This window comes from Calidithermus timidus DSM 17022 (assembly GCF_000373205.1).
GTDB lineage: Bacteria > Deinococcota > Deinococci > Deinococcales > Thermaceae > Calidithermus > Calidithermus timidus.
The window spans coordinates 1-113,156 of record NZ_KB890701.1 but is presented as its reverse complement, the minus strand read 5'-3'; the positions used below and the strand labels follow the sequence as shown (position 1 = coordinate 113,156).

Below are 113,156 nucleotides of genomic sequence, written 5' to 3'. Positions count from 1 at the left end.
CTCGCCGCGCAGCGGCAGTTCATCGCCGGCATCACCAACACCGGCCTCAAGGAGTAGTGCCGTGCAGATCCCCGACTGGGTTCAAGACGCCGTCTTCTACCAGATCTTTCCTGAGCGCTTCCGGAACGGCGACCCCGCCAACGACCCACCCGGCACCGAGCCCTGGGGCGCGGCCCCCACCCGCGATAACTTCTTCGGTGGGGATCTCGAGGGCATCATTCAGGGCCTCGACTACATCGCCGACCTGGGCTGCAACGCCCTCTACCTGACCCCCATCTTTAAAGCCGCTACCAACCACAAGTACGACACCTACGACTACTTTCAGATTGATCCCCACTTTGGCGACGACACTACCTTCGATCGGCTGGTGACTGAGATCAAACGGCGGGGGATGCGGCTGGTGCTCGACGGGGTGTTCAACCACTGCGGCGTGGGCTTCGCGCCCTTCAGAGACCTGCTCGAACAGGGCGAGCGCTCGCCCTACCGCGACTGGTTCATGCCCTACGGCTTCCCCCTGCGGCCGGAGCTGCCCAACTACGCCACCTGCGGCGGGGTGGGCTGGCTGCCCCGACTCAATACCAAGAACCCCGAGGTCGAGGCCTTCGTGCAGGAAGTGGTGCTCTACTGGCTAGGGCGCGGCATCGACGGCTGGCGTATGGACGTGGCTTACGAGCTCGAGCCCCCTTTCTGGCGCCGCCTGCGGCAGGCGGTGAAGGCGCGCTACCCCGAGGCCTACCTGGTGGCCGAGGAGTGGCGCGACCCCTGGCCCTTCCTGCAGGGCGACACCTTCGATGGGGCCATGCACTACCGGCTGCGCGAGCTGCTCTTCGACTTTTTCCTCAAGAACGCCCTGGCCGCCGACAGCTTTGCCCGCGCCCTCACCCTGCTGCGCGAGCGGCTGCCCGAGGGTTCGGAATGGGGGATGCTGACCCTCCTGGGCAGCCACGACACCTCGCGTGTCCTTACTGAATGCAGCGGGAACCCTAAGCTCGTGCAGCTTCTTTTTACCTTTCTGCTAACCTACCCTGGCGCCCCGATGCTCTACTACGGCGACGAGAACGGGATGGAGGGCGGCAACGACCCCGACTGCCGCCGCCCGATGCTCTGGGAGCCGGAGCGCTGGAAGCCAGAGATCCGCGCCACCGTGCGCCAAATGCTGGCCCTGCGCAGAGCGCACCCCGTGCTGAGGCGGGGCGCCTTCGAGGTGGCTTACGCCGAGGATCGGGTGTTTGCTTTCTACCGGGTGCTGGGCGGGGAACGGGTGCTGGTGGTACTCAACAACACCCCGGTGCCCCGTGAGCTTGCCCTGCCGGTGGCATTCCCCGAGGGAACTCACCTCATTGAGGTCTTGAGTCACAAGGAGTTCACTGTACGGAACGGGTCTGTTCACTTTGCCCGGTTGGAGCCCCTGAGGGGCTGGGTTTTGCTGAGTAGTGGCTAATTGCCCACTCTCTCGAGCCAAAGTGAATAGCTTAACCACCTACCTTTTGCCGTGAGATGCAAAAATAAAGGCCGCTATGCTTGATAAGACCATAGCGGCCTTCTGCACCATAGACGACCTCCTTCCCCTTCTGGGCCACAACGACGACCCCCAAACCAAGACCCCCTCCAGCATCCTCCTCACCCTCGCCATCCTGGCCGCCCTCCACTTCGGCGGCCACCACCAAAAGACCCTGGCCTTCGCCCGAGACTTCGCCCTCTTCTCCTACCTCCTATTTCCTATTCCCGCTATTTCCTATCTCCTATTTCCTACCTCCTGGCCCTCCTCCCCCTTTCTCACGCGCTTGAGGCAGGAGGGGTTTGTCTTGAAGGTGCTCACCTTTGTCCTGGCGCACAACATCCGGCTTTTGACAGAGAAGATGGGGTGGGTAGCAACTTGGGTTGCAACTTGGGTTTAAGTAATACCGGATTCAAAAAGATAATCCCCCAAAGCAAAGACCTTCAGAGGCTATCTTTTTGAATCCTAGAGCACTCCCTTCGGTCGGGTTAGTTCGTCACCATTCGGTGACGAACTAACCGAATCTGGTATAATTCCGAATCAGTCTGGGCTATACTCCCCCCATGAATGCCCTGGCCCTCTGCCGGCAGGGCCGATACGCCGAGGCCCTCTCCCTAGCGCGGCAGCAAAGGGAGCTTCGAACCGCTGCAACCCATGCGAAAGCGCTACACGGTGGAGGAAGTTTCTCCGGTTTCGGCGGAAGAATGGGATTATATTGTCTCTAACTTCATGAGCCCCAAGCGCTGGCAAAAGTATCCTGAAGGGCAGGAGGTGGTCACGGCTGGATAGAAAAAGCCCCCTCTGGTCCCTATTGTTCCCAGCGCTGCGGCACATCTTCCGCGCAGCCCCCGGGGAGAGCGCCATCCTGTTGGGGCTATTGGCCCTGGGAGGCCTCGTACCGGTAGCGGTGCTGGGCCTCCTCCAGTTCGTCTTCTTGGGTCTTTTCCTGGTGCGCTTTGAAGCCCTTGCCTGGCCCTGGAACAGCCTGGGCTACCTCCTGCCCCTGACCCCCTCGGTCATGGCCCTGCGTCTCCTTTTAGGGCGGGGTGAGGCCCCCGGATGGGATCGCCTGGTTCTTGCCGGGGTCAACGCGCTGGTCTACCTGACCCTGGGGGTGGGGTTCTTCCGGCGGGCCCTTCGCCGGGTGCGGCGGCAAGGTACGCTGGGCGCCTACTGAGGGGAGCCCAGCCACGACTCAGGGGCGGTGGTGAGGCTCGGGATGGTGGCCGGTACCCGCATCACCGCGGAGGAAATCCTATCGCCGTCTGGCCGCGGGCGAGCGCGCAGAGGACATCCTAAAGGCCCACCCCCAGCTCACCCAGTTGCGGTAGTGCCCGTAGACCATCTTCCCCGGTGGGTAGCCCGGCAGGGGGGCTTCCCAGGGCCGCCCCAGCTCCTACGGGTTTCTCGCAAGTTTTGTCGTGTACCTAGGCTGGTGGTACTCAACAACACCCCGGTGCCCCGTGAGCTTGCCCTGCCGGTGACATTCCCCGAGGGAAAGCTCATTGAGGTCTTGAGTCACAAGGAGTTCAACTCGCCTTGTGGCCTGCGCTAGCCGGGGTTTCTTTGGGAGCGATCCAGCTCCTTGCGAATCCGCCTTTGCCAATTGCGCTGGAGTTCCAGGGCCCGGGCCTGCTCTCCCCTCAACCGGTGAAGCTCCAGCAGCCGGGCGAGGGCCTCTTCGTCCAGCGGGTCAAGCTCCAGTAGGCGCTGCAGGTAGTGGGGCTCGCTTTGCCGAAGAAGCAGCCCCCGCACCCTCGCCCTAAACTCGTGGCGGCGCTCCTCCAGGGCGTTTAGGTACACCCCTGGCATCAGCGGCTCGTGGTAGAGCTCGAGCACCCTAGGGGCTTCCCCCGCTTCCAGGGCCGCCTCGAGCTGCCCCAGGTCGCTTTCCACCCGCACCAGCCCCTCGTTTTGCAAGTAGGTGGGCACCCCCCAGGGCTCCAGGCTCTTGCGCAGACGGTTCATCCAGACCGATAGGTTGTTGCGGGCGCTCTCCTCGTCTAAGTCGGGCCAAAGCTCGAAGGCCACCTCGCTGCGGCTGAGGCCCAGCAGCAAAAGGGCCAGCACCTCCCGCCGCCGTCCCTCCAGCGCCACCTCCCCCAGCGGCCCTTGCACGCTGAAGCGCCCCAGCACCCGCACCCACAGGGGGGGTATCTCCCGAGCGTGCAGCCGAATGGCGGCCTGCCAGCCTGAGACCAGCACCTCCTGTAAGGGGTAGGCCTGGGCCAGCTCGGGGCGCTCCGGAGGAAGTTCGTCCAGCCGCAGCAGGCTGGGCAGGATGCGCCCCGCCTGGGGGGTCAGGTGGAGCAGGGCCTCCAGGTCTTGAGCCTCCCGGCCTACCCGGTAGCGCACCGCGTGCCAGTGCAGGCGCTCCTCGCGGTTGGTGGGGTAAGGGGGCAGGGCGTTCAGGTCTTTTTTCAGCTCGGCCCCCGCCAATCCGGCAAAAAAGCCCTCCAGGCCCTCCACCCAGCTTGGGTCTTTTTGGAGCAGGGCTAGGAAGGCCCGCCCTCGCTCTACCAGGTAGGGGCTTTCCCATAGCCCGGCCCGGCCAACTAGCCGCTCTAGAGCCTCGGGGCTTGCCCGTAGGTAGGCCAGGTACATCTGCGCCTCGAGGCTGGCCAGGGGGTTGCCCGGCGTGTGGGCGGCCTCCTCAAAGTGGGCTTCCGCCTGCTTGCGTTCCCCTAAGAGCAGGTACAGCCGGCCCAGGTCGCGCAGGCTGCCCGGCCGGTTGCTCTGCAGCACCCCGGTTAGGCTGGGGATGATTTCCTCCAGGGTACGTATCCGCTGCAGGAGGTCGCCGTACAGCTCAAAGCGCAGCAGACTCAGGTTGTTGAGGGGGGCCAGCCGGAAGGGGCTGCCTGGGGGAAGCAGCTCTAGGGCCCTTTCCAGCAGCCTCTCAGCCTCTTTGGGCTCGCCTCCTTCGAAGAATATGCGGGCCGCATCATTCAGAAAGCGCCCGGCGAGTTCAGGGGGGACCTGGTTTAACAGCTCGAGGCCCCGACTTAGATAGCCCTGGGCCCGCTCTAGGTCTTTCCCCAGCATGGGCTCGGCGCAGTAGTAGGCCAGGTGGCCCAAGGCGGTGAGGGCCACGCCAGGATCCTCGGCATTGGCCAGGGGTTCCAGTAGGAGAAAGCCGCTTCGGTCACCACTTTGCAGCAAGGCCTCCCCCAGACGCAGCCGGGCGCGCTCTCCCCCTTTTTCCAAAAGGCTGCGCCAGGCCACCAGCCGCTCCACGGGTATCTCCAGGGTGCGGGGCTCTTCTAGAAAGGCCAGCAGTTCCTGGTGGAGCCCCGCCCGCCAAAGGGCCTCGGCCCGCAGGCCCGGGGATAGGCGGGTTTGCTCGGTCCGCACCACGGCCCGCACCTCCTGGGCTAGGCTTTGCTGGGCCATGTGCTTGAGCAGCTCGTGTAGCTGAAAGCCCTCCGGGGTCTTGCGCAATAGGCCCTTTTGGAAAAGCTCAAAGGTGGCCTCGGTGGCCATCTCCTCGGGCAGGTAAGGCAAGACGCTCATCAACAGCCCTTCGCGAAAGGCCGGCGGGGATAGGCTGTCCCGCAGCCCGCGCAGCAGGGCAGGGGCGTCGGGGGGTTCTTGGGTGAAGGCCGAGAGGTAGAGGGGCAGCGGCCAGCCCCCGGTCATCTGGTACGCCCTTTCCCAGTCGTTCCGTCCGGCGAAGAGGGCCTTGGCCTCCTCGGGGGTGAAGGCCAGCTCAGAGGCCCCGAGCCGCACCAGGCGCCCTTCGGTCCGGAGCTTGGGCAGCTCGGGGTAGCTCAGGGCCTCCCGGCTGGCCAGGAGCAGCAGCGCGGGTAGGGTGCGCAGCAGAGGGGATAGGGCCTCGTCGCCCCGCAGGTCTTCCAGCACCAGGAGGGTGGGTTCCTGCGCCAAGGCCTCGATGAGGAGGGCCCAGGGGGCTTCAGAGGGCAGGCCCAAAGCCCGTGCGATCTGGTCTTTGGGGTCGCCCAGGAGGCTCGAGGCCCACAGGGTGCGCCAGCCCAGCCGGGCCGCGAGCTGCCCGGCCAGGACGCTCTTGCCGAAGCCCGCCGGGGCCTGTAGCCAGACTGCGTATCCAGTGGCCGCGGGCAGGGCGTTGAGCAGCCTCTCGCGCACCAGGTACGTGGGGGAGCTCCAGCTCAGGGCCATGCCGTGCTCATTTTATCCCTTTGGAGGAGGATTCCTGGGGTATTTTGCACGCCCCCAGTTAAGGTTTTTGTAAGCCCCCCTTTTCTAAGCTGGCCCTGGCGCAACGCCGCTTGGGAGGTAACGATGCGAAAACTGGTTTGGATCGGCTTTCTGTTGGCGCTTTCGGCCTTCGCCCAGGGAAGGGCTTTCTTGGAGGGAACGGTCTCGGACATAACCCTTGCCTTCACCAATCCCACCCAGTTTGAAATGGGGCTAAATTTGCAGGGGGGTGTGAAGGAGTTGGCGGGGCCCTTTGGCCTCAGGGGTGGGGTAGGGATAAATGTAGAGCAAGGTACCGCTACCTTTGACCTGTCGGCGGGCGCGCTCTTTAGCTTTGGCCGCTCGGGCATCATACCCCAGGCGGGGCTGGGCTTTGAAGCCAACTTCGGTGGACAGACCACCACCTTCGCCGTGCAGGCCCTGGTGGGGCTGGAGTACCCCGTTAACCGAAGCGTCTCGCTGGTGGTGGATACCTTGCCGACCGTGGAGTTTGGCGGCCAGACCGTGTTCAGAATTAGGATGCGCGCGGGGCTCCGGGTCTACCCCTAGACGCTGAATGCGCTGGTCGGTTCTGCTGGGCTTGGCGGTTTTGGCCGGCTGTGGCGGGCAACGGGGGCTCGAGGCCTTCCTCGAGCCCCCACGGCTGGTGGTGGACACGGGAGGGAGCGCCGCACTCCGATTGCGGCTAAATCCTCCTCCAGGGGCCTCGTTTTCTGTGCGCCTGGCCCTGGAGGGGCCGCCCGAGGGCCTTAGCTTGGGGCTCGAGACCCTGGAGGTGGCCTACCCCACCTCGCTCAGCCTGCCCTTGCGGGTCCCCCTCGAGGCCCCGCCGGGGGACTACACCCCCACCCTTCTGGTCCGCTGGCAACGGGGGGAGCTGCGCCTAGGCTTTGCCCTGCGGGTGGTGCGGGCCTGCGCCGCGGCCAGCGGCCCCACCTACCTTCTGCCGCAGGGGGAGCCGGTGCCCCCGCAGCTCACATGGGTGCGCCCCTCGGCCCTGCCCGGTTTTGCCCTCTACCGCCTGCGGGAGGGCGCTGCCCCGGCGGGTTTGCCCTATCGGCGGTTGCGCCTCTTTCGCCAGCCCAACGACCCCCTCTACCCCCGGCAGTGGTACCTCCGGGCCATCGGTATGGAACAGGCCTGGGCGCTGGAAACCGGAGCGGAAAAGCCCATCTGGATAGGGGCGGTGGACTCCGGGGTGCTGCCCCACCCCGACCTGGGGGGGGTGGAGGGCTACGACTTTGTGAGCGACCCGCTGGCGGCGGGCGACTGCGACGGGCGCGACCCCGACCCCAGCGAGCCCTTGCGCAAAGGGGAGGAGACCGGCTTTCACGGCAGCCAGGTGATGGGCCTGACGCTGGCCCGAAGCGACAACCAAAGGGGCATCGCCGGGGTGCACTGGGGCGCCAGGGGGGTGATGGCCCGGGCCTTTGGTGGGCTCGAGGGGGACGACGCCGATGCCCTAGAGGCCCTCCTGTGGCTGGCTGGGCTGCCGGTGCCGGGGGTGCCGCTCAACCCCTACCCGGTGCGGGTGATCAACCTTTCCTTTGGCGCTGAGGGAAGCTGCCCCCCCGGCTCGCCCTGGTACGAGGCCACCCAGCGGGTGTTGGGCCTGGGGGTGGTGTTGGTGGCCGCTGCGGGAAACCAGAACCGCCCCGCCGAGGGTTTTGAGCCCGCCTCCTGCCCGGGGGTGATCGCAGTGGGGGCCACCGACGCCCTGAACCGACGGACAAGTTACTCTAACTACGGCCCCCGCGTGGACCTCTACGCGCCCGGCGGGGTGCTCTCCCGCGACGACGACAACGACGGCCTGCCCGATGGCCTGCTCAGCCTGGGCTTCTCCCAGGGGGCCCCGGGTTACGTCTATGCCCAAGGCACCTCCTTTGCCGCGCCTTTGGTGAGCGGGGCAACCGCCCTGCTCCTATCCCGCGAGCCCAGCCTGCCCTCCGCTGGCCTGGCCGAAAGGCTGCGCAGCCGGGCCAAGCCTTTGCCGCCGGAGAACTGCGCCCCCCAGGCCTGCGAGATGCGCCTGCTGGATGTGGGCCGCTCCCTGGAGCCCTAGGCAGTTAAGGGTTTTGTAAGGGGGGGATGGCTAGGGTGGAAGCCGGAGGTGAAAGCCCATGAATCTGAGGAGGAGTAGTCTGGGAATTCTTCTGATGTTGGGGGGCGCCCTAATCCTGGCGGCCTGTGGGGGCGGCGGGGGGAACAGCGCCCACATCCAGGGCTCACTGAACGGCGGCTCGAAGTACGGCCTGCAGCAGGCCCCCCAGGGCCTCCAGCTCCTGCAGAGCCTGGGGGTGCAAGGGGTGAACCAGCTTTTGCGCCAGCGGCTGGGGCTACAGCAGGACGCCATCCGCGGGCTCAACGCCCTGGTGCTCTCGGAGGCCCTGGCTGCCCAAGCTGGGAAAAAGGCCCTCTTCAACACCGACGAGAAGAAGGTAGTGGCGGTAGACAAGGACGGCAAAACCCTGGCCCAGATGGACGTAGACGCCCAGGGTAACTTTGAAGGGGATGTGCCCACCGGCCAGGACACCCTCTTGGTGGTGACCCATCAGGAGGGGGACTCCACCATTTGCGAAAGCCCCCTGGAGGTAGACCCCACCCCGGCCACCGCCACAGACGGCCAAAAGGGCCAGAAGACCAGCCAGAACAGCAACGACAACAAGCTGGCCTTGTTCAACTTCTCCGCTCAGGCCAGCGGCGCTAGCCTGGCCGCGCCCCAGAAGGTGGGGCTCTTTGGCGCCAGCGAGGATACCGGCCACAACGCCTCGGCGCAAAGCCAGGTTACGACCACCGGCCTCAAGACCGACAACACCACCCAGAACACCTTCAAAGCGGACAGCGACGGGGACGGGGTCATCAACCCGGTGGACAACTGCGGCGACGCGGCCAACACCGCCCGGCCCAAGGTGCAGGCCACCTTCCAGTGGGATATTCCCGGGCTGAACGCAAACGGAGGAGTAGGGGGCTATAGCCCCGATGGAGCCCAGCAGTTCATGTACCAGTACGCCCTGGGCCTGACGCTGGAGGTGAGCAACCCCAACGACCTGGAAAACGCCACCGCCGACCTCCTGGGCCTGGGCACCCTGGAATACGGCACCGAGAGTGGCGAGGGCGTGGGGCGCTACCTGGTGCAGACCGCTAAGAAAAAGGGCCAGACGGCGCAGAACGTCTTCTCCCTCATGACCGATGTGGGCCTCTTTGACCTCACCAAGCTGGGCTTCCCCCTCTTCCCCACCTTCCACCTGGAGGCGGCCATCAACCCAAGCAGCCCCTTCAGCGCCCTGGGCGACAGCGACCTGAGCTACGGGGACGGCGCTACCCTGGCCGACGATATGTACCACCTCTACGGCCAGACCGAGCCCGGCGCCTTGGTGCTGGCGGTGCTCAACCGGGACGACCTCTTGGCCTTCAACATCGCTATCGCCGGCAGCGACGGGGACTACCGCATCCTGGTACCGGCGGTGGCGCCGGCGGTGGGGCAGTACTACTTCCTGGCTATAGACCCGTCGGGACAGGTGTACTGCCCCAGCAGTGGAGCAATACTCTTCAATTTCCCTCCCCAAGGGAATGGCACCAACTACGGGGATGCGGCCAGCCTGTATGGGCAGGTTGACCTGTTGAACACAACCTGCGCAGTCCCCTAGGGGTTTCTTCCGCGGGAGGCTTTTCGGGAACGGATGACCCGTCAGGCCTCCCGTGGGGGTTTGCGGCACCGCTTTGGGGCCTAGGGAAAGTGGTGAGGTAGAACATGCGACGCATGACGCTTTCGGTGCTGATGGCGGGGCTTGCTGCCTGCAGCGCCCCTCAGGTAAGCCCCAACGAGCTTGTGGTGCAGGTGGGCGCCGGGGGCCGGGTGGAGCTCCGCTACGACGGCAAAAGCGAGGTCTGCCTTGCCGGGCAGGCCTGTACCTACCGGCTGAGTCCCGACCAGAGCGTAGAGCTTCTGGCCCGGCCTGAAGGGGACTTCTTCTTCGCTGGCTGGGCGGGGGATTGCACCGGCTACTCGGCCTGTGCCCTCCAGATGACCCAGAACCGGCGGGTAGAGGCCCGCTTTGAGGCCCGGGTGGGCGAGTTTGCCTTGCAAGCGGTGCCCGACCCGGTGGTGGTGCCTGCCGGCGCGACGGTGGAGCTTGCCGTGGGCATCCAGGGGAGCGGTGGGTTCAACGCACCCCCAGAGGCGTTCACGCCGGTTCTTAGTGGAAGCTTGGTGGGGGATGGGGTGGATCAGGTGGCCTACCGCTACCGGCCGGAGCGCTCAGGCCCGGAGCGGCTGGTGCTGGAGCTAAAGGGGCCCGAGGCGAACCAGGTGTGGACTTATCTGGCGGCCCCGGCTCGGCTAAGCGTGCGGGTGGGAACGCTGGAGAAAACCTTGGACTTCACCCTGACCACGACCCCCTGCGTGGCAGGGTGCGGGAGGTGAGGCGTGCGAAAGCTCTGGCTTTTGCTGCTGTTGGCGGCGGGTTGCGCCCAGCCAACCCTTGAGAAGCAGGAGGAGGTTCGCTGGGAGCCGGTCTGGGTGGCCTTGCCGGATGGGCGCGAGGCCCAGTTGATGGGCCAGGTGATCCCCAACGACCCAGACCACCTGCTGGTGGAGGGGGATATCCTGGTGCCACGGACAACCGGCGGGCGGCCCGGGGAAATTGGAGCGCAGGGCTATGTTGTGGAACCTTTTTCCTACGGGAGTCTGTGGCCCGGGGGCCGGGTGCCCTACACGATAGACCCGGCGGTGAACGAGGCCCAGCGGGACCGCATCCGCGAGGCCATTGCGCACATCGAGGAAAAGACCCCCATCCGCTTCGTGGAGCGCACCAGTGAGGCCGATTACGTGCGGTTCACAGTGGACGGTAACCCGGAGGCTTGCTGGTCGCGCATAGGGCGTGTGGGCGGGCCGCAGGACCTGGACGTCTACTGCGGCCAGGGCGGGGTGCCGCTCATGGGCACGGTGGTGCACGAGATCCTTCACGCCCTGGGCTTCTGGCACGAGCAGAGCCGGGCCGACCGGGACGAGCACGTGGAGATTCTCTGGGAAAACATCAAGGAGGACTACAAATCCCAGTTCAACAAACTTGGCCTCAATGGGCGACTCCAGGGGCCTTACGACTACGACTCCATCATGCACTACTCAGCCTGGGCCTTTTCCAAGAACGGCCAGCCCACCATCCGGCCCAAAAACGGGATGCCTCCCGAGCGGCTAGGGCAGCGGCAGGGGCTGAGCCCCGGGGACATCGCGGCCATCCAGGCCTACTACAACGCGCCCCTCTTACGCCTACTGGATTGGTTCCATCAGACCACCTTAACGGGAGAATACCCCCTTAGCCAGGAGCTGCGGAACGTAGGGGCGGTGCCGCTCCGGGTCTTGCGGGTGGAGGTGGGCGGGAGCTGGCTGGCAAGCGCCACGCCTCCCGCGGGCGACCTCCCCCCTGGGGCGAACATCCAGATGAGCCTCCAGGCCAAGGCCTGCCCGGGGCCCGGGCTGCAGACCGATACCCTGCGCATGGAACTGGAAGGGGGGGTGGTCTACACCCTGGCCCGCACCCGGGCCTGCTACCGCAACCAAGCGCCCCGCCAGATGACCCTGCTGCGGCTTGACCCCGCCGGGCCTGAGACCCTGCAGCTCACCCTTGCGGAGTGGAGCTGGGCCAAGCGGTACCGCTTAGAGGCCCAGGTCGGGGGGCAAGCCATCGGCCTGCCCTACACGGAGATTCAGACCGACCGGGCCCAGCCCATGTACACGGCCCTTTTGCGCCTGGAAGGGCGAGGGGGCCAGGAGGTCTGCCTCACCCTCACCCCGCTGGACTCCACGGTTTCCGAGCCCACGCCGGCCCAGGCCTGCGCCACCGTGCCCTGAGGGGCCGCTCATCCCAAAAGGGCCCGGGTGGGGTGGGATGGGCCTGTGCGGCGCTTGCTAATCGCTCTCAACTTTGCTTTTCTGGTGGCCTGCGCCCAGGTGGGCGGGCCACCGCGTTTTTTCCCTGCCCACCGCTTTGGCCTGGAGGTGGTACAGGAGGGGGAGGGCCTCCCTTTGGAGGTGGTGCGGGCGGCTGGGTTGCTCGCCCTGACCGCGCCTCCGGGCCTTTGTGCGGTGTGAGCCCAGCCGCTATGTGCTGGATGTGTACTACCTCGAGCCTGCGGAAAACGCGCTCGTCAGGATTGAGCCCCTTTATACCGGATTCAAAAAGATACTCTGCAAAACCAAAACCCAGAGGCTATCTTTTTGAATCCCAGAGCACACCCCGCCTTGGCGGGGCGGCGTCACCATTCGGTGACGAACTAAGCAAATCTGGTATTAGTACTCCCTCACCACGATGTTGAGCAGCTTACCCGGAACATAGATCTCCTTCACTACCTGCTTTCCGTTGATGTGCACCTGCACGTTGGGGATCTCGCGGGCGATGCGCTTGATCTCGTCCTCGCTGGCCTGCACGGGAACGGTAGCCTTGCCGCGCACCTTGCCCGAGACCTGTACCACCAGCTCAAAGGCATCGGCAACCAAAGCATCCTTGTCCACGACGGGCCAGCGAGCCTCGAAGACCGAGGAGTCGTGGAACTGGTGCCATAATTCCTCGGCGATGTGGGGAGCGAAGGGAGCCAGGAGCTGTATATAGTTGAGCGTGGCCAGGCGGAACACCGGGGAGACCGGGTTTTCCTTACGGTAGTCGTACATCGCGTTCAGGAGTTCCATCAAGGCGGCTACGGCGGTGTTGAAGCGCAGCGCCTCGATGTCCTCGCTTACCTTTTTGATGGTCTGGTGCAGCTTTTGGTAGAGGGCCTTGTCGGCAGGGCTGAGGGCCTTAGGGTCATAGATGTCGCCCTGGGCCTCGAGTTCAGCCAGGTTCTCGGCTACCAGACGCCAGACGCGGTTGAGGTAGCGCCAAGCGCCCTGCACACCCTCCTCGGTCCAGATCATCTCGTTCTCGGGCGGGGCGGCGAAGAGGATGGTGATGCGGGCGATGTCGGCACCCTGCTCTTTCACGAAAGGCCCCACCATCACGCCATTGCCCAGGCTCTTGGACATGGTGGCGGGCTTCCAGAAGTGGACGCTACCGTCGTCGTGGGTGCGCAGCTCGGCCCCACTCTTCTTGGCTTCCTCTAGGCTGAGGGTCTCGGGGAGGTCCAGCTTGACCCGGCGCTCGTGGGTCAGGAAGCGGATTTCCTCGCCCTTCACCTCTACCGGGCCCACGTCGGTCCAGCCCTGCACCATGCCCTGGGTGAACAGGCCATCGAAGGGTTCTTCGACTTCCACCATGCCGATGTCGTGCAGGAACTTGGTGAAGAAGCGGGCGTAAAGCAGGTGCAAAATGGCGTGCTCGATGCCGCCGATGTACTGGTCTACCGGCATCCAGAAGTTGGCCTTCTGAGGGTCGAAGGGCAGGTTCTCGTTGTGGGCGTCGGCGTAGCGCAGGAAGTACCACGACGAGTCGATGAAGGTATCCATGGTGTCGGTGTCGCGCCGGGCCTTGCCGCCACACCTGGGACAGTCCACCTCGTAGAACTCGGGGTGGGCGGCCAGCGGGCTCTTGCCTTTAGGCCGGATGTCTTCCACGTCCTTGAGGGTGGGCAGTTCGACGGGCAGCTGCTCGTAGGGTACCGGAACGATGCCGCAGCGATCGCAGTGGATCATGGGGATGGGGGTGCCCCAGTAGCGCTGGCGGCTGATGAGCCAGTCGCGCAGGCGGTAATTGACCTTGCCCTCGCCGATGCCCTTTGCCTCCATCCACTCGATGATCTTCTTCTTGGCCTCCTCGACGTAGAGCCCGTTGAGGAAGCCGGAGTTGATGGCCGGGCCGTCTTCGGTGTAGGCCTTGCCCTGCCAGCCCGCGGGAGGCTCTACGGTGCGGACGATCTCGAGCCCGAACTTCTCCGCAAACTCCCAGTCGCGCTCGTCCTGCCCCGGCACCGCCATGATCGCGCCGGTGCCGTAGCCCGAGAGCACGTAGTCGGCGACCCAGACGGGGATCTCCTTGCCGTTAGCCGGGTTGATGGCGTAGGCCCCGGTCCACACCCCACTCTTCTCGCGGTCCTCACGTTGGCGCTCGAGCTCGCTCTTCATCTTGGCCGCGGCAACGTAGGCTTCCACCGCCTCCTTTTGCTCGGGGGTGGTGATCCTGGCGACGAGCTCGTGCTCGGGGGCCAGCACCATGAAGGTGGCGCCGAAGATGGTGTCGGGGCGGGTGGAGAAGACCCGGATCTTCGCGTCGTGGCCCTTGACCTGGAAGTCGAACTCGGCCCCGGTGCTCTTGCCGATCCAGGCCCGCTGCATGGCCTTGACCTTCTCGGGCCAGCGCGGGAGCTTATCGAGGTCGGCGAGCAGGCGCTCGGCGTAGTCGGTGATCTTGAGGTACCACTGCTCGAGTTCGCGCTTCTCGACCAAGGCCCCCGAGCGCCAGCCACGCCCGTCGATGACCTGCTCGTTGGCCAGCACGCTCTGCTCAACCGGGTCCCAGTTGACCAGGCTCTTCTTGCGATAGACCAAGCCCCGCTCGTACATCTTGAGGAAGATCCACTGGTTCCACTTGTAGTACTCGGGCGTACAGGTGGTGACCTCGCGGCTCCAGTCGTACTGGATACCCATTAAGGCGAGCGACTCCTTCGACTGCTTGATGTTGCCATAGGTCCAGTCGGCGGGGCTGACGCCATACTTCAAGGCCGCGTTCTCGGCGGGCAGGCCAAAGGCGTCCCAGCCAAAGGGGTGCAGCACCGAGTAGCCCTGCTGGGTGCGGAAGCGGGCCAATACGTCGCCCATGGTGTAGTTCTTGAGGTGGCCCATGTGCAAGTCGCCCGAGGGATAGGGGAACATCACCAGGATGTAGCTCTTGTTGGCGCCGCCCTCTTGCGCCTTGAGCAGGCCGGTCTGCTGCCAGTACTTCTGCCACTTGGGCTCGAGTTCGTGCGGGTTGTACTTGTCCATGCTCATCTCTGCCTGTTCCTCAATTCTGTTTGGTAGGGGTTCCCGGATCGGACGGCGGCCGCGCATCGCTGCTGGGAGGCTCGTTGGTCCCCAGCCCGATTGGGGTACTAAAAATCCCCCTTCGATGTGAAGGGGGAGGCCGGACCCTGGCTTTTTAGCAGGGGCCTCCCACTTGCCCTAGTAGCCGTCCGGCAAACCTCATGGACTCATGATAACACGCTTTGCCGCCGGGAGGCCCCGCAAGCGCAAGCCTTTGCCAAAAGCGCGACATGAGCGTTACATTAAACATTCGACCAGAAATTCAGCCAGCGGAGATGGCCTTTGTTCGGTAAGGTATGGTTTGGGTAACACAGCATAAGGTCGTAGGGGCCAGCAGCATGGGGTTACCCGAATATGACAAAAGTCTGGCCCAGCATTTGGAAGGAGGCATATGAAAGTACAAACCAAGCTCATCGGTTTGGCCGCCCTCGGTGTCCTGGTGGCGTGCTCGAGCGCTCCCAACCTGAGCAACGACGTGCCGGGTGTGCCCTCAGATTCGCCCACCAGCTTCAGCCAGGACCAGGCCAGCACCAACAAAACTATCCTGGCCAGGTTCGTCAATCAGATTGCGCAGGGCCTGGCCGGTGACATCGGCCTCAGCTCCGCCAGCTCCATGGAGGCGGCAGCGGCCCTGGTGGAAAAGGATTACCCCACCGTGGCCCAGCATCTGCGCCAGCTACGGCTCGAGGCAGGTTCAATCCGCGGGCAGCGCACAGAAAACTGTGAACAAGGTGGCACCATCACCTTAACCGACAACCGCGTGGATGGCGACGGCGACCAAATTCCCGTCTACGCAGAGGTCCGCTACAACAACTGTAGCTTCCAGAGTGGCTTAACCATTAACGGCTTCATTGGGGTTCAGGACAAAAACGACGCCGACCCCAAGAGCGGCTTTACCATCGCCGCCAACCTGACCCTCACGTACGGCACCAACACTGCTCGATTGGCCATGGGCATCGACTATACCCCCGGGGCGGGTGGCGCTTACAACGTCCGGTACGGCTACTTGCTCCAGGCGAACGATGACAAGATCGCTTACGGCGTGAACATGTCCTACACGCCCAAAGCGGACGGCAACACCAACCCCTATGACGCAGGCTGGGTCAACTTCACGGGCCGCTTGGCGTACAAGAAGAGCGGTGAATACTACGTTCTCGACATGAAGGGCGAGAAACTGGAGCACAGCTCGAGCTGCACCAGCAGCTTCGTCAGCGGCAAGGCCACCTTCCAGGACAACGCAAACAGCAAGCTGGTGATCGAGTACACCGGCTGCAACAGCTACACCGTCACCTACAACGGCAACCCCATCTGAGCGGGGAAAAGCAGCAGGGCGGCGGGCACCGGCTCGCCGCCCGCGCGTTTTGGGCGCATTGACGCTCCCACACCCGCGGCGAAGCGTTTGCAGTCCGATTTACACTGGCCTTCCCGCCATCATGAAGCTGGCGGTCATGCCCCCGTCGACGGGCAAGATGGCTCCGGTGATGAAGCTCGCGGCCTCGGAAGCCAAGAACAACACGGCCTGAGCCACCTCCTCGGGCTTGCCCAGCCGCCGCAGGGCGTGCAGGTCCTCCCAGTCGCGGCGGGTCTGCTCGGGGTTCTCGGAGAGGTCGATGGCCTCGAGCACCCCCTCGGTGGCGATCGCGCCGGGGGCTACCGCATTGACCCGGATGCCCAAGGGGGCCAGGTCCAGCGCCAACGAGCGGGTTAGGTTGACCAGCCCCCCCTTCGAGGCATTGTAGGCAACGTTGTTCTGCTCGGCGAAGAGACCCTGCACGCTGGCGATGTTGACAATTGAGCCCCCGCCGTTCTTGCTCATCTCGCGGGCGGCCAGGGCCGAGAGGTGCATGGGCGCGGTGAGGTTGATCTCCAGCACCTGCTGCCAGTCCTCCAGCGACACCCGCAAGGCCGACCCCGGCGCCGAGATGGCCGCGTTGTTGACCAGCACGTTGACCCCTCCCCACTGTCGCACGGCCTCGTGAATCAGGCGCTCGCGGTCGTGGGGCTGGGCGATGTCGGCGTGAACGAAAAAAGCCCCCAGCTTCCGGGCCACCTCGGCCCCCTCGGGGCGCACATCGCCCAGCACCAGCATGGCTTCTTGAGCGGCGAAGGCTTCCGCGATCGCCCGCCCGATCCCCCTAGCGGCCCCGGTGACCAGCACCACCTTGCCCTGGAACATGGGCAGAGTCTAACTCGAGGCCGCTGAAGCATGAGGCGTACGACCCCCTTTAGGCGTAAGCTGAGGCCTATGCGCGTGATCGACCTCCGCTCCGACACCGTCACCAAGCCCACGCCCGCCATGCGCAAGGCCATGGCCGAGGCCGAGGTGGGCGACGACGTCTACTCCGAAGACCCCACCGTAAACCGCCTCGAGGCCCTGGCCGCCGAAATTCTGGGCCTGGAAGCCGGGCTCTTCGTACCCAGCGGGGTGATGAGCAATCAGATCGCCCTGATGCTACATCTGCGGCGCGGCTATGAGGTGATCGCCCCCGAGGGCGCTCATATCTACGAGTACGAGCCGGGCTCGCTGGCGGTGCTCTCGGGCGGAACCATCCGGCTGGTGAGGGCTCCCTACGGCATCCCCGATCCCGCCGAGGTCAAAGCCGCTATCCACACCTCGATCCACCAAGCCCCTACCGGCCTGATCGAACTCGAGAACACCCACAACGCCGCCGGAGGCACCGTGGTGCCGCTCGAGGCCCAGCGCGCCGTGCAGCAGGTTGCCCGCGAAGCCAGCCTGCCCATCCACCTCGACGGCGCACGCCTGTTCAATGCCGCCGTGGCCCTCGGCAGCTCCGCCGCCGAGTTGGCCAGGGGTTTCGATACCGTCTCAATCTGCCTTTCCAAAGGTCTGGGTGCTCCGGTGGGCTCGGTGCTGCTGATGCCCAAGGCCCTGCGGGCCGAGGCCTGGCGCTACCGCAAGCTGCTGGGCGGCGGGATGCGCCAAGCCGGGGTGCTGGCGGCAGCCGGGATCCTGGCGCTGACCGAAGGACCCAAGCTGCTGGCTCGAGACCACCAGATGGCCCGCACCCTGGCCGAGGGGCTGGCGCGACTGGGCCTGGAGGTGGATCTGAAGACCGTCCAGACCAACATGGTCTACTTCAGGCCCAAGGACGCGAGCGGCCTGGCCGCCCGGCTGGCCCAGGTAGGCGTCTTGTGCAACGCGCTGGGCGGCAGGATTCGCCTGGTCACCCACCGCGACCTCTCCGACGAGGACATCCCCGAAGCCCTGCGTCGCATCGAGTCGGTGCTGGTCGAGACCTAGCCCAGCAAATCGGCGATTCCCAGGCCCTCGGCCAGTTGCCGGGCCTGCTCGAGCGCGCCTGCGTCGCCTGTAACGAGGTGCCACACCCGGTAAGCCCTGGCCTGGCTGTAGGCATCGGCGCAGCGTTGCAGGGCCTTCTCGGCGGTCTGGCGGGCCTTGGGCCCCTTGCCCCACAGCCAGTGGGCCTCAGCCAGCAGTGCCAGCGAGAGCCCAGAGAACTCCCCTCCCCCAAACTCCTGCACCCCCAGGGACTGCCCCAGTACCAGCACCGCGTCCTTACCCCGCCCCTGGCGCAGAAGGGCCTGACCCTGCATCAGCAGGGCCATCAGCGCCCGTTCTTTGTCGGCAGGGGCCTGCAACTCCTCTTCGCTCAGGCGCAGCACCTCCTCCACCGGCAGGGCCAGGCTGAGGACGTGCATGGCCGAGCGCAGCCAGGCTCGCTGGGCCTCGAGCCAGGTCTGGAAGGCCTCGAGCCCGCTTTTGAATCCCGGCAGCAGCGCCCCGTACAACGCCCAGGCCTCCAGCCAGCGCTGCCCCCCCAAAGCCTGGCGCAGGGGGCCCAGGTCGCTCTCCCCCGTCCAGGTCAAGCTCTCGCCTCGAGCCACCACATCCTCGCTCCAAGGCGTCTTGTGCAACGCCCGCAGCGCCGCCCCCAGCGGCACCACCGAGCGCACCTCCTCCCGCAGGGCCTCCCCCCGGGCGCAGAGGTAGGCGAGGAGCTCGAGGCCGGGCGAAGGAATAGAAGGGGTCTGACCCAGCAGCTTCAAGCGCATCCTTTGGATTATCGCAAAAACAAAAGAGCCCGTATGGGCTCTTGCTTGGCGGAGAGGGAGGGATTCGAACCCTCGATAGAGGTTACCCCCTATGCAGGTTTAGCAAACCTGTGGTTTCAGCCACTCACCCACCTCTCCAGGTGAAGGTTCTTGGCGGAGGGAGAGGGATTCGAACCCCCGATGGGCTTGCGCCCATAACGGTTTTCAAGACCGCCGCCTTCAACCGCTCGGCCATCCCTCCAATCGGCAACCCAACCGGGCCGCTGGCCGCTCTACCTACTATGCGAAAGGGCATTCTTTCTGTCAAGCCGATTGGGTGCCGATGCCAGATTCGCTTAAGTGCCCGCCCACCTTTCTAGGCTATTCCTCACCGAAGTCCATCCCCATGATGCTGTAGCCGGCGTCTACGTAGACCGTCTGGCCGGTAGTGCCGCTGGAGAGTGGCGAGAGCAGGTAGAGGCCCAGGTTGCCTACTTCCTCGTGGGTGATCATGCGCTTGAGCGGGGCGATGGCGCTGTACTTGGCGGTCATCTTGCGAAATCCGGGAATGCTCATGCTGGCCACGGTGCGGATGGCTCCCGCCGACACCGCGTTGACGCGCACGTTCTTAGGCCCGAGGTCGTAGGCCAGGTAGCGCACGGTGGCCTCGAGGGCGCTCTTGGCAATGCCCATGACGTTGTACTTAGGCACCACCTTCTCGGCGGCATAGTAGCTAAGCGTCACCACCGAGGCCCCCTCGTTAAGCAGGGCTTCGGCCTCGCGCACCACCGCCAGCAGGGAGTAGGCCGAAACCTGTAGGGCCAGCGTCCAGTCTTCACGGGTGGTCTCGATGTAGCGGCCCTCCATCGCGGACCGGGGCGCGAAGGCGATGGAGTGCACCAGGCAGTCCAGGCCACCCCAGGCCTCCTTGAGGTCGGCCATCATGGCCTTGATGGCTTCCTCGTTGGTTACATCCACTTCGTACAAGCGCACCCCGCTCATGCCAGCGGTGAGCTTTTCGATCTTCTCCTTCAAGCGTTCACCCTGGTAGCTGAAAGCCAGGGTAGCCCCGGCCTGGTGCAGCTTCTGGGCGATGGCCCAGCCCAGGCTACTCTCGTTGGTCACGCCCATCACCAATGCTTTTTTGCCCGACAAGTCGATCGGAACCATAGCGATGTGTATCTTATCCCACCCCCCCACCGGCCAAGCTGGCGGCCCGAGCTGTCTTTAGAGCAGTTCCCATAAATACCGCATTTTGTTCGACTCAAGAAATACCTAAGTTGAAATATTCCGCCGGGGACATTCATCTTATTTGTGTTCGTGTAAGCTCTGTGATACAAATTGATGCATCCCTCAACCCCAACGTCGCAAGTCAAGTCGAGCCAAAGGAGGACCACATGTCACCGAAGCACCCCAAAATTAAGATGGGCGAGAAGGTCGAATGCCGTTGGGTTCCGGGGACGCTTGACCGGGTGCGCTTGCGCCTGGAGGACGGGGAACTCGAGGTCGGCATCGACCAGTTCGAGCGGGTGCTGGGTGGGCACGCCCTGCACGACCTCTACCTCAAGGGCGTGGTGCGGCTGAGCCTCGACGCGCAGGCCCGCCGCAGCCTCATCAGCTAAAACCCCGACCATCCGCGGGCGGCCCCTCGGGGCCGCCCGCCTCGCACCGCCTGGGCGCCGTAGCATGCCCCCATGCTCACCGACCCAACCTTCCTCCAGCGCTTCGGGGATAAAGCCCACTGCCTGCGCCACCTCGAGCGCTCCAGGCGCGAGCTTTTGCACCACCTCAAGACCATCCCCGACGAGGCCTTCTTCCGCCAGCCCGACCCCGAGACCTGGAGCGTCGCGCTGCTGATGGAGCACGTCGCCCTGGCCGAAAACTCCTTCGCCCGCGTGATCCGCCGCCTGCGCCGCGTCGCGCAGGGGGAGGCGCTCGAGGCCGTGAGCGTGCCGGCGGGGGAGTGGCGCGAGGGCAGGGCCCAGGCCCCGGCCGTCATCCGGCCCAAGGGCGGCCTGGACAAGGCCCAGATCGCGCTGCTCCTGGCCGAGCAGCGGGCCTTCCTGCTGGGAGAGGCGGAGAAGAGCGGGGAGCTGCTCGAGCACCCCGCCACCTTCACCCACGCCTTCTTCGGCGACCTCAACGGCCTGGGGTGGCTACAGACCGCCGTTTTCCACGAGCGCCACCACCTCGCCCAGATCCCCGGCCGCCTCGAGGGGGCGTAATTTCCCCGTCCAGGCCGGGCTTCTTGCATACCACTTTACATTTTTGCATATCCGGTTATACTGAGAATATCAGCGGCCGAGAGCCGCGATTTTTTTGTTAAACGCCGGTAGCCGGCGCGGGTCGTACCGTCGTACGCCGGACGCCTTGGCCCTAGACCCTTGACAAGCCACGAGCCACAGACCATTAGCCTTTAGCCCCCAACCTCGCCTGCGGCCAATAGCTCGCCTCGCTAGTTCAACCACCGGCTCCGCTGGTAAGGGCACTCGGCCATGTGAGAGCATTTGCGCCGTCCCTGGCGCAGGGCCTCCAGCTCGGCGTTGTTGAGCCGCTCGCCGCACAGCGGGCAGCGCAGGCGGCTGGAAATACCCGGAAGGCCCCTGCTCCCCGAACGCCTGGGCCAGAAGGCCCTGGCGATGCGAAAAAGGAAGTACACGGCAAGGCCAAGAACGGTGGTTGCGAGCAGCACGTCCACCACACCATCTTACGCAGCGCGCCATAGACATCTGGCGTGGGGTGCACAAGGTGAAAAAAACACGTTTTGCAGATAGCGCGAACGAGATGGGCTTCTTGCAATAGCCGCAGGCTTAAGGGGTATAGTAATTGGCGAATAGTTATCAAGATCCGAGATGGGCCGACGTGTGGGATTCGTCGCGCTATGGGTCTCCCTCCAGCAAACCCCGACTCCAGGAGGTGCGAATTGACGCCCAGCAGCCGCAATGGGAGCAAGGCCATCCGAGGGTACGTCGGTGCCGGGTTGCCTCACGGGCAGCCAGGGCCCCCCTGGGCTGGCCTCGAGGCTCGGATCTGAAGAAGGTTTCTGAACATCAGGAGGCACTATGGCACATAAGGTCAGGATCAGCGTCACGGTCAACGGGGTTCAGCACAGCAGCGAAGTAGAGCCCCGGCAATTGTTGGTGCATTACCTGCGCGAAAACCTGGGGCTCACCGGCACCCACGTCGGCTGCGACACCAGTCAGTGCGGGGCCTGCGTAGTGCACGTCGACGGCCAGGCAGTTAAGTCCTGCACGGTATTTGCCGTGCAGGTCGATGGCTCGAGCGTCACCACCATCGAGGGGCTGGCCAAGGATGGGAATTACCACCCCGTTCAGGAAGGTTTCTGGGAGAAGCACGGCTTGCAGTGCGGCTTCTGCACTCCCGGCATGATCATGGCGGCGGTGGATTTGCTCAACAAAAACCCCAACCCCAGCGAGGGAGAAATTCGCCACGCCTTGGAGGGCAACCTCTGCCGCTGCACCGGCTACCACAACATCGTGCTGGCCATACAGCATGCCGCTGCCAAGCTGCGCGGCGAAGCGGTGACAGGAGCGGCGGACGATTAGCGAAAAGCTATCAGCGCGACCGAAGGGAGCACGAACATGGCCGAGAAGTTCTTTGGCAAGGCGATGAAACGCGTAGAGGACCCCCGCTTCATTACCGGCAGCGGCAATTACACCGACGACATGCAACTGCCGGGCATGGTCCATGCGGCAATGGTGCGCTCGCCTTACGCCCACGCCCGTATCAAGGGCATCGACGGCTCCAAAGCCCTGGCCATGCCAGGAGTGCTGTCGGTGATCACCGGCAAGGAGCTGCTCGAGGCAGGCATCAAGAGCATCCCCACCGGCTGGCTCCACCCCGGCATCAAGCTGCCGCCCCACTACGCCATCACCCCGGACAAAGCGCGTCATGCCGGGGAGATCGTAGCTGCCGTCATCGCCGAGACCCGCCAGATTGCTGAAGACGCCGCGGGGCTGGTAGAGGTGGACTATGAGCCCCTCGAGGCAGTGGTACTGGGCAGCAAAGCGCTCGAGCCCGGTGCACCGCAAGTTCATGACGAAGCCCCGGGTAACCTCTGCTTCGAGTGGAGTATTGGCGATAAGGAAGGGGTTGAGGCCCTCTTCGCCCAGGCCCACAAAACGGTCAAGCTGCACTTGCGCAACAACCGCCTGGTACCCAGCGCCATGGAACCTCGGGCCTCGCTGGCTCAGTACCACCGGGCCCAGGATGAGTACACGCTGTGGACCACCAGCCAGAACCCCCACATCCATCGCCTGCTGATCGCGGCCTTCATCCTGGGCATCCCCGAGCACAAGCTCAGGGTCATTGCCCCTGATGTAGGCGGCGGCTTTGGCTCGAAAATCTACCAGTATCCCGAGGAAGTCATCGTGCTCTATGCGGCGAAAAAGCTGGGCAGGCCGGTGAAGTGGAGCGCCCGACGCTCGGAGAGCTTCCTGACCGATTCCCATGGTCGCGACCACGAGACCGTGGCCGAGATGGCAGTAGACAGCGAAGGCCGCGTAACCGCTTTGCGGGTAGACACCATCGCCAACATGGGAGCCTACCTCACCACCTTCGCTCCCGCCGTGCCTACCTATCTCTACGGCTGTCTGCTGGCCGGCAATTACAAGACGCAGAAGATCTACTGCCACGTTAAGGCGCCTTTTACCAACACGGTGCCCGTAGACGCCTACCGCGGTGCGGGCCGTCCGGAAGCGACCTTTGTGGTCGAGCGGCTGATGGACGTGATGGCCCACGAGCTGGGCATGGACCCCGTGGAGTTCCGCCGCAAGAACTTTATCCAGCCCAGCGAGTTCCCCTACCAGACCCCCGTAGCGCTGGTCTACGACTCGGGCAACTACGAAGCGGCCATGAACAAGGCCCTGGAGATGGTGGACTACCAAAGCCTGCGCCGCCAGCAGGAGGAATTGCGCAAGCAGGGCCGCTATATAGGCATCGGGGTGATCTCCTTCATCGAAGCTTGCGGGCTGGCTCCTTCAGCCTTGGTGGGCAGCCTGGGGGCTCAGGCCGGGCAGTGGGAGAGCGCCTTGATCCGGGTGATGCCTACCGGCAAGGTGGAAGTCTTTACCGGCACCCACAGCCACGGACAAGGCCACGAGACAGCCTTCGCCCAGGTGGTGGCCGACGAACTGCAAATTCCGGTGGAGGATGTAACCATCGTCCACGGTGACACCGGACGCATGCCCTATGGCTGGGGCTCCTACGGCTCGCGCTCGGCGCCTACCGGCCTCAGCGCCATTGTGCTGGCGGCGCGTAAGATCACCGATAAGGCTAAAAAAATCGCCGCACACCTCTTGGAAGCTGCCCCTGAAGATATCGAGCATGTGGATGGGCAGTTCCGGGTAAGGGGGGTGCCCGAGCGCTCTAAGAGCTTCTTCGACATCGCGCTCCAAGCCCACCTGGCCCACAACTACCCCGCCGACCTCGAGCCCGGCCTCGAGGCCACCCACTTCTACGACCCCAAGAACTTCGTCTACCCCTTTGGCACCCACGTCGCCGTCGTCGAGGTAGACCCTGATACCGGCAAGGTCAAGCTGCTACGCTACCTCTCGGTGGACGACTGCGGCCCGGTGATCAATCCCCTCATCGCCGAGGGACAAATCCACGGCGGTATTGCCCAGGGGCTAGGCCAGGCCCTGCTGGAAGACGCGGTTTACGACGATGGCGGCAACCTGCTCTCGGCCAACTTCCTCGAGTACGCCCTACCCCGCGCCGAAGACCTGGTGCAGATCGAGCACGATCACACCGTAACCCCCTGTCCCCACAACCCGCTGGGCATCAAGGGCATTGGGGAGGCCGGGACCATCGCCTCCACCGCCGCCATCGCCAACGCAGTGCTTGACGCATTGCGCCCCTTTGGTATCGTCCATCTGGACATGCCCTACACTCCCGAGAAGATTTGGCGGGCCATCCAGAGCAACCGGCAAATGCCCCAAGCAGCCGATTGAAGCTTGCGTCTCATGCCCAAGGGAGGTTTGATGTACACAGCTGAATTCACCTACCACAAAGCCTCGAGCTTGCAAGAGGCTCTGCAGATGTTGCAGCAAAACCCCGAGGCCAAGCTGCTGGCAGGAGGCCACTCGCTGATCCCGGCCATGAAGCTGCGGCTGGCGACTCCCCCGGCCCTCATCGACATCTCGAGGGTGCCCGAGCTGAAGGGTATCCGCCGCGAAGGCAACACCCTGGTGATCGGTGCGGCCACCACCTACTACGAGATGGAGACCTCGGAGCTGGTCAGGCAAAGCATCCCCGCCCTGCCCGAGGCCATCGAGCAGATCGGCGATCCGATGGTGCGCAACAAGGGCACCATCGGTGGCTCCCTGGCCCACGCCGACCCCGCCGCCGACCTTCCCGCCGTGGTGCTGGCCCTGGATGCCAGGCTGAAAATTCAGGGGACTGGCGGGGCGAGGCTGGTAGACGTGGACTCCTTTTTCCAGGGCATGTTCACCACCGCCGTCGGAGTGGGCGAAATCCTCACCGAGATCCACATTCCGCTCGGCTCGGCCCATGCCCCCACGCAGGCTGTTCGGATGGCGTACGAGAAGTTCCCCCACCCCGCCTCCCGCTACGCCGTGGTGGGGGTGGCGGTGGCGATCGGGCCCAATGGGGTGCGGGCTGCGCTCACCGGCGCGGGCGAGCACGCCATGCGCCTGAGCAAGCTCGAGCAGGCCCTCGCTGGTCAGCCCCTGAACGCCCAGAGCATCGAGGCCGCCTGCCAGAACCTGGTGGACGCTGGTGAGCTGATGGGCGACCACAACTTCTCCGCCGAGTACCGCGCCCACCTGGTGAACGTGCTGGCCAAACGCGCGCTGATGCGCATCGCCGCTTAACTGTCACCTAGACCGTAGGGGCGGTTCATGAATCGCCCCTACAATTGGCCATGATGATGCCCTCCACCATCGAGGAAACCCTCGCCGCCCTCGAGGCCCACCACTACATCGCCGATAAGGGGCTGGCGGTCTCGGTCTTCCTAGCCCTCAAGCTGGGGCGACCCCTGCTCTTAGAGGGTGAGCCCGGCGTGGGCAAGACCGAGATCACCAAGGTGCTCGCCGACATGCTTTCCACCCGCCTGATCCGGCTGCAGTGCTACGAGGGCCTGGACGTGAGCAGCGCGGTCTACGAGTGGGACTACGCCCGCCAGATGATGCAGATCCGGCTGCTGGAAGCCTCGGGCGAGCGCGAGGCGGCCCGGGTGCGTCACGAGGTCTTCAGCGCGGAGTTCTTGCTCGAGCGCCCCCTGCTGCAAGCGCTCAGGAGCGTGAATGGCAAGGCCCCGGTGCTGCTCATCGACGAGCTCGACCGCGCCGACGAGGAGTTCGAAGCCTTCTTGCTCGAGTTCCTCTCCGACTGGCAGATCACCATCCCCGAAGTCGGCACGGTCAAGGCCGAGAAAGCTCCGGTGGTGGTGATCACCTCCAACCGCACCCGCGAGATCCACGACGCGCTCAAGCGCCGCTGCCTGTACTTCTGGATCGACTACCCCTCCTTCGAGAAGGAGTACCGCATCGTGCGGGAAAAGGTGCCCGGCGTGCCGGAGAAACTGGCGAAGCAGGTGGTGGCCTTCGTGCAGGAGCTGCGCAAGGAAGACCTCTATAAGGCCCCTGGGGTGGCCGAGACCCTCGACTGGGCCGCTTCGCTCTTGGCCCTCGACGCGCTGCGGCTGGAGCCCGCCCTCGTCGAGGAGACCTTGGGCGTCCTCCTCAAGTACCAAGACGACGTAGTACGGGCCAAGAACGCCGCCCAGGATTTGTTGGCCAGGGCCCAAATACCCGCCCCTCTCTAACGCAGATGCCCACCGAGCCCGCATTCCCCGGCGGACAACTCCTCAGCTATGCGGTCGGCTTCGCGCGCACGCTGCGCGGTGAGGGAGTGGTCGTCACCCCTGGGCAAACCGCCCTTTTCGCCCAAGCCCTGGCCGAGGTTCCCATCTTCGACCCCTACATCTTTTACCACACCGCCCGCAGCACCCTCGTCACCCGACGCGAGGACTACCCCAAGTTCGAGGAGCTGTTCCGGAAATTCTGGCAGCAACTGGGCCTCGAGCGCTTTCCTGGCGAACTGCTCCAGCAAAGCCAAATCCCATCCCAGAAGCAGCAAAAGCCCCGGCCCGGCGAGGTAGGCCGGGAGAGCCCGTCCGGCAAGCCCGCCAGTGAAGGGCCATCCGGCCCCCGGCGATGCCGGTACTCAGAGGGGCCGCCCCTGCCCGTCATCGACCGGGCGCTGAGCTACTCCGATCAGGAGGTGCTGCGCCTGAAGCGTTTTGACCAGATGAGCGAGGGGGAACTCGAGGCCGCTCGCCGTCTGTTGCAAAACTTCGACTGGCGCCTCTCCGAACGCCCTACCCGACGGCTCCAACCCGCCAGCTCAGGGGCTTTGCTCGACCTGCGCAAGAGCTTTCGCAAGGCGCTGAGGCATCAGGGCGAGTTCGTGCGGCTGGCCTGGCGCCGACGCAAGAGCAAGCCCCGTCCGCTGGTGATCCTCGCCGACGTCTCAGGATCGATGGAGCGCTACGCCCGAATGCTGCTGCACTTCCTGCACGCCTTCACCCAGGCCCAAGCCCGCCGGGGTGGGCACACGGTGGAGGCCTTTGCCTTCGGCACCCGGCTCACCCGCATCACCCGCCCCATGAAAAAGCGCAGCGTGGACGCAGCCTTGCTCGAGGTGGGCCGACTGGTGAAGGACTGGTCGGGGGGTACGCGCATCGGGCAAAGCTTGCACGAGTTCAACCGCGCCTGGGCCAAGCGGGTGCTGGGTCGGGGCGCGGTGGTGCTCATCGTCTCCGACGGCTGGGACCAGGGCGACCCCGAGCTGCTGGCCTTCGAGATCGAACGGCTGCAAAAATCCTGCTACCGCCTGATCTGGCTCAACCCCCTGCTGGGCACCCCCGGCTACCAGCCGCTGACCCGTGGCCTGGTGGCCGCGCTGCCCTTTGTGGACGACTTCCTGCCCATACACAACCTCTGCAGCCTCGAGCAACTCGCCCGCGCCCTGGAAAAGCTCCCCAGGCGGGGCGGAACCCGGCGCTCGGGTCTGGCCCGTCCCGTAATACCGGACTAAGGGCCCTCCAAGCGTTGATCCGCACGCCGATGGGAAAATTTGGTAGGCGCCAAGCCAGATGTGAAGCCCCCCGTGGGGTACTTAAAGCTGCGCCCGGATCGCCTCGGCGTCGGCCTGGGAGTAGCCGTAGAGGGTCACTTCCAGGCTTTCATCTGCTGCGCGGAGTTCCTCGAGCATCACGCGGATTACCTCGTCGCGGGGGAGGCCGGCGACACCGGTGCCCAGGAGGGGGAAAGCAAGGGTTTTGAGGCCGTGCTCGAGTGCCAGCCGCAGGGCGTGGCGGGTGGCGGATCGCACGGTCTGGAGGGTGGCAGGCTCGTCGCCCATGGCCGCCGCGTGGATGACGTGCCGGACCGACAGGCGCCCCGCGCCGGTGATGGCGGCCTCCCCGACGCGGATTTTGCCGTGGCGGTAGCACTCCTCCTGGATCTGGGGGCCACCTTTGCGGGCGATGGCCCCCGCCACCCCGGAGCCGAGGAGCAAGTGGTTGTTGGCCGCGTTGACGATGGCGTCCCCCACGAAGTCGGTGATGTCACCCTGCGCAACGTGAATGCGTGCCATGGCTCGAGTGTAGAGGAGCTGGAAGGGCAGCGCCGCCCCGCGGCTTTGGCGGTAAACCCTCCTACAGGACGTAGTGCTCGTAGGGGTTTTCGTGGGGTGGGCCGTCGGAGATCCACAGCTCGAGGGTGCTTAGGTTCATGATCACCGAGACCACCGTGCGGTAAGGCTCACCCAGTGCGTATTCTTCCGCGCTGGCGGTACGGCAGACCGCGTAGGGCGCGCCGTCACGGTCGCGAAGGGCTTCCTGAAGGTCGGCCAGGCCCGGCTTCTCCACCTGCCGCAGGCGCTCCTCGAGCCGCCGGTGGCGGTGACCGGAACGGTCGAGCCACTCGATGGGCGGCACCTCGATGCCGTGGGTCTGGGGGTCGAGGAAGTGGTTGGCGTGGACGAGTTGGCGCTCGTCCTGCCAGCGCACCACCTTAGCGGGGGAAAGCTCGAGGTCAATGGCCGCCTCGCCCTGCCCAAGCAGAAAGTTGCCCGAGGCGGTGCGCGGGGGAGCGGTGACTTTGGCTTCAGCCTCCTCCAGCGTGGCCGAGCGCAGCGCCTCGTAGGTGCGCAGGTGGAAGGGCTTGCCCAAGCCTTCCCAGTCGTCGCCCACCGCCACCAAGCCGTTGATGCACAGGCCCAGCCCGTGTGAGTTCAGCCCGATCTTGCCCCCGAAGATCCCGGCCTCGGTGAAGGCCAGCACCCGCGTACCGTCGGGCTCACTGATGTGCTGGAGCGCACCTTTGGCGTCTTCAATCCAGTCCCAGTTCTGGCCCATCCACAAAGCCCCGTCGGCGCTGTGGGCGGGCAGCAGGGCGAAGGCCGTGCAGCCATCGGGAGCCTCGCGACCAAACTGGTGGTAGAGGATCTCGTAGCGCACGTTGAGGGTGGCGATGTCCACCAGGCTCTGCCCCGACCCCGCCGCGATGCCCGCGATACCCTGGGCATAGGCCGGGCTCTGCCGGCGGATGGCCCCCAGGTAAAGCTCCCCGCGTCTGCGGGCCTCGGCAGGGAGCAGCTTGCCCTCGACCTCGAAGCGGCGAAAGTAGACCTCGAGGTTGTGTGCGATGGCCTCGGCCAGGGCCTGGCCCTGGGTGAAGCCCTGGTCGTAGGGCGAACCGGAAAGTCGGACGTACGGCAGGCTCATGAAGTCTCCGTTGGAAAGGCTAACAGCCCTCAGCAGAAATGGTCTGTGGTCATAGATGCTTTGTGCTCCAGGCTATAATCGGCGGGATTAATGGATTCGAGCGTAGTATTCTCCTTCCAACATGCGCGTACCGTTGCCTCAACTCTTCACGGCCTTCTTGTACGTCGGCCTCACCGCCTTCGGCGGCGGGGGCAATGCCTACATCTACCAGCTTATGGTGGTGCGACGGGGCTGGCTGAGCGAGCGGGAGTTCCTAGAGACCACCGCGCTGTGCCGCGTGCTGCCGGGGCCGGTCTTCGCCAACCTGGCAGCTCACCTCGGAGCAAAGCTGGGCGGGGTGTTGGGCGGGTTGGTGGCCTTGGTGGGGGTGTTGCTGCCGGGCTCGAGCCTGATGCTGCTCTTGAGTCTGGCCTACTTCCACTTCGGGGCTCAGCCGGGCTCGAGCGCCGAAGGGGCTCTGAGCGGGGTGGCCGCGGCGGCCATCGGCCTGGTGCTGGCAACCCTGTTGCGCCAGGTCAGGGTCGGGCTGGACTCGCTCAAGGCCATCCTGCTGGCGCTGGCGGTGTTCGTGACCTATGGCCTGCTGCACTGGTCGCTGCCCCTGGTGCTGCTCTTGGCGGTGCCGGTGGGGGTGGTGTTGTACTGGCGGGAGGCCGAGTGAGGGAGGGGCTCGAGGTCTTCCTTACCTTCCTGCGCCTGGGGCTGGTGAGCTTCGGGGGGGGTATGGCCAACCTACCCGAGATGGCCCGCATCCTCATCGCCAAGGGCTGGGTCACGCCCCAGCAGTTTGCCGACGGCTTCGCGATGGGCCAATTCGTGCCGGGGCCCAATATGCTGGCGGTGGTGTTCTACGGCCTCAGCGCGGGCGGGCTGGTGGGGGCGGTGGCCGCCGCGCTGGGCATGTTCCTGCCAGGGGCTATGGGAGCCATCCTGCTGGTGCACGGCTGGGAGTGGATGGCCCGCGCCCGCTGGAGCCGGGCCCTGCGTAAGGCGCTGGTTCCGGTGAGCATGGGCCTCTCGGCCAGCATGCTGCTGGTGCTCATCCAGCTGGGGATCGACAGCCTGTGGGGCTTCGCGCTGATGGGGCTGGCAACGTGGCTGATTTACCGAGGCGCCAACATCCTCGCGGTCATGGTGGCCGGGGGTGCGCTGGGTCTGGGGATCAGCTGGCTGCGGTGAGCGCACGCTAGAGGTAACCGCCCCGAAGCCCTATTGCCGGGGTCATGCTTCGCAGGCTCACCCACCCTCCTTTGGGTGCCACTCGAGCCCCCACATAGGCTCCCTGACGCGGAAGCCCACCGACTTATAGATCTGGATGGCGACGTAGCCGGGGTCGGCCACCATCACCAGGGTTTGGGCGCCCATCTCGCGTAGCCCGATGCGGGCGGTGTGGTAGACCAGGGTGCCGCACAGGCCCCGGCGGCGAAAAGCAGGGTGGGTCTCGACGGTCTGGAAGCGCCCCAGCCCCTCCCACACGAACAGGCCCAGCGTGGCGGCCAGGCGGCCCTCGAGGTAGGCCCCGAACCACTGCCCCAGCCCGGCTGCGACCATGCGGCGGTACTCCTCGACCTTGCGGAGCACGAAGTCGCGGTAGCCCTCTCCCTCGCGCTTCTCGGGGGGCTCAGCGGCATTGACGGCCAGCGCCAGCTCCACGCGCTCCTCCCAGTCGGCGTCGCTGAGCAGGGGGCGCACCGCGCAGGCCGTATTGAGCTTGGGGGGATGGACCACCCTGCGGGCGCTGAGCACCGCGCTTTGCTCCAGGCGGAAGCCAGCCTCGAGGAAAGGCCCCACCTCGCCCGGCTCCGAGCCGTCCCAGCCGAAGGCGAAGTGGGTGTAGGCGGGCGGGGTCCCGATCTCGCGGGCGAAGAGCGCCTTCCAGCGCTCGAGGTCGCCCGCCTGCGGGGGGCGATCGAAGATCAGGAAGTTGCCCCAGCGGTAGCCGGGGTTGCGGGGGGTGCGCACGACCAGGTAGTGCTCGCGCTCCACCACCTCCCCCTCGAAGCGGCGGAACATCAGGTCGGTGCGGTAGCCCAGGGATTGCAGCTGCATGATGGGTGCTCCTCGGCGGGGGTGCCGGGGCGTTTAGCCCTCGCGGAAGACCTTGACGAAGTCGATCCAGGCGGGCTGCTTGACGAAGCCCAGCGCCTCGTTGATGGCGAGCATGGGCCGGTTGCCCACCTCGTTGCCGGTGCGGATCTCGCGGGCGCCGTACTCCTTGGCGAAGCGGATGCCCTTGAGCTTGAGGGCCAGCGCCAGCCCCCTGCGCCGATAGGCCCGGCGGGTCCCGGTCAGGCCGGTGGCCAGGTAGTCGCCGTCGGTCTTCCACAGCGTACTCAGCGCCACGTACCGGCCGCTCGAGCCCTCCACCGCCACGAAGTGGGCCTCAGGCAGGTAGTATTGGCTCTCGAAGACCCACTTGCAGTACTCCTCGAAAGGCACCTCACTCATGGCGTCGGGGTGAGGCACGTCGAGGCGGGCCTCGAGCCAGAGGTCGTACAGCCTGCGCCGGTGATGGGGATCGGGCTCGAGCTCCTTCAGGCTCCTGAGCTCGAAGCCCGCGGCCTCCACGGCCTCGATGCGGCCCGCCCAGGGTGTAAAGTCGAAGGCGGATACGTCGAGGCGCGATTCCCAGTAGCGCATCTTCTCCTCGTAGCCCAGCTTTTGCAGCCAGGCGAGGGCCGCGGCCTGGTCCTCGCGGGTCGTGCTCAGGATGGAAATCGGGTCGTGGGGCTCGAGGGCCTCCATCAGCCGGGCATAGAGGGCTTTGCCGACGCCCTGGCCGCGGAACTCGGGCCGCACCGTGACCCAGGCCGCGAACTTCTGGGGGTGGTACATCCCTTCGAACTGGGTGTATTCGGCGTGGCCCACCATGCGCCCGTCGAGCTCGGCCACGAAACGCCCCCACTTGATCTCGGGCGGGTGGTCGTCGTGCTCGCGCAAACGGGCCTCGGAATAGGCCTCGTCGGGCCAGGCCGCCTTGAAGACCTCGGCGATGGCGGCGTAGTCGCGTTCTTCGAAGGGGCGAACGGTCAGGTTGAGCGTTTTCATTGGTTGCTTCACAACTCCTCCTTGACGAACAGGCTTTTCTTGAGGTGGAGCTGGGCGGGCCCTTTCTCGAAGCCCAGCGCCTCGTTGAGGGCGAGCATGGGGCGGTTGACCTGGTGGTTGTTGGTGCGTACGTAGCGGTAGCCCTGCTGCCGGGCGTACTCGAGGGCCCGCAGCTTGAGGGCCAAGGCGATGCCCCGGCGACGGTGCGAGGGCAGCACCCCGGTGAGGCCGGTCTGGAGGGTCTGCGGGCGCGGCGAGCGCCACAGCTGCGATACCCCCACCATAGCCTCCCCCTCGAAGGCGATGAAATTGGCCTCGGGGATGAGGTTCTTGTCCTTCATGGAGCGCTCTTGCCAAAGCTCGAAGGGCCACAGCTCCACCGGCTGCGCCGAGGGCACATCGCGCAGCAGGGCGGTGACGAGGGCGTAGTAGCGCCGCTGTACCGCCTCGCTGTGGTAGTCCAGGTCGGCCAAGGTGCCAATCCGGATGGACTCGGGCAGGGGCCGTTGGAAGGGAGCGGGATCGAAGCGTCCCAGGTCGAGGGTGCTGGGCCACATGCGGTCGTAGACCTCGAAGCCACGCGCCATGTAGAAGGCGGCCTGGGGCCAGTCCTCGCGCACCCGCGTCACCAGCGCCCCAGGGCGATGGCGGGCGAGCTCGCGCTCGAGCGCCCCCCACAGCGCCTCGCTCAGGGGTTCGTGGCCTGGCAGCAAGCCCCACTCCACCTCGAGTTGCCCCGACAGCGGGTTGAAGCGGGGGGTCATGAAGGCGAACCAGCCCACCGCCTGGCCAGCTTGCTCGATAAAGAAGGTCTGGGCGATCTCACCGGGGCCCTTGGTGGCGTCGAAGTGGCGAAGGGCCTCCAGGGTGCGGGGCTGGTCGGGGTACACGGCGTTGGAAAGCCGCACGTAGAGCTCATAGTCGGCGTCGCTGTAGTCGAAAGGCCGGATGTTCACAGGTAATTCACCTCCATCAACAAAGAGAAGTCCGGGGGCCTCTGGCGTGCCCCCGGACAGATAATCGCTTCTGTCTATGTTGCCAACATAGCGGCGCGGAGGCAAACCGGGCTGACGGGGTCAACGGCTGCTTGGAGAAGGATGCAGTGGATCATCGTCATCGCGGTCACCTCCTTTGGGAGTGGCTCACTCAAAGGAGTGTAGCATAACCCCCCGTGCTTTATGCAAGCCCCACCAAAGGCCCGCTGAGGCACTTTGCGTTTGATGCACGACGCGGGCTTACACTAAATCCCATGCGCCTGGTGCTCGTTCCCACCCCCATCGGCAACCTCGAGGACATCACCCTGCGAGCCCTGCGGGTGCTCAAGGAGGCCGAGGTGGTGGCCTGCGAGGACACCCGCCGCACCGGCCTCCTGCTCAGGCACTACGGCATCGCCAAGCCCACCCTGCGGCTCGACCAGCACACCATAAGGCGGGCCAGGGAGCTGCTGGAGGGCTATAGCTACGTGGCCTACGCCACCGACGCCGGGACTCCCGGCATCTCCGACCCCGGCGCGGAACTGGTGGCGCTGGGGCTAAAAGCGGGTTGGCAGGTCGAGGTGCTGCCCGGCCCCACCGCGCTGATCGTGGCCCTGGTGGCCTCGGGGCTGCCCACCGCCCGCTTCGCCTTCGAGGGCTTTTTACCCCAGAAAGCCTCCGAGCGGCGCGAGCGCCTAAAGAGCATCGCCACGGGCCGCACGGTGGTGCTCTACGAAGCCCCCCACCGTCTACGGGAGACCCTCGAGCAGCTGATCCAGCTCTACGGCCCCGACCACCCCGTCGCCGTAGCCCGCGAGCTCTCCAAGCTACACGAGGAGGTCTTTCGCGGCAGCCTCGGCGAGGCCCTAGCCCACTTCGGCGAGCCCAGGGGGGAGTTCGTGCTGGTGCTCGCCCCAAGGGCAGAGCTCGAGTCCCCCGCGCCAGACGCCCAGGAGCTGCTCGAGCGCCTGCGCGCCCAGGGTTTGCGTGGCAAAGCCCTGGTCAAGGCCCTGGTCGAGGCTGGTATACCGCGCAACCAGGCTTATACTTTGGCTCATGGCGCTCCGGCCTGAAGGCGGCCTCCTGCCGACGGAGTGCTGGGACAGCGCGTGAACGTCGGACTCGAGCGTGAAACTGGCGAGGTTGAATGATGAAGCGAATCGGTGTGTTTACCAGCGGCGGCGACGCCCCTGGCATGAATGCGGCCATTCGGGCAGTGGTGCGAGCCGGCACGGCGCATGGCCTGGAGATCGTGGGCATCCGGCGCGGCTACCAGGGCATGATCGATGGAGATTTCATCGTGCTGGGGCCGCGCGACGTGGCCAACACCCTTCAGCGTGGCGGTACCATACTGCTCACGGCCCGCAGCAAGGAGTTCATGAGCGAGGAGGGCCGGGCCAAAGCTGCGCGAAACCTCAAGGATGCCCGGATCGACGGGGTGGTCTGCATCGGCGGCGACGGCAGTTACCGGGGTGCTTGGAAGCTGGCCGAGGAGCACCGCATCCCCATCGTGGGTGCGCCGGGCACCATCGACAATGACCTCTACGGCACCGACTACACCATCGGTTTCGACACCGCCGTCAACACCGCCCTCGACGCCATCGACCGCATCCGCGACACCGCCGCCAGCCACGAGCGGGTGTTCTTCATCGAGGTGATGGGGCGGCACGCCGGGTTCATCGCGCTCGAGGTCGGCATCGCCGGGGGCGCCGAGGTGATCGTGCTCCCCGAAGACCCCACCTCCGCCAGCGCGTGCGCCCAGGTGATCGCCGATTCCGCCAGCAAGGGCAAGCGCTCTTCCATCGTGGTGGTGGCCGAGGGCGGCTACGCAGGCGGAGCCGAGGCCCTGGCCCGCGATGTGAAGCTGTGCTCGGGCATAGAAGGCCGCGTGACCATCCTGGGCCATATCCAGCGCGGCGGCAGCCCCACCGCCATCGACCGCGTGCTCGCCAGCCGTCTGGGCGCCGCCTGCGTGGAGGCGCTGCTATCCGGAGCCAGCGGCGTAGGAATTGGCTTGGTCAACGACGAAATCCGGCTCACCCCCTTCAAGGAAGCCGTCGAAAAGCGCAAGGACATCAACCGGCGCAAGTACGAGTTGGCGAGGATGCTGGCGCTTTGAGCCCTTTGTGCTTGACCTCGACGCAGCCACCAAAGAGACACCCCCCGCCAAGCGGGGGGCAGTTGTTTGCGAGGTGTTAGGCCTTGCGAACGTTCTTGGCCTGGGGGCCCTTGCCGTTGCGGCCCGGCTCGATCTCGAACTGGACTGCATCGCCCTCGTTGAGGGTACGGAAGCCATCGGTCTGAATGGCCGAGTAGTGAACGAATACGTCGGGGCCACCCTCCTGAGCAATGAAGCCGTAACCCTTTTCCGCGTTGAACCACTTAACGGTGCCTTTGTTCATGAAACTTCTCCTTACGACCCTAGAAAACCCAACCGGATTTTTTGGGGACACCGCAACAGTAGCATGAATGGGGGTGTAAGTCAAATCCCGCGCTGCGATATGGCGTCACCGTCGAGGCTCGAGCGCAGCGCGGGATTCAGGGCCATTCCTCGTGCTCGGCCCAGGCCACGCGAAGCGCATGCGCACCTTGCGGCCCTCGAGCACCCTGGGCATCCAGTAGCGCGCGTCGTCCCACATCTGTTCGTAGGGCAGGGTCCGCAGGTCGCACCACACCGGGGCCATCTCCCCCGCGCTTCTTGCGTCCGAGCAAAAGCCGTCCACCAGGCCGATCGAAGAGCAGCACGTCGGAGCAGATGATCATGCCTCGCTCCGCTTGCGCAGCAGGGCGTGGAACATCTTCATGGCCCCCAGCGCGTTGGGAAAGCCCACGAAGAGGGCCGACTGGATGATGGTTTCGCGGATCTCCCGCTCGCTAGCACCGTTGAGCAAAGCGCCCTCGAGGTGGGTGGCGAGTTCCTTGGGCGAACCCAGGGCGATGAGGCTGGTGATGGCCAGCAGTTCGCGGGTCTTGAGGTCAAGGCCATCGCGAGCGAGCACCTCCTCGTAGGCGAAGTCGCGAATGTAGCCGTAGAGGTCGGCGTCGACCTCGCTGAGGCTGTGCTCGATGGCCTCGAATTTATCCCCCCAGATGGCTCTGCGAACGCTCATGCGCTCCAGCTTAACGCCTCAGGCCTCCAAGCGCTCGAGCACGCCCGAGAGCTCGTGCAGGGCCTCGGGGTTACGGCGGTAGGGGTCGAAGAGGAGGGCCTCCACCCCGGCGGCGGCGGCGCCACCCAGGTCGTCGGGGGAATCTCCGACGTGCAACGCCTGGTGGGGTTCGACCCCCAGACCCTCCAGGGCCACCCGGAAGATGCGGGGGTCGGGCTTGGCTGCGCCCACCAGCGCGGAGGCGGCCACGAAGTCGAAGAAGGGGGCCAGCCCGGTGGCCTCGAGCACCCCCGGCAGCAGCGCGTCCCAGTTGGAGACCACCCCCAGCTTGTAGCCTCGCCCCTTCAGCTCGCCCAGCACCTCCTTGGCCCCCGGCGTGAGCGGCCACACTTTGGGGTTCCGCCAGTTCTCGCACAGGAAGCCCGAGATCTCCCCAGCGTGCTCTCCCAAACCGATGCCTGAGAGCAGGGTACGGTGAAACTCGGCCCAGACCGGCAGGGCGGCTTCGATGGTGGTAGCCTGCATGTGCCGCTCGTTGTAGACCCGATACGCAGCCATCACGGCTTCCATGAGCCTCGAGCCATCGGCCTTCTCGGCCAACCCCCGCTCCTGAAGCAAGGGCCACAACCAGAGCTTGGGATGCCCGAGGATGAGGGTATCGCCCACGTCGAAGAGTACGGCGCGTTTCATGGAAATATCCTACCCGACCGGGGTCAGGGCTTGTTCAGGGAGCATGGGCCCGTCGCGAGTGATACCGGATTCAAAAAGATAATCACCCAAACCAAAGACCTTCAGAGGCTATCTTTTTGAATCCTAGAGCACTCCCTTCGGTCGGGTCAGTTCGTTCCCGAATGGGAACGAACTGACCGAATCTGGTATGACCTAAGGGTCGAGGACCGATGCAAGGCCCCTCAGCCCTCAGCACCTCTTGTCCCCACCGGCAGCTCCACCCGGAACAGCGCGCCCCCTTCGGGGCGGTTGCTCGCGCTCACCTGTCCGCCGTGCAGTTCCACCAGCGCCCGCACGATGGACAGGCCAAGGCCGGTGCCCCCAGTCTGGCGGTTGCGGCTTTGCTCAACGCGGTAGAAGCGGTCGAAGATCTTGGGCAAGGCCGCTTCGGGGATGCCGGGGCCGGTGTCGGCCACGCTGAACCAAACCCGTCCATCTTCCTGGCCCGCCGAAATCGCGATGCGCCCGTGCATGGGGGTGTGGTCGAGGGCGTTGGTAAGGAGGTTGCCCACCACCTGCGCCAGGCGGTCGGGGTCGGCGCTGAGGGGGATGGGCTGGTGGGGAAGGTCGAGCTCGAGCTGCACCTGGCGGGCTTCGGCGCGGGTGCGGAAGCTCTGGGCCGCCGAGGCCAACAACTCGCGCAGCTCCAGGGGCTGGCGCTCGAGGGCCAACCGACCGGCATCGACCAGCGAGAGCGTGCGCAAATCCTCGACCAGGCGCGAAAGCAGCCGGGTCTGATTGTGCAGGCGGGCGATCTCGGACTCATCCAACCGGATCACCCCGTCCTGGATGGCCTCGAGGCGACCCTGCATCACGGTGAGGGGGGTGCGCAGTTCGTGGGCGATGTCGGCGATCATGGCCCTGCGCTCTTTCTCCAGGCGCTCTAAGGACTCGGCCATGGCGTTGAAGTTGCGCGCAAGCTGCGCAACCTCGTCGTTGCCCTTGGGCGCGGGGATACGCACGGTCAGTTCACCCTGAGCCAGGCGGTTGGCTCCTTGGGAGATGGCCTCCAGCGGGCGGGCCAAGCGGCGGGCGAAGACGAAGGCCATCAGGATGCCCAGCACCACCGAGGCCAGCGTGGCCCAGGTCAGGCTTCGCTGCAGGCGCTCCATAAAGCCGCCCTCCCGCCGGAAGCCAGCCCCCACCCCTGCCGGGCGCAGGGTGAACTCCTGGCTGATGAGCACGTTGCCGCCCTCCATAGCCTGCAGCACCACCACCCGCTCCCCCTGAACCCCTCCCTCGCTCAGCGCCCGGATGATGACCCGGTCGGCGCTAGCGAGCTGCCGGTTGATTTCTTTTGAAAGGTCAAAGGGTAAAGGCGCTGTGTCGGGGTTCTGCAAAAAGGCTCGGATGTTGGGCGAGAGGTGGCGAAACTCCTTCTGCCCCTGATAGGCGGTGAGGCCAAAGGCGATGAGGTTGGTCGCCACGGCCACCCCCGCCATCAGCAGCGCCAACCGCACCTCGATACGATCCCACAACTTCATGTTGGCACCCACAGCCGGTAGCCCACGCCCCGCACCGTCTCCAGCAGGTTGGGGGCTCCGGCGGCTTCCAGCTTCTTGCGCAGGTTCTTCATGTGCACGTCTACCACCCGCTCCAGCGCGTCGGAGTCGGGGTGGGCGGCCTCGAGTAGCTCTGCACGGCTGAAGGCACGGCCTGGCGAGCGCGCCAGCGTCTCCAGCAGGCGGAACTCGGTGGGGGTGAGCTCGAGCCTCACGCCATCCACCCGCGCCACCACCTGCTCGAGGTCCACCTCCAGCGGCCCGGCGCGCAGCACCGGCTTGGGTCCTTCGGAGGAGTGGGTGCGCCGCAGCACCGCCTTAACCCGCGCCACCACCTCGCGCGGGCTGAAGGGCTTGGTGATGTAGTCGTCGGCTCCCAGCTCCAGCCCCAGGAGCTTGTCGAGGTCCTCGGCGCGGGCAGTGACCATAATCACAGGGGTGTTGCCATCGGAGCGCACCCGGCGTAGCACCTCGAGGCCGTCGAGTTCGGGGATCTGGATGTCGAGCAGGATCAGGTCGGGTCTGGCCGCGCGGTAGAGGTTGAGGGCACTGCGGCCATCGGCAGCCCGCTCGGTACGGTATCCGTCGCGGCGCAGGTAGCCCTCGAGGATCTCCGCGATCTCGGGCTCGTCTTCGACCACCAGCACCAGCGCCATCAGGTTCAGTTTATCCGCAGTATCCGGCATCACAACCTAGCTTGGCCCGAAGCAGTGAAGGGAGGGGGTGGAAATTGTGAAGGCCACGTGTAGATGACAAAAGAGCCCCAGCAGGGGCTCTGTGGAGGCTCAGGGGAGGTGTATGGCTTTAGCTAACAGTGAGGGTGAGCGGGAAGGAGTAGGCTTCACCGTTGACGTTGCTGACGACGCTGATGCTGAGGGTGTAGGTACCCGCAGGAAGACCCGCTGGAACCTGGATGCTGTAGGTGTTGACGAAAGCACTCTCCACGATCTCGCTCTTTTGGTCGGTCATCTTGGGGGTCTGCGCATCTTCACTCACCAGGACAGGTTTCACACTAGCGAGCTGGATCTGCCAGCCTGCAGGCAATCCATCGCTCAAAACGCTGAACCACTCCATCGAATCGAGCCGATCTACAGTACCGGCGGTGACACTCTGACTCAGGCCCCAATCCTCGGGCGACTGGCTGAGCTGCACGTAAACGGTTTGTCCAGCCTGAGCGCTGATGGTAGCTCCAGGATCCACGGTGACAGGGTTATACGGTGAGCTCTGGGCCAGACTGAGCGAAGCGAGGGCCAAAACTGTAAGGGTCGAGAACATCTTCCACATAACAACCTCCTTGGTGTCGGTAAGCCTTATGGCTTCCTGGTTCAAGAGGTTGCCATCCTTCGGTGTAGAGACGTCGAAGGATGTGTGAAGCCATGCGTAGCCTTGGTGAAGGCTTCGTGTAGAAGTTGGTCTTCACATGGTCTACATAATCTGTACACCTGTACTACACTGCCGGTGCCGAAGCTTTAGCCAGATGAGCGTCCAGAGATTAAGGAGAAGAAACGCCATGCGAAGATTATGGATTGGACTGGTGGGGGTACTGTGGAGTGCGTCCGGCTTGGGCTTGGCGCAGAGCCTGAGCCTGGAAGCCGCTCTGGCTGCACTACCCCACACAGCAGAGTGGCAAAATGCTGAACTGACATACGAAAGCGCGATGCGTTCGCTGGAGGCAGCCCAAGCCGCATTGGGGTTGAAAGTGACGGGTAGCAGCAGCTATAGCCTGGGGGGCAGTCAGGGTACATCCTCCTCCACCTCCGGCCAGAGTCTCAGCCTGGGAGCCAGTGCCTCCATGACGGTACTGCCCTGGTCGAGCGCCTACGATAGCCTCGCCAGCGCTCAGCGGGCCCTGGAGCGCGCCGCCCTCACCCGGCGCGACAATCGCAACTCCCTGGTTATCAACCTCACCTCCCAGTACTTCGCCCTGCGCCAGGCCCAGCAGGCCGAAGCTCTGGCCCAGGCCACTGTGCGCCTGCGGGAAAACCAGCTGCGCGTGGCCCAAGCCCGCTATCAGGCTGGCCAAGTCAGCTTCACCGACTTCCTCAGCGCACAACAGGATCTCGACAGCGCTCGGCTCGACGCCGCCAGCGCTAGCGGCAACCTCGAGATCGCCCGCCAGACCCTCGCCAACCTCCTGGGCCTAGCCCCTTCGGCCCTAGGCAGCCTAAGCAGCACCCCCAGCGTCCCTTCTCTGCCCAGCACCCCCCTGGAGAGCCTGATCGAGCAGGCCATGAGCCGCCGCTCCGATGTGCTCGCAGCCCTCTCCAGGCTGCAGGATGCCCAGGCCAGCCTGGCCAGCGCCCAGCGCGACCGCTGGCTGCCCGACGCCTCCCTCAGCCTCAGCTACAGCAACGGCAACTCAGGAAGCAGCGGAGGTGGGAACACCTCAGTCACAGCAGGGCTGAACCTCAAGAGCGGCTCCGCCAGCCTGGGCACCTCCATCCCCCTCCTCTCCAGCGCTACGTCCACGGGTACCTCGGCAAGCAGCTGGAGCCTGGGGCTCTCGCTAGCCCTGCCCATCCTCGCGCCCAGCTCCGATGCCCAGATCAACAGCGCCCAGACCGCCCTCGAGCTGGCCCAGCTCGCCCTGCAGAGCGCACGCAAGTCAGCAGAGCTGGACGTGCGTCAGAAGTACCTGGCAGCCCAGAGTGCCCTGGCCAAGGTCGGCCTAGCCCAAAGCGCCCTGGAAAGCGCTACTAAAAACTTAGAAACTGCCGAGGCTCGCCTCAAAGCCGGCACCGGCACTGCCCTCGAGGTGCAGAGTGCCCAGGTAAGTCGCCAACAAGCCCAGAACAACCTCGAGACCACCACCGCCCAGGCCTACCTGGCCTGGCTCAGCCTGCACAGCGCCCTTGGCACCGACCTCACCACCCTCACCAACCCTAGCGGAGGCAATCCATGATACGAACCCTGTTTGTCGTCTTCCTTGCCCTTTTCTCACCGGCCCTCGCCCAAAGCTCCCTCTCCCTGGTCCAGGCCCTACAGCAGGCCTATGCTCAGGGTCCCTCGTTGCAGAGCGCCCAAGCCACACTGCAGAACGCCCTCCTACAGCTCAACGCCCTCAAGGCCGACCCCAGCACCCTGATTGTCGCCCGTACCCAGGCCGAGCAGAATGCCGAGCTGGCTAGGGTGAACCTCGAAGCCACCCGCCTGAGCGTGATGCAAAGCGTGGTCAATGCCTACGTGGGGCTGTATGAGGGCCTGCAAAACGTGGAGCTGTACCAGGCCCAAGTCGCCCTCAATCAGCGCAACCTCGACGTGGCCAAAGCCCGGCAGGCCGCCGGCAACGCTACCGCCCTAGACGTAGCCCGCGCCCAAACCACCCTCGACAGCTCGAGGCAGGCACTCACCAACGCCCAAGCCCAAATTCCCATCCTCTCAGCCCAACTGGCCACTTTGCTGGGGGTGAGCGATCTGGGCAGCCTCAGCATCGCCCCACCCCCCACTCCTCCCGCCCTGCAAGCCGACATCAACGTGCTCAGCAAGGATCTCTTCACGCGCTTAGCCAGCGTGGTGCAGGCCCAGCAGGCCGTGGACCTAGCCCAGCTCAACGTCAAGCTATACGACAACGACTACACCCCAGCGGTGAACCTCGAGTCGGCCAAGACCACCTTGCTCAATAACCAGCGCTCGCTGCAGATCGCCCAGCAGAACGCCCTCACCAGCCTGAACAACACTTATCAGGCCGCCCAGAATGCCTACAAGGCCATCGCCATCGCCCAGGCTACGGTGGCTAATGCTCAGAAGGTCGTAGAGCAAAGCCAGGCTGCCCTCAAAGCCGGAACCATCTCGGCACTACAGCTACAAACCGATCAGGTCTCGCTCAAAAGCGCCCAGTACAGCCTAACCCAGGCGCAGAACAGCTACTGGAAAGCCCTGGCGGCTTTCTCGGTAGCAGCAGGCCAGGACTTTACTGGCCTGGTCAAAGCAGCCAGCACACCCTAGCTCAGCAACGGGGCTATCAGGCCAAGTACACTGCTCAAAAGCAGCAAAAAGGGGGCTGTGGAATGCGGCTAAGGCAATGGATCACGGTTATCGCACTGGTATTGGGCGGGGGCTTGGTTGGATACCTCCTGCGCAGCAGCACGCTCCCCGAAAGCTCGAGTATCTCCGCGGCGGGCTCAAACAGCCCCGCCGCAGGCTTTCAGGGCAGCCGCAGCGAGGGATCGGGGCAGAGCTTCGGGGGCCGCAGCGCAGCGATGGGGCAGGGTTTTCGCGGTCAGGGGCAGAGCGGGGCCGCAATTCCTGTGCAGACCGCCACTACTCACACCGGTACGCTCATCGCCCAGCGCCAGGCCGCCGGCACGGTGGTGCCGGTGCAGCAGAGCCAAGTCGCTGCCCAGAGCAGCGGCAGGGTGGCGCGGGTACTGCTTGAGGTGGGGGATGAGGTCAGGGCTGACCAGCCTGTAATCCAGCTCGAAGACTCCCAGCTTCGCATCGCAGTACAAAACGCCGAGCTGGCGTTGCAAAACGCTCGCATCAGTCTGAGCAGCCAGACCAACGCCACCCGCGAGGCCGAAGCCAGGCTCGAGCAGCAACTTCGGGCGGCTCAGGCCAGCCTAGCGGCGGCCCAAGCCAGCTATGCCGCGGCGCAGGAGGTGCATCGGCTCGGGGGTATGTCAGAGAGTGAGCTACAAACCGTTAAGAGCCAGCTCAACACCGCGCAGGCTAACCTAACAGCAGCCCAAGCAGCCCTCGAGCAAAACAAACGGGCTAGCCAAGAAAGCCTAGCCCAGCTCCGCTTAGCTGTGGCTCAAGCCCAAAACCAGCTCCGCCTAGCCCAGCTCAACCTGAGCAACGCTACCATCCGCGCCCCCTTCGACGGGCAGATCGCAGCCATCGCGGTAGCTCCGGGCGAGGCGGTGAGCCCCAGCAGCCAGGTCTTCACCCTTGTAAGCACGGCGCGACAGGTGCGCTTCAGCGTTCCCCCAAGCGATGCGCCCTCGCTCTCGCTGGGGCAAGTGCTGCGCTTTGACACCGGCAGCCAGAGCTTTGAGGTCAAGCTCAGCCAGCGCCCGGCAGCCCCGGTCGGTCAGAACGTGAATCTCACCGCTCGCTTTGTGGGCACAGCCACCCCACCCGCTGGGACTGTGGGCAGCTTGAGCTACTCCGTGCGGCTGGCCCAGGGTACTTTGCTTCCCATTGCCGCTTTGCAAAATGACGGTGCGCGCAGCTACGTCTACGTAGTGAATGAGGGCAAAGCAAAAGTCCAAAACGTAACTGTACTGGCTCAAGCCGCAAGTACCGCGGCGGTACGGGGCCTCGAGGGTGGCCTCGAGGTCATCGTCAACCCGCCGCCGGGTCTACTGGATGGATCGGCGGTGGTGAGCCTGGATCAGACCCGGGATGGCTCGAGTCCCCCGGGACAGCGGTTGCGGCCTGGGAACCAGTCCTCACAGCCGAGCAGAGTCCCCCCCGCAGGAGGAAGGCCATGAACCGCCTGCGTCGGCTTCAGAGCCAACTCTTCGAGCGGGTGAACCCGCTGGTGGGTTTCTCGGTCGCCCGCTACGTGCTCTCCATCGGAATTTTCGTAGGGGTAGTGCTCTTTGGCTATCTGGCCACCCGCGCCCTGGGGGTGGACCTGCTACCCACCGCCAACGTACCGGTAGTCTTTATCAGCACCCAGTACCCTGGGGCCACCCCCGCCGCGGTAGATCAGCAAGTCACACAGGTTATCGAGGGGGCGGTCTCGAGCCTCTCCGGCATCAGCAGCATCAGCTCCTCCAGCAGCGCTGGCAACAGCCGGGTAGTAGTCAGCTTCAACCCTGACACTGATCAGAAGAGCGCCGCCAACCAGGTCGCGGCCCAGGTCTCGGCGGCAGTGCGCCGCCTGCCCAGTGGGGTAAATCCACCCAGCGTGCAGTCCTTCGACCCCAACGCTCAGCCCATTCTCGAGTTCGGGCTCAGTGGGGGCGGGGCTAGCCTAGAAGAGGTCTACGAGTATGCCCAGAACATCCTGGTGCCCGCCCTCCAGCGCATCTCGGGCGTGGCCAACGTAAGCCTGACTGGCGGGCCCAGCCGCGAATTTCAGGTACTCTTAGACCCCAGCCGGCTCGCCTACTACAACCTCACCCCCCAGCAAGTCACACAGGCCATCAACAATGCCACAGTAGACCAGCCCATCGGCACGCTCAGCCAGGGCAGCGATGCCCTCAGCTTCGCCACCCGCAGCGTCCCCAGCAGCCTGGAGCAGGTCAGTCAAATCCTCGTCGACAGCAGCCGAGGGGTGAGGGTGGGCGACCTGGGCAGCGTGCAGGACAAGTCCAGCGTCGATAACTACGTACGGGTCAATCAGCAGCCGGCGGTGCTGGTCTCAGTACAGCAGACCTCAGGCTCCAACGCCGTGGCAGTGGCTGAGGCAGTCCGGCAACTCATCGAGCAAACCCAGCTTCCCGCAGGCTACAAGGTCGTCTTCTCCAACAACACCACCTTGCCCATCGCGGCCTCAGTGAAGAACACCTACCACGAGCTACTCATCACCGCTGTGGTGGTGGGCATCGTGGTGCTACTGTTTCTGGGGCGACTCAACACCGCCCTCACGGTGATTCTGGCCATCCCCATCTCACTGGCGGCAGCCCCCATCCTCTACAGTCTGCTGGGCTTCACCTTCAACCTGGTCTCGCTGCTGGCAATGATCGTGGCTATCGGCATCGTGGTGGACGACTCCATCGTAGTAGCCGAGAATGTCGAGCGCTACCGTGACGAAGGGATGGGTCGCATGGAGGCAGTGCTCAAGGGTGCCAGCGAGGTCTTCAGCGCGGTGGCAGCAGCCTCCTTGTCGCTTCTGGCAGTACTGATTCCGGTGAGCTTTATCGGTGGCTTCGCCGGGCGCTTCATCCAGCAGTTTGCCCTGGGGCTCTCGGCGGCAGTGCTGATGTCGTGGCTCGAGGCGCTGCTCTTCCTCACCGTGCGCATGGCCTACACCCCCGACGCCCAACCGCTCTCCTGGCGAGACTTTGGCCGCAGCGTGCTCGAGCTACGCCAGGCAGTGAGCTGGGGCCTGGCCTCCTTGCGCAAGCCATGGGCTATCGTGCTGGGGGTGGCGCTGGCCGCCGCGCTGTGGCGCGTCCAGCCGCCGGTGTACCTGCTGACCCTGCTGCTCTACCCACTGGCCCTGAGCCTGGCCTATTACCTGGGGCGTGCGCTGCTGAGCTTCCTGGAGGCCCTCACCACCACCCTGCACAGCCTGACCGAGGCCGCCCTCACCCATACGCGCGAAGCCTACGCCCGTAGCGTGGAACGGCTGCTAGCCCACAGCCCCTGGGTGCTGGGCGCAGCTCTGACCTTCTTCGGTCTTACCCTCTTCTTCATCGCCCCCCGCATCCCCTTCAACTTCGTACCACAAAACGACAGTGGCTTCATCAACGTGAACCTGCGGATGCCCAATGGCACCACCCTCGCCGCTACCAACCCCGTCGCCGCCCGCCTCGAGGCCTTCTTGCTGTCCCGTCCGGAGGTGGTGAGCGTTCAGACTACGGTGGGCAATACCAACGCTCGACTGGTAGTGCAGCTCAAGCCCGTCGAGGAGCGCCCCAGCGTGTTCACCCTCATCCCTCAGCTCCAGCGCGCCATGCAGTCCCTCATCGCCGACCAGCCATCAGCGCGCGTCTTCATCAGTGGAGGTGGAGGCTTCCGGGGCCAGGGTACGGCGCTTAATTTCAACCTAGCCTCACCCAGCTACGAGTTGCTCAACACCCGCATCAACCAGGCCATCCAATTGCTGCAATCGGACCCCAAGGTCCTCAGTGTCAACAGCGACTTAGGTCAGACCAACCTGCAGAACAACTTCGTACCTGACCCCAGCCGCATGAGCGGCACCGGTATCACTGCCAGCAGCGTGGCTCAGGCCCTGCAGACTTTCGCCAGTGGCTCGCGGGCAGGAACGGTCGAGATCGGTGGACTGAGCTACCCGCTCGAGGTCCAGATCGACCCGATCTATCTGGCCGACGCTCAGTCGCTCTTGTCCCTGCCCATCTACTCCCCCACCCTGCAAACCAACCTCACCGTGGGCCAGCTCGGCAGCATCGTTCAGAGCCAAGCTCCCCTCACCATCAGTCGCACCAATCGTCTCTATACCGCCCAGCTCTCCATCAATCCGGCTCCAGGAGCCCCTCCGGCGGCGGTCTTCGAGGATGAGTTGCGCCGACAGCTTACCCAAGCCGGCATCCTCGACAACCAGGTAACACTCTCCGAGAGCAGTGCTTTCGGGCAGGCTGCGCTGGCGCGGCAACTAAGCACCTTGGGTCCACAGGTCTTTGGCCTGGCCCTGCTGCTGGCCTACTTGGTCATGGGAGCGCAGTTCAATTCCTTCCGCTACCCCCTGTACCTGCTGTTACCGGTACCCTTTGCCATCACTGGAGCCTTGTGGTTCATCTACTTCTTCGGCGGGCAGCTCGACATCTTCAGCCTGCTAGGCTTCCTGCTCCTCATCGGACTTTCGGCCAAGAACGCCATCCTCTACCTGGACTTCGTGGTCGAGCGCATGGGGCGCATGTCCTTGAAGGAAGCCCTGATCGAAGCCGCCGTTCTGCGCTTCCGGCCCATCGTCATGACTACCCTCACCGTGCTGGTCATCAGCTTCCCCCTAATCCTGGGCAGGGGAGCGGGGTCAGAGTTCGGCCAGGGACTGGGGGTGGTGATGCTAGGCGGTATCCTGCTCTCAGCCATCCTGACCTTCTTCGTCGTGCCTGCGGCCTTCTACCTGTTCGAGCGGGGCCGCAGCGGCCCACCCCATGCCGTTCCCGCTCTTGGCGGAACGGGCGATTAGAGCGCTCTTCACAAAATCTTCTCAATGCATACACCGAACCTTTGGGCGGGCACTTCAGGATGAAATCCATGACGAATGCCCGCCCAAAACCCCGCATTACGCGTCTGTGGCCAGCCTTTTTGCTGATACTGGCCGTGCTGTCCTTGGCCGGATGGTGGCTGCTGCGCTCCCGCGCCACTAATACTCAGACAACTTCCACAAACGAGACCGCCACCGTTGCCCGCTCCGCTTTCCGGGTATCGGTATCGGGACCAGGCACCCTCGAGGCCGTCCAGACCCTCGAGGTCAAGCCCAAGGTCAACGGCGTCGTCCTCCAGTTACCCGAGGTAGGTGAGCGGGTGCAAAAAGGCCAGCTCATCGCCCGGCTCGACCCCACCGACTATCAGCGCGCCCTCGAGAACGCCCAGCTTGCGCTGCAAAAGGCCCAGGCCAACCTCGAGGCCCTGCGCGCCAATCAGGCCAGCACCGAAGCTGCGGGCCGCCAGAGCGTGACCAGTGCCGAGGTGGCCTACGCCAACGCGAGCCGCGACCTACAGAGCGCCCGCGACAACCTCGAGGCCACCCAGAAGCTCTACGACGTCGGCGGCACCAGCCTACAGAGCCTGCAGCAGGCCAAAGACGCCTATGCCAAGGCTCAAGCCAGCCTCGAGAGCGCACGGGTCAACCTCGAGACCGCCCGCCAATCGCTCAGCCTCAAGGCCAGCTCGGGCGCCCAGGACTTAAAAAACGCCCAGCTCGCCGTGCAGCAGGCCCAGCTCGAAGTCAAGACGGCCCAGGAGAACCTCGCCGCCACCAAGATCTACGCGCCCTTCAGCGGGGTGGTGGCGGAGGTTAATGGGCAGGTGGGCAGCGTGGGGGTGGGAGCCACCAACAGCAACAGCTCTGCCCTGCTCACCCTCGTCGACATCTCCAGTGTCAACCTGCCAGTGCAGATCGACGAGAGCGAGATCTCGAAGGTTCGGGTAGGGCAAAAAGTCGAGGTCACCCTCGACGCCTTCAGCGACGAGACCTTCCAGGGCGTGGTGACCAACATCTCGCCCCAGGCCAGCGTGGTCTCCAACATCGCGGTGTTCTACGTAACGGTCAATATCCCCAACCCCGAGCACAAGCTCAAGCCCGGCATGACCGCCGAGGGCGAGATCCTCATCCAGGAAATTCCCGATGCCCTCATCATCCCCAAGCGGGCCGTGCAAACCGTGCGGGGCCGCAGCTACGTGGAGGTGCTCAAGCCCGACGGCACCCAGGAGACGGTGCGGGTGGTGCTGGGCCCCGACGACGGGGTGAACCAGGTCGTCACCCAGGGCCTCGAGCCCGGCCAGCAGGTGGTGCTGCCCGTGCGCAGTTCGAGCAGCTCGAGCAGTTCCAACCAGCAGCGCCAGGGCGGGGGCTTCGGGCTGCCGGTGCGCATCCCGGCGGGGGGTGGGCGGTGAAGGCAGTGGTACAGCTTGCGGGCATCCGCAAGGTCTACCGCATGGGCGAGGTGGAGTTCGAGGCCCTGAAGGGGGTCTCGCTCGAGGTCGCCCAGGGGGAGATGGTGGCTTTGATGGGGCCTTCGGGCTCGGGCAAGACCACCTTGATGCAGCTCATCGGCCTGCTCGACCGCCCCAGCGCGGGGACCTACCTCTTAGCCGGACAGGACGTGACCACCTTGAGCGAGAACCAGCGGGCCGAGGCGCGCAACCGGGAGATCGGCTTCGTGTTCCAGGCCTTCCACCTGCTGCCCCGGCTAAGCGTGCTCGAGAACGTCGAGGTGCCCCTGACCTACGCCGGCGTTCCCGCCGCCGAGCGGCGCGAGCGGGCCATGGAGGTGCTGCGGCGGGTGGGCCTGGCGGGCAAGGAGAAGAACCTGCCCTCCCAGCTCTCGGGTGGCCAAAAGCAGCGCGTGGCGGTGGCCCGCGCCCTCACCATGCGCCCTTCCATCCTTTTGGCCGACGAGCCTACCGGCAACCTCGACTCCCACACCGCCGCCGAGGTCATGAGCCTCTTCCAGGAGCTCAACGACGAGGGCACCACGGTCATCATCGTCACCCACGAACCCGATATCGCCGAGTATACCGGGCGCATCGTGCGCATCCGCGATGGACTCATCGAGTCGGACGGGCCCAACCCGCACCGTAGGCGGCCCATAGGAGGTGTGGCGTGAACGCGGCTCGAGAACTCCTCAAGGACAAGCCCCAGCGGCGCTCGAGCCTGGCCGGCATGAACCCGCTGCAGGTGGTGAGCATCGCCTGGCGGGCCATCCTGGGCAACCCGCTGCGCTCGGTGCTCACCGCGCTGGGCGTGATCATCGGGGTGGCGGCGGTGATCGCGCTCACGGGGGTAGGCCAGGGTTCCACCGCCAACATCACCCGCTCGCTGGAGAGCCTGGGCACCAACCTGCTCACCGTCTCCGGCGGGCGCGGAGGCGGCCCGCCCGGGCTGGTGCGCTTTGGCGGCCCCCAGACCATCACCATCAAAGACGCCCAGGCCTTGCAGGAGCACTTCGCCGCCCAGATCGCCGGGGTGGCCCCCGTGGCCCAGGGCAACCATCAGGTCAAGTTCGGAGCCAACAACACCAACGCCACCGTCATCGGCACCTGGCCCGCCTACGCTACGGTGCGCAACGCCCAGCCCGAGCAGGGCAGCTTCTTCACCGAGGCCGACAACCAAGCCCGCAAGCGGGTAGCAGTGCTGGGCTATCAGGTGGCCCAGGACCTCTTCGAAGGCAGCGACCCTCTGGGTCAGAAGATCAAGATCGCCGGGATCTCCTTCACGGTGGTGGGCGTACTGCCTGACAAGGGCGACTCGGGCTTTGCCAGCCCCAACTCCCAGATCCTGGTGCCCCTGAGCACCTACATCCAGCGCCTGGGCCGCAGCAACAACCGGGGCGAGGCCACGGTGAGCCAGGTCTACGTGCAGGGCCTGAGCAAGGACACCCTCAAGGACCTGCAAAACCAGATCACCGCCTTCATGGCCGAGCGCCACAAGATCAGCAACCCCGATGAGTACGACTTCAGCGTGCAAAACCAGGCCGACGCCCTGGCCTCGGTGAACCAGGTTACCCAGACCCTCACCCTCTTTTTGGGCGGGGTGGCGGGGATCAGCCTGCTGGTGGGGGGCATCGGGATCATGAACATCATGCTGGTCTCGGTCACCGAGCGCACCCGCGAGATCGGCATCCGCAAGGCGCTGGGGGCCAAGCCGCGCGACATCCTCACCCAGTTTCTGGTGGAGTCGGTGGTGCTGTCGGTGGGGGGCGGCGTGCTGGGCATCCTGCTGGGATTGGGGCTGGCCCGCAGCGTGGGCCAGCTGCTCAGCATCACCCCCATCTTCTCCGCCAGCAGCATGGTTCTGGCCTTCGCTTTCTCGGTGATGGTGGGCGTGTTCTTCGGCTACTACCCCGCCCTACGCGCCGCCCGGCTCGACCCGGTGGAGTCGCTCAGGTACGAGTAAGCCGAAGCACCAGCAGCCAGCGGCCTGAAGCAACTCAATTCTCAAGGAGCCCTTATGGCAAGAACGATCCTCGCAGCGGTTTTGGCTGTGCTCTCCTCACTCGCGCTAGCCCAAGAGATCATCACCAACCAGCAGGGACCCGGTGGGCAACAACCCAATCCCGAGCTGCGCAAGCGCCTCGAGCAGTACCGCCCGGTCTTCGACCTCATGAGCAGCCTGCGGCTGATGCTCGAGCTCGACAAGCAGAAAAACCTCTCCTTCAGCAAAGCCCAGGCCCAGAAGCTGCTGCCCATGCTCAAGGACCTCCAGACCCGCGCCGACCTCAAACCCGCCGACGCCGAGAAGATCCTTTCGAATATCGAGGACAAGATCCTCACCCCCGCCCAGCTCAAGTGGATGGACGAGACCCAGCTCAAGCGGCAGGAGGAGATGCGCCAGCGCAGGCAGGGTGGGGGCGGCCCAACGAACAGCTTTGGCTTTCAGGGACAGAGGGGTCCAGGCGGCGGTCCGGGTCAGGGAGGGCCTCGAGGCAGCCTCTTCCAGGCTATCCAGCAGGGCAAACCCTTCAACCCCTTCAAGGAGGACCCCGCCAAGAAGACCCTCTCTGACCTGATCGCCCTCTTGAGCAAACGCTGAGCCGCACCGGCCCTCACACCATACGTTTTGGCTCTTCCCGAATGAGGGGGCGATTGATAGGAGAGGAAGCTTTGAAGGAACTTAGGTCTCGGGGTCTTGTCGAAGTGCTGCTCGGGAATCGAGGAGGCGATCCGTCTGGGGTATCCCCAGACCGAGTGGCCATACTCGATCCCGCACAAACTCAGGGCCAGCCAGGCTTAAGCCAACCGCCGGGACGCCTCGGCCTTACTCACCGATCTCAACCGGGTCTACCGAGCGCCTAATCGCGGCGAGGCCCTGTAGGAACTCAGGCGCTTTACCCTGAGGAGCACCACCCTCATCGAACAGTTCTTCCGGGAGCTACGGAGAAGTACCAAGGTACGGGATCACAAGTTCCCTAAACCCCAGGCCATCTACAAGCTCGTTTATCTGGAGGCCGAACGCAGGGAAGAGAGGTGGAGTCGGAAGCTAGCTGGTTTTGACGACGTTCAAGAGGATATCGAAAGGCTATTCAATCTGCGGTACCCCAAGACACAGACTTCAACACAAAGAACTTGACGCTCTCACCAACAGCAGCCGCGCGCAGAGTATTCGGAATGCTGAACCAAAAGCAACAGCATCTTTCCTAGCTAAAGGAAAGCAGAAAAGCACATTAATTTTGCAATCCCTTAACTAATGAGTAGTATAGATCGTTTTGGCGCAGTTCGTTCTTGAAGCTTCGCAGCTCTGTCTTAGCGTCTATTACCACGCATTCAACCCCAGCAATCTCAGCGAAGTCTTCCATCATCTCGGTTGTGGCAGCATAGCTATAGGCGATATGGTGCGCCCCACCTGCATAAATCCAGGCTGAAACGCCGGTTTTGAAGTCGGGCATCGGCTCCCAGAGCGCCCTAGCCACCGGGAGCCTAGGCAGCTTGGGTGGCTCTACCGCACATACCTCGTGGACAATGAGCCGAAATCGCCCCCCAAGGTCAATCAGTGAAGCGTTTATGGCTTTCCCGGCGACTGCATCAAACACCAAGCGCACAGGATCCTCCTTGCCACCAATGCCTAAAGGGTGAATCTCGAGCGAAGGTTTCCCCGCTGCAATGCTCGGACATACCTCGAGCATATGTGCCCCTAGCACCCTCTGCTGTCCCGGCGCAAGGTGATAGGTATAGTCCTCCATAAAAGAGGTACCTCCAGGTAGGCCATGACCCATCACCTTAATGGCCCGCACCAACGCTGCCGTTTTCCAATCACCCTCCCCGCCAAAGCCATAGCCGTCAGCCATCAAACGCTGCACAGCTAGCCCAGGAAGCTGCCGGAGGCCGTGCAGGTCTTGAAAAGTATCAGTGAAGCCTTTGAAACCGCCCTCTTCCAAAAACGATCTCAAACCCAGCTCGAGGCGAGCCTCATAGCGCAAGGCGTCGTGCCGCGCCCCACCCTTCCTCAGTTCCCCGGCGACAGTGTATCGCTCTTGGTATTCGTCTATGAGGTCGTCAATCGCTGCCTCCGAGGCCGCATTCACCCGCTCTACCAAATCGCCCACCCCATAGCCGTTGACCGAGAACCCAAAGCGCATCTCAGCAGCCACTTTATCCCCTTCGGTAACCGCTACCTCGCGCATGTTGTCCCCAAAACGAGCTATTTTTGCTCCTTGTAGATCGTGCCAAGCATGGGCTGCCCGGGCCCAAGCCCCAAGCCGCTCTTGCACCTCCGGGTCGGCGTAGTGCCCCACCACCACCTTCCGCCCTAAGCGCATGCGGGTATGCAAGAACCCCGCTTCGCGGTCCCCGTGAGCGGCTTGATTGAGGTTCATGAAATCCATGTCGATGGTGTCCCAAGGCAAGTCACGGTTGGCTTGGGTATGCAGGTGGACGAAAGGTTTGTTTAGCACCGACAGACCGCGAATCCACATCTTCGCCGGGGAAAAGGTATGCATCCACAAGATCAGCCCCGCGCAATTGGGTTCAGCATTGGCTTGCTGGGCTAGCTTATAGATTTCTTCCTGCGTGGTAAGGAGGGCTTTAAACCTTACCTCGAGCGGGATCTGCCCCGAGGCGTTCAAGGCTTGTGCAATCTCCCGAGCATTGGCCTCAACCTTTCGTAATGGGCCCTCCCCGTAGAGGTGCTGCGAACCACAAATAAACCAAAGCTCCGGCTTGGATAAATGAACCATAGCTACTCGACTCCCCTCTGCTTTGTCTTCAAGCCCCTACCTGCTGCGATAGGCGTTTGAGCCGCTGCATAACGTTGTTGCCACCACGCCCAAAGTAGTCGTGCAAGGTCACATATTCCGCATACAGCTGGTCATAAATGCTTTGATGCTCAGCTACGGGCGCATAAACGTTTTTGCGCACTTTGCCCATCCGTTTAGCCGCAGCTCGAATATCGGGATATACCCCTGCTGCCACTGCCGCATGCATTGCACTACCCAGGGCCGGGCCTTGCTCACTGTCTATAACGCTAATAGGCATACCCAGCACATCGGCGTAAATCTGCATCAACATGCGGTTTTTAGTCAGCCCTCCTGCAGCCACATACTCATCAACAGCAACCCCGTGTTTCCGAAAGGTCTCGATGATCAGACGTGTTCCGTAAGCGGTGGCTTCGATCAGCGCCCGATAGATATCAGGGGGTCGCGTAGCTAAAGTCAATCCCAGAATCATGCCGCTAAGCGACGCATCTACCAGTACGCTGCGGTTGCCGTTGACCCAGTCCAGCGCCAGCAGGCCATGCTCACCAGGTTTTTGCCTAGCAGATTCACGCTCGAGGCTTTCGTGAACGCTCACATCACCAGAAGCATATTCCGGGGAAAGCACATTTTTGACGAACCAAGCGAAAATATCTCCCACCCCGCTCTGCCCAGCTTCGTATCCGTAGAGGCCGGGAATAATACCCCCATCCACCACCCCACACATCCCCGGCACCTCACACAAAGACTCGCTCATCACCATATGGCAGGTACTAGTACCCATGATGGCCACCATCCGCCCCGGCTCTACTACCCCTGCCGCCGGTACTGTTACATGGGCATCCACATTGGCTACCGCCACCGCAATACCTGGCTTGAGACCAGTCCAAGCCGCAGCCTCCTCGGTCAGCTCTCCAGCCTTGCCCCCTAGAGGAGACAGCTCTCTACCCAAGCGGGTTTCCACCAAATCGGCAAATTCAGGGTTTAGGGCAGCTAAATACTCCCTCGAAGGATAGCGTCCATCCTGATAAATAGCTTTATATCCAGCCGTACAAGTATTGCGGGTCTCCCGCCCGCATAAACGCCATACCACCCAGTCAGCTGCCTCTATGATCCGCTCGGCATGGGCATAGATTTCCGGGGCCTCCTCTATAATCTGCAAACTTTTAGCCAAAAGCCATTCGCTGGAAATCTTGCCGCCATAGCGGGGGAGCCAAGTCTCGCCGCGCTTTGCCGCCAAAGCATTAATGCGGTCGGCCTGAGGCTGCGCAGCGTGGTGTTTCCACAGCTTGACGTACGCGTGGGGTTCGTCGGCAAACTCCGGCAACAAGCACAGCGGAGTGCCATCGGAAAGGGTGGGCAAAATCGTACAGGCAGTAAAATCTATACCGATCCCCACTACCTGGCTGGGATCTACTCCGCTTTTCTTCAGGGCTTCCGGCACCGCCTGCTTGAAAACCAAAAGGTAATCTTCGGGGTGCTGCAAGGCCCACTCTGGAGGCAAAGGTTTGCCGCTAGGCAACGCAGTATCCATCACCCCGTGCGGATAAATGCACACCGCACTGGCCAACTCCACCCCATCAGAAACCCGCACCACTACCGCACGTCCCGACTCGGTACCAAAATCCACACCTACTGTATACTGCTCACTCATTCACTTTCCTCCGTTTGGGCAAGAAGGTCTTTTGCCTTTGCGTCTTGACGCTTGCGGTACTAGCCCGCACCACTAGCTTGGGCTGAATGAGTCGAGGAGTTTTAGCCTCGGCCGGAGCTTCGATTAGGGCAAGCAGTTGGGCCAAGCTGCTCTGCCCTAAGCTAGGGAAATCCTGGTAAACAGTAGTAAGGGGTGGATCAAAAAATTCCGATTCAGGGATATTATCAAACCCCACTACCGAGACTTCCCCCGGCACCCCTAGCCCAGCCTCTCGCAAAGCCCGCAAGGCCCCCAATGCCATTTGGTCATTGGCCACCAGCAATCCGGTAAAGGACTGTTTGGTCTCGAGCAAGGTTCGTGTGGCAGCATAACCGCTTTTGGCACTCCAGTCGCCAAAAACCTGGGCTACCGGCTTTAACCCTGCCTCGAGGAGAGCTTCCTTCCAGCCTTGAAAGCGCTCACGGGCATTGTTCCACTGCTGGGGCCCGCCGATTAAAGCCAGCCGACGGTGCCCCAGCTCCAGTAGGTGCGCCACCCCCAACCGCGCCCCATATAGCTGGTCAATGCCGCTGGTCGGTAACCCCACCGAAGGATCAGCATCCACCAAAACGATTGGTACTGCGAACTCGCGCAGGAAGCCGGTCTCAGCCTCCAGCAACGGGGCGATGATCAGGATGCCATCTACCCGCTGTCGACGCAGGGCATTGACTGCTAGCACCAGCTCCTTGCGGCTCAAAGCCGGGATGCTGCTAATGCTTACGTGGTAGCCGCGCATCTGCGCGGCCTGCTCAATGTTGTAGAGCATCTGGGTAGGGCCAAATTCAGGCGAGCCAAAACTCACCACTCCGATCAGTTTGCTACGTTGAGTAGCCAAGCTACGGGCCACACTCGAGGGTTGGTATTTAAGTCGGCGGATAGCTTCCTTAACCCGTCGCCGAGTATCTTCTCGAACCGAAGGATGGTCGTTAATGACCCTTGAAACAGTCTGGTATGAAACCCCCGCCGCTCGAGCTACATCCTTGATGGTGGCAGGTTTCCGGTTAGAGTCTACCATAAAGACACCTTAATCTCTTACTCGATTCCCGCTGCCAAGCAAGATGATCTTGGCAAGCGATGTGAGTTTTATCCCTAAAACACGCGAACAGTAACATAGGCCGTTTTACCAGCGATCTTTAAATTTTTGTGACCGCTCACATTTTAAATCCATCCGAGCAAAGCGTCAAGCCGAGTATGTAAATTTACGCAGGAATTGCCGCTTGGTTGGACTTTCAAACCATATAAGCGAACTGTTGGCGGCAAAGACATCAATCCGGGCAGAACTTATCCTTGGGGTTTACTTTGTCCGTAATAGGCACCCACACCATGCTTACGACGATAGTGCTTCTTGAGCAAAGCCTCAGGGATTTCGCTTAGCTTAGGGTTAAGCACACGGGCATAAAGCGCCATGCGAGCAACTTCCTCGAGTACTACCGCATTATGTACTGCCTCCTTTGCGTTCTTACCCCATACAAAAGAAGCATGGTGGCGCAACAGTACTGCGGGCACATCATTAGGGTTTAGTCCCCGGCGGCGAAACTCCTCAATAATGACTTGTCCGCTATAGTGCTCATAGCCCTGGTTAATCTCCTCGGATGTAAGGCCACGGGTACAGGGAATGGTGTCGCCAAAATAGTCCGCCTGGGTAGTGCCATAGCAAGGTAAGTCCAAACCAGCTTGGGCCCAAGCCGTAGCGTAGCGCGAATGGGTGTGGACAATCCCCCCCACCCCAAATTCCCGAGCTAGTGCCAGGTGTGTGGGGGTATCGGAAGAGGGCCGCAGGCTACCCTCGATTACCCTACCACTACTCACTTCCACTACCACCATGCTGTGAACGCTCAAATCCTCATACGCCACCCCACTGGGCTTGATGGCCATAAGCCCGGCTGCAGGGTCATAAGCAGAAGCATTACCCCAGGTAAATACCACTAGTCCATAGCGGGGTAATGCCAGATTCGCTTCTAGGGCTTGCTCCCTTAGTTCTTTGGCTATCACGTCGCAAGTCTACGCCATTAGGGCACTTTTAGTAAAGCCAAGGCCGTCTTGACTATTTTTGAGGCTAGTGTTAGGATGTGAGCGATCACAAAAACCGCGATAATATCCTTGATTACATAAGGATAGGCTCTCAATGATCGCAAATGTGATCGCTCACGGATAGAGAGTGGAATTCCACCATAGGATCAAAAACTTCATCCCTTTATGGGGCATTCTACGAAAGGGGGGGTGCTAGAAGAGGTTTTCGGTTATCGGCACTTGACGGGAAGTAGGCTTTAGTTGTAATCACTACATCGGGAAAAATCTACTCTCAGGGAGGCAAGCCAATGAGGCATCTGTTCGCAAACATCCTTTTTGTTAGCATGGCCTTTTCGTTTTTAGGGGCGGCCTATGGGCAAGGTAAAGGCTTGGTCGGCATATCTATGCCAACCAAATCCTCTGCCCGATGGATTTCTGACGGCACTAACTTGGTCAAGCACCTGAAAGACAAGGGCTACACTACTGACTTACAGTATGCCGAAGACGATATTCCCAATCAGATTGCGCAAATCGAGGCCATGATTGCCAAAAAGCCCAAGGTACTAGTGATCGCTCCCATAGATGGGACTACCCTCACCGATATCCTCAAGAAAGCACATGATGCCAAAATAAAGGTTATAGCCTACGATCGCCTCATCAGAAACAGCCCCTATGTGGATTACTACGTCACTTTTGACAACTTTAAGGTTGGCGTCCTGCAAGCGCAATCCATTGTGGATAAATTGGGTTTAAAGGCGGGGAAGGGTCCCTTTAACATTGAGCTATTTGGGGGTTCTCCCGACGATAACAATGCCTACTTTTTCTACAACGGTGCCATGAGCGTGCTGGATCCCTATATCAAAAGCGGAAAGCTTGTGGTGCGCAGCAAGCAAATGGGTATGGATAAAGTAGGCATCCTGCGCTGGGATGGTGCAACTGCACAAGCCCGTATGGACAATCTTCTATCAGCCTACTATGGCACGGAGAGAGTGGATGCAGTACTCAGCCCCTATGATGGCCTGAGTATCGGTATTCTTTCCTCTCTCAAGGGAGTGGGTTACTGCACTGCCAAACAGCCCTGCCCTATCGTCACCGGTCAGGATGCCGAGATTCCTTCGGTAAAATCTATTCTCCGTGGCGAGCAGTACTCAACTATTTTCAAAGATACACGTGAATTAGCTAAGGCTACAGTTGATATGATCGACGCGATAATGAGGGGTAACCAGCCCAAAGTCAACGACACTAAAACCTACCACAATGGCGTAAAGGTTGTGCCAGCCTACCTGCTCGAGCCAGTACTGGTAACTGCTTCCAACTGGAAACAGGTGCTCGTGAACAGCGGCTACTACACCGAAGCACAGCTTCGGTAGGAAATCACAGCACAGCCCTGGTGGCGCCGGGTTAATCCGGGCCACCAGGAGCATGCCAGGAGGCAGCATGGCACAAGAGCCCATTCTATCCATGCGCAACATTAGTAAAAGCTTCCCGGGCGTCAAGGCTTTAGATAATGTCAACTTGACCGTCTATGCCGGTGAAATCCATGCCATCGTTGGGGAAAACGGGGCAGGGAAATCCACCCTCATGAAAGTGCTAAGTGGCGTATATCCCTATGGCCAGTACGAAGGAGAGATTTATTTCGAGGGGAAATTGCAGCGCTTTGAGGGTATTAGAGATAGTGAATCCCAAGGCATCATCATAATTCACCAAGAACTCGCGTTAGTCCCCATGCTTTCGATTACGGAAAACATTTTTTTAGGCAACGAGCCAGCACGGACTGGAGTCATTGATTGGCACGCCGCCCATATCCGTGCGCAAGAACTCTTAAAGCGTGTGGGATTAAAGGAACCACCCTCGGCCATTGTGGGTAGGCTGGGGGTAGGAAAGCAACAATTAGTGGAAATTGCCAAGGCGCTGTCCAAGCGTGTACGACTTTTAATCCTCGATGAACCCACAGCAAGTCTGAATGAGACTGATAGCGAGGCGTTACTCCAACTTTTACGGGAACTAAAAGCCCAAGGCATCGCTTGTATTCTCATCTCTCACAAGCTCAACGAGATTACTCAGGTCGCTGATCGCATTACCATACTTCGCGACGGCACAACAATCGAGACCTTAAACTGCACCGAAGGCCCGCTCAGCGAGGAGCGTATCATTCGGGGAATGGTAGGGCGGGATATGCAGCACCGATATCCCCAGCGTCACCCCAAAATTGGCGAGGTGATCTTCGAGGTGCGAGATTGGCGAGTTTACCACGAACAATATGCCGGCCGTGAAGTGATTAAGGGGGTCAGTTTTCATGTGCGTAGGGGGGAGATTGTAGGAATTGCTGGGCTAATGGGCTCAGGACGCACAGAATTAGCCATGAGCCTCTTTGGTCGTGCATACGGGAACCGTATAAGTGGTCAAGTTTTTATTGATGGGCAGGAAGTAGATGTCTCAACCATCAGCAAAGCCATCCGCTGTGGCCTAGCTTACGCTACAGAAGACCGCAAGGGTTGGGGACTGATCTTAGAACAGGAAGTCCGCAAAAACGTGACCTTGGCCAATCTACCTAAGGTCTCTCAGCGTGGTGTCATTGACGAAAACAGCGAGGCCAAAGTAGCTCAAGGGTTTCGTGAGTCGCTGCGTATACGTTGCTCGAGCATCGAACAGCCTGTGGTTAACCTCTCAGGTGGCAATCAACAGAAAGTTTTGCTGAGCAAGTGGCTATTTACACAACCGCGTGTCCTGATTTTGGATGAACCTACCCGAGGCATTGACGTTGGTGCCAAGTACGACATCTATACCATCATAGATGAGCTTGCATCCGAAGGCAAAGGCATTTTGTTGATCTCCTCTGAAATGCCCGAGCTACTTGGTATGTGTGATCGTATCTATGTGATGAGTGAAGGGCAGCTCGTAGCCGAGCTACCTCGAGGCGAGGCAAGTCAAGAACGCATCATGCGGGCCATAGTTAACGCTGTTCAAGCCTAAGAGAACCCTACTATGAAACTCGGTACCTTAAAAACAAACCTTCACAACTACGGGCTCTTGATCTCTCTGATCATTATCATAGGTTTTTTCCAGATAGCAACCAACGGTATTTTACTACAGCCTCTGAATTTGACCAATCTGATACTGCAAAATAGTTACATCGTGGTGATGGCCTTAGGGATGCTACTAGTGATTGTAGCCGGACATATTGATTTATCAGTTGGGGCGGTGAGTGGCTTCATCGGCGGCTTAGCCGCCGTATTGATGGTGCATTATGAATGGCCAGTAGCTCCTACAATCATCGTGGCTTTGCTCGCAGGAGTGTTTATTGGTGCAGTACAAGGCTGGTTTGTAGCTTACGCACGCATTCCGTCGTTTATCGTGACCTTAGCGGGCATGCTGGTATTCAAAGGCTCTGCCTTAGCCTTGTTACAAGGCCAGTCAGTAGGTCCGTTTCCTCTAGCATTTCAAAGCATCAGCACGGGTTTTATACCCGACCCATTTGGAGGTAAGGATATACGTATATTCTCACTGATTATCGGTGTGCTACTAGCAGGGGTCTTAGTAGGAGTAGATTGGCGTCAGCGCCTTAAAGCCCAGGCGCATGGTTTAGTCAACGAACCCGCTCCACTTTTTGCTATTCGAAATCTGCTCTTTGCAGCTGTAATAATCTATTTGACCTGGCAGCTCGCCACATATAAGGGTCTGCCCACCGTGCTCATACTTATGGGAGTACTGATTTTGCTTTACCAGTTCATCGCCAGCCGTACAGTCATTGGTCGGCGCATATATGCCCTAGGTGGCAATGAAAAGGCCGCCCGCCTGTCGGGCATAGATACCTCACGGCTGATCTTCTTGACTTTTGCCAATATGGGCCTCCTAGCAGCTGTGGCAGGAATTATTTTCGCGGCGCGATTGAACACCGCCACCCCTAAAGCGGGGACTGGGTTTGAACTCGACGTAATTGCTGCGTGTTTTATCGGTGGAGCATCGGCTTCAGGCGGCGTGGGCAGGGTAATGGGGGCGGTCATCGGCGCGTTTATTATGGGCGTGATGAATAACGGAATGTCTATTCTCGGTATTGGCATTGATTATCAGCAAGTTATTAAGGGGTTGGTGTTGTTGGCTGCAGTTTTCTTCGATGTATATAATCGCAACCGGGCTTGATACTAGATTCAAACTCTATACTTGATTCCCAGGCCACTCCCTCCAGTTGGTTACCCCGATGGCGAAGCAGCAAAGTTAACTTGGGCAGAAGACACCTAAAACCCCTATCCCAGCATCCCCTAACCCTAATACCGGATTCAAAAAGATAATCACCCAAACCAAAAACCTTCAGAGGCTATCTTTTTGAATCCTAGAGCACNCCCCTCCCTGACGGTCGGTGAAGCAAGCGTATCCCTTCGGTCGGCCGCCCCGCCAAGGCGGGGCGGCGTCACTATTCGGTGACGAACTAACCGAATTGGGTATCAGAAGCTGGGAGCCGGGTTGCCGTTCAGGCCCACGCCCAGGCGATAGAAGTAGCCCAGTCCCTGATTGCCGCTGGCTTCCTCGAGCTTGACGTAGTACGTCCCGGCCTGGCCCGCCCCCACGGTGAAGCTGAGCGAGGCAGGCACGGCGACCTCGGTGTCGCTGGCGACCACGGTGCTCTGATCTGGGGCGATGAGGCTGAGTTTGACCTTCCCCTGCCCGCCGATGTACGTGCTGGCTGCACGGAGATTAAGCGTCTCCCCCTCAGCCAGGGAGATGGCGTACACGTCCACGTCCGGCCCGCCCTCCGGTAGGCCGAGCTGGGCGAAGTTGTTGGAGTCGAAGGCCGCGCTGAGGGTGAAGGAAGGAGGCAGCGCACCAAAGAAGGCGGCGAGGTCGGTGGCCGTGCCGGGGGTTTCGTTGCGGGCCGGACCCGAGCCCCCAGCGGTCTCGTACAGGTCGGCCTGCTGGTAGAGGATCACGAGGGGTGAGCTGCCCGCGGGCGCGGCGACCACGGTCTCCTGCGGGTCCTCACTGCCGCCCCACAAAAGCTGGCTGGGGCCTCCGGCCAGCACCCGGTAGTTGCCCGGCTCGCTCCCCAGGAAAAGGGCGTCAGGAGTGACGCCGGTCTGGGCGTGGTACTGCTTGCCGGTAGCCGCGTGCACGAGCGTAACGCTGCTAACGGGGACGAAGCCCAGCATGTCGGTGCTTATGTCAGCAGCCTTGTTCAGCACCCCCACCGTGATGTTGCTCCCGTCGGCGGGGAGTGCGGCTGGAGTGGTGATCCCCTTCGCCAACTGCACCGCCTTGTCCACGTTCACCCGGCCGGCCCCCATACCCGCGGTCACGGCGGGTGGCCCCGCCACCGGGTCGGCGGTCATCTGCAGGATCCGCATGACCTGATAGGGCGTCGGGCTAAGGCCGTTTTCGCGCAGGACCTGCAGCACCACCGCCGCCGCCCCTGTCACCACCGGACCAGCCGCGGAGGTCCCGCCGAAGAGCCAGGTCTTGCTACCCAGGTTCACGTAGGTCGTCAGCACGTCGTCGCCGGGGGCGGAGATGTCGACCCAGGGGCCGTAGGTGGAGAAGTCGGTCTTTTCATCGTGGGGGTTGGTGGCCGCTACCGCGATGACCCCAGGCAGCCCCGAGGGGAGGTGGTAGGCGTCACGGTAGTCGTTGCCTGCCGAGGCCACCACCACGACCCGGTTTAACAAGGCGTAGTCGAAGGCGTCCTTCAGGAGGTAGCTGTAACCGCCGCCGCCCCAAGAGTTGTTGAGGATATCGGCCCCGTCGCCGCTGTCGCCGGGGTTGGTGGGGGGTAGGCCGTCGGGGCCGTTGACCGCCCAGACGATGGCCTGCGCCACGTTGAGGTCACCGGCGTACCCCCCGCTCGAGCCCCCGAAGATGGTGATGGGCATGAGCCGGGCGGCGCTGGCCGGATCGCCGTTGCCTCCGGCTACCCCAGCCACGAACTGGCCGTTGTTGGACAGCGCCGCGGCCATCCCCGCCGAGCCCGAGCCGTGGGTGTCGCGACCCGGGTTGCCCTGGAAGGGATCGGTGGGCGCGTACGGGCTGAGGGTGAAGGCGTTGTAGCCGCCCACGCAGCGGCTGCGGCTGGGCTGATCGCAGAGGTCGGGGTGGGAGCGGTCGAAGTCGGAGTCGACGACGCCGATGGTGACATTGGTGCCCACCGCGCCCTGGCTCCAGGCGCCGGGGGCGCCGATCTTCCCAAGCCACCACTGCTGCGGCAGCAGGGGGTCGTTGAAGGCGGCCTGGGAGCTGAGGCCCTGGGTGGTGGGCCTGGGAGCGGGCAGGGGGATGGGCTGGCGGTCAAAGCGGTTGGCCTCGGCGTAGCGGACCTGGGCCACCAAGCGGCGAGCAGCCTGGGCCTGACTGAGGCCCTCGGGGAGTTCAAGGAGCGCGGCCTTGAGCTGGGGGATGGTGGCAACCACCCGTGCCCCAACCTGCCGGGCGATGGCCTCGAGGTTGGCCGAGTCCCTATAGCCCACCACCAGCTGCCGCTCCTGAGGGATGGTGAAGGCCGGGCTCGAGCCGTCCTGGGCAGAGGGGCGGGTCTGGAGGCCGCAGGCGCTCAAGAGGCTCAGCAGGACGATCAAAAGGATCTGGCGCATGTTCAGTAGCTCCCGTCTCCGGTCACGAATTCGTTCCACTCGCCGGTACAGACCGGACCACCGAAGTTGCACACACCCAGCGGGTGGAAGACGTTCCAGATGTCTTGGGCGATGGAGATGGCCTCGACGCGGGCCGGGTCGGCAGGGTCGAAGCTCACCGCCGCCGCCGAGAGGTCGAAGGAGTAGGCGTGGTGGGCCTCGAGACGGCTCAGGCTGGCCGTGCCGTCGGCGTTGTAGGCCACGCTGTAGGTGTTGCCGCTGACCGCGAGGTCGGCGTCGGAGAACAACTGCCCGGTGGAGAAGTAGGGGGACCAGATGAAGTACTCCCCCTGCTGCGGGTAGTCCAGAACGAAGGGCGCGAACAAGCGCTGGTCACCGACCACCCGGCTCACGCTCCAGGACAAGGTGGGGCGCACCGACACGCCGGTCTGGTTCTTCGCCGGGCTGAGCAAGCTCACCGTGAAGCGGTCGAGGGGGGTAGTGGCCAGTACCGGCCCGGTGGCGGTGGTGCTGCCCACGGCGTCGACGCGGTAGTAGACCCTCCGGCCCACCGCCAACTGCGGGCTGCTGTCGTTGTAGGTGCGGGCCGTACCACCCAAGGTGGCGATCCTGGCGAAGGTGGAGCCGTCGAAGGAGCGCCAGACCTCGAAGCGGTCGGGGTTGGTGCCGCTGTAATTCCAGGCGAGCTCGACCCACAGCGTGCTGTCGGCGGAAGGGGCTCCTTGGACCGAGATGCTGGAGGCGGCGGGCAGGCGCACGGTGGTGGGCTTAGGGGGGCTGTAGAAGCCGACCGCCTGGGCCAGGGTGACCGACAATACCCGGAAGTTGGTCACGGGGGTGACGCTCGGGCTGGCCGTGCTCTGGCTGAAGTCGAGGTAGTAAATGCGGTGCACCCGGTTGTCGTTGACGTCGTAGGCCACAACCTCGAAGGTCGTGGGGCCGTTCACTCCAGCGACCGCCGTGCCGGAGAGTTGCTGGTTGCCGGTATCGGGTCCGTTGACGTCGGCAGACCAGATAAAGCGTGGGTTGGAAAAGAAGGCGGATCCGGGAGTCTTGGCGAGGCCCGCGTAGATGTAGCGGATCATGTTCCCGCTGCCTTGGGCCGCGGCGGTGATGCGGAAAGGAACACAGGCTTGGGCCTGGGTTACGCTGGCAAAGTCCGCCCCGGCAGCGATCCCCCCGCACCCACCCGCGCCAGCGGTTACGGAAAGGCTCGGGGGGGTGGTGGCGAGGGCGGGGTTGGTCGCGCGCTTCTGCACCACGCTGATGGGGCCTAGGTCGGCCTCGAGGCGCAGCCCCTCGACGCGGCTCCCCGCGTAGCCCGGCTTGCTGAAGCTGAGGTTGTAGGTACCCGCAGGCAGGTGCAGGGTAAAGGCTCCATCGCTATCGGTGACGGCGGTGGCCGGGCTTCCGTCCACCGTGACGGTGCTCCCCGCTACCGCGGCCCCGGCGTTGTTGTCCACCACCAAGCCCGTGAGTACGAGCGGTTTGTAGACCACGCTCACCTTGGCGCTGCCCTTGAGGCTCAGCGCGTCGTAGGCGTTGACGGTGAGGGTGTTGTTGCCCTCACGCAGGCCGCTGACGTTGATTTCCAGGTTAACCTGCTTCCCGGCAGAAACGTCCACCCGCTGCTCGTCCCCGCCGTTGAGCTGGTAGGTGACCCGAGTGACTGTGCGCTCGTCCGTGGCGCTGCCCCGGAGCTCCACGCTGTCGGTGTTCACGGTAGCGCCATCGGCAGGCTGGTTAATCCGCACGACGGGAGGCTTAGTATCGGCCGGGGTACACCCGAACAACAAGAGCACCCCAACTAACCCGGTGTATAAAAGTTTCAACCTCACGTTCTTCTCTCCTTAGCTTGTGGATAGACAGAAGTAAGAAGCCCCATCCGAGTACCCGTAACCCCCGAGAGCCCGGATCGCTTTTACAAAAACGACAAATCTGTTAAGACGGAAGCGCCTCTAGCGGCTTTCCTCACCCCCTTTTAGTAAAGTCCAAAGAAATATACCCACTCCGAAATTACTCAGTCAAGGGCCTGCGGAACCGTCAATCAGGTTATGGGTGGCTGGCCCGTCCCCCCGGTCTTTGTGTTAGACTCTTGCCGTTGTCCACCAGGCCGCCCCGTGAGACGGCGACGGACAGCGAGTGATCCTGGGTGATCCTAACGCGTTTCTCCCCCTCTACAAAGCGGCAACGGAGAAGTCTACCGCCAGGCCCTCGCGCCTGGCGTCAATCGTTGTGCGGCCCTGCCCGGAGGAGCAGATGATCGAGCGCTACCAAACCCCTGAGATGAAGGCGCTGTGGACCGAGGCCCGCAAGTATGAAGCCTGGGCCAAGGTCGAGCAGTACGCCCTCGAGGCCTGGGAGGAGCTGGGGGTGGTGCCCAACGGGGTGGCTGCCCGGCTGGCCGAGGGGCTATCGCGAAGGCCCATCGACGAGACCTTCGCCCGGCGGGCGGAGGCCCTCGAGGCGGAAACCCGCCACGACATCGTGGCCTTCACCCGCGCGCTGGTGGAGTGGGTGGACGACGCGGAGGTAGCCCAGTGGCTGCACTTCGGCCTCACCAGCACCGACGTGGTGGACACTGCACAGAACACGCTGCTCGTGGAGGCCCTCACGCTCATCGAGGCTGAACTCCGGGGGGTGCAGGAGGCGCTCAGGCGGCTGGCCGTGCGCTACAAGCACACCCCGGCGGTGGGGCGCACCCACGGGGTCCACGCCGAGCCTACGAGCTTCGGGCTGCGTTTCCTGAGCTTCTACGCCGCGCTGCTGCGCGATGCCGAGCGCCTGCAGCGGGCCAGGAAGACCATCGGTATCGCCATGCTCTCGGGCTCGGTGGGCAACTACGCCCACCTCGAGCCCGCCGTCGAAGCCCACGTGGCCCGGAAGCTGGGGCTGGAGGTTGAGCCGGTCTCGACCCAGGTGATCCCCCGCGACCGCCACGCCGAGCTGATGAGCGCTCTGGCCATCCTGGGGGCCGACCTCGAGCGCATCACGGTCGAGCTACGCCACCTCCAGCGCACCGAGGTGCTCGAGGCGGCGGAGCCCTTCAGCTACCGCCAGACGGGCTCTTCCTCCATGCCCCACAAGAAAAACCCGGTAGCCCTGGAGAACATCTCCGGGCTGGCGCGGCTCTTGCGCTCCAACCTCCAGGCCGAGCTGGAAAACGTGGCCCTGTGGCACGAGCGCGACATCAGCCACTCCTCGGTCGAGCGGGTCATCCTGCCCGACTCCACCACCTTGGCCCACTACATGCTGCGCCGCCTGGGGCGGGTGCTGGAGGGGTTGGTGGTCTACGAGGCCAACATCGCGCGCAACCTGGCCCTCACCCGTGGGCTGGTCTACTCGCAGCGGGTGCTGGGCCTGCTGGTGGAGAGCGGCTTGGACCGCACCGCCGCCTACGAGGTGGTGCAGCGCAACGCCATGAAAAGCTGGGAGGAAGGTCGCGATTTCCGCGAGCTGCTCGAGGCCGACCCCCAGTGCAGTCTCAAGGGCGAGGCCCTGGCCTCCGCTTTTGACCCCCGCTACTTCCTGCGGCACGTCGATGCCATCTACGCCCGTTTCGGGCTTTAGGAAGAGGGGATAAGATGGTAGGACATTCCCCCCCCTTCTTCTAAGCGGTGAGGCCGATCATGGAGAAACTGTACGAGGGCAAAGCCAAGATCGTATACCCAGGCCCCGAGGCCGGGACTTACCGGGTGTACTACAAGGACGACGCCACCGCCTTCAACGCACAGAAGCGGGGCACCATCGCAGGCAAAGGGGTGGTGAACAACCGCATCTCGGCCCAGCTCTTCCGCTACCTCGAGGCCCACGGCGTCCCCACCCACTTCCTGCGCGAACTCTCCGAGCGCGAGATGCTGGTGCGGCAGGTCGAGATCGTGCCGTTGGAGGTCATCGTCAGGAACCGCACCGCTGGGACCTTCGCCAAGCGCTACGGCGTGGAGGAAGGCCGCCCCCTCGCCCGAGCGCTGGTGGAATTCTCCCTCAAGAACGACGCCCTGGGCGACCCCCTGATCTACGATGAGGCCGCGCTGGCACTGGGCCTGCTGAGCGAGGGGGAGCTAGCACGCATCCGGGAACTGGCCCTGCGCGTCAACGAGGCGCTCAAGGCCTTCTTCCTCGAGCGCAACCTCGAGCTCATCGACTTCAAGCTCGAGTTCGGGCGGCTCCCCGATGGAACCATCGTCCTGGCCGACGAGATCAGCCCCGATACCATGCGACTGTGGGAAGTGGGCACGGGCGAGAAGATGGACAAAGACCGCTTCCGCCGCGACTTAGGCGGGGTGGAGGAAGCCTACCAGGAAGTGCTGCGACGGGTGGTCGGGGGTGCTGGGTGAAGGTTGGACTTTTGGCGTTTGGCGCGCCGGAGGCGCACTCATGAAGTATCACGCGACGATCCTCATCGAACTCAAAGACGGCATCCTCGACCCCCAGGGCCGGGCGGTCGAGGGCGTGCTCAGGGGCCTGGGCTACCGCGTGGAGAACGTGCGGGTAGGGCGGGTGCTCGAGATGGAGCTCGAGGCCCCCTCCGAACCCGAAGCCCGCGAAAGCGCCCTCTCCATCGCCAAGGCGCTGGCCAACCCGGTGATGGAAGTGTACGCGCTGGAAGCCCTGAAGCCCTTGCAGGAGGTTTTGTAATGCCAAACGCAAGACGCAAGACGCAAAACGCCGGCAGTAAGGACGCGTATGGCGTATGGCGTTTAGCGTTTCGCGTGCCGGAGGCCCCGTGAAAGTCGCCGTCATCGTCTTCCCTGGCTCCAACTGCGACCAGGACACCCGCTGGGCACTCGAGCGGGTGGGGCTGAAGGCCGAGCTGGTCTGGCACACCGAAGGCAGCCTCGAGGGCTACGGTGCGGTGTTTTTGCCCGGAGGCTTCTCCTACGGTGACTACCTGCGGGCCGGGGCGCTAGCCAAGTTCTCCCCGGTCATGGGCGAGGTGCGCCGCCTGGCCCAGCAGGGCTACCCGGTGATGGGCATCTGCAACGGCTTCCAAGTCCTCACCGAGGCCGAGCTGCTGCCGGGAGCACTGCTGGCCAACACCAACCTGCACTACACCTGCAAGGAAATCTTCCTGCGGGTCGAACGCACCGACTTGCCCTTTACCTCCGATTACCGCCAGGCTCAGGTGCTGCGCCTGCCCATCGCCCACGGCGAGGGCCGTTACTACGCCGACGAGGAAACGCTGGCGCGGCTGGAGCAAAACCGCCAGGTCGTCTTCCGCTACGTCGAGCACCAGGGGCAAGGCGGCAACCCCAACGGAAGCTTGGGTGACATCGCAGGCATCGTCAACGAGCGGGGCAACGTGCTGGGCATGATGCCCCACCCCGAGCGTGCGGTGGAGAGCGTGCTGGGGTCGGTGGACGGGGAGGGCATCTTCACCAGCCTGAGCAAGGCGCTGGCGACCATGGCGTGAGTGTGGAGGAGATGCGATGAACACGCAAGGCATCGAAAACCTCAAGGCCATCACCTTCGATTTCTGGGGGACGCTGTTCACCGAGAGCGAGAGCTACGCTCACCAGGTACTCTCGCTGCGCTACGAGATTCTGCTCGATGCTCTTTCGGAAGCCGGAACCCCCGCCGACGAAAGCCAGGTTCGCGAGGCTTACCGCCAGGCCGCCATGGCCTACGAGCAAGCCTGGCAGGCCGAGCAGATGATGGCACCCTACGAGCGGGTCGCGCTGATCTTCAAGCTGCTGGGTGCCCCGCCCGACGAGGGTCTGATCGCCCTCACGGCCCGCCGGCTCGAGGAAGCCTCCCTTCATGGCAGCCTGACCCCCCTCCCCGGCGTCAAGGAGAGCCTGCCCAAGCTGGCCCGGAAATACCGCCTGGGCGTGGTCTCCGACACGGGCATCACCGGCGGGCGCCTGCTGCGCGAGCACCTCGAGCGCCAGGGCCTGCTCGAGTACTTCGGTGGCTTCTCCTTCTCCGACGAGACCGGCACGGTCAAGCCCCGCCGCGAAGCTTTCATGGTTGCCCTCGACGAGCTGGGTGTCGATCCGCAAAACGCTCTGCACATCGGCGACATCCCCCGCACTGATATCGGCGGGGCCTTTGGCGCGGGTTATAGCTGGGCGGTGCAGTACACCGGCCACCGCACCATCAACGGCGGCCCCGAGCCCACCGCGCGCATGAGCGACCACCGGGAATTGTTCAAGCTGCTGCCCAGCACCTGAGGTCATTACGTCGATGATCGATAAAGCATTCTGCCTCCTGCCACCCCGTCACCCCTCACCCTGAGCTTTAACTATGGAAGAAACCCTCACCCCCCTCTCCGAGCAGGCCAAGGCACTGCTCGAGGAAACCGGCATCCCCCAGAACGAATACCGGGAAATCGTGCGCCTGTTGGGGCGGGAGCCGGGTCGGCTCGAGCTCTACCTCTTCAAGGTGATGTGGAGCGAGCACTGCTCGTACAAGAACTCCCGTCCCCTGCTGCGCCTGCTGCCCAAGGAAGGCCCGGCGGTATTGCAGGGCCCCGGCGAGAACGCGGGGGTGGTGGAGATCGGCGAGGGGTACGCGGTGGCCTTCAAGATCGAAAGCCACAACCACCCCTCGGCGGTGGAGCCGGTGCAGGGAGCTGCGACGGGCGTGGGGGGCATCATCCGCGACATCGTGGCGATGGGGGCCCGGCCCATCGCGCTGCTGAACTCGCTGCGTTTTGGCAAGCTCGACACGGGGGGTAGCGGTACGCGGCTCGAGGGCGACCGCACCCGCTACCTGCTGCAGGGCGTGGTGGGGGGCATCGCCCACTACGGCAACGCCATTGGCATTCCCACGGTGGGGGGAGACATCTACTTCCACCCCGACTACCAGGACAACCCCCTGGTCAACGCGATGTGCGTGGGCCTGCTGCGGGTCGATGAGCTCAAGAAGAGCCGCGCCGGCCTGGGCCGCCCGGTCTATTACCTGGGATCGAAGACCGGGCGCGACGGCATCGGCGGGGCAGCCTTTGCCTCCGAAGAACTCTCCGAGGAGAGTGAGTCTAAGCGCCCCAGCGTGCAGGTGGGCGACCCCTTCATGGGCAAACTCACCATGGAGGCCACCCTCGAGGCCATCCACCTGGACCTGGTAGAGGGCGTGCAGGACATGGGGGCCGCCGGGCTCACCTCCTCGCTCTCGGAGATGGCCCACAAGTCGGGGCTGGGCCTGGAGCTCGACCTCGACAAAGTGCCGCGCCGCGAGGCGGGGATGAGCCCGCTGGAGCTCATGCTCTCCGAGTCGCAAGAGCGCATGGTGCTGGTGCCGCGCCCGGGCAAGGAGAAGGCGCTCGAGGAGCTCGCCGCGCGCTGGGGCCTGGACGCGGTCCCCGTGGCCGTGACCATCGAAGAGCCGGTGTTCCGCATCAAGTCGGAGGGCCAGGTGGTGGCCGAGGTCCCCACCCACGCCCTGGCCGACTCCGTCACCTACGTGCGCGAAGGCCAGGAGAGCCCGGAGATCCAGGCCCTGCGGGCCAAAGACCTCAGCGCCCTGCCGGTGCCGGGTGACCTGCACGGCGTACTGCTGAAGCTGCTGGCCTCGCCCAACCTGTGCAGCCGCGCCCCGGTCTTCGAGCGCTACGACCACCAGGTGGGCACCAACACCGCGCTGGTACCGGGCAAGGGCGACGCGGCCATCGTGCGCGTCAAGGGCATCCGACGGGCCATCGCGCTCAAGGTGGACGCCAACCCACGCTACTCGCGCCTGCACCCGCGCCTGGGGGCCATGCATGCCCTGGCCGAGGCCGCGCGCAACGTCAGCGTGGTGGGGGGCAGGCCGCTGGCCTACACCGACGGCCTCAACTGCGGCAACCCCGAGACCCCCCACGGCTACTACGAGCTCTCCGAGACCATCGCCGGGCTGGCCGAAGCCTCCAGGGCCCTGGGCATCCCGGTGGTCTCGGGCAACGTTTCCCTCTACAACGAAGGCCCCAGCTACCGCATCCCCCCCACCCCCATGGTGGGCGTGGTGGGCCTGCTGGAAAACGTGGAGCGCCGCGCCGAGATGGGTTTCAAGAAAGCCGGCGAGTTCGTGGTGCTCATCGGGGAGCCGCTGGGCGAGCTGGGGGCCAGCGAGTACCTGTGGGTGACGGAGGGCCTCGAGGCTGGCCACCCGCCCCGCCTCGACCTCCAGCGCGAGGCCAAAGCCCAATCCGCCATCCGCGACCTCATCGGCATGGGCTGGGTCCGGACCGCGCACGACGTGGCCGAGGGCGGGCTGGCCGTGGCCCTGGCCGAGATGACCTTCCCCTACGGGCTGGGGGCGACACTGGAGATCCGCGATGCAGGCCGCCCGGACGCCCTGCTCTTCGGCGAAGCGCCCAGCCGCATCCTCTTCAGCGTGGACCAGGACCACTTGCAATCGGCCATCGCCCACCTGCAAAGCCTGGGCCTCCCCCACCGCATCCTGGGCCAAGTAGGCGGGGATGACCTCACAATCCTGCTGCCCAAGACACAGCTAAAGTGGAGTGTGAGCGAGTTGAAGCAAAGCTGGGAAGCACCGCTGCGGGAGGTGCTGCCGTGAGGGAACGCCAAACGCTAGAAGAATCCCCTAGGGCGTCTAGCGTCTTACGTTTTGCGTATTGCGATCACGATAAGCCCCACGAAGAATGCGGCGTCATCGGCGTCTGGAGCCCGGAGCCCGTGGACGTGGCGGGGATGCTGCAACTCGGGCTCTTCGCCTTGCAGCACCGGGGGCAGGAGGCCGCCGGGATCTGCGTCTCCAACGGGCAGGATCTGGTGGTCGAGAAGGATTTGGGGCTGGTGACGCAGGTCTTCGACGAGGCCCGTATGGCCCGGCTGCGCATTCCGGGGGCCAACTTAGGCATCGGGCACACCCGCTACTCGACTACCGGCTCCAACCTGCGCTTCAACGCCCAGCCCTTGAACGTGCGAAGCTCCAAGGGCATCCTGGCCATCGCCCATAACGGCAACTTCGTCAACGCCAAGGCTATCCGGCAGGAATTGCTCGAGCACGGCGCGGTCTTCCAGACCACCAACGACACCGAGGTGATGATCAACCTCATCGCCCGCTACGCCAAGCTCGACCTCGTCGAGGCCACCGCCCGCTCGATGCGCGAGTTGCAGGGCGGCTTCGCGGTGGTGCTCATGGACCGCCACACCGTGCTGGCCCTGCGCGATGGCAACGGGGTGCGGCCTATGGTGATCGGGCGACTGCCGAACGGAGGCTGGGTCTTCGCCTCCGAGCCCCCGGCCCTGACCCTGGTGGGGGCCGAGTTCGTGCGCGACGTGCGCCCTGGGGAGCTGGTGTGGGTGGAGGCGGGCGAACTCAAGAGCCAGCAGGTGCTCGAGCCCCGCCCCACCCCCTGCGCCTTCGAGTGGATCTACTTCGCCCGCGCCGACTCGGTGCTCGATTCCATCGGCACCCACGAGAGCCGGGTGCGCATGGGCGAGGTGCTGGCCGCCGAAGCCCCGGCGGAGGCCGACCTGGTGGTTCCGGTTCCGGATTCGGGCATCGGGGCCGCCATCGGCTACGCCCGCGCCTCGGGCATCCCCTTCGACTACGGCCTCTACAAAAACCCCTACGCCGGGCGCACCTTCATCCAGCCCACCCAGGAGCTGCGCGACCTCAAGACCAAGCTCAAGCTCGCCCCCACCCCCGCCGTGCGCGGCAAGCGGGTGGTGATGGTGGACGACTCCATCGTGCGCGGCACCACCTCGGGCCGCATCGTGCAACTGTTGCGCGACGCCGGGGCTACCGAGGTCCACGTGCGCATCTCCTCCCCGCCCATCAAGTTCCCCTGCTACTACGGTATCGACACCGCCGCCCGCAAGGAGCTGGTGGCCTCCACCCACTCCCTCGAGCAAATCCGAGCGCTCATCGGCGCCGACAGCCTGGCCTTCCTGAGCGAGGAGGGCGTCAAGCGCGCGGTAGGCGGCCCGGTGTGCCTGGCCTGCTTCAACGGTCGCTACCCGGCGGGCGTGCCCAGCGAGGAAGTGCAGAAGGAAGCACTCGAGCAGGCCTGATCGCGAAACTTCGTAGGGACGCAGCGCACTGCGTCCCTACCCTTTTTGCTTCCGCGCCGCCTCGAGCTCATCGAGCAGCAGGTACAGTGGCATCTCGAAGTGCCGGGCCTCGAGCCCCATCCCGTAGCGCTCGTAGCAGGCCTCGGCGAGCTCGAGCCCGGTGCGAACGCCCTCGAAGTCCTGCAGGCGGGTGCCGTCGGAGACGAAAGCCCAGGGCAGGCGCAGCACCTCGGCCACGAACTCCTCCACCAAGGCTTGGCGCCACTCGACCTGCTCGGTAGGGGCAAACTCGATCTCGCGCTCGTCCATCTCCCCCAGTCTACGGGCCGTGGGCTCACCCCCCTCAGGAGCCACGGTGCATAATCGGGTGAGTTCTACCCTCGAGGAACCCCCATGACCGCGACCACCCATCCCCCCAAAGTCGAGTTCCTCAACGCCCTCTCGCACGGGCTCGGAGCGGTCGCGAGCCTGGCCGCCGGCGCGGTGCTGGTCGTCTCCAGCGCCCTCACTGGCGACGCCTGGCAGATCGTCGGCGCGGCCATCTTCTCGGCCACGCTGATCCTGATGTACCTGGCCTCGAGCCTCTACCACGCCATAGGGCACCCCAGAGCCAAGCGCGTGCTGGAAATCCTCGACCACAGCGCCATCTATCTGCTGATCGCCGGGACCTACACCCCCTTTTTGCTGGTGACCCTCAACGGCCCCTGGGGCTGGAGCCTCTTCGGCGTGGTGTGGGGCCTGGCAGTGCTGGGCGTGGTGTTCAAGTCCTTCGCCACCGGGCGCTTCGAACTGGTCTCGACGCTGCTCTACGTGGCGATGGGCTGGCTCATCGTGATCGCCTTCCCGGTGCTGCTCGCCAAAATTTCGGCTTGGGGCCTGCTTTGGCTGGTGTTAGGCGGGGTGTTCTACACGGCAGGAACCTATTTTTTCCTCAACAAACGCCTGAGGTACGCCCACCCCATCTGGCACGTCTTCGTGCTGCTGGGCAGCGCAGCGCACGTCGTGGCGGTGTGGTCGCAGGTGGTGGGGTAAGCTCGAGGCGGCATGCGCCTGGACATCTCCCTGCCCTCCATCCTCACCCTGATGGCGGTCTGGGCCGCGGTCGAGCAAGCCGCGCGCGAACTCGGCCTCACCATCACCCTGCGCACCACCTTGGCTCAGTACCCCGGCTCGACCCACTGGCACTTCAAGCAGGGCCGCACACGGGGCATTGTGGAAGCCACCTACTGGCCCCAGCAGCACCGGCTCTGGCTCTCCATCAAGCCCAGAGCCGTCTCGGAACACACCCTCGAGCTTGCCGAGCGACTGCGCGCCGAGATCGAACGCAACCTGCTTCCGAAGGTTTGATAGCGGGAAGCGGAAAAGAAGAACGGGCACGAGACCACCCCTACAGAAGTCGCCGATAGCCACTCGCGCTCAGCGTTTTGCATTTGGCGTTCGGTGCTCTAAATACGCTCCATCACCCGCATCAGCTTCAGGCTGGGCCACTCCACCTCGATCACTCCGCAAAAGCCCAGGGCTTTCCACAGCGGGAAAGGGCTCAACCCGTTGGCCCGGCTCACCAGTAGGGTGATCACCGTGCCGTGGGCCACCAGGGCCACGTCGTCGATGAGGTACTCGTCCATCACCTTGTTCACCGCTTGGCTGAAGCGGCTGTGGGCCTGGTCGGCAGTTTCCTCGCCGAAGGTCAGGCGGCTGGGCTCGGCGAAGAAGTCGCGCACCCTGGCCTCGAACTGGGCCACATCGGGGAAGTAGGGCTCGTTCTCGCGCTGGTGCTCGTGCAGGTTGGGGGCAAGGTTGAAGGGTAGCTTGAGGCGGCTGGCCAGCACCTTGCCAGTCTCACGGGCCTTGGGCTCGAGGCTGCTGACGACTTGGGTGGGCAGGTGGGTCCTGAACCACTGGGCTAGCCGCTCGCTCTGGCGAAGGCCCTCGTCGGAGAGGGTCCACTGCCGCGCGGGTAGCTCGGGCACGATGTGGGGGCGACCGTGCTTAATGAGGAAGAGGCGGCGGCGAGCACTCACGGTGAGCCCATCCTATCAGCCCTCCAGCCGCAAAATGCCCCGCTCGAGTGCGGCAGTCACGGCGGCGGTACGGTCATCGACGCCCAGTTTGCCGAAGGTGTGTAGCAGGTGGGTTTTGACCGTGGCCTCGCTGATGTGCAAGCGCTTGGCGATCTCCTTGTTGGAGAAACCCTTGGCCACCAGGCCCAGCACCTCGAGCTCACGGCTGGAAAGGTGTTCCTCTCTGGGCGAGCGCATGCGGCCTAAGAGCCTTGCCGCCACGGGCGGGGAAAGCACCGCCTCGCCCCTGGCCGTCAGGCGCACGGCACGGAAGAGTTCCTCGCGGGGCACGTCCTTGAGCAGGTAGCCCGTAGCCCCCGCCTCCACCGCCTGCACGATCTCGGCGTCGGTGTCGAAGGTGGTGAGCACGAGCACCTGGCTCTTGCTCTGAGAGCGCATGCGGCGGATGGTGGTCACCCCGTCCATGCCGGGCATGCGCAGGTCCATCAGCACCACCTCGGGGTCCAGGCGCTCGAGCATGTTGAGCGCCTCAGCCCCGTTGCCCGCCTCCCCCACCACCTCGAAGTCGGGCTGGCTCGAGAGCAGCCCGGCCAATCCCGCCCGAACCACCGGATGATCATCGACGATCAGGATCCGAATACGACTCACGTAGAACCTCCGACTCTGTGCTTGGGAATGGGAAATTCGGGCAGGCTGACCGCCAGAATAGTCCCCCGACCCGGCTCACTCTCCACCGTGAACTCCCCACCCAGCGCCTCCACCCGCTCTCGGATCGAGCGCAACCCGAACCCCCTGCTGTTCGCAGTCCGCTGCTCGAGCCCAATTCCGTCATCCTGGATGTCGAGCAGCACCAGGCCATCGAGGTAGGAGAGCGTGACGTTGACCAGGTTGGCCTGAGCGTGTTTGCGCACGTTGCTGAGGGCTTCCTGGGTGATGCGCAACAGGCTCAGCTCGATCTCGGGGTGCAGCGGGCGGGGCTCGCCGGCTAAGGTGAAGCGGGCTTCCTGGCTGCTCACCGACTGCCAGCGCCGCAGGAGCTGCTGCAAGGCCTCGGGCAGGGGGATGCCCTCGAGGATCTCGGGTCGCAAGGCCCACACCAGCCGCCTCGCCTCGGAAAGCCCCTCACGGGCGGTGTCGCGAGCCTGGCTGATGTGGTTGAGCACGGCAGGGGTCCCCAAAGCCCCCTCGGCGGCCTCGAGGTGTACGACCACGCTGGCGAAGTTCTGGGCCAGCGTGTCGTGGATCTCACGGGCCAGGCGCTGTCGCTCGGCCAGCACCCCGGCCTGACGGCTGGCCTCCTCCAGCTCGCGCTGGGTGGACTCGAGGGCCTGGCGGGCCTTGGCCTCGCGCACCAGCAGCTCGAGGGCAAACAGCGAGTAGCCCGCGTAGAGCACGGTGATGAAGACCCAGAAGCTGGTCTGGGCGGTGGGGTTGGCGGGAATGGGACGGGTGGAGAGGGTCTCTGAACGGGTGGGGATTTGGGTGAGCTTGACCTCGAGGGTCAGTTGCAGCGGCTGGCGCACGCTCCACCAGCCCGAGAGCCCGGCCAGCGCGATCACCAAGCTCAAAACCCAGGGCAGCGGCAGGAAGTAGCGCGCCACCACCGGTACGATGCCCAGGGCCAGAAAGGGCATGTAGTAGTTGGTCAACCAGACCACCACCCCCACGCCAAAAACCGCCAGCGCGATGGTCTCCCACCAGGCCCGCCGCCCAGGGCGCAGGGCCCACAGGATGACCAGATAGGTCAGCAGTGCCAGGCCCACCCGCCACAGCACTTCCTGGGAGTTCTGCAAGGGGATGCTGTCGGGCTTGAGCTGGGAACGGCCCGGCACCAGCAGGGTGAATAGCAGTACCGTCAGCAGGTTCAGCGCCGCGAAGACGGCGACCGCCCTGGCCACAGGCCGCTGGGCGAAGATAGCCCACATCCCATTTATCTTAATGGGGAACTCCGACCTCAACCGTAAACGCCTTCCCCAACAGCTTCGGGTGCTCAGGGCTACAAGCCAAACCAGGTAAAAGCGTAGAAATCCCGCAGCTCCTTGCTGTAGGGCTGCACCAGCTTGCGGTTGGCGGGGTTGGGGGCGGGGGCCTCGAGCGCGGTCTGAGGGTTGAAGTCGCCCGAGGCGATCTGAGACAGGAGCTTCTGGGGATCGAGCTTGGGCAGGCCCAACTCGAGCGCACCGTAGACCTGACTTCGCACCCAGCGGTATTCCTCGAGGGAAAAGCCCTGGGCGTTGAGACCCTGTACCTGGAGTTTCTTAGCCTCGACGATCAGCGCTCCGGCGTCGCGGAAGAGGTCCAAAGCGGCCCGGTAGTCGAGCTGCTGCTGGGCGCTGAAGCGGTCGGATAGCTGGCGCAGGCGCGCTTCGATGGCCGTGTACCTCGAGCCCAGCCCTTCCTTGACAGCGCGTTGCACCCGCAGCAAGCGCTGCACCTGGCTCGGGCTCAGTTGCCCGCTGGCCGGGGGTTGGTAAGGCTCCTGCCGCCGCACCCCGCTCTCGAGCTGCACCAGTTGGCGAAAATCCTGCACCAGGGCGCGGGCCGGCTGGATGACGAAGCTGTTGGCCAGCCAACCCAGCACCCCTAGCAAGATCGCCAATCCGGCGATGAAGAACAAGCATCCACGGCGCATTCTTCTATAGTGCCACAGGAGGCTGCGGTTCTTTATGCTTCGCGCGTGCCAAAGCCCGGCTTGAGGAAGTCGGGGTAGTCGGGGTTGGGCTTGCGGTCGGGGAGGCGGTCTTGGCACTGCGAGGGGTGGGGTTCGCCCCGGCGGCAGTAGGGGCAGTCGTGGCGCACCTTGTAGCGCACCGGCTTGGCCGGGATGCCCAGCGCAATGGCGTGGGGCGGGATGTCCTTCGTCACCACGGCGCCGGTACCGATGAGCGCGTCGTCACCGATGCAGACCCCGGCCAGCACGGTGGCGTGGTAGGTGATGCGCACCCCCGAGCCGATGAGGGTCTGCTTGAGCGTCACGTCGGGCGAGGCCAGCACGTGGTGGGTGTGGCTGTAGAGGTTGACGTAGTCGGAGATGGAAGAGCGGTCGCCGATCACCAGCCCACCGATGTCGTCGAGGAAGGCAAAGCGGTGGACCACCACGTCGTCGCCGAGCTCGAGGTTGTAGCCCACGCTGAACTCCACGTTCTGGAAGAACTTGGGGTTGCGCCCGACGCGCTTGAAGATGAAGGGGGCCAGCATCCGGCGGATGGCCACACCCGAGTGCACCGACTGCCCCAGGGGGGTGAGGTCGAGGGTCTTCCACAGCCACAGCAAGGGCTTGACCCGCTCGAACTTCTCGGGATCGGTGGCGATGTAGTGCTCGGCCTCGAAGGTGATGTTGCGCGCGTCGAGGGCGAAGGCCGCCATGGGTGCGATCTCGGCCAGCTCGTCGTAAGGCCGCGCGTGCAGGATGCGGGCCAGCTCGTCGCGCACCAGGGCGTAACGGTCGGTGGAAGGGTCCGACAGCCTCTCGGCTAGCCCGCCCAGCCAGTGCTGGAGGAGCCGGTCGGAGCTTTCAGGGATGGGCTTAGGTAGAAGCCAAGGCATAAATGTACCTAAGCTAGGAGCTCGAGATCGAAAACGGTGTGAGTAAGCTTACGCCGGAAGGGCCCGCCTGGGTTCAGCCATCGGCTATCGGCCATCCCCCCACCTGGGGTAACTTAATGCCGTGAGCGAAGGTACGACGTATTCCGGCTTCGTGGCTATCGTGGGCAAACCCAACGTGGGCAAGTCCACCCTGCTCAACGCTTTGCTGGGCGTGAAAGTAGCCCCCATCACCCCCAAGCCCCAGACCACCCGCAAGCGGGTGCGGGGCATCTACACCGAGGGCGATCGCCAGATCGTCTTCGTGGACACCCCCGGCTGGCACGAGGCCGCCGACGCGCTCTCCGACTACATGATCCGCCAGATCGTCGAGGCGCTGGCCGAGGTCAACCTGGTGCTGTGGGTGGTGGACCTGCGCCACCCGCCCACCCACGAGGACGAGCTGGTAGCCCGCGCGCTCAAGGGCCTTCCCCAGGGAATCCCAGTGCTGCTGGTAGGCAACAAACTCGACGCCGCCAAGCGCCCCGAAGCGGCCATGGAAGCCTACGCCGAGCTGCTACCCGGCGTGGAAAGGCGCATGCTCAGCGCCACCCACGAGGGAGCCGTGGCCGAGCTGAGGGCCGAGATCCTGGCCATGCTGCCCGAGGGGCCCTTCTTCTACCCACCCGACTTCTCCCGCTCCGACCAGAGCCCGCAGGAGTGGTCCGCCGAGATCGTGCGCGAGGAAGCCATGAAGCGTCTGCGCGAGGAGATCCCCTACTCCATCGCCACCAAGACCGAGGAGTTCGCCGAGCGTTCCAACGGCATGGTCTACATCCGCACCATCCTCTACGTCGAGCGCGAGGCGCACAAGCCCATCCTCATCGGGAAAGAGGGCCGTATGCTGCGCGAGATCGGCACGGCGGCCCGCAAGCAGCTCTCGGTGTTTCTGGCCCGCCCGGTGTACCTCGAGCTCGAGGTCAAGGTCTACCCCAACTGGCGCAAGGACCCCGAGGCCCTGCGGGAGCTGGGCTACGAGTAACGCCGCCGTAACCCCTTCCAGGCCATAATGACCCTCATCTCAGGCATAACTGGGGGCAAAATGGATCGCGGAGGGCTATCGTGAAGGTCGTTTTGTTTTGTGGGGGCCTCGGTCTGAGGATGCGCGACTATTCGGAGAGCATTCCCAAGCCCATGGTGCCCATCGGCTACCGCCCCATCCTCTGGCACGTCATGAAGTTCTACGCCCACTTCGGCCACAAGGACTTCATCCTCTGCTTAGGGCACCGCGCCGACCTCATCAAGGAGTACTTCCTCAACTACCAGGAGACCCTCACCAACGACTTCGTGATGACCGGGGGCAAGCAAGTAGAGCTCATCACCAGCGACATCCACGACTGGAAGATCACCTTCGCCGACACCGGCTTGCAATCCAACATCGCCCAGCGTCTGCTGGCGGTGCGGCCTTACCTCGAGGGTGAAGAGGTCTTCTTGGCCAATTACTCCGACGGTCTGTTGGACATCGACCTGCGGGCCTACGTGGAGCGAGCCCTCGCGAACGGCAAAATCGCCAATTTCGTCAGCGTGCGCCCCAACGTGACCTTTCACTACGTCAGCGCCGACGAAGACGGTACGGTGCGCGACATCCGCTCCTCGGCGGAGTCCGACAACTGGCAGAACGCCGGGTACTTCGTCTTCCGCAAAGAGATCTTCGATTACATCGGCCCCGGGGAGGAGCTCGTCAACGAGCCCTTCCGCCGCCTGATCCAGCTCGGCCAGCTTGTCACCTACAAGCACCACGGCTTCTGGGCCTGTATGGATACCTACAAGGAGATGCAGGCGCTCAACGACATGTACTCACGCGGCGACGCTCCCTGGGAGCTCTGGAAGCAGCGCTCCCGGCCCGCCGGGGTCCCCGTGATCCGCCCCTGAAGCCATGTTCACCTTTTCCCCCGCCCCTGACCAACCCTTTCGCGTGCTGTTCGTGGGCGCTCACAGCGACGACATCGAGATCGGTTGTGGCGGCACGGTGTTGCGGCTGGTGCGCGAGTACCCCCGTCTCGAGGTGAAGTGGGTGGTCTTCAGCGGCGACGCGACCCGCAGCGCGGAGGCCCGCCGGGGTGCGGCGCTTTTCCTGCAGGGCGTGGCCAGGGCCGAGGTCGTCACCCACAACTTCCGCGACGGCTTCTTCCCGGTGCAGCTCGAGGCCATCAAAGAGCAGTTCGAGGCCCTCAAGGCCTTCGATCCGCACCTCGTCTTCACCCACGCCCGCGCCGACCGCCACCAGGACCACCGCGTGCTCAGCGACCTCGCCTGGAACACCTGGCGCTCGCAGACCGTCCTCGAGTACGAGATCCCCAAGTACGACGGCGACTTGGGCCAACCCAACCTCTACGTGCGGCTCGAGCCCGAGCTGCTCGAGCGCAAGATCGACTACCTCATGCAAGCCTTCGGCACCCAGCGCTCGAAGCACTGGTTCGACCCCGAAACCTTCCGCGCCCTCCCGCGCCTGCGGGGAATGGAGTCGGCCACGCGCTACGCCGAGGCGTTCTACGCGCGCAAGGTGGTGATATAGGGCTCAGCGCCAACGCAAAGAAAAGCAAGGCGACATCTTGGCCACCGACACCTCCGCGGTTATATTGAGCCTCGGTTTGTAACCGGTCTATGGATCCGCTCGCGCTCGCACTGACTCCCCAAGTCGGCCCAAGACGCCTGAAGCAGGCGTTGCAGAAGCCAAACCTCACCCCCGAAGCCATCGAGGAGATGTTTGGACCAGAGATCGGCGCGGAGTACCGCAAGGTGCTGCGCCAGGGGCGGGCCGAGCGGGAGCGGGAACAGGCGCAGCGGCTGGGCATCCGGCTGATCGGCCTGTGGGAGGCGGGGTATCCCGAAGCCCTACGGCAGCTCGAGAGCCCGCCCAGCGTGCTGTACCTGCGCGGGGAAATTCCCCCCTTCGAGCGCAGCATCGGGGTGGTGGGCACCCGGCGGGCGAGCGTATGGGCCAGCGACTGGACCCGCAAGGTAGCCTTCGAGCTGGCTCAGGCCGGGGTCAGCGTGATCTCGGGGTTGGCGCGGGGCATCGACACCGCAGCTCACCAGGGCAACCTCGAGGGCGGAGCCAACACCTTGGGGGTGCTGGGCAGCGCCCTCGACCAGATCTACCCCCCCGAGAACCGCCGGCTCGCCCAGGAGATGAGCCTGCTGTCGGAGTTTCCCCTGGGCACACCACCCCAGGCCCCGCTCTTCCCCCGGCGCAATCGCCTCATCGCCGCGCTGGCCCGCAGCGTGCTGGTGGTGGAGGCGGGCGTGAAGAGCGGCAGCCTAATCACCGCGAAGATCGCCCTCGAGCTCGGGCGTGACGTGCTGGCGGTGCCGGGTCGCCCCGGCGACCCCTTCTCGCAGGGCTGCAACCGGCTGATCCAGGATGGGGCTGGCCTGGTGCTCGGCGCCGAGGACGTGCTGGGCAACCTGGGGCTCAGGGCGCGCCCCAAAGCGGCGGTCGAACTCGAAGGGCTCGAGGCCGCGCTGCACCGGGCGCTGCTCGAGCAGGGCCAGGCCCTGCCCGACGACCTGGCGCAGGCGCTGGGGATCTCCTCCGCCGAAGTGCTCTCCCACCTGACGTTGCTCGAGCTCAAGGGCCTGGTGCTGGCGCTGCCCGGAGGCCGCTACGGGCCGGGGAGCTAAGGCCGCGCCCAGAGGCGCTTTTTCCCCTGTGGTAAAAAGCCGCAGCGCCCTGACCCGTGGGTGAATACAATGCACTGGCAATGCCGCCCCACCCTGCACGACGCGACCAAACTTCCATCGCCGCCGCCGAAGCACTCGGCCTACTGGGCAGCCTCGAAGCCCACAGCCGGATTCCCCAGGCCCTCGCCCGCCTGGGGCAGGCGCTGGGAGCCGGGTGGGTAGCGCTGTTCGAACCCGCAGCGCAGGGTGAGGGCTTCGAAGGGAGCCACCTCTGGTCGGGGCCCGGCCTCGAGCCCCCACCCCCCCGCCTGGACCCAGACCACCCCTGGCTGAAGCCTCTGGCCCAGGGGCAAATCCTGTTGCCGCAAGCGCCTTCTTGGGTACTGGGCATCCCGGTGGTGCTCGAGGGAGGGCTGTGGGGCTTCTTGGCCCTGGCGTTCGGGCAACAAGAAGCCGACTGGAGCGAGGCGGAGACCATGCCCTTACGGCTGGTGGCTAGCCTCCTGGCCGAGGCCGTCCAGCGCCAACGCCTCGAGGCGCGCTACGGCGAATTGCTGGCGACGAGCCAGCGGCGGGTCGCCGAGTTGACCCTGCTCTCCTCGGTGCTCAAGGCCCTGGCCACCGACCTCGAGCCCCGCTCGGTCTTCCGCCAGGTGGTCGAAGCGGTGTCGGAGTCGCTGGGCGGGGCCCTGACTTCCCTGTACCTGCTCGAAGGACAGAACCTGGTGTTGCAGCACCAGGTGGGTTACCACCGGTGGTTCGAGCGCATACCCCTGGAGATGGGGGTCATCGGACGCGCCGCCCGCAGCGGGGAAGCCCAACTCGTCCGCGATCCCTCCGCCGACCCCGACTTCCTAGACCCGATTGGCGGCGTGGTGTCGACCATGGCCATCCCCGTGCGCATCGCGGGCGAGGTCGGAGGCGTGCTGGCGGTGGAAAGCCTCAGCGAAGTCTTCGAACAGGCCGACCTCGAGCGCCTGCAAAACGCCACCGCCCCGCTGGGCTTGGTGCTCGAGCGCGCCCGCCTCTTCCAGTCGCTGCGCGAGAGCGAAACGCGCTACCGCAGCCTCTTCGAGGGCATGCCCATCGGGCTTTACCGCATCAGCCTGGACGGTTACTTCCTCGATGGCAACCCTGCCCTGATGCAGATGCTGGGCCTCAGGAGCTTGGAGGAGCTGCGCCAGCACAACGCCGGAAGCTTTTACTCCGCCCCGCAGACCCGCCTGGCCCAGCTCGAGCAAGCGGAGTGGTGGGAAGGCGTTCAGATCACCGAAGCCGAGCTGGTGCGGCGAGACGGGCAGCGCCTGTGGGTGCAGGAAGTGGCCCAGCTCATCCGCGACAAAGAGGGCAAGCCCCTCTACTTCGAGGGCAGCCTACAGGACATCAGCGAACGCAAGGCCTACCAGGCCCAGGTCGAGCGGCTGGCCTACTACGACCCCCTCACCGCGTTGCCCAACCGTTTCCTCCTGCAGGAGCGGGCCGAGCAAGCCTTAGCCCGGGCCCGGCGCAACCAGCAGGCCCTCATCCTGGCCTACCTCGACCTCGACCGCTTCAAGGAGATCAACGATACGCTGGGGCACAAGGTGGGCGACGAATTGTTACGGCTGGTGGCCGATCGCATCCGGGGCCTCAGCCGCGAAGCCGATACCCAGGCCCGTCTGGGCGGCGATGAGTTCGCGCTGCTGCTGTGCGATACCGATGAACACGGAGCCACGCAGGTGGTGAGCCGGCTGCTCGAGGCCCTCAAGCAGCCTTTTGTGGTGGGGAGCGAAACCGTGCACGTGAGGGCCAGCATTGGGCTGGCGGCCTACCCACGCGATGGGGAAACCCTCGACGCCCTCACCCGCGCCGCCGACGTCGCCATGTACCAGGCCAAAGCCGAGGGAGGCGGGTTCCGCTTCTACAACCCGGCCCAAAACCGCTACACCCGTCAGCGCCTGTCCACCCTGCAGGGCCTACGCCGGGCATTGGGCCAGGGCGAGCTGGTGCTGCACTACCAACCGGTGCTCGAGCTCAAGACCCAGACCCTGCGGCGGATGGAGGCGCTGGTGCGCTGGCAGGACCCCGAGCGGGGAATGGTCCCACCCCACGAGTTCGTGCCCCTGGCCGAGGAGAGTGGGATCATCCAAGAGCTCGACCTCTTCGTGCTCGAGCAGGCCCTGCGCGAAGCCCACACCCACGGCCTGGAGTTCTCGCTCAACCTCTCGGCGCGCAACTTCCACGACCCCCACTTCGTCGAGCTGGCCGCTCGCCTCTTGCAGCAGTACCCGCTGGGTCGTGGGCGGCTGTGGTTGGAGATCACCGAGACCGCGCTGATGCTCGAGCGAGAAAAGGCCATCTACAACCTGCAAGCCCTGCGCAACCTGGGTGCTCGCATCGCCCTCGACGACTTCGGCATGGGCTACTCCTCACTGGCCTACCTCAAGCACCTGCCCGTGGACCTGCTCAAGCTGGACAAGCAGTTCGTCGCCGGGATCGGCAACCCCCGCGACGAGGCCATCCTGCACAGCATGATCTCGCTGGGACACAGCCTGGGACTCGAGGTGCTGGCCGAGGGGGTGGAGACCCCATCCCAGCTCACCTGGCTGCGGACCGCCGGGTGCGACCTGGCCCAGGGCTACTACATCGGCACGCCCAGCCCCTCCAGCGGCGGGGGATTCACCTTCGTGGCCCCCCTGGCACCTGAGCCGTGACGCCCGCGCGCCTGCCCTCGGCGGTAAAACCGCCTGGGCAAATGTGTAAGAATGGGGGCGTGATCGAGAAAGTCTATCTTGCCAAGCCCCGTGGCTTCTGCGCCGGAGTGGTCATGGCCATCGAGGCCGTGGAGAAAGCCGCCCGCGAGTTGCGGGGGCAGGGTGAGCTGGTGGTCTACCACGCCATCGTCCACAACGACGTGGTGGTGCGGCGGCTCGAGCAAGAGCACAACGTACACTTCGTGGAAGACCTCTCCGAGGTCGAGGCCCTGCGTGAAGCGCGGGCCAGGGCCGGGGCCAAGCTCGCCGACACGGTGGTCTTCAGCGCCCACGGCATTCCCCCCTGGCTGCGCAGCGACGCGGCGAAGCGGGGTCTGCACCAGATCGACGCAACCTGCCCACTGGTGACCAAGGTGCACTCCGAGGCGAGGAAGTACGCCAGGGAAGGCTACTGGATCTTGCTCATCGGCGACTCGAGCGAGCACCAGGAGATCAAGGGCACGCGGGGCGAGGCGCCGGACAACACCATCTTGGTGGCCGTTCACACCCACGTAGGCCGCGACCCCAAACTGGCCGACCCCCACACCGTCGAAGTTCCCGACCCCGAGCGGGTGGTGGTGCTCACCCAGACCACCCTCTCCGTAGACGACACTCTGGCCACCATCGAAATCCTCAAGTCGCGCTTCCCCAAGCTGGTCGTGCCCCCGCGCGACGACCTGTGCTACGCCACCAAAAACCGCCAGGACGCCGTCAAGCAGATCGCACCCCACGTGGACTTGTTCTTGGTGCTCACCAGCCTCCAGAGCTCCAACGGGATGCGCCTGCTGGAGCTGGCCCGAAGCCTCACCCCTCGAGCCGAGCGCATCAACACCGCCCAGGAGATCAAGCCGGAGTGGCTCGAGGGCGTGCGCAGCGTAGGCATCACCTCGGCAGCCTCCACCCCCGAGGACCTGGTGCAGGAGGTGGTGGCTTATTTCAAGGCCCACAACCCCGCCCTCGAGGTCATCGAGGAGGGCGAGTGGGAAAACATCGAGTTCCGCGAACCCCGCCGCCTCTCGCCCAGCGAGGTGCTGGGTACGGGCTCTTAGTAACGCGCTTGTAACGTTTGATGTGCACAATCAGAGCCATGCCCCCTGGGCTAGGCTTGCCCCAAGAAGACCGCGGGCTCGAGGGCCTGAAGAACCGGGTCTACCGGCTGGGCCTGCCGGTGGTGTTGCTGGCGGCTTTGGCGGGCACTTTCGTCAATACCCCCACCCCCGAGCTCGGAGCGCTGGACCGACTCAACCTGCCCCTCACCACGGCCTGGCTGTTCGCCTGCTATGGGGTGCTGCTGTGGCAGCGACGGGTGACCCTGGCCTTCGAATACGCGCTGCTGGGTGGGGCGACCCTTTTTTCCCTGTTCAACACCCACCTCAACTTCAGTGCCCTGGCGCTGTGGGGTCACGGCATATGGTTACCCGCCCTATGGATGAGCGCGCTGTACTTGTGGACCTACCTGGTTGGGAGCTACCGCCACGCCCTCAAACTCTCCCTCGTCATCCTGAGCCTGCACGCCTTCAGCGGCCTGTTCACCCTGCTGCCGCTGTGGCTGGGAGGTTGGCGGCCCACCCTGCCCCAACTCGATACCCTGGCGCAGTTCTACCTCTCCCAACTGGCCTACCTGCTGCTCTTTCGCCTGGTAATCGGCTTTGGTGAGCAGCTGACCCGCCTGCGCCTGCAGGCGGAGACCTATTACCGCCTGGCCCACACCGACGCCCTCACCGGGGTAGCCAATCGCCGCTACCTGCTCAGCGAGATCGCTCACGAACTCGAGCGCAGCCAGCGCTATGGCCGCCCCACGGCCCTCATCCTCATCGACCTCGACCGCTTCAAGCAGGTCAACGACCGCCACGGGCACGAGGTGGGCGACCGGGCTCTGCAGCAGGTGGCCCAGCGCATCCAGCGCGGTATTCGCCACTCCGACCGTATGGGCCGCTGGGGCGGAGAGGAATTCCTGGTGCTCTTGCCGGAAGCGGGACTCGAGGAAGCCACCCAGCTGGCCGAGCGGCTGCGCGAGGAGCTGGAGCAGCCCTTGATGGAGGGGCTCGAGCCCTTGAGCGCCAGCCTGGGGGTAGCCGTGGCCCAGCCCGGCGACACCCCCGACCGCCTGATAAACCGCGCCGATCAGGCCATGTACGCAGCCAAGCGGGCTGGGGGCAATCTGGTCGAGGCGGTGGGGTAGCGGCTATCCTGGTAAGGTTGGAGTGCCGCCATGCGCCTCGAGCCGAACCCCCACCTGCTTTCGGTCGCCCCCATGATGGACTGGACCGACCGGCATTTCCGCTACCTGGTGCGCCAGATCAGCCGTGGCACACTGCTCTACACCGAGATGGTCACCGACAGGGCCATCCTGCACGGCAACCGGTCCCGCCTGCTGGACTTCGACCCCAGCGAGCACCCCGTGGCGCTGCAGCTGGGCGGCTGCGACCCCCTCACCCTGGCACAGGCTGCGCGCATCGGGGAGGAGTGGGGTTACGACGGGATCAACCTCAACCTGGGCTGCCCCTCCGAGCGGGTGCAGGGCGGGGGCTTCGGGGCTTGCTTGATGAAGGAGCCCGAGTTGGTGGCCGAGTGTCTGGCGGCCATGCGCGAGGCCGTGAGGGTGAGGGTGACCGCCAAGCACCGCCTGGGCGTGGACGACCTCGAGGACTACGGCTACCTCACGCGCTGGGTCGAGAAGCTCTCGGCGGTGGGAATCGAGGTCTTTATCGTTCACGCCCGCAAAGCCTGGCTCAAGGGCCTCTCCCCCAAGGAAAACCGCGAGATCCCCGAACTGCGCTACGGGTGGGTCTACCGGCTCAAGCAGGACTTCCCCCACCTGCGCTTCGTGCTCAACGGCGGGGTGCGCACCCTCGAGGAAGTGGAACGCCATCTGGCCCACGTAGACGGGGTAATGCTGGGCCGGGCCGTCTACGAGGACCCCTTCGTGCTCGAGCAGGCCGACCGCAGGCTGTTCGGCCTGGAGCACCGGCCCTCGAGGCTGGCGGTGGCCCAGGCCATGATCCGCTACGCCGAAGCCCAGATGGCCCAGGGCACGCCGCTGTGGCCGGTAGCCCGCCACATGCTCAACCTCTTCAAAAACCAGCGCAGAGGCAAGCTGTGGCGGCGCATCCTCTCCCAGCAAGCCACCCGTCAGGGGGCTACGCCCGAGGTGCTGTGGAAGGCACTCGAGCAGGTGAGAGCAGCGCCCGAGCTCGAGGGCGTCGCCGGCTGACAGATCGGCACCCCGCCAAAGCCCAACCGCCAGGGGGCCTTAAGTCTGGCTAAACCCCCATTAACTCGGTGTTTACCTCTGAGCAAGAGATTGAACTGAAAGCAAAAATTCAGACAAGAAATGCACAAGTCTAGGCGGAGAACGAAGGGTAGCTTCCCTTCATATTCGACCTTCTGATTCAGCCTGGCCCGCGCTACAAAACCACCCCTGCGAGACTGTAGCCTGGCTTTCGGATGGCCAGGGCCGCCTGTTCCATGGCCTCGCCTGGGATTCGGTAGGGGAGTTCCCCGTACCGCAGCAGCTCACACAACAGTAGGTTATGGCCCCTAGAGGCGGTCAGCTATGCTGTACGACTCCAGACATCGTACAGAAGTACCGGGCTGACCGGGTTCTTTTCAAAAGCTCACGGCACGGTTCTTCTTTGGCTCGCGCTTTTTAGAGGCTCGTCAATCTCTTGCTATCGGCTCTCATGTACATACGCAACAAGGCCCCCAGGGCAGAGGTGCTAGCGTAGAAGCATGGCCGGATTGCTGATCGTGTTGGGGCTGGCGGTGCTGCTGGTTTTGGTCTATGTCGCGCTCTACAACGGGCTGATCGCCCGCAAGAACCAGGTCGAGAATGCCCTTGGCTCGGTCGAGGCCATGCTCAAGAAACGCTACGACCTCATCCCCAACCTGGTCGCCGCCGTCAAGCAGTACATGGCCCACGAGGCCAGCCTGCTCGAGCGCGTCGTGGCGTTGCGTTCGCAGGCCATGGGCGCCCCCAGCCCGGAGGCGAAGTTCAAGGCCGAGGGCGAGCTCAGCGCCGCCCTGCGCGGCCTGATGGTGCAGCTCGAAAACTACCCCGACCTCAAAGCCAGCCAGAACGTGCTGCAACTGCAAGCCGCCCTCAACGAGGCCGAGGAGCAGATCTCGGCGGCGCGGCGCTTCTACAACTCCGCCGTCACCGACTACAACAACGCCATCGAGATGTTCCCCTCCAGCCTCATCGCCCAGAGCATGCGGCTAGAGCGCAAGCCGGTGTTCACCATCCCCGAAGGGGAACGCCTCGCCCCCAACGTAGGCCAACTCTTTGGCAATTGATTGCCTCCGGCTGCACTCCTGCGAGCGTACCTGCCATGGTCCGTCCAGTTGTCAACATCGCCCTTCTGACCCAGACCAGCCCGTGCCGGAGGAGGGGGTGAACCCGAGCTTCAGCGAGCTCTACCGCCAGCTCGAGCCGGTGATCGGCGACCTCGAGCGCGAGCGGCGGGAGGTGGCCGTGCGGCTGGTCTGGTTTGGGATCGCCACCGCGCTGGTCGGGCTACTCCTGGTAGTCCTGCTCCCCGCTGCGCACGACCCCGGCCTGCTGGGCTTCGTGGCCTTCGCCGGCATCGCGGTGCTGAGCGCGGCCCACGGCGCCCTCACCCGGCGCTACCGTGCGCGCTTCAAGAACGAGCTGGTGCGACGGCTGGTACAGCACCTCAGCTCCAGCCTCGACTACCATCCCGAGCGGGGCGTCGGCTACGGCAGCTACCGCTCGAGCCAGCTCTTCCCCCGCGAGCCCGACCGCTACAAGGAAGAGGACCTCATCGCCGGCCGCATCGGCCAAACCCGCCTCAAGGTCAGCGAGGTCCACAGCGAGTACAAGACCGAGTCCACCGACTCCAAAGGCCGCCGCACCACCCACTGGCACACCATCTTCCGCGGGCTGTTCTTCGTCTTCGACTTCCCCAAGCCCTTTCGCGGCACCACGCTGGTGCTGCCCGACTTCGGCGACGGGGCCTTCCTCGACCTCTTTGAGCGCTTCAGCAGCCGCGGCCAACTGGTCAAGCTCGAAGACCTCGAGTTCGAACGCTACTTCGTGACCTACGCCTCCGACCAGGTCGAAGCCCGCTACCTGCTCTCCACCAGCCTCATGCAGCGCCTGGTCAACTTCCGCAAGGCCTTCAAGCGCCCGCTCTACCTGGCCTTCAGCGGCGGCAACTTCTACCTCGCCCTCCCCACCCCCAAGAACTTCTTCGAGCCGCGCATCTTCCAGCCCCTGCGCCTGGAAGACCTCGTGGACTACCTCACCGACCTGCGCTTCGTGCTCTCCATCGTGGATGAGCTCAACCTCAACACCCGCATCTGGAATGCCTAGGGCTCGAGATGGACTTCACTCGCCTTTACTATCAGGTCTTGCTCCCAGCCCAGAACCTGCTGGAGCGTGAGCGTCGCCATAGTCTGCTGTTGGTGGGACTGCTGACCCTGTTCACTGCGTCACTGCTGGCGCTGGGCCTTGCGGTGATGCTGGCGGGAGTATTCCCGATCGGGCTGCTGCTCTTGGGCCTGGCAGCGGGGACATGGCTCAGCGTCTATCCCGCGCTGCAGTACAACTACCGCCGCCACTTCAAGCAGAAGCTCATCCAGCCCATCCTGGCCGAGGTTGCGCCGACTCTGATCTACCAGAGCCTGGGCACGCTCAACGAGCTCGAGCTGTGGGCCAGCGGACTGCTCGAGCGCACCAGCGAGGTCGAGGGCAGCGACCTGGTGCGGGGCCGCATCGAGGGGGTGGAGTGCAAGTTCGCCTATGTGGAGGCTTTCGCCGTCGAAGAAAAGCGCGACAAAAATTCCTCTCTAAAGCGGCGCTCTCGCCTCTTCCGGGGCCTGCTGTTCGTGGCCGATTTTCCCAAGCCCTTCAGCGGCCAGGTCCTGATCATCCCCGATCACCTCGAGCCCACCCTGGGCCCGCTGGCCCACAGCCTGCAAAGCCTCGACCGCTCGAAGGGCGAACTGGTCAAGCTCGAAGACCCCGACTTCGAAGAACTCTTCGCCGTCTACACCGCCCCCGGCCCCGAGCAGCAGATCAAAGCCCGCTACCTGCTCTCCACCAGCTTCATGCGCCGCCTGGCCCAGTTCCGCCGCCAACTTGGCCGGCCCCTGCTGGTCTCGCTCAACTACGGCAAGCTCTACCTGGCCATCCCCATGCCCGCCAACCCCCTCGACCCTCCCCTGCTGCGCAAGGCGGTGGAGGTCGGTAAAGTGCGCGAGTACGTAGAAGCGCTCGAGCTGATGCTGGGCCTGGTGGAAGAGTTACGGCTCAACGTGCGCATCTGGTCCCCGAATTGAGCAAAGCTTCCCCCCGATCTCCCGGCCCGCGTTTGCGGTTTTAGCAGAATCAATCCATAAAGACTGATGCCGGATTCCAAAAGATACTCCGGCTACAGTGGCTCCTCCCGCTCGGCTTGCACTTCCTGCTGCAAAAACGCCGTCAGGGCGCTGGGGTCGGCGAAGTAGTGGCGCTCCTCCCCCTGGCTGACCGAGGCCCGCCAGACTTCGCCCTCGGGGGTAGACTCGTACCAGATGCGAACCACATAGACTTGGGTGCTGGTAGCCGCCACAGTTTCCGCCTTTAGCGCAGCTCGAGGCCCGTCGGGGCGAACTTCAGCCGATCCGGGCGCACCCCCAGGGCCGCCTCGAGGGCCACCCCGGCAATTTCCTGGTAGGTCTTTTTCAGGGCTGCATCGTTTGCTTCCGTTGCTACCGAGTAGCCGGCCAGAGGAAGGGTAGCCATCAGTACAAAAAGCTCATACAGACGCTGGCGCTCCGGGTCGGTGGCTTTTTTGAACTCGAGCGAGCTTGCAAAAGCTTCCTCCACCGCCCCCCACAAACCCAACAGCGCCTGCTCCGAGGGCTCTTCACCGGCGTAGACAAAGTAGCAGACCCCCACAAAGTACGTAAACGCCATGGCCACGTCGTTGGGCTTGCCCGCCCGCCGGGCTTCGTCTTCGTAGAGCTCGAGTCCAAGCTCGAATACTTTGACAAGCTCGGCTTGCTGGGCTTTGTTCTGGGTTAGGGATTGTGCGAAAGCTTGCACCAGCAGCCGTTTGGGGCCAGGTCTAAAGGTAGTCCTAGGAGTCGCAGTCTGGGCGCTCCCTCCTTGTTTTTGCTGGCTACGCTTGATGACCGCCTGCAAAATAGCCTTATTCGCGGCCATCTGGCTTGCCAACATGAGGTTGTTGTAGGCCATGTAGACGTTGGCTTGGTAAATGTTGCTAAAACTCTGTACGGGAGCGCCCCATCCCCCAGCGATGTACTGGGCCTGCGCCGCGCACAGCAGTAAAAACACCAACAACGCCAGAATGTTCCTGCCCATTAGCCCTCCTTTCCTGTAAGGGGATTGAACAAGGAGCCAAAAATTATCCGAGTCGAGCACAGGTCAACCGAATATACAAGCGGGTCTCAGTGGTGCTGTTGTTAACCCCCCTTACAAACCACGAGGTTCCAGCGGAAGGGTAGAAGCGGGTAATCGTGAGGTCACTATCCGTGGAGTTGTAATACCCCGCGCCGAGCACCCGCGTGCCCGCCGGGCAGGTGGCGGTCTGCTCAAAGGTCGCACCGGCTCCAATCAGCGGGCCGGCAATATCAAAGGTGTTTACGTAGCCGATCTCCAGACTCCCGTTCACCGCCAGATTGCCGGTGGCCGTCAGGTTGCCGCCACTGGCGCTCAGCACCCCACCCGAGACCCTGGCCAAGCCAGCCGGGTCTGAAGCCAGTTTGCCGCTCGTAACCGCATTGTCGGCCAGTTTATCCGAGGAAACGCTGGCACTGCCCAACTTCGCGCTCGTCACCGCGCCGTCGGCCAGCATCCCGCTGGTAATGCCCTCGAGGGCCACCGAGAAGGTGTTGCTGCTCAGCGCCAGCCCTGCGCCAGCGGAATAGGTGGTTCCCCCACTGCCCACCAGGTCGTCTCCCCATACCAGCGCCCCGCCCTGGGCCTTGAGTACCTTGCCGTCGGCAAGCGTTCCACCCACCGCAAGCTTAGGCAGCGTGACCGCACCGTCGGCCAAACGCGCGGCTCCAACCGGGGCCTCGAGGGCTTGAATGGCCGAGCGCAGGATGGTGAAATTCTGGTTCACATCGGCAGATTTGATGGGTGTGTTGGCCTGAAAGGCGACCAGGTCGCCCACCGCGAGCGCCGCCAGCCCCCCCGCCACCAGCGCACCCCCCAGTATGAAGAGCTTCAAGGTTTTTGCAGGCATAGCTTCCTCCCTCTCACTGCCACTGAGCTTCATCCCATTTGCTGTTATCCCAGATACCTTTGGCGCCGGTGGGAGCACCTCCACAGGCTGCCAGCAACAAACTCAGCAGCAGCACTACCAACAGTCCTTTACGCTTCATGGAAACTCCTTTCCAGAGGGTGGGTGTCGGTGCGAGGAGGCGCCCCACCGACACCCCAAGGCTTCACTTCTGCACCGTGATGGTGGCGCCGCTAATGGGCAGGCCGCTCAGGGTGGGGCTGCCTTGGGCGCCCACGGCGGTCAGGTTGATCTGGTAGGTCTTATTGATCGGGTTGGTGCTCTGACCGCCGCCACAGGCTGCCAGGGTCAGGGCCAGCGCCAGGGCCAGGAAACCCGCCCTTAGCGAGCGCATCCGCCACGCACCCAGGAGCATCCAGGGCAGCAAGGTAAGGAGCAAAGGCGCGGGCAAAGTTGGGAGGCTCTGGGCCTTCAGCACCGCCGGACGGGCAGCCAACGAGCTGGCGATATCGGCGGCCACCAGGAACTGGCTGTTGCCCACACCAAGGGCCAGTGGGGTGGAGAGGGTAAGCGTAAGGGTGCCGTTGTCGGCGCTGAAAGTGCCGGTGGCGATGGGCGTTTCGCCACTATCCATCTGGCCGTTGGCGTTGGCATCCGGGATCAGCTTGACCGCCGTGAGGTCGAGCTGATCGTTGCCGCTGCCACTGGCCTGTAGGGTGATGCTTTGCAACTGGGTGGCCTGCGAGGGATTGAGGGTAAAGGCCAGCATGACGACGTTGCTCTGGCCTTTGTTGCGGGTGGCGTCGGCAGGAGCGTTGGCCGGCTTGGCTACGGCGATGGTTAAGCCTCCGGCGGGCGCGGTGTTGAAGGTAGCCGTGACCGACTTGGCCGCGTCCATGGTGACCGAGCAGGTTCCACTGCCCGTGCAGGCTCCGCTCCAACCGGCGAAGCTCGAGCCCGCATCGGCCACCGCGCTCAGGATCACACTGGCCCCAGCGCTAAAGTTAGCGCTACAGGTCGCACCACAGTTGATCCCTGCTGGACTGCTGCTTACGGTTCCACCCCCCGTTCCGCCCTTGCTCACCGTAAGCGCAAAGGTAGCCGCAGGAGCCTGGGTGTAGTTCACGCTGGCCGTGACACTGCCGGTGGTCACGGTGACGTTCTGGCTGGCCGGATTGGGGTTGTAGGTGGTACCGCTCACCACCACACTGGGCGCCGAGACGGTGTAAACGCCGGTTACCAGATCGGACAGCGACTGGCCGGTGCCGGTGAGGATGGTTCGCTGCTGGTTGAAGCCGCCCGGGCCGGTGATGGTGAGGGTAGCGCTGTTGCCGCTGGGCAGGCCGGACACCTGTAGATTGAGCGTACCGAAGCTCTGCGCGGTGTTGAAGGTAGCGGTCACGGCCTGGGCGGCATTCATGGTGACGGTGCAAGCGCCCGTACCCGTGCAGGCCCCGCTCCAACCGGCAAAGGTAGAGCCGCTGGCCGCTGCCGCACTGAGGGTAACGGAGGTTCCGGCGTTGAAGGCAGCAGTACAGGTAGCGCCGCAGTTGATGCCAGAGGGGTTGCTGGTGACGGTACCGCTGCCACTGCCGGCTTTGTTGACGGTCAGGTTGAAGGTGGGGGCGGGCGCGGTATTGAAGGTGGCGGTCACGCTCTGGGCTGCGCTCATCGTTACCGTACAGGTGCCCGTACCGCTACAGCCGCCTCCGCTCCACCCGGCAAATACCGAGCCCGACGCAGGGGTGGCGGTCAGCGTGACCGTGGTGCCCTGGGCAAAGCTGGCCGAGCAGGTAGACCCGCAGTTGATGCCCGTAGGGTTGCTGGTTACGGTGCCCGAACCGGTACCGTTTTTGTTGACCGTAAGGGCAAAGGTAGGCGCTGCCGAGGTGGTGAAGCTCTGGGTAGGGCTGTTGAAGGTGCCCGCATCGGTGACGAAGCGGTAGCGCCAGTAATACGTGGTGTTGGGGCTCAGACCGCTGAGGTTGGTGCTCACATTGGGGAAGTTGAGCGAGGTGTTCGGAACATTGGCCGGTGGCAGCGATGAGCCCAGGGCGCTGGTAGTGCCGTAGTCGAGGTAAAGTAGCCCGCTCTTGAAATAGCTGTAGAGGTTGACCCCTAAGGTGGCCGAGGTGGCGGTGATGTTGTTGCTCTGAAGGTTCTGGAAGCTGGCCTGGTAAAACACCGTCACCGGCTGTTCGGGCGTAGCGTTGCCATAGGCCGTGACCGCCGTTGCCCTTAGGCGGTGGGTGCTGGGGCCCGCAAGGCCTAGAAGCTGCTTGTTGAACAACACCGGTACCTGTACCTGAAACTGCCAGCCCGAGGGAAGCGCGGCCCACCCATAGGAGGTACCGCCAGCTCCTGCGGTTTGCGGGGTTTGTGAACAATACCCCTGAAAACCCGAGGGGTTATTCGAAACATCAATGGTGTAGCCGTCTGAGAGCCGGATCAGGTAGCAGTACACCCGGTTCTGGGCGCTGACTGCAAAGCTGGCTCCCTCGGGTAGAAAGAAGTCAAAACCCACGGTATCGTTGGTACAGGGGCTCACATTGGTTGAGCTCGCCCTCACGTAGGCCAGGTCGCCTGTTTTGGGATAGGGCTCGTTGGGGTCGGTAAAGTAGCCCACCGTATTTTGGGTGGCCACAACAATATTCCCGGTAACCGGGCAAACTGTGTTCACCGGTACAGGAGAGCTATCGAAGTAGGCCCGCCCCGCCAAGGCGCTTCCAAACCACCCCACCATTAGAGCCAACAAGGCAAAAAACAGCATTTTACGCACGGTCATTTTTCCTTCGAACGATCGGGGTCGAATAAGCTGGATGCTGATGCCGGGTTTTACGCTTAAACAAGCGCGCACCTGTTCCATAACCTCTCCTCCTTCGCCTTGCTGTGCTCACGTTAGAAAAAACAGCATGACTGGAGGATGACTGCAAAAAAACAGCCCCCCGCAGGGGTCTGTCCGTAGGATTGAAGGCTTACTTGACTCGAGCCCGCTCGAGGCTCCGCAACACCCCTGGAGCCAGCCGCGATAGGTTGTCGCTCAACGCGTCGAGCTGAAAAGTTGGCCTGCAGATTGCCGGACCTAAGGAATGAGCGGCGCTAGAGGGTGGCGATTCCGGCAGACTGAGCCGCCTCGAGAATTGCCTTACTAACGGGGTTTTGGCTTAGAAAACTGCTCCTGTGTGCAGGGGGTATTTTATCGGCAATCCGTGTAAGGTGGTCTAGCAGCTTTTGAAGCTCGGGGATGCCGGCTTTTTGGTAGGCCGCTTGGACGCGGTAGTGCACCCACAAGACCTCGAGCCTTGTACAGCCCGTGGGCCAGTAGGTCTTTAGCTTCTCCACCGCCGCCTGGATGTGGTGCTGGGCTTCGCGCAACCTTCGGGGGGAGCCCTCGGCCAGTTCCAGCGAGGCGTTAGCCCAAAGGGTATGGGCCGCGATTTCGAGACTGGGCCAGTCGTTCTGCTGGGCCAGGGCCAGCGCCTCCTCTATGCTGGGCAAGGACTGCTCCGGGAGGCTCACGCGGGCTTTGGCCAGCAGGTAGCGGCCATAGGCCAGGCCTCGGTGTTGGGCGAAAAGCTCTTCCAGGCAGGCCAGGACGGGTTCTACCCCAACGCCTTGCCGGTGGGCCAGCAGGGCTTGCAAAATCCGGTAGGTGGCCTCGTCCCGCTTGGGCAAGTCGGGCTCTCCTAAGGCCCGGCCCAGCCAGTCCGAGGCCTGTGCCCACTCGCCCCAGACCCAGGAAAGGCGGGCCATCTGGTACTCGCTAAAAGCCCGCGTCCAGCCCCATTCTTCGGGCACAATTTGCAAAGCGTGTTCCAGGGCTTGCTGGGCTTCGGCGTAGCGCCCCAGGTCGTAGTAGCGCAGGGCCAGGTTGTTGAAGTGGTGCACCTCGCGGCCTATTACGCCCTGCATTCCCTCGAGCAAACCCTGGGCCTGCAACTGGGCTTCCAGGGCGGCCTCGGCGTAGCCCAGGGCGGCCAGGCAGACCGCGCGGTTGTGGTGGAAGCCCATCAGGGTGAGCCGGTTGCCGGATTGCACCAGCACAGGCTCAGCTTCCCGGTAGAACCCCAGGGCCTGGCGGTGGCGCTCGAGCTGGTCGTAGGCGATGCCCAGCCGCGAGGTGCAGATGGCCGCCTGCAGGGTGTCGCCCCGTTCTTGGTGAAGGCGTCGGAGCTGCTCCAGGGCCTCGATCAGGGCCGGGGCGTTGCGCTGGACATAAAGCGACTGGGCCAGGGCATCCAGCAAGCGAACGCGCAGGTCGGGCTGGTTGGCTTCCACGGCTTGCTGCAAGCCCTGGCGGGCGACCTGCTCGGCTTCGGGGCCGTAGCCGTGCTCGCACAGCCGCACCGCCTCCCGCAGCCAGGCCCGCGCGTGTTCCTCGGGGGTGGTGGCCAGGGCTTGCAGGCGCCGGGTGAGGGCCTCATGGTGGCTGCCGGTGTCAAAGCGGATCATCACCTCGCTCAAGGCTTCCAGCAGCTCAAAGGTCTGCTTGGGGTCGCCCAGCCCCTCGGATAGCTCGGCGGCTTGCTCGTAAAACCGGGCGGCTTCGGCGAAGCGGTAGGTCTCTGCGGCTTTTTGAGCCGCCTGAACGAGAAAGGGAATGGCCCTGGGGGGCTCCCCCTCGAGCCAGTGGCCGGCAATGCGCGCCGGATCGGCCTGCTGGCCCTCCAGGTACAGCGCGATTTGCCGGTGCAGATAGGTTTTGATGCTGGCCGGAACCCCGCTCAGGGTGGCCTCGTAGAGCAGATCGTGGACAAAAGCGCGACCGCGTAAAAGCTGGGCCGCCTCGAGTTCGGCCAAAGGCTCCAGCAGCTCCAAGGGGCTGCTCCTTAGCACGGCGGCGGCCAGCTCGAGGGAGAAGTCCGGCCCGGCCACCGCTGCGGTGCGAACCAACCGCTGGGCGCCGGGGGAAAGGCGCTGAAGGCGGGACTGAATCAGGGTGGCGATCTTGCTGGAAAGCGGCAGGCGGCCCGGTTTCCGCTGACCAAGCCCACCCGATTCCCACAGGCTGCGCAGGGTCTCGAGCACGAAAAAGGGGTTACCGCCTGTGTGGCGGCTCAGGGCCTGGGCCCACTCCTGGGGGTCGCCTTGCAAACCGGGCAGTTCGAGGCTCTCCAGCAAGCCCTGTACAGCGGCAACGTCCAGCGGCTGAACCTCAACCCGCACGGCCCACCCGCCCTGAACATCCTGCACCAGCAACGCCTCTAGCTCGGCCGAAAGCTCGCCGGTGCGAAAGGCCAGGGCCATGCGCAGCGGGCCAGGGCTTCTCCAGTACGGACTAAAGACAAAATGCAATACCTCGAGGCTAGCCATGTCGGCGAATTGCAGGTCGTCCAGGCAAATCTGCTCCATCCCCTCCCCCACCGCCTGCCGCACCAGTTCGGCCTGGGCCTGGAAGAAGCGCAGTTTCTCGGCCTGGGTCTGGATAGGGGGCTGGGGGGGGCCGAGTTCGGGTAGTACGCGGGCCAGCTCGAGCCGCGCCCATTCCGGCAGGGCCAGACCCGGAAACTGCCCCAGAATCTGACGGCAGATACGGCTCAAGGTAGCATAGGGAATACCCACGTCGCCCGGACGGCCCTCGAAAACCAAAGCCTGCCCCTGGCTGCTCAAAAAGTCCTGCATCAGGCGGCTTTTACCCACCCCTGGCGGGCCCGATAGCAAAATAACCTGCCCCTGAGCCCAAGCTTCTTCCATCTGGGCCCACTCGGCCTCACGCCCCAAAAGCCGGGGCGGGCGCAATACCGAGAGGGGAATTTCCGAGCGGGGCGCCGGGCCATGGGAAGCAACGAACTCTCCTCGCGTGATCTGACGGAGGAGCTCTTGGGTCTCGGGCAGCGGCGCTACCCCCATCTCCCGCTGGAGCACCGCCCGGCACCGCTCAAAGGCGGCTATAGCCGCACTACGGTCGCCCAGCAGATACCACAAGCGCATCAGCCGCCGGTGCGCGGTTTCGGAAAGCGCATCGGATTCCAGGAGACGTTCGGCATAGCTCAGGGCTTCGCGGTACTGCCCGGCCTGCTCGAGCTCGTCGGCCAGTACCACCAGCGAATCGCGCCGCATATCGTCCAGACGCTCGCGTTTTATCAAGAGCCAGTCGTCGAAGTCGGGGCAGTCGTCGTAGTCGGCCCCCTCCAGCAGGCGACCGGTATACCCCAGCACCTCGGCATGGCGGCCCGCGAAATGGGCGACCTCGAGGGCGGCCACATCCACCTCGAGGCCCTGCAACTCCAGCACATCCGCGCCCCGCACCAACTCGGCCCCTGCCGCCTGCTTGAGCCGCCGCAGGGCCTGGGCCAGGTTGTTACGGGCGGTGGCCTCGGAGGACTCGGGCCACAGCAAACCGGCCAGCTTAGAGCGGCTGGTGGGGCCTTCCAGGGCCAGGTAGGCCAGAACACCCGCCGTCTTGCGCTCTACCGGGCGCAATTGGCGCCTATAAATCTGCAAGGCCGGAACGCCCAACAGCTCGAGACGACCCCAAGACGCACGGGCCCCGCTTGTCGCTCGAGCCTGTTGTGCGCGTGTAGGTTCCGGCACTTAACTATTTTAAGAAACCACCTCTAAACCCGATGTTGATTTAGCCCAATATCCAGGGCCTACGGGTCGTCAAGGAGGTGGTGCGCAAAGCAGTACAGCACCTCCTCCGCCTAGATCAGGAAGCATTTCTGAGAGAGCGCGAAGGGAGCAAAAACGGCTACTACCCCAGGAAGCCGGAGACGAAGCGGCAGCAGGGAAGCACCCGTACCGACACACTACAGCCCGCGCAGGCTGCGTACGAGTGCCCACAGCGCCCTGGCCCCTTCCAGCAGCGATTCCGGCTCTACCCACTCCTCCGGAGTGTGGGCGCCCCCACCCCGGTAGGTACCGAAGGCCAGAGCAGGAATACCCGCCTCAACCGCCGCGGAGGCGTCGGTGGAGCCCGAGAGCCAACGCACTTCCTGGCCCACCTCGGCCAGGGCCTGCTGAGCCGCCCGCTGCATCTCGAGCGTGGCCGTGCTCCCCGCCGGGCGACGGCCCAAGACCTCGAGCTCGAGCCTTACGCCCTGCTTTTGAGCCGCATCCATCAACACCTCGCGGGCTTGGGCCTCGAGTTGCTCCAACATCGCCGCCTTGCTGGCCCGGAGGTCGAGCTCGAAACCCACTTCCGCCGGGATGGCGTTGATGGCCTCCCCGCCCCACACTCGGCCCACATTCACGCTCATGTCCTCGTGCTTCTTCAGCCCGTACAGCGCGGTGATGGCCCGCCCCAGGGCGGGCATGGGGCTGGGATTGGTACGGTCGCCCCAGGCGTGTCCACCCGGCCCTACGAACAGCCCCCGCAGCCGCACTGAACCCACCGCCTCGGTGACCACACCGGGCATGTAGCCATCCACCGCCACCACCATGCGCGGGCTGAGCCTCGCCACCAGCGCACGGGCTCCCTTGAGGTTGCCCAAACCCTCTTCCCCCACGCTGAAGCCCAAACCGATTCCCAGGGGCAGCAGCAGCGGGGCCAGCGAAAGCAGCACGGCCACGCCCGCCGAGTTGTCCCCCACCGCCGGAGCGTACCACTTCTCACCCCGCTGCTGCACGGGAGTGGGGGTCAGCACGGTGTCGATATGGGCCACCAGCAACAGCGCCCCCTGCCCGGCCCAAACGTTGCCCAGCTCGTCGCGCTGCGGGGTGAAACCCAGCTCTCCCAGCCGCCTCGCCACCCACTCTCCCCGTTCGCGCTCCCCGGCCAGCGGGCCGAACTCGAGCAGCAGCGAGCGGGGGTCTAGGTGTATGGCCTGGGCACTCATTCACCCTCGCCCGACTCGGCCAACCCCTCCCGCAGGGCGTAGAGGGCAGCCTGGGTACGGTTGTTGAGGTGAAGCTTCTGGAAGATGTCCGAGAGGCGGTTGCGCACGGTCTTCTCGGAGAGGGAGAGCTCGCTGGCGATCTCGAGGTTGGTGTAGCCCTGGGCCACGAGCTTGAGAATCTGCACCTCGCGGTCGGAGAGTTCGGCGTGGGACTTAGGCATGGCCTCGTGCTTGCTCTTGAAGTCCTGGATGATCTGCTCAGCCATCTCCGCGTCGAGCAGCACCTCCCCAGCCTGCACCCGGCGGATGGCCTCGAGCAACTCCTTGGCGTCGGCATCCTTGAGCAAGTAGCCCCGCGCTCCGGTCTTGACTGCCTCGAAGACGTAGGCATCCTGACGGTACATGGTCAGCATGATGACCTTGGCCTGGGGCCATTCCCGCAGGATCTCCTGCGTGGCCTGCACCCCGTCGAGACCAGGCATCTGGATGTCCATGAGGATGATGTCAGGCCGGGCCTCGAGGGCGTGGCGCAGCGCCTCACGCCCATCTTTGGCCTCCCCAATCACCCGAAAGTCGGCTTCGGCCTCGAGCAGGCTCCGTAGGCCCTGACGAAACAGGGCGTGATCATCGGCGAGCAGAATGCGTATCATTGCCCTTGATTCTACTCTCCCCCTGCTTCAGGGGTTTAGGGCCATCGACGATTTCCGCAAGAGTCTCTTGTAGCATAAGCACGATGAAGCGCGTGTTGAGGTCTCTGATGGCTTTGGCAATGCTGGCCCTGGGCAGTGCGCTGGCCCAGGATGGGTGGGTCAGCTTGCGGGGCAACTTTGGGCTGGGCACCACCGTGTCCTACGGCTTCGCAGGCAGCCTGGGGGTTGAGTTGGAGTGGCTCGACCCCAGCCTGCGGGTCTACCCCAGGGGAAGCGTAGCCTACCTCCTCAACCTGGAGACGCTGCTGAGCGGCCCGCGCTACGGCCTCCTGGTCGAAGGTGGGGGAGCGATCTACTCCAACTACGACCGCACTGGTCTATTTGGTGCAATCCGGGCGGGCGGCGGCTTGCTGATCGAAAACGCCATCGGCACTTTCGTGACCACCTTGGGTCTCACGGGAGGCTACCGGATGTCGGAGGGGCCCATTGAGATGGGCCTGGAGGGCGGCCTGCGGATCACGGGCACCGACTTAGGCAACGTGACGGTGCTCGAGTTCAGCCCCCTGCTGCGGCTTGGCGTGGGAATCCGCTTCTGATCACGTCCGTGAGGCAATCAAGGCTTCTCCAGCCCGGCTTACTTGACCAAGCCAGGGGGCTTCGCTATATTAGGGGACGCTGTCCTGTGGGGTTTCACATGGGCGGTTAGCTCAGCTGGTTAGAGCACACGCCTGATAAGCGTGAGGTCGGTGGTTCGAGTCCACTACCGCCCACCAGCGCCAGGACGCAAAAACCCCGAGATCGGTTGATCTCGGGGTTGCGCTTTTGACACCTTATGTGCGCAGCTCGGTGTAGCTGTTGGCCCAGGCGATGATGTGGCTGGCCTGCCGGCGCACCCCGGGGTCGATCCCGCCGGTGGCCCCTTGCAGCCTCTGGGTCACAAAGAGGGTGTTGTGCCCGGCTTCGCGTCCTCCCGTCAACACCTCGAAGAGCCCCTTGGGTACCTGTCCTCGGGGGAAGAAGTGATACGCCTCGTCCACCACCAGCAGCACGTCGCGCATCCCCATGATGGCCTGGCCCAGGTTGTCCAAAAAAGGCCGGGGGTCGTAGCCGGTCACCTGGAAGATCACCCGGCGATGCCGCCTCAGGACCGGCATGGGATCACCATCTTCGCGCACCGTATAGCGCCCCTGGGCCAGCTCGGCAAACTCGCAGGTGCCGGTAGCGGCCCTCCATGCGGCGGATGATTTCGCGGGCCAGGGTGCTCTTCCCCGAGCCCGACTTGCCCACGATGAGGATGCGGAAGGTCTGCCTACCGGCCACGTTCCAACTCCGGGACCATTACGACCGGGACTTTTTCTCTTTTGGCAGCTTGGTACAGGGTTTTGTCTAGGGTAAAGAACGTCAACTGCGGCCTGAACGGCAAAAGAGTTTTTACCGCAGCAAGATGTACCGCGTCAGCACCTTTGAGAGGGTGTTTTTGGCATAGCTCAAAGGCCAGATCACACACCCGCTTTGAAACAGGTAGCATTAGCCAATGTTGTAGATTACTCATTACAAACTTTTGTATTTGACTTCTTTGCTGTTTCGAAATGCGTTTGTCGCGCAACATTGCACCGGTCGCCCCGGCGATTTCCGGCATCACCAAATAGCACATTCCTATTTGGTTTGCTTGGTTATATACCTGTCTTGACAGTGCGTTGAAGCGTTCTTGGGTATGCAGTTGGATTAGAGCTCCGGTATCAAAAACAACCAATCTATCTCCGTTGTTCGCGGACATAGTCGAGGGAGGTCTTTTTACCGGGTTTGAGTTTGATGGGTTTGGGTAAAGAGGGTTTGCTTGGTTCGGTAGGCTCAATAACTGGGAAGTCGTCCGGCCACTCCTTAGAAGGGACAGCTTTTTCTTTGGGGGTTTTCCCTTCACGCTTCATACCCCCAGCCTATCACGCCTGGTAGCTCCGCCACAGCTCCCACCCAGCCCAGGCCACCAGGGCTTGCAGGCTTTCGCATTTAGGGCAGCCCTGGCCTTCAGGCAAGTTCTCGAGGCGGCCCAGCCCTCCAGCCAGGACGGCGAGTTCGAAGGTGTTGTCTTTGGGGCTGCTAGAGCTGCGCTTGCGGGTGAAGCGTCAGAAGGCGGTACGGCCCAGGTATTTTACGGGCTCCATGCGATTATTGTAACACTTCGCTTAATTAATTAGTCGTTCCAAGGTGAGCACCAGACGGCTGTACGGCGCTTCGGTGCGTTCGATCAGGGTGCCGCTGTTGTAGACCATCAGCAGCCCGCCGCCGCCCGCCGGCCAGGGTTCGAAGGCCACCACGTAGCCCCGTTGCTCGACCCTGGCCCAGAGGCTGCTAAACTCCTCCCGCCAATCAATTGACGTTGAGGCAGGTGCGGGTGCTGTGGCTGTCGGTGGTTGCCGCACCACCAGGGCCCCGGAAGGTTGCATGCCAGGTTGAATCATCAGCCAGCCAAAGTACGCCAGAACGCCTACTCCAATGAGCAACCGCATGGGGTTGAGCCTTCTATCGTCCATGGCGCATCTCCTTTAGGGTAGCAAATTCGGCTGGGATTGGCGGGTTAGGTTCCGTATGCCGCTGCCGATGCCACACGGGAAAGGTTATGCCGATTTTTTCTTAGCCTTGCTCGGGGCTTTGCGGGGGCGCAGGCCCAGGCTCTTGCGCACAGCCTCGATCTCGGAGGTGTGGCGGCCTGCATGAGGGCATACCGGTCGATGTTGGCGTAGAACTCCATTTCCTCATCGAGGTTCTTGAACTTGGGTTCTTTGAGCTTGCCCATCATTTTTTAGCGTGTAGTAGAGGGCATTGCAATCCGATTGACGGGGCCAGTAGATAAACCAACCCCCAAGGGTCCGGGCTTGGTTGTCGCTTCCCTCCTTCCACACCCAGTCCGGGCTCAGGGTGGCGGGGTCTAGGCGCATGGCGTTGAGCTGGCCTTGGGCAGTCCAGACCTGGTAGCCGCTATGGTAGTTGGCAAAGGTTCGGGTCGCGTAGTACAGGTACAGCCTCCCACCCTCCCCCCGGAGGAGCATGGGCGAGGAGTTGAGGGAAAATCCGGCGCGGTAACATCTCCCAGCCGCATCCACCTCCCGGGCCTCCTCTGGCGTCCCTAGGTGGTAGGCGAGGCTCTGGCCCCCCGGGGTAAAGCGCTCCAGGTAGAAGCGACGCGCGCTGCAGTCTGTGTTGCTGCTGTCCTGGTAAGTGACCCTGCCCCTGGCAGACCTAGGGGTTGTTGGGGCTCACCCCCACCAGGCTGAGGTCGGACGCCGGTGGGGTACCCCCTCCCCCACCCCCGCAAGCCGCCAGGAGAACCCCAAGAACCATCAGGACCCAGACGCTCTTCCGCATGACCTACCTCCGGTAGGAGACAGACCTCTGTTCCTACCCTTAGCTTCCCCAGGGCCCCTTACAAAATCCTTAACAGGGGGCAGGGTCCCGGTCGGGTCGCGTCAAGGTTTATGCGTAACCCCCGCCATTTCAACGGGGTCAGCCCGCCACACCGCCCAAGTAACGAAGCGCCCAATTGGTGCCCCCATCGGCAAGTCCTGCCGATAACGAGGGTTTTACGAGAAGGCGTTACTCTAAGGCTCAGGTGGAGCTATGATTGCCGTGATTCTCTCTGGAGGAGCCGGTACGCGCTTGTGGCCGGTTTCCCGCGAGCTTTATCCCAAACCCTTCATGCGCCTGCCCGATGGACAGAGTCTTCTGCAGAAGGCCCTGCTGCGGGCGGTGAGCATCCCAGGCGTGCGCGAGGTGCTCACCGTCACCGGGCAGGAGCACTACTTCAGCACCAAGAACGAGTACGCGGCGACCGAGTTGCCCGAGGGCCTCGAGCTGAGCTACGTGATCGAGCCCCTGCGGCGCAACACCGCCCCCGCCATCGCCCTGGCTGCGCTGCAGGTGACCCAGCGACACGGCCCCGAAGCAGTGATGCTGGTGCTCTCCTCCGATCAGCTCGTCGAGAACCTCAAGGCCTTTGTGCAAGCCGTGCAGCAGGCGGAGGCCGCGGCTCGGCAGGGGTACTTGGTGACCTTCGGCATCCGGCCCACCTACCCGGCCACGGGCTTCGGCTACATCCAGCAGGGCGAGGCGCTAGGCGAGGGGGTGTTCAGGGTTGAGCGCTTCGTCGAGAAGCCCGACCTCGAGACCGCCAGGAGCTACCTCGAGCGGGGCACCTTCTCCTGGAACGCAGGCATCTTCTGCTTCCAGGCCGGGAGCTACCTCGAGGCCCTCAAAACCCTCTCCCCCGAGGTCTACGAAGCGGTGTTACGCTGCTGGGAGAACAGCCCCAAGAGCAGCCCCAGCTACCTCGATGCCGCGAGCTTCAAGGCGGTGCCCAACATCTCGGTGGACTACGCGGTGATGGAGAAGTCCGACCGGGTGGCGGTGGTGCCCGCGACCTTCGGCTGGAGCGACCTGGGCTCTTGGGACGCCACCGCCGAGCTGGTACCCCCCGACGCCCAGGGCAACCGGGTCTTCGGGGACGTGGTGCTGGTGGAAGCACGCGACACCTTCGTGCAGAGCGAGGGGCGGGTGGTGGCGGCCATCGGGGTGGAGAGCCTGGTGATCGTGGATACCCCCGACGCCTTGCTGGTAGCCCGGCGCGACCGCGTGCAGGAGGTGAAGAAGGTAGTCGAGCAGCTTCAGGCCAAGCAGCACCAAGCCGCCAACCGCCACCGTACCGTACAGCGCCCCTGGGGCAGCTACACGCTGCTGGAAGAAGGCCCCAACTTCACCATCCGCCGCCTGGTGATCCGACCCGGCCAGGGTCAACTGCTGCAGCTGCACCACCACCGCAGCGAACACTGGGTGGTGGTCTCGGGTACCGCGCGGGTGGTGCGGGGGGAGCAGGAGCTGTGGTTGCGAACCAACGAGTCGATCGACATCCCCGCCGCCACCCCCCACCGCCTCTCCAACCCCGGCCTCATCGACCTGGTCATCATCGAGGTGCAGAGCGGGGAGTACCTGGGCGAAGACGACGTGGTGCGCCTGGAGACCAGCGAGGAGCTGCTGCTCGAGAACGGTAGGGGCGACTGACTTCAGGTGGCGGGCGCTTGTGGCGTTTGCCGCATTTACGCCGCACGCGATGCGGCACAAATTACCGCCTACAGCAAGAGGCAATTGTAGGCGGTATCCATAGGGAACCGCTCTATGTCAGGCTGCGCCTATAATGAAGCGGTATGTCGGATTTCGAAGCGGTGGTGGGGCTGGAAATTCACCTGCACCTCAAAACCAGGACCAAGATGTTCTCGCCCGCCCCGGCGGGCTACTTTGGCGCTGAGCCCAACACCCACGTCCACCCCGTAGACCTGGGGCTGCCGGGGGTCTTGCCCGTGACCAATGCCAAGGCGGTGGAGTACGGGATCATGTTCGGGCTGGCCCTGAACTGCAAAATCGCTTCCTGGACGCAGTTCCACCGCAAGAGCTACTTCTACCCCGACATGCCCAAAAACTACCAGATCTCCCAGTACGACCTCCCCATCGCCGAGCACGGCTGGCTCGAGGTCGAGGGGAGCCGCATCGGCATCAAACGGGTGCACCTCGAGGAGGACGCGGGCAAGTCGCTGCACCCCGACTTCGGCGACTACTCGCTCATCGACCTCAACCGCGCGGGCTCGCCGCTGATCGAGATGGTCACCGAGCCCGACATCCGCACCCCCGAGCAGGCCCGTATCTTTCTGAGCCACGTGCGCTCCATCGCCCAGACCCTGGGCATCTCCGACGCCAACCCCGAAGAGGGCAAGATGCGCGCCGACGTCAACGTCTCGGTACGGCGGCGGGGGGAGCCGTTGGGCACCAAGGTCGAGATCAAGAACCTCAACTCCTTCAAGAGCGTGCAGCGGGCGCTCGAGTACGAGATCAAGCGCCAGAGCGAGTTGCTGCGCCTGGGCCGCCGGGTCGAGCAGGCCACGTTGGGCTGGGACGAGGGCGGGGGCAAGACCTACGTGATGCGCCTGAAGGAGGGCGAGTCCGACTACCGCTACTTCCCCGAGCCCGACCTACCGCCCATCGTGGTGAGCGAGGAGTGGCTGCGGCGCCTGCGCGCGGCCATGCCCGAGCTCCCGGCCCAGAAGTTCGCGCGCTACGTAGCCAGCGGCGTGCGCCCCTACGACGCGGAAATCCTGGCCTACAACGCCTCGCTGGCCCGCTTCTTCGACGAGGCGCTTCGGGCTTACGGCGAGGAGCCGCAGAAGCTGGCCGACTGGCTGGGCACCGACGTGGCCGGCTACCTCAACGAGCGGGGGCTGGAGATTCAGGACACCCGCCTCACCCCCGAGCACTTAGGCCGCCTGGTGAGGCTGTTCGTGAAGGGCGAGATCACCAGCCGCGTGGCCAAGAACCTCCTCCCCGAGGTGATGGAGGGCGCCGACCCCGAGCGGTTGGTGCAAGAGCGCGGCCTGAGGGTGGTGGTGGACACCGGGGCCATCCGTGCCCTGGTCGAGAAGGTGGTGAGCGCCAACCCCGCCGTGGTGCAGCAGATCAAAGACGGCAAGCTCCAGGCCATCAACGCGCTGTTGGGCCAGGTGATGAGGGAGAGCAAGGGCACCGCCAAGCCCGAGGTGGTGCGCCAATTGCTGGCCGAGGCCATCGGCGTGCAACTGACCTGAGCGAGGGAACGCCATGAAATACGAAGACGCCGGGGTAGACATCGACCGCAAGGCCGGGGCCCTCAAAGCCGCCGCCGCCCGCATCAAGTCCACCTACACCCCCGAGGTGCTCGCGGGCATCGGGGCCTTCGGGGGCATGATCGACGCCCGCAAGCTCCAGGGAATGCAACAGCCGGTGCTGGTGGCCTCCACCGACGGGGTGGGCACCAAGACGATGCTGGCCGCCCAGACCGGGCGCTGGGGCGGGCTGGGTTTCGACATCGTCAACCACTGCGTCAACGACCTGCTGGTGCAGGGGGCCAAGCCGCTGTTCTTCCTAGATTACGTAGCGAGCAGCCGCCTCGAGCCCGAGCTGCTGGGGGTGGTGCTGGAATCGCTGGCCGAAGCCTGCAAGGCCGCGGGAATGCCCCTGCTGGGCGGCGAGACCGCCGAGATGCCGGGAGTGTACCACCCCGGCGGCCTGGACCTGGTGGGCACCATCGTGGGTGTGGTGGAACGCAGCCGCATCGTCGATGGCTCGAGGGTCGAACCCGGCGACGCCATCATCGCCCTGCCCTCCTCGGGGCTGCACACCAACGGCTACAGCCTGGCCCGCAAGGTCTTCGAGGGCTGGGACCTACGCCAGCCCCGCCCCGAACTGGGCCGCAGCCTGGGCGAGGCGCTGCTCGAGCCCCACAGAAGCTACCTGGAACCCGTCTCGCGCCTGCTGGACAGCGGGCTCGAGGTGCGGGCCATGGCCCACATCACCGGGGGCGGGGTCTACGAAAACCTGCCGCGGGTGCTGCCCGAGGGGATAGGCGCCCACCTCGAGCTGGGCACCTGGCCCCTCCCCCCCCTCTTCCGCCTGATCCAGGAAGCCGGGAACGTCGCGCTGGAGGAGATGTTCCGCGTGTTCAACATGGGCCTGGGCTACTTGATCGTGGTCAGGGAAAGTGACGTAGCTCCAGCTCTGCAGTGCCTGGGGATGGGGTATCGTGTAGGAAAGGCGCTCGAGGGTCAGGGCGTGACGGTGGGATAGTTGATTTAGACTATGACCGAAATCTGGCTGATCCGTCACGGGGAAACCGCCTGGAACGCCGAAAGTCGGCTCCAGGGTCAGCTCGATGTGCCGCTGTCGCCTAAGGGGGTCTCCCAGGCCTTCCGGGTGGCCGAGCGGCTCAAGAACAGCCACCTCACCTTCGACGCCCTCTACACCTCCGATCTCACCCGCGCGCTACAGACCGCGCGGCCCATCGCCGAGAACCTGGGCCTGGACCTCTGGCTCGAGCCGCGCCTGCGCGAGATCGACGTGGGAGAGCTGCAAAACAAGCTGCACGAGGAGATCAAGCGCGAGTTCCCCGAGTACTTCCGGGCCGTGAGCGCCGACCCCTGGAACACCCCGCGCCCCGGCGGGGAAAGCATGGCCGACGTGGCCCGCCGGGTGGAGGACTTCCTGCGCGAGCTGCCCGAAGGGCGCTTCATCGCCGTGGCCCACGGTGGGGTGATCCGGGCCGCGCTCAAGCTGACGCTGGGCCTCGAGGGCCTCTCCTGGCGCAAATTCCACATCCAGAACACCTCCATCACCCGCCTGCTCTACCCCGAGGGCAGCGCGCTTACGGTAGGCGACGCAGGGCACCTGGAGACCTGGGCCGACTACCTCTCCGACGACCAGATCACCAGCGGCGGCGTGGAGCAGGCGAGCGGGTCGAGCCGGTGAGGCAAGGGGCTTACCACCTTGTCTGTTTGCCAACCCCCTGCTCATGCGGGTGTGCTAGGATCATGAACTTGTGGAGACGACCCTCACCCCCCGAGCCCTTGGCTTCGCCATGCCTGCCGAGTGGGCCCCACACGCTGCGACCTGGACGGCCTGGCCTCACGACGAGGAGCAGTGGTTGGGCTACCTCGAGCCCGTGCGCCAGGAGTTCGCCGCCTTCGTAAACACCCTGGCCCGCTTCGAGCCCGTGCACCTCATCGTCGGCGACGAGGAGTCGGAGGCCGATGCCAAAGCCCGGCTGGACAGCGCCAACCTCACCCTGCACCGCGTCCCCCACAACGACCTCTGGCTGCGCGACAGCGGGGCGATCTTCGTGAGGCGGGGGGAGGAGGTCGCGCTCACCGACTGGGAGTTCAACGGCTGGGGAGGGAAGTACCCCGCCCAGCTCGACAACCAGGTCCCCACCCACATGGCCCGCATCCTGGGCGGCAAGCTCTGGCGTGTGGGCATCGTGATGGAAGGGGGCAGCCTCGAGGTCAACGGTCAGGGGGTGTGCCTCACCACCCGCCAGTGCCTGCTCTCGCCTAAGCGCAATCCCCACCTCAACGAGGAGGAGCTCGAGGGCTACCTGCACGATTACCTGGGCGTCCACAGCGTGATCTGGCTGGGTGAGGGCCTGGAGGGCGATCACACCGACGGGCACATCGACACCATCGCCCGTTTTGCGCGCGAGCACACCATCGTGAGCGCCGTGTGCGAGGACGAATCCGACCCCAACTACCCTCCGTTGCGGGAGAACCTGGAGATCCTCGAGAGCTTAGGAGGCTTCCAGATCGTCAAGCTCCCGCTGCCCAGGAACCCCCTCTACCTCGAGGGCACCCGTCTGCCTCTCACCTACGCCAACTTCTACATCGCCAACGGGGCGGTGCTGGTGCCCATCTACGGCGACCCCAACGACGAGAAGGCCCTCGAGATCCTGCGCCAGGTCTTCCCCGAGCGCCAGGTGATCGGCCTGATGGCCCGCAACCTCATCACCGGGGGTGGGGCCTTTCACTGCGTGACCCAGCAGCAGCCCGTCGGGCGGATCTGGGCGGGAGGTTGAGCGTGCCCAGGCTGGCCATCGTGCAGATGAGCATGAGCGAGGCGCTCGAGCAGAACCTGGCCAAGGCCGAGCGCTTCATCCGCGAGGCCGCCGCCAACCGGGCCCAGATCGTACTGCTGCCCGAGCTCTTCGAGAACCTGTACTTCTGCCAGAAGGAGCGCGAGGAGTTCTTCCGCCTGGCCCATCCCCTCGAGGAGCACCCCTTCATCCCCCGCTTCCAGGCCCTGGCGAAGGAGCTCGAGGTGGTGCTGCCCATCAGCTTCTTCGAGCGCAGCGGACAGGCCCACTACAACAGCCTGGCCATGATCGACGCCGACGGTAGCCTGATGGGGGTTTACCGCAAGAGCCACATCCCCGACGGCCCCGGCTATGAGGAGAAGTACTACTTCAACCCCGGCGACACCGGCTTCAAGGTGTGGAGCACCCGTTACGGGTGCATCGGGGTGGGCATCTGTTGGGACCAGTGGTACCCCGAGGCCGCCCGCATCATGGCCTTGCTGGGAGCCGACCTGCTGCTCTACCCCACCGCCATCGGCTCCGAGCCCGAGGAAGCCGGGGGTATCGACACCAAGGACATGTGGCAGCGAGCCATGATCGGCCACGCGGTGAGCAACGTGGTCTACCTGGCCGCGCCTAACCGCGTGGGTACCGAAAGCATCGAGGGCACACGGCAAACCTTCTACGGCCACAGCTTCATCAGCGACTACATGGGCAACAAAATCGCCGAGCTGGGCGCCACGGAAGAAGGCATCCTCTACGCCGACCTCGACTTCGCCAGGGCCCGCGCCTTCCGCGCCGGGATGGGCTTCTTCCGCGACCGCAGGCCCCAACTCTACAGCCCCCTGCTGACCTACGACGGCAAAACCCGGCAGGGTTAAGTCCCTTAGACTGCCTCGGCTCGAGCCCACCAAAAACAGCCTGCGCACCACAGCCCACAAAAACCCCTTTGCGATCGCACCCCCTCACCAGAAAAAGCGGCCACTATTCCCGTTTGGGACAATACAAAGCCCGCTTGCCAAAATGCGGCATTATGTTTTGCGCAAAATGCTATAATCCCCCTAGCGAGGTCCCCTCGAGCGTACCTTGAAAACCTATCTCCCCCTTTCTCATGGTAAATCCCTGTCACATAAAAT

Annotated in this window: 106 protein-coding genes and 3 tRNA genes (1 of these 109 running past the window's edge); 63 read left to right on the top strand and 46 right to left on the bottom strand. The window is 64.1% G+C overall.

All coding sequences use genetic code 11. The features are described from left to right. The 4 genes from B047_RS0114645 to B047_RS16960 all read left to right on the top strand — a co-directional run. On the top strand, positions 1-57 hold the 3' end of the coding sequence (locus tag B047_RS0114645) for a carbohydrate ABC transporter permease (RefSeq protein ID WP_026234934.1). 762 nt of this gene lie to the left of the window's left edge; the window shows 57 of its 819 coding nt (coding positions 763-819); its start codon lies off the left edge, out of view; the stop codon is at positions 55-57. Between the two features lie 4 nt (positions 58-61). After that, positions 62-1,441 (top strand): glycoside hydrolase family 13 protein, encoded by a 1,380-nt coding sequence (locus tag B047_RS0114640; protein WP_018467724.1) that lies wholly within the window; start codon positions 62-64, stop codon positions 1,439-1,441. 76 nt (positions 1,442-1,517) lie between these two features. Further along, complete coding sequence (locus B047_RS18025; protein WP_018467723.1) at positions 1,518-1,898, top strand: hypothetical protein; 381 nt, start codon at positions 1,518-1,520, stop codon at positions 1,896-1,898. Between the two features lie 411 nt (positions 1,899-2,309). Then, a complete protein-coding gene (locus tag B047_RS16960) occupies positions 2,310-2,675 on the top strand; it encodes a hypothetical protein (RefSeq protein ID WP_018467722.1) in 366 nt (121 codons plus the stop codon). A gap of 374 nt (positions 2,676-3,049) precedes the next feature. Here B047_RS16960 and B047_RS0114620 read toward each other — a convergent pair whose 3' ends face one another. Then, positions 3,050-5,638: an AfsR/SARP family transcriptional regulator gene (locus B047_RS0114620; RefSeq protein ID WP_018467720.1), complete on the bottom strand. Its 2,589-nt coding sequence runs from the start codon at positions 5,636-5,638 to the stop codon at positions 3,050-3,052. A 123-nt stretch (positions 5,639-5,761) separates the two neighbouring features. On the opposite strand from B047_RS0114620, the gene B047_RS0114615 reads away from it, so the two are divergent. From B047_RS0114615 to B047_RS0114590, 6 genes are all read left to right on the top strand, one after another. Beyond that, on the top strand, positions 5,762-6,226 hold the full coding sequence (locus tag B047_RS0114615; RefSeq protein WP_018467719.1) for a hypothetical protein: 465 nt from the start codon (positions 5,762-5,764) through the stop codon (positions 6,224-6,226). Positions 6,227-6,233: 7 nt separating this feature from the next. Beyond that, complete coding sequence (locus B047_RS17325) at positions 6,234-7,739, top strand: S8 family serine peptidase (protein ID WP_018467718.1); 1,506 nt, start codon at positions 6,234-6,236, stop codon at positions 7,737-7,739. 58 nt (positions 7,740-7,797) lie between these two features. After that, positions 7,798-9,324 carry a hypothetical protein gene (locus tag B047_RS0114605; RefSeq protein ID WP_157205952.1) on the top strand — a complete coding sequence of 509 codons (1,527 nt, stop codon included), beginning with the start codon at positions 7,798-7,800 and terminating at the stop codon, positions 9,322-9,324. Positions 9,325-9,428: 104 nt separating this feature from the next. After that, positions 9,429-10,100 carry a hypothetical protein gene (locus B047_RS0114600; protein ID WP_157205951.1) on the top strand — a complete coding sequence of 224 codons (672 nt, stop codon included), beginning with the start codon at positions 9,429-9,431 and terminating at the stop codon, positions 10,098-10,100. 3 nt (positions 10,101-10,103) lie between these two features. Next, positions 10,104-11,528, top strand: a complete 1,425-nt coding sequence (locus B047_RS17320) for a M12 family metallopeptidase (RefSeq protein WP_084785014.1) — start codon at positions 10,104-10,106, stop codon at positions 11,526-11,528. 45 nt (positions 11,529-11,573) lie between these two features. Next, entirely contained in the window at positions 11,574-11,768 is a 195-nt protein-coding gene (locus B047_RS0114590) for a hypothetical protein (protein WP_018467715.1), read from the top strand. Between the two features lie 198 nt (positions 11,769-11,966). Here the strand turns inward: B047_RS0114590 and leuS are convergent, their stop codons facing one another. Next, positions 11,967-14,588: a leucine--tRNA ligase gene (gene leuS, locus B047_RS0114585; protein ID WP_026234933.1), complete on the bottom strand. Its 2,622-nt coding sequence runs from the start codon at positions 14,586-14,588 to the stop codon at positions 11,967-11,969. Between the two features lie 430 nt (positions 14,589-15,018). Here leuS and B047_RS0114580 point away from each other — a divergent pair, with 430 nt between their 5' ends. Continuing rightward, positions 15,019-15,939, top strand: coding sequence for a hypothetical protein (locus tag B047_RS0114580; protein WP_018467713.1), 921 nt, complete (start codon positions 15,019-15,021; stop codon positions 15,937-15,939). Positions 15,940-16,038: 99 nt separating this feature from the next. On the opposite strand, the gene B047_RS0114575 is transcribed toward B047_RS0114580, so the two are convergent. After that, positions 16,039-16,803, bottom strand: coding sequence for an SDR family NAD(P)-dependent oxidoreductase (locus tag B047_RS0114575; RefSeq protein WP_018467712.1), 765 nt, complete (start codon positions 16,801-16,803; stop codon positions 16,039-16,041). 69 nt (positions 16,804-16,872) lie between these two features. Between B047_RS0114575 and B047_RS0114570 the strand changes: the two genes are divergently transcribed. Continuing rightward, a complete protein-coding gene (locus B047_RS0114570) occupies positions 16,873-17,889 on the top strand; it encodes a threonine aldolase family protein (protein ID WP_018467711.1) in 1,017 nt (338 codons plus the stop codon). Here the strand turns inward: B047_RS0114570 and B047_RS0114565 are convergent. The 4 genes from B047_RS0114565 to B047_RS0114550 form a co-directional block, all read right to left on the bottom strand. Then, positions 17,886-18,662 (bottom strand): hypothetical protein, encoded by a 777-nt coding sequence (locus B047_RS0114565; protein WP_018467710.1) that lies wholly within the window; start codon positions 18,660-18,662, stop codon positions 17,886-17,888. The two genes, B047_RS0114570 and B047_RS0114565, sit on opposite strands and share 4 nt — an antisense overlap. 46 nt (positions 18,663-18,708) lie before the next feature. Continuing rightward, positions 18,709-18,800: transfer RNA gene (locus B047_RS0114560), tRNA-Ser, on the bottom strand. 13 nt (positions 18,801-18,813) lie between these two features. Continuing rightward, positions 18,814-18,903: transfer RNA gene (locus B047_RS0114555), tRNA-Ser, on the bottom strand. A 119-nt stretch (positions 18,904-19,022) separates the two neighbouring features. Continuing rightward, positions 19,023-19,811 carry an enoyl-ACP reductase FabI gene (locus B047_RS0114550; RefSeq protein WP_018467709.1) on the bottom strand — a complete coding sequence of 263 codons (789 nt, stop codon included), beginning with the start codon at positions 19,809-19,811 and terminating at the stop codon, positions 19,023-19,025. A 227-nt stretch (positions 19,812-20,038) separates the two neighbouring features. Here B047_RS0114550 and B047_RS0114545 point away from each other — a divergent pair, with 227 nt between their 5' ends. Both B047_RS0114545 and B047_RS0114540 read left to right on the top strand, forming a co-directional pair. Continuing rightward, positions 20,039-20,263 (top strand): hypothetical protein, encoded by a 225-nt coding sequence (locus B047_RS0114545; protein ID WP_157205950.1) that lies wholly within the window; start codon positions 20,039-20,041, stop codon positions 20,261-20,263. A 72-nt stretch (positions 20,264-20,335) separates the two neighbouring features. Then, positions 20,336-20,866: a DinB family protein gene (locus tag B047_RS0114540; RefSeq protein ID WP_018467707.1), complete on the top strand. Its 531-nt coding sequence runs from the start codon at positions 20,336-20,338 to the stop codon at positions 20,864-20,866. A 230-nt stretch (positions 20,867-21,096) separates the two neighbouring features. Here the strand turns inward: B047_RS0114540 and B047_RS0114535 are convergent, their stop codons facing one another. Beyond that, positions 21,097-21,339: a hypothetical protein gene (locus B047_RS0114535; protein ID WP_018467706.1), complete on the bottom strand. Its 243-nt coding sequence runs from the start codon at positions 21,337-21,339 to the stop codon at positions 21,097-21,099. A gap of 364 nt (positions 21,340-21,703) precedes the next feature. On the opposite strand from B047_RS0114535, the gene B047_RS0114530 reads away from it, so the two are divergent. The 5 genes from B047_RS0114530 to B047_RS0114510 are packed head-to-tail and all read left to right on the top strand — an operon-like array spanning position 21,704 to position 27,722. Further along, on the top strand, positions 21,704-22,207 hold the full coding sequence (locus B047_RS0114530; RefSeq protein ID WP_018467705.1) for a (2Fe-2S)-binding protein: 504 nt from the start codon (positions 21,704-21,706) through the stop codon (positions 22,205-22,207). Between the two features lie 36 nt (positions 22,208-22,243). Then, complete coding sequence (locus B047_RS0114525) at positions 22,244-24,613, top strand: xanthine dehydrogenase family protein molybdopterin-binding subunit (protein WP_018467704.1); 2,370 nt, start codon at positions 22,244-22,246, stop codon at positions 24,611-24,613. Between the two features lie 30 nt (positions 24,614-24,643). Next, the gene (locus B047_RS0114520; protein WP_026234930.1) at positions 24,644-25,495 is read left to right on the top strand and encodes an FAD binding domain-containing protein; all 852 of its coding nucleotides are present in this window, start codon (positions 24,644-24,646) and stop codon (positions 25,493-25,495) included. Between the two features lie 53 nt (positions 25,496-25,548). Next, positions 25,549-26,448: an AAA family ATPase gene (locus B047_RS0114515; protein WP_018467702.1), complete on the top strand. Its 900-nt coding sequence runs from the start codon at positions 25,549-25,551 to the stop codon at positions 26,446-26,448. 5 nt (positions 26,449-26,453) lie between these two features. Next, a complete protein-coding gene (locus B047_RS0114510) occupies positions 26,454-27,722 on the top strand; it encodes a vWA domain-containing protein (RefSeq protein ID WP_018467701.1) in 1,269 nt (422 codons plus the stop codon). 81 nt (positions 27,723-27,803) lie between these two features. On the opposite strand, the gene B047_RS0114505 is transcribed toward B047_RS0114510, so the two are convergent. Continuing rightward, on the bottom strand, positions 27,804-28,283 hold the full coding sequence (locus B047_RS0114505; RefSeq protein ID WP_018467700.1) for a macro domain-containing protein: 480 nt from the start codon (positions 28,281-28,283) through the stop codon (positions 27,804-27,806). Between the two features lie 61 nt (positions 28,284-28,344). After that, positions 28,345-29,415, bottom strand: coding sequence for a C45 family autoproteolytic acyltransferase/hydrolase (locus B047_RS0114500; protein ID WP_018467699.1), 1,071 nt, complete (start codon positions 29,413-29,415; stop codon positions 28,345-28,347). A gap of 121 nt (positions 29,416-29,536) precedes the next feature. Between B047_RS0114500 and B047_RS0114495 the strand changes: the two genes are divergently transcribed. Together B047_RS0114495 and B047_RS0114490 are read left to right on the top strand one after the other, a co-directional pair. Continuing rightward, positions 29,537-30,076, top strand: a complete 540-nt coding sequence (locus B047_RS0114495; protein ID WP_018467698.1) for a chromate transporter — start codon at positions 29,537-29,539, stop codon at positions 30,074-30,076. Then, positions 30,073-30,594, top strand: coding sequence for a chromate transporter (locus B047_RS0114490; protein ID WP_018467697.1), 522 nt, complete (start codon positions 30,073-30,075; stop codon positions 30,592-30,594). The genes B047_RS0114495 and B047_RS0114490 overlap by 4 nt, the downstream gene beginning before the upstream one ends. Before the next feature lie 57 nt (positions 30,595-30,651). On the opposite strand, the gene B047_RS0114485 is transcribed toward B047_RS0114490, so the two are convergent. The 3 genes from B047_RS0114485 to B047_RS0114475 are packed head-to-tail and all read right to left on the bottom strand — an operon-like array spanning position 30,652 to position 33,419. Next, positions 30,652-31,464, bottom strand: coding sequence for a GNAT family N-acetyltransferase (locus B047_RS0114485; protein WP_018467696.1), 813 nt, complete (start codon positions 31,462-31,464; stop codon positions 30,652-30,654). 33 nt (positions 31,465-31,497) lie between these two features. Further along, positions 31,498-32,475 (bottom strand): GNAT family N-acetyltransferase, encoded by a 978-nt coding sequence (locus tag B047_RS0114480; protein WP_245533756.1) that lies wholly within the window; start codon positions 32,473-32,475, stop codon positions 31,498-31,500. Next, positions 32,472-33,419, bottom strand: coding sequence for a GNAT family N-acetyltransferase (locus tag B047_RS0114475; protein ID WP_018467694.1), 948 nt, complete (start codon positions 33,417-33,419; stop codon positions 32,472-32,474). Before B047_RS0114475 ends, B047_RS0114480 begins: the two co-directional genes overlap by 4 nt. 293 nt (positions 33,420-33,712) lie before the next feature. Between B047_RS0114475 and rsmI the strand changes: the two genes are divergently transcribed. Beyond that, positions 33,713-34,510, top strand: a complete 798-nt coding sequence (rsmI, locus tag B047_RS0114465; RefSeq protein WP_018467693.1) for a 16S rRNA (cytidine(1402)-2'-O)-methyltransferase — start codon at positions 33,713-33,715, stop codon at positions 34,508-34,510. Positions 34,511-34,587: 77 nt separating this feature from the next. Next, the gene (gene pfkA / locus B047_RS0114460; protein WP_018467692.1) at positions 34,588-35,556 is read left to right on the top strand and encodes a 6-phosphofructokinase; all 969 of its coding nucleotides are present in this window, start codon (positions 34,588-34,590) and stop codon (positions 35,554-35,556) included. Between the two features lie 76 nt (positions 35,557-35,632). On the opposite strand, the gene B047_RS0114455 is transcribed toward pfkA, so the two are convergent. The 7 genes from B047_RS0114455 to B047_RS0114425 all read right to left on the bottom strand — a co-directional run bounded on the left by B047_RS0114455 (position 35,633) and on the right by B047_RS0114425 (position 40,062). Next, positions 35,633-35,839, bottom strand: a complete 207-nt coding sequence (locus B047_RS0114455) for a cold-shock protein (protein WP_018467691.1) — start codon at positions 35,837-35,839, stop codon at positions 35,633-35,635. A 105-nt stretch (positions 35,840-35,944) separates the two neighbouring features. After that, positions 35,945-36,121 (bottom strand): NUDIX hydrolase, encoded by a 177-nt coding sequence (locus tag B047_RS0114450; protein ID WP_157205949.1) that lies wholly within the window; start codon positions 36,119-36,121, stop codon positions 35,945-35,947. Between the two features lie 75 nt (positions 36,122-36,196). Further along, positions 36,197-36,547 carry a carboxymuconolactone decarboxylase family protein gene (locus tag B047_RS0114445; protein WP_018467689.1) on the bottom strand — a complete coding sequence of 117 codons (351 nt, stop codon included), beginning with the start codon at positions 36,545-36,547 and terminating at the stop codon, positions 36,197-36,199. Positions 36,548-36,565: 18 nt separating this feature from the next. Further along, positions 36,566-37,237: an HAD family hydrolase gene (locus B047_RS0114440; protein ID WP_018467688.1), complete on the bottom strand. Its 672-nt coding sequence runs from the start codon at positions 37,235-37,237 to the stop codon at positions 36,566-36,568. A gap of 221 nt (positions 37,238-37,458) precedes the next feature. Next, positions 37,459-38,760, bottom strand: a complete 1,302-nt coding sequence (locus B047_RS0114435) for a sensor histidine kinase (protein WP_026234929.1) — start codon at positions 38,758-38,760, stop codon at positions 37,459-37,461. After that, positions 38,757-39,434 carry a response regulator transcription factor gene (locus B047_RS0114430; RefSeq protein ID WP_018467686.1) on the bottom strand — a complete coding sequence of 226 codons (678 nt, stop codon included), beginning with the start codon at positions 39,432-39,434 and terminating at the stop codon, positions 38,757-38,759. Before B047_RS0114430 ends, B047_RS0114435 begins: the two co-directional genes overlap by 4 nt. 148 nt (positions 39,435-39,582) lie before the next feature. Then, entirely contained in the window at positions 39,583-40,062 is a 480-nt protein-coding gene (locus B047_RS0114425) for a hypothetical protein (protein WP_157205948.1), read from the bottom strand. Positions 40,063-40,288: 226 nt separating this feature from the next. Here B047_RS0114425 and B047_RS16945 point away from each other — a divergent pair, with 226 nt between their 5' ends. The 9 genes from B047_RS16945 to B047_RS18750 all read left to right on the top strand — a co-directional run bounded on the left by B047_RS16945 (position 40,289) and on the right by B047_RS18750 (position 52,150). Continuing rightward, positions 40,289-41,680 (top strand): TolC family protein, encoded by a 1,392-nt coding sequence (locus B047_RS16945; protein ID WP_040779965.1) that lies wholly within the window; start codon positions 40,289-40,291, stop codon positions 41,678-41,680. Next, positions 41,677-42,723, top strand: coding sequence for a TolC family protein (locus B047_RS0114415; RefSeq protein ID WP_018467683.1), 1,047 nt, complete (start codon positions 41,677-41,679; stop codon positions 42,721-42,723). The genes B047_RS16945 and B047_RS0114415 overlap by 4 nt, the downstream gene beginning before the upstream one ends. A gap of 62 nt (positions 42,724-42,785) precedes the next feature. Beyond that, a complete protein-coding gene (locus B047_RS16940; RefSeq protein WP_018467682.1) occupies positions 42,786-44,213 on the top strand; it encodes an efflux RND transporter periplasmic adaptor subunit in 1,428 nt (475 codons plus the stop codon). Continuing rightward, the gene (locus tag B047_RS0114405; RefSeq protein WP_018467681.1) at positions 44,210-47,545 is read left to right on the top strand and encodes an efflux RND transporter permease subunit; all 3,336 of its coding nucleotides are present in this window, start codon (positions 44,210-44,212) and stop codon (positions 47,543-47,545) included. Before B047_RS16940 ends, B047_RS0114405 begins: the two co-directional genes overlap by 4 nt. Positions 47,546-47,613: 68 nt before the next feature. Next, a complete protein-coding gene (locus tag B047_RS0114400) occupies positions 47,614-48,975 on the top strand; it encodes an efflux RND transporter periplasmic adaptor subunit (protein ID WP_018467680.1) in 1,362 nt (453 codons plus the stop codon). Between the two features lie 41 nt (positions 48,976-49,016). Then, positions 49,017-49,688, top strand: a complete 672-nt coding sequence (locus B047_RS0114395) for an ATP-binding cassette domain-containing protein (RefSeq protein ID WP_052606177.1) — start codon at positions 49,017-49,019, stop codon at positions 49,686-49,688. After that, positions 49,685-50,977, top strand: a complete 1,293-nt coding sequence (locus tag B047_RS0114390; RefSeq protein ID WP_018467678.1) for an ABC transporter permease — start codon at positions 49,685-49,687, stop codon at positions 50,975-50,977. The genes B047_RS0114395 and B047_RS0114390 overlap by 4 nt, the downstream gene beginning before the upstream one ends. A 54-nt stretch (positions 50,978-51,031) precedes the next feature. Continuing rightward, positions 51,032-51,613, top strand: coding sequence for a hypothetical protein (locus tag B047_RS0114385; RefSeq protein ID WP_026234926.1), 582 nt, complete (start codon positions 51,032-51,034; stop codon positions 51,611-51,613). Between the two features lie 300 nt (positions 51,614-51,913). Beyond that, positions 51,914-52,150 carry a transposase gene (locus B047_RS18750; protein ID WP_157205959.1) on the top strand — a complete coding sequence of 79 codons (237 nt, stop codon included), beginning with the start codon at positions 51,914-51,916 and terminating at the stop codon, positions 52,148-52,150. A gap of 94 nt (positions 52,151-52,244) precedes the next feature. On the opposite strand, the gene araA is transcribed toward B047_RS18750, so the two are convergent. The 4 genes from araA to araD form a co-directional block, all read right to left on the bottom strand. Then, positions 52,245-53,753, bottom strand: a complete 1,509-nt coding sequence (gene araA / locus B047_RS0114380; protein ID WP_018467676.1) for an L-arabinose isomerase — start codon at positions 53,751-53,753, stop codon at positions 52,245-52,247. A gap of 28 nt (positions 53,754-53,781) precedes the next feature. Then, complete coding sequence (araB, locus tag B047_RS0114375; protein ID WP_026234925.1) at positions 53,782-55,422, bottom strand: ribulokinase; 1,641 nt, start codon at positions 55,420-55,422, stop codon at positions 53,782-53,784. After that, positions 55,415-56,476 carry a LacI family DNA-binding transcriptional regulator gene (locus tag B047_RS16935; RefSeq protein ID WP_084785013.1) on the bottom strand — a complete coding sequence of 354 codons (1,062 nt, stop codon included), beginning with the start codon at positions 56,474-56,476 and terminating at the stop codon, positions 55,415-55,417. The genes araB and B047_RS16935 overlap by 8 nt, the downstream gene beginning before the upstream one ends. A 266-nt stretch (positions 56,477-56,742) precedes the next feature. Next, a complete protein-coding gene (gene araD, locus B047_RS17725; RefSeq protein WP_275053393.1) occupies positions 56,743-57,453 on the bottom strand; it encodes an L-ribulose-5-phosphate 4-epimerase AraD in 711 nt (236 codons plus the stop codon). 326 nt (positions 57,454-57,779) lie between these two features. Between araD and chvE the strand changes: the two genes are divergently transcribed. The 3 genes from chvE (at position 57,780) to mmsB (ending at position 61,611) form a co-directional block, all read left to right on the top strand. Further along, complete coding sequence (gene chvE / locus B047_RS0114365) at positions 57,780-58,841, top strand: multiple monosaccharide ABC transporter substrate-binding protein (RefSeq protein ID WP_018467673.1); 1,062 nt, start codon at positions 57,780-57,782, stop codon at positions 58,839-58,841. Positions 58,842-58,908: 67 nt separating this feature from the next. Further along, on the top strand, positions 58,909-60,444 hold the full coding sequence (mmsA, locus tag B047_RS18015; RefSeq protein ID WP_018467672.1) for a multiple monosaccharide ABC transporter ATP-binding protein: 1,536 nt from the start codon (positions 58,909-58,911) through the stop codon (positions 60,442-60,444). A gap of 12 nt (positions 60,445-60,456) precedes the next feature. Then, positions 60,457-61,611 carry a multiple monosaccharide ABC transporter permease gene (gene mmsB, locus B047_RS18010; protein ID WP_018467671.1) on the top strand — a complete coding sequence of 385 codons (1,155 nt, stop codon included), beginning with the start codon at positions 60,457-60,459 and terminating at the stop codon, positions 61,609-61,611. Positions 61,612-61,913: 302 nt separating this feature from the next. On the opposite strand, the gene B047_RS0114350 is transcribed toward mmsB, so the two are convergent. Together B047_RS0114350 and B047_RS0114345 are read right to left on the bottom strand one after the other, a co-directional pair. Continuing rightward, positions 61,914-64,046 carry a S8 family serine peptidase gene (locus B047_RS0114350; protein ID WP_018467670.1) on the bottom strand — a complete coding sequence of 711 codons (2,133 nt, stop codon included), beginning with the start codon at positions 64,044-64,046 and terminating at the stop codon, positions 61,914-61,916. A gap of 2 nt (positions 64,047-64,048) precedes the next feature. Further along, positions 64,049-65,800, bottom strand: coding sequence for a carboxypeptidase regulatory-like domain-containing protein (locus tag B047_RS0114345; RefSeq protein WP_018467669.1), 1,752 nt, complete (start codon positions 65,798-65,800; stop codon positions 64,049-64,051). A 505-nt stretch (positions 65,801-66,305) separates the two neighbouring features. On the opposite strand from B047_RS0114345, the gene purB reads away from it, so the two are divergent. From purB to purF, 7 genes are all read left to right on the top strand, one after another. Further along, positions 66,306-67,616: an adenylosuccinate lyase gene (gene purB / locus B047_RS0114340; RefSeq protein WP_018467668.1), complete on the top strand. Its 1,311-nt coding sequence runs from the start codon at positions 66,306-66,308 to the stop codon at positions 67,614-67,616. Between the two features lie 59 nt (positions 67,617-67,675). Continuing rightward, positions 67,676-68,383, top strand: a complete 708-nt coding sequence (gene purC / locus B047_RS0114335) for a phosphoribosylaminoimidazolesuccinocarboxamide synthase (protein ID WP_026234923.1) — start codon at positions 67,676-67,678, stop codon at positions 68,381-68,383. A gap of 40 nt (positions 68,384-68,423) precedes the next feature. Further along, positions 68,424-68,684: a phosphoribosylformylglycinamidine synthase subunit PurS gene (purS, locus tag B047_RS0114330; RefSeq protein ID WP_018467666.1), complete on the top strand. Its 261-nt coding sequence runs from the start codon at positions 68,424-68,426 to the stop codon at positions 68,682-68,684. A gap of 88 nt (positions 68,685-68,772) precedes the next feature. Further along, a complete protein-coding gene (purQ, locus tag B047_RS0114325; protein ID WP_018467665.1) occupies positions 68,773-69,459 on the top strand; it encodes a phosphoribosylformylglycinamidine synthase subunit PurQ in 687 nt (228 codons plus the stop codon). Positions 69,460-69,475: 16 nt separating this feature from the next. Further along, positions 69,476-70,219 carry an HAD family hydrolase gene (locus tag B047_RS0114320; protein WP_018467664.1) on the top strand — a complete coding sequence of 248 codons (744 nt, stop codon included), beginning with the start codon at positions 69,476-69,478 and terminating at the stop codon, positions 70,217-70,219. Between the two features lie 73 nt (positions 70,220-70,292). Next, positions 70,293-72,542, top strand: a complete 2,250-nt coding sequence (gene purL, locus B047_RS0114315; RefSeq protein WP_018467663.1) for a phosphoribosylformylglycinamidine synthase subunit PurL — start codon at positions 70,293-70,295, stop codon at positions 72,540-72,542. Between the two features lie 95 nt (positions 72,543-72,637). Continuing rightward, on the top strand, positions 72,638-74,005 hold the full coding sequence (gene purF, locus B047_RS0114310) for an amidophosphoribosyltransferase (RefSeq protein WP_026234921.1): 1,368 nt from the start codon (positions 72,638-72,640) through the stop codon (positions 74,003-74,005). Positions 74,006-74,041: 36 nt separating this feature from the next. Here the strand turns inward: purF and B047_RS0114305 are convergent, their stop codons facing one another. Further along, positions 74,042-74,314, bottom strand: coding sequence for a hypothetical protein (locus B047_RS0114305; RefSeq protein WP_018467661.1), 273 nt, complete (start codon positions 74,312-74,314; stop codon positions 74,042-74,044). A gap of 84 nt (positions 74,315-74,398) precedes the next feature. Here B047_RS0114305 and trhA point away from each other — a divergent pair, with 84 nt between their 5' ends. Together trhA and B047_RS0114295 are read left to right on the top strand one after the other, a co-directional pair. Further along, the gene (trhA, locus tag B047_RS0114300; RefSeq protein WP_018467660.1) at positions 74,399-75,037 is read left to right on the top strand and encodes a PAQR family membrane homeostasis protein TrhA; all 639 of its coding nucleotides are present in this window, start codon (positions 74,399-74,401) and stop codon (positions 75,035-75,037) included. Positions 75,038-75,049: 12 nt separating this feature from the next. Beyond that, complete coding sequence (locus B047_RS0114295; RefSeq protein ID WP_018467659.1) at positions 75,050-75,352, top strand: hypothetical protein; 303 nt, start codon at positions 75,050-75,052, stop codon at positions 75,350-75,352. A gap of 98 nt (positions 75,353-75,450) precedes the next feature. Here the strand turns inward: B047_RS0114295 and B047_RS0114290 are convergent, their stop codons facing one another. The 5 genes from B047_RS0114290 to B047_RS0114270 all read right to left on the bottom strand — a co-directional run bounded on the left by B047_RS0114290 (position 75,451) and on the right by B047_RS0114270 (position 79,572). After that, positions 75,451-76,026, bottom strand: a complete 576-nt coding sequence (locus B047_RS0114290; protein WP_018467658.1) for a histidine phosphatase family protein — start codon at positions 76,024-76,026, stop codon at positions 75,451-75,453. 15 nt (positions 76,027-76,041) lie between these two features. After that, a complete protein-coding gene (locus tag B047_RS0114285; protein ID WP_052606164.1) occupies positions 76,042-76,674 on the bottom strand; it encodes a response regulator in 633 nt (210 codons plus the stop codon). Beyond that, positions 76,671-77,951, bottom strand: coding sequence for a sensor histidine kinase (locus B047_RS0114280; RefSeq protein WP_018467656.1), 1,281 nt, complete (start codon positions 77,949-77,951; stop codon positions 76,671-76,673). Before B047_RS0114280 ends, B047_RS0114285 begins: the two co-directional genes overlap by 4 nt. A 71-nt stretch (positions 77,952-78,022) precedes the next feature. Beyond that, a complete protein-coding gene (locus tag B047_RS0114275) occupies positions 78,023-78,658 on the bottom strand; it encodes a hypothetical protein (RefSeq protein ID WP_026234919.1) in 636 nt (211 codons plus the stop codon). Positions 78,659-78,690: 32 nt separating this feature from the next. Then, the gene (locus B047_RS0114270; protein WP_018467654.1) at positions 78,691-79,572 is read right to left on the bottom strand and encodes an acyltransferase; all 882 of its coding nucleotides are present in this window, start codon (positions 79,570-79,572) and stop codon (positions 78,691-78,693) included. A gap of 121 nt (positions 79,573-79,693) precedes the next feature. Between B047_RS0114270 and era the strand changes: the two genes are divergently transcribed. The 11 genes from era (at position 79,694) to B047_RS17315 (ending at position 92,267) form a co-directional block, all read left to right on the top strand. After that, a complete protein-coding gene (gene era / locus B047_RS0114265) occupies positions 79,694-80,590 on the top strand; it encodes a GTPase Era (protein WP_018467653.1) in 897 nt (298 codons plus the stop codon). Between the two features lie 80 nt (positions 80,591-80,670). Continuing rightward, on the top strand, positions 80,671-81,480 hold the full coding sequence (locus tag B047_RS0114260) for a glucose-1-phosphate cytidylyltransferase (protein WP_018467652.1): 810 nt from the start codon (positions 80,671-80,673) through the stop codon (positions 81,478-81,480). 4 nt (positions 81,481-81,484) lie between these two features. After that, entirely contained in the window at positions 81,485-82,123 is a 639-nt protein-coding gene (locus B047_RS0114255; protein ID WP_018467651.1) for a PIG-L deacetylase family protein, read from the top strand. 89 nt (positions 82,124-82,212) lie between these two features. Next, the gene (dprA, locus tag B047_RS0114250) at positions 82,213-83,232 is read left to right on the top strand and encodes a DNA-processing protein DprA (RefSeq protein ID WP_026234918.1); all 1,020 of its coding nucleotides are present in this window, start codon (positions 82,213-82,215) and stop codon (positions 83,230-83,232) included. 80 nt (positions 83,233-83,312) lie between these two features. Further along, positions 83,313-85,925, top strand: a complete 2,613-nt coding sequence (locus B047_RS16930) for a bifunctional diguanylate cyclase/phosphodiesterase (protein ID WP_018467649.1) — start codon at positions 83,313-83,315, stop codon at positions 85,923-85,925. A 59-nt stretch (positions 85,926-85,984) separates the two neighbouring features. Further along, positions 85,985-87,013 carry a 4-hydroxy-3-methylbut-2-enyl diphosphate reductase gene (gene ispH, locus B047_RS0114240; RefSeq protein ID WP_018467648.1) on the top strand — a complete coding sequence of 343 codons (1,029 nt, stop codon included), beginning with the start codon at positions 85,985-85,987 and terminating at the stop codon, positions 87,011-87,013. A 38-nt stretch (positions 87,014-87,051) separates the two neighbouring features. Then, on the top strand, positions 87,052-88,146 hold the full coding sequence (locus tag B047_RS16925) for a GGDEF domain-containing protein (protein ID WP_018467647.1): 1,095 nt from the start codon (positions 87,052-87,054) through the stop codon (positions 88,144-88,146). A gap of 30 nt (positions 88,147-88,176) precedes the next feature. Next, a complete protein-coding gene (gene dusA / locus B047_RS0114230; RefSeq protein ID WP_018467646.1) occupies positions 88,177-89,178 on the top strand; it encodes a tRNA dihydrouridine(20/20a) synthase DusA in 1,002 nt (333 codons plus the stop codon). 518 nt (positions 89,179-89,696) lie between these two features. Next, positions 89,697-90,260 carry a LemA family protein gene (locus tag B047_RS0114225; RefSeq protein ID WP_018467645.1) on the top strand — a complete coding sequence of 188 codons (564 nt, stop codon included), beginning with the start codon at positions 89,697-89,699 and terminating at the stop codon, positions 90,258-90,260. Positions 90,261-90,357: 97 nt separating this feature from the next. After that, a complete protein-coding gene (locus B047_RS0114220) occupies positions 90,358-91,299 on the top strand; it encodes a DUF3137 domain-containing protein (protein WP_026234917.1) in 942 nt (313 codons plus the stop codon). An 8-nt stretch (positions 91,300-91,307) separates the two neighbouring features. After that, positions 91,308-92,267, top strand: a complete 960-nt coding sequence (locus B047_RS17315; RefSeq protein WP_018467643.1) for a DUF3137 domain-containing protein — start codon at positions 91,308-91,310, stop codon at positions 92,265-92,267. 92 nt (positions 92,268-92,359) lie between these two features. Here the strand turns inward: B047_RS17315 and B047_RS0114210 are convergent, their stop codons facing one another. From B047_RS0114210 to B047_RS0114180, 8 genes are all read right to left on the bottom strand, one after another. Then, positions 92,360-92,539 (bottom strand): hypothetical protein, encoded by a 180-nt coding sequence (locus tag B047_RS0114210; RefSeq protein ID WP_018467642.1) that lies wholly within the window; start codon positions 92,537-92,539, stop codon positions 92,360-92,362. Between the two features lie 11 nt (positions 92,540-92,550). Then, positions 92,551-93,294 (bottom strand): DUF6683 family protein, encoded by a 744-nt coding sequence (locus B047_RS0114205; protein ID WP_026234916.1) that lies wholly within the window; start codon positions 93,292-93,294, stop codon positions 92,551-92,553. 43 nt (positions 93,295-93,337) lie between these two features. Then, positions 93,338-94,180, bottom strand: a complete 843-nt coding sequence (locus B047_RS0114200; protein ID WP_026234915.1) for a hypothetical protein — start codon at positions 94,178-94,180, stop codon at positions 93,338-93,340. 13 nt (positions 94,181-94,193) lie between these two features. Continuing rightward, the gene (locus B047_RS18575; RefSeq protein ID WP_275053380.1) at positions 94,194-94,319 is read right to left on the bottom strand and encodes a hypothetical protein; all 126 of its coding nucleotides are present in this window, start codon (positions 94,317-94,319) and stop codon (positions 94,194-94,196) included. A 63-nt stretch (positions 94,320-94,382) separates the two neighbouring features. Continuing rightward, positions 94,383-96,821 (bottom strand): InlB B-repeat-containing protein, encoded by a 2,439-nt coding sequence (locus B047_RS18005; RefSeq protein WP_018467639.1) that lies wholly within the window; start codon positions 96,819-96,821, stop codon positions 94,383-94,385. Positions 96,822-97,276: 455 nt separating this feature from the next. Next, the gene (locus B047_RS17305) at positions 97,277-100,711 is read right to left on the bottom strand and encodes an ATP-binding protein (RefSeq protein ID WP_084785007.1); all 3,435 of its coding nucleotides are present in this window, start codon (positions 100,709-100,711) and stop codon (positions 97,277-97,279) included. Positions 100,712-100,926: 215 nt separating this feature from the next. Beyond that, on the bottom strand, positions 100,927-101,955 hold the full coding sequence (locus B047_RS0114185) for a M20/M25/M40 family metallo-hydrolase (RefSeq protein WP_018467637.1): 1,029 nt from the start codon (positions 101,953-101,955) through the stop codon (positions 100,927-100,929). Next, entirely contained in the window at positions 101,952-102,605 is a 654-nt protein-coding gene (locus B047_RS0114180; RefSeq protein ID WP_018467636.1) for a response regulator transcription factor, read from the bottom strand. Before B047_RS0114180 ends, B047_RS0114185 begins: the two co-directional genes overlap by 4 nt. Before the next feature lie 83 nt (positions 102,606-102,688). Here B047_RS0114180 and B047_RS0114175 point away from each other — a divergent pair, with 83 nt between their 5' ends. Further along, positions 102,689-103,201: a hypothetical protein gene (locus B047_RS0114175; RefSeq protein WP_157205947.1), complete on the top strand. Its 513-nt coding sequence runs from the start codon at positions 102,689-102,691 to the stop codon at positions 103,199-103,201. Positions 103,202-103,301: 100 nt separating this feature from the next. Continuing rightward, positions 103,302-103,378: transfer RNA gene (locus tag B047_RS0114170), tRNA-Ile, on the top strand. A gap of 57 nt (positions 103,379-103,435) precedes the next feature. Here B047_RS0114170 and B047_RS16905 read toward each other — a convergent pair. The 6 genes from B047_RS16905 to B047_RS18570 form a co-directional block, all read right to left on the bottom strand. Next, entirely contained in the window at positions 103,436-103,759 is a 324-nt protein-coding gene (locus tag B047_RS16905; protein ID WP_245533755.1) for a hypothetical protein, read from the bottom strand. Positions 103,760-103,763: 4 nt separating this feature from the next. After that, positions 103,764-103,925 (bottom strand): ATPase/DNA packaging protein, encoded by a 162-nt coding sequence (locus B047_RS18485; protein WP_245533754.1) that lies wholly within the window; start codon positions 103,923-103,925, stop codon positions 103,764-103,766. Then, a complete protein-coding gene (locus tag B047_RS17700) occupies positions 103,915-104,382 on the bottom strand; it encodes a type II toxin-antitoxin system VapC family toxin (protein WP_084785006.1) in 468 nt (155 codons plus the stop codon). Before B047_RS17700 ends, B047_RS18485 begins: the two co-directional genes overlap by 11 nt. Beyond that, the gene (locus tag B047_RS18000) at positions 104,360-104,533 is read right to left on the bottom strand and encodes a hypothetical protein (RefSeq protein WP_157205946.1); all 174 of its coding nucleotides are present in this window, start codon (positions 104,531-104,533) and stop codon (positions 104,360-104,362) included. Before B047_RS18000 ends, B047_RS17700 begins: the two co-directional genes overlap by 23 nt. A gap of 255 nt (positions 104,534-104,788) precedes the next feature. Next, complete coding sequence (locus tag B047_RS0114160) at positions 104,789-105,136, bottom strand: hypothetical protein (RefSeq protein ID WP_157205945.1); 348 nt, start codon at positions 105,134-105,136, stop codon at positions 104,789-104,791. A 706-nt stretch (positions 105,137-105,842) separates the two neighbouring features. Further along, positions 105,843-105,968, bottom strand: a complete 126-nt coding sequence (locus B047_RS18570; RefSeq protein ID WP_275053376.1) for a hypothetical protein — start codon at positions 105,966-105,968, stop codon at positions 105,843-105,845. Between the two features lie 252 nt (positions 105,969-106,220). Between B047_RS18570 and B047_RS0114150 the strand changes: the two genes are divergently transcribed. From B047_RS0114150 to aguB, 6 genes are all read left to right on the top strand, one after another. Continuing rightward, entirely contained in the window at positions 106,221-107,657 is a 1,437-nt protein-coding gene (locus B047_RS0114150) for a mannose-1-phosphate guanylyltransferase/mannose-6-phosphate isomerase (RefSeq protein ID WP_040779959.1), read from the top strand. 143 nt (positions 107,658-107,800) lie between these two features. Continuing rightward, positions 107,801-109,228, top strand: a complete 1,428-nt coding sequence (gatB, locus tag B047_RS0114145; protein WP_018467630.1) for an Asp-tRNA(Asn)/Glu-tRNA(Gln) amidotransferase subunit GatB — start codon at positions 107,801-107,803, stop codon at positions 109,226-109,228. A 13-nt stretch (positions 109,229-109,241) separates the two neighbouring features. Next, the gene (purM, locus tag B047_RS0114140; protein WP_018467629.1) at positions 109,242-110,246 is read left to right on the top strand and encodes a phosphoribosylformylglycinamidine cyclo-ligase; all 1,005 of its coding nucleotides are present in this window, start codon (positions 109,242-109,244) and stop codon (positions 110,244-110,246) included. A gap of 12 nt (positions 110,247-110,258) precedes the next feature. After that, entirely contained in the window at positions 110,259-110,924 is a 666-nt protein-coding gene (locus B047_RS0114135; protein ID WP_018467628.1) for a histidine phosphatase family protein, read from the top strand. A 70-nt stretch (positions 110,925-110,994) separates the two neighbouring features. Beyond that, complete coding sequence (locus B047_RS0114130; protein ID WP_018467627.1) at positions 110,995-112,023, top strand: agmatine deiminase family protein; 1,029 nt, start codon at positions 110,995-110,997, stop codon at positions 112,021-112,023. 2 nt (positions 112,024-112,025) lie between these two features. Next, positions 112,026-112,901 (top strand): N-carbamoylputrescine amidase, encoded by an 876-nt coding sequence (gene aguB, locus B047_RS0114125; protein WP_026234913.1) that lies wholly within the window; start codon positions 112,026-112,028, stop codon positions 112,899-112,901. Positions 112,902-113,156: the final 255 nt, after the last annotated feature.

What these genes read in the sequence shown, in the direction of transcription:
- B047_RS18025 (WP_018467723.1), top strand. Translation starts at nt 1,518, where the DNA reads ATGCTTGATAAGACCATAGCGGCCTTCTGCACCATAGACGACCTCCTT.
- B047_RS0114620 (WP_018467720.1), bottom strand. Translation starts at nt 5,638, where the DNA reads ATGGCCCTGAGCTGGAGCTCCCCCACGTACCTGGTGCGCGAGAGGCTG.
- B047_RS0114615 (WP_018467719.1), top strand. Translation starts at nt 5,762, where the DNA reads ATGCGAAAACTGGTTTGGATCGGCTTTCTGTTGGCGCTTTCGGCCTTC.
- B047_RS17325 (WP_018467718.1), top strand. Translation starts at nt 6,234, where the DNA reads ATGCGCTGGTCGGTTCTGCTGGGCTTGGCGGTTTTGGCCGGCTGTGGC.
- B047_RS0114605 (WP_157205952.1), top strand. Translation starts at nt 7,798, where the DNA reads ATGAATCTGAGGAGGAGTAGTCTGGGAATTCTTCTGATGTTGGGGGGC.
- B047_RS0114600 (WP_157205951.1), top strand. Translation starts at nt 9,429, where the DNA reads ATGCGACGCATGACGCTTTCGGTGCTGATGGCGGGGCTTGCTGCCTGC.
- leuS (WP_026234933.1), bottom strand. Translation starts at nt 14,588, where the DNA reads ATGGACAAGTACAACCCGCACGAACTCGAGCCCAAGTGGCAGAAGTAC.
- B047_RS0114580 (WP_018467713.1), top strand. Translation starts at nt 15,019, where the DNA reads ATGAAAGTACAAACCAAGCTCATCGGTTTGGCCGCCCTCGGTGTCCTG.
- B047_RS0114575 (WP_018467712.1), bottom strand. Translation starts at nt 16,803, where the DNA reads ATGTTCCAGGGCAAGGTGGTGCTGGTCACCGGGGCCGCTAGGGGGATC.
- B047_RS0114570 (WP_018467711.1), top strand. Translation starts at nt 16,873, where the DNA reads ATGCGCGTGATCGACCTCCGCTCCGACACCGTCACCAAGCCCACGCCC.
- B047_RS0114565 (WP_018467710.1), bottom strand. Translation starts at nt 18,662, where the DNA reads ATGCGCTTGAAGCTGCTGGGTCAGACCCCTTCTATTCCTTCGCCCGGC.
- B047_RS0114550 (WP_018467709.1), bottom strand. Translation starts at nt 19,811, where the DNA reads ATGGTTCCGATCGACTTGTCGGGCAAAAAAGCATTGGTGATGGGCGTG.
- B047_RS0114545 (WP_157205950.1), top strand. Translation starts at nt 20,039, where the DNA reads ATGTCACCGAAGCACCCCAAAATTAAGATGGGCGAGAAGGTCGAATGC.
- B047_RS0114540 (WP_018467707.1), top strand. Translation starts at nt 20,336, where the DNA reads ATGCTCACCGACCCAACCTTCCTCCAGCGCTTCGGGGATAAAGCCCAC.
- B047_RS0114530 (WP_018467705.1), top strand. Translation starts at nt 21,704, where the DNA reads ATGGCACATAAGGTCAGGATCAGCGTCACGGTCAACGGGGTTCAGCAC.
- B047_RS0114525 (WP_018467704.1), top strand. Translation starts at nt 22,244, where the DNA reads ATGGCCGAGAAGTTCTTTGGCAAGGCGATGAAACGCGTAGAGGACCCC.
- B047_RS0114520 (WP_026234930.1), top strand. Translation starts at nt 24,644, where the DNA reads ATGTACACAGCTGAATTCACCTACCACAAAGCCTCGAGCTTGCAAGAG.
- B047_RS0114515 (WP_018467702.1), top strand. Translation starts at nt 25,549, where the DNA reads ATGATGCCCTCCACCATCGAGGAAACCCTCGCCGCCCTCGAGGCCCAC.
- B047_RS0114510 (WP_018467701.1), top strand. Translation starts at nt 26,454, where the DNA reads ATGCCCACCGAGCCCGCATTCCCCGGCGGACAACTCCTCAGCTATGCG.
- B047_RS0114505 (WP_018467700.1), bottom strand. Translation starts at nt 28,283, where the DNA reads ATGGCACGCATTCACGTTGCGCAGGGTGACATCACCGACTTCGTGGGG.
- B047_RS0114500 (WP_018467699.1), bottom strand. Translation starts at nt 29,415, where the DNA reads ATGAGCCTGCCGTACGTCCGACTTTCCGGTTCGCCCTACGACCAGGGC.
- B047_RS0114495 (WP_018467698.1), top strand. Translation starts at nt 29,537, where the DNA reads ATGCGCGTACCGTTGCCTCAACTCTTCACGGCCTTCTTGTACGTCGGC.
- B047_RS0114485 (WP_018467696.1), bottom strand. Translation starts at nt 31,464, where the DNA reads ATGCAGCTGCAATCCCTGGGCTACCGCACCGACCTGATGTTCCGCCGC.
- rsmI (WP_018467693.1), top strand. Translation starts at nt 33,713, where the DNA reads ATGCGCCTGGTGCTCGTTCCCACCCCCATCGGCAACCTCGAGGACATC.
- pfkA (WP_018467692.1), top strand. Translation starts at nt 34,588, where the DNA reads ATGAAGCGAATCGGTGTGTTTACCAGCGGCGGCGACGCCCCTGGCATG.
- B047_RS0114455 (WP_018467691.1), bottom strand. Translation starts at nt 35,839, where the DNA reads ATGAACAAAGGCACCGTTAAGTGGTTCAACGCGGAAAAGGGTTACGGC.
- B047_RS0114450 (WP_157205949.1), bottom strand. Translation starts at nt 36,121, where the DNA reads ATGGCCCCGGTGTGGTGCGACCTGCGGACCCTGCCCTACGAACAGATG.
- B047_RS0114445 (WP_018467689.1), bottom strand. Translation starts at nt 36,547, where the DNA reads ATGAGCGTTCGCAGAGCCATCTGGGGGGATAAATTCGAGGCCATCGAG.
- B047_RS0114440 (WP_018467688.1), bottom strand. Translation starts at nt 37,237, where the DNA reads ATGAAACGCGCCGTACTCTTCGACGTGGGCGATACCCTCATCCTCGGG.
- B047_RS0114435 (WP_026234929.1), bottom strand. Translation starts at nt 38,760, where the DNA reads ATGAAGTTGTGGGATCGTATCGAGGTGCGGTTGGCGCTGCTGATGGCG.
- B047_RS0114430 (WP_018467686.1), bottom strand. Translation starts at nt 39,434, where the DNA reads ATGGCGCTGGTGCTGGTGGTCGAAGACGAGCCCGAGATCGCGGAGATC.
- B047_RS0114425 (WP_157205948.1), bottom strand. Translation starts at nt 40,062, where the DNA reads ATGTGGAAGATGTTCTCGACCCTTACAGTTTTGGCCCTCGCTTCGCTC.
- B047_RS16945 (WP_040779965.1), top strand. Translation starts at nt 40,289, where the DNA reads ATGCGAAGATTATGGATTGGACTGGTGGGGGTACTGTGGAGTGCGTCC.
- B047_RS0114415 (WP_018467683.1), top strand. Translation starts at nt 41,677, where the DNA reads ATGATACGAACCCTGTTTGTCGTCTTCCTTGCCCTTTTCTCACCGGCC.
- B047_RS16940 (WP_018467682.1), top strand. Translation starts at nt 42,786, where the DNA reads ATGCGGCTAAGGCAATGGATCACGGTTATCGCACTGGTATTGGGCGGG.
- B047_RS0114405 (WP_018467681.1), top strand. Translation starts at nt 44,210, where the DNA reads ATGAACCGCCTGCGTCGGCTTCAGAGCCAACTCTTCGAGCGGGTGAAC.
- B047_RS0114400 (WP_018467680.1), top strand. Translation starts at nt 47,614, where the DNA reads ATGACGAATGCCCGCCCAAAACCCCGCATTACGCGTCTGTGGCCAGCC.
- B047_RS0114395 (WP_052606177.1), top strand. Translation starts at nt 49,017, where the DNA reads ATGGGCGAGGTGGAGTTCGAGGCCCTGAAGGGGGTCTCGCTCGAGGTC.
- B047_RS0114385 (WP_026234926.1), top strand. Translation starts at nt 51,032, where the DNA reads ATGGCAAGAACGATCCTCGCAGCGGTTTTGGCTGTGCTCTCCTCACTC.
- araA (WP_018467676.1), bottom strand. Translation starts at nt 53,753, where the DNA reads ATGGTTCATTTATCCAAGCCGGAGCTTTGGTTTATTTGTGGTTCGCAG.
- araB (WP_026234925.1), bottom strand. Translation starts at nt 55,422, where the DNA reads ATGAGTGAGCAGTATACAGTAGGTGTGGATTTTGGTACCGAGTCGGGA.
- B047_RS16935 (WP_084785013.1), bottom strand. Translation starts at nt 56,476, where the DNA reads ATGGTAGACTCTAACCGGAAACCTGCCACCATCAAGGATGTAGCTCGA.
- chvE (WP_018467673.1), top strand. Translation starts at nt 57,780, where the DNA reads ATGAGGCATCTGTTCGCAAACATCCTTTTTGTTAGCATGGCCTTTTCG.
- mmsA (WP_018467672.1), top strand. Translation starts at nt 58,909, where the DNA reads ATGGCACAAGAGCCCATTCTATCCATGCGCAACATTAGTAAAAGCTTC.
- mmsB (WP_018467671.1), top strand. Translation starts at nt 60,457, where the DNA reads ATGAAACTCGGTACCTTAAAAACAAACCTTCACAACTACGGGCTCTTG.
- B047_RS0114350 (WP_018467670.1), bottom strand. Translation starts at nt 64,046, where the DNA reads ATGCGCCAGATCCTTTTGATCGTCCTGCTGAGCCTCTTGAGCGCCTGC.
- purB (WP_018467668.1), top strand. Translation starts at nt 66,306, where the DNA reads ATGATCGAGCGCTACCAAACCCCTGAGATGAAGGCGCTGTGGACCGAG.
- purC (WP_026234923.1), top strand. Translation starts at nt 67,676, where the DNA reads ATGGAGAAACTGTACGAGGGCAAAGCCAAGATCGTATACCCAGGCCCC.
- purS (WP_018467666.1), top strand. Translation starts at nt 68,424, where the DNA reads ATGAAGTATCACGCGACGATCCTCATCGAACTCAAAGACGGCATCCTC.
- B047_RS0114320 (WP_018467664.1), top strand. Translation starts at nt 69,476, where the DNA reads ATGAACACGCAAGGCATCGAAAACCTCAAGGCCATCACCTTCGATTTC.
- purL (WP_018467663.1), top strand. Translation starts at nt 70,293, where the DNA reads ATGGAAGAAACCCTCACCCCCCTCTCCGAGCAGGCCAAGGCACTGCTC.
- B047_RS0114305 (WP_018467661.1), bottom strand. Translation starts at nt 74,314, where the DNA reads ATGGACGAGCGCGAGATCGAGTTTGCCCCTACCGAGCAGGTCGAGTGG.
- trhA (WP_018467660.1), top strand. Translation starts at nt 74,399, where the DNA reads ATGACCGCGACCACCCATCCCCCCAAAGTCGAGTTCCTCAACGCCCTC.
- B047_RS0114295 (WP_018467659.1), top strand. Translation starts at nt 75,050, where the DNA reads ATGCGCCTGGACATCTCCCTGCCCTCCATCCTCACCCTGATGGCGGTC.
- B047_RS0114280 (WP_018467656.1), bottom strand. Translation starts at nt 77,951, where the DNA reads ATGTGGGCTATCTTCGCCCAGCGGCCTGTGGCCAGGGCGGTCGCCGTC.
- B047_RS0114275 (WP_026234919.1), bottom strand. Translation starts at nt 78,658, where the DNA reads ATGCGCCGTGGATGCTTGTTCTTCATCGCCGGATTGGCGATCTTGCTA.
- B047_RS0114270 (WP_018467654.1), bottom strand. Translation starts at nt 79,572, where the DNA reads ATGCCTTGGCTTCTACCTAAGCCCATCCCTGAAAGCTCCGACCGGCTC.
- B047_RS0114255 (WP_018467651.1), top strand. Translation starts at nt 81,485, where the DNA reads ATGTTCACCTTTTCCCCCGCCCCTGACCAACCCTTTCGCGTGCTGTTC.
- dprA (WP_026234918.1), top strand. Translation starts at nt 82,213, where the DNA reads ATGGATCCGCTCGCGCTCGCACTGACTCCCCAAGTCGGCCCAAGACGC.
- B047_RS16930 (WP_018467649.1), top strand. Translation starts at nt 83,313, where the DNA reads ATGCCGCCCCACCCTGCACGACGCGACCAAACTTCCATCGCCGCCGCC.
- B047_RS16925 (WP_018467647.1), top strand. Translation starts at nt 87,052, where the DNA reads ATGCCCCCTGGGCTAGGCTTGCCCCAAGAAGACCGCGGGCTCGAGGGC.
- dusA (WP_018467646.1), top strand. Translation starts at nt 88,177, where the DNA reads ATGCGCCTCGAGCCGAACCCCCACCTGCTTTCGGTCGCCCCCATGATG.
- B047_RS0114225 (WP_018467645.1), top strand. Translation starts at nt 89,697, where the DNA reads ATGGCCGGATTGCTGATCGTGTTGGGGCTGGCGGTGCTGCTGGTTTTG.
- B047_RS17315 (WP_018467643.1), top strand. Translation starts at nt 91,308, where the DNA reads ATGGACTTCACTCGCCTTTACTATCAGGTCTTGCTCCCAGCCCAGAAC.
- B047_RS0114205 (WP_026234916.1), bottom strand. Translation starts at nt 93,294, where the DNA reads ATGGGCAGGAACATTCTGGCGTTGTTGGTGTTTTTACTGCTGTGCGCG.
- B047_RS0114200 (WP_026234915.1), bottom strand. Translation starts at nt 94,180, where the DNA reads ATGCCTGCAAAAACCTTGAAGCTCTTCATACTGGGGGGTGCGCTGGTG.
- B047_RS18575 (WP_275053380.1), bottom strand. Translation starts at nt 94,319, where the DNA reads ATGAAGCGTAAAGGACTGTTGGTAGTGCTGCTGCTGAGTTTGTTGCTG.
- B047_RS0114185 (WP_018467637.1), bottom strand. Translation starts at nt 101,955, where the DNA reads ATGAGTGCCCAGGCCATACACCTAGACCCCCGCTCGCTGCTGCTCGAG.
- B047_RS0114180 (WP_018467636.1), bottom strand. Translation starts at nt 102,605, where the DNA reads ATGATACGCATTCTGCTCGCCGATGATCACGCCCTGTTTCGTCAGGGC.
- B047_RS0114175 (WP_157205947.1), top strand. Translation starts at nt 102,689, where the DNA reads ATGAAGCGCGTGTTGAGGTCTCTGATGGCTTTGGCAATGCTGGCCCTG.
- B047_RS16905 (WP_245533755.1), bottom strand. Translation starts at nt 103,759, where the DNA reads ATGCCGGTCCTGAGGCGGCATCGCCGGGTGATCTTCCAGGTGACCGGC.
- B047_RS17700 (WP_084785006.1), bottom strand. Translation starts at nt 104,382, where the DNA reads ATGTCCGCGAACAACGGAGATAGATTGGTTGTTTTTGATACCGGAGCT.
- B047_RS18000 (WP_157205946.1), bottom strand. Translation starts at nt 104,533, where the DNA reads ATGAAGCGTGAAGGGAAAACCCCCAAAGAAAAAGCTGTCCCTTCTAAG.
- B047_RS0114160 (WP_157205945.1), bottom strand. Translation starts at nt 105,136, where the DNA reads ATGGACGATAGAAGGCTCAACCCCATGCGGTTGCTCATTGGAGTAGGC.
- B047_RS18570 (WP_275053376.1), bottom strand. Translation starts at nt 105,968, where the DNA reads ATGCGGAAGAGCGTCTGGGTCCTGATGGTTCTTGGGGTTCTCCTGGCG.
- B047_RS0114150 (WP_040779959.1), top strand. Translation starts at nt 106,221, where the DNA reads ATGATTGCCGTGATTCTCTCTGGAGGAGCCGGTACGCGCTTGTGGCCG.
- gatB (WP_018467630.1), top strand. Translation starts at nt 107,801, where the DNA reads ATGTCGGATTTCGAAGCGGTGGTGGGGCTGGAAATTCACCTGCACCTC.
- purM (WP_018467629.1), top strand. Translation starts at nt 109,242, where the DNA reads ATGAAATACGAAGACGCCGGGGTAGACATCGACCGCAAGGCCGGGGCC.
- B047_RS0114135 (WP_018467628.1), top strand. Translation starts at nt 110,259, where the DNA reads ATGACCGAAATCTGGCTGATCCGTCACGGGGAAACCGCCTGGAACGCC.